The following is a 115,343-nucleotide window of genomic DNA, read 5'->3' on the forward strand; positions in this document are numbered from 1 at the left end:
ACGGGTGGCCGCTCTGCCCCGCCGCGAGGACCGGGCCGCGATGCTCACCGAACTGGTGCGTACCCATGCGGCCGCCGTGCTGCGCCACTCCGACACCGAAGCAGTACTGCCGGAGAAGGCGTTCTCCGTGCTCGGCTTCGACTCCCTCACGTCCGTGGAACTGCGCAACCGGCTCGCCGCCGCCACCGGACTCAAACTCCCGGCCACGGTCCTGTTCGACCATCCCACTCCGTCCGCGCTGGCCGGACGGTTGCTCACCGAGCTGGCCCTCCCCGACCCGGACCCCACCCACGGGACCGCGACAGCCGCCGAATCCGGGTCCGCCGCCGACCCGGCGGCCGGGCCCGGCCCGAACGAACCGATCGCGATCATCGGCATGGGCTGCCGCTTCCCCGGCGGAGTCGAACGCCCCGAGGACCTCTGGCGCCTGCTGTCGGAGGGCACCGACGCGATAGCCGACTGGCCCGCCGACCGGGGCTGGGACACCGGGGAGCTGTACGACCCCGACCCCGACCGGCCCGGCACCACCTACACCGTTCAGGGCGGTTTTCTGACCGGGGCCGCCGACTTCGACGCGGAGTTCTTCGGGATCTCGCCGCGCGAGGCCCTGGCGATGGACCCCCAGCAGCGGCTGCTGCTGGAGACCGCGTGGGAAGCCGCCGAGAGCGCCGGACAGGACCCCACCTCACTGAAAGACCGGCAGATCGGTGTCTACATCGGCACCAACGGCCAGGACTACCCCAGCCTGTTGGAAGGGGCCGAAGGGATCTCGGAGGGGCATCTGCTGACCGGGAACACGGCCAGTGTGCTGTCCGGGCGGCTGTCCTACGTCCTCGGCCTCCAGGGCCCCTCCCTGACCCTGGACACCGCGTGCTCGTCCTCCCTGGTCGCCCTGCACCTCGCCGTACAGGCGCTGCGGCGCGGCGACTGCGAGCAGGCCTTCGCGGGCGGGGTGACCGTGATGAGCACACCGAGGCTCTTCGTCGAGTTCAGCCGCCAGCGCGGACTCGCCGCCGACGGCCGGTGCAAGGCCTTCTCGGCGGAAGCGGACGGTACGGGCTGGGGCGAAGGCGCCGGAGTGCTCCTGCTGGAACGCCACTCCGACGCCCTGCGCCACGGCCACCCCGTACTGGCGCTGGTCAGCGGCACCGCGGTGAACCAGGACGGGGCCAGCAACGGGCTCACCGCCCCCAACGGGCCCTCCCAGCAGCAGGTCGTCCGCGCCGCACTGGCCGACGCCGCGCTGAGCGCCGACCGGATCGACGCGGTCGAGGCCCACGGCACCGGCACCAGACTCGGCGACCCCATCGAGGCGCAGGCCCTGCAGGCCGTGCACGGGCCCGGGCGCCCGGCGGACCGCCCGCTGTGGCTCGGTTCCGTGAAGTCGAACATCGGCCACACGCAGGCGGCGGCCGGGGTCGCCGGGGTGATGAAGATGGTCCTCGCGATCCGGCACGGCGAACTGCCGGGCACCCTCCACATCGGTGCGCCGAATCCGCACGTCGACTGGTCCGGCGGCGAGATACGGCTGCTCACCGAGCGGACGCCCTGGCCGGAGACCGGGCGGCCGCGCCGGGCGGGAGTCTCGTCGTTCGGTATCAGCGGGACCAACGCCCATGTGATCGTCGAACAGGCGCCGGACACGGTCGCCGTGCCCAGCCCCAGCCCCGGCTCCAGTCCCAGCCCCGGCCTTGCCGCCCCCGGGCGGCCCGGCCGTGCGACCGTACCCCTGCTGCTCTCGGCCGGGAACCCCGACTCGCTGCGGGACCAGGCCGAACGGCTCCTCGCCCGGCTCGACGCCGAACCGGGCGCCGCACTGGCCGACGTCGCCCACTCACTGGCCGTGGGCCGGGCCTCCCTCGAACACCGCGCCGCCGTTCTGGCCACCGACCCGGAGTCCGTACGGCGCTCCCTCACCGCACTCGCGCAGGGCAGGAGTTCGGGCGCGGTACTCACCGGAGGCACCGGACGGCCGGGCAGGACCGCCTTCCTCTTCCCCGGGCAGGGCAGCCAGCGGGCCGGTGCCGGTGCCGAGCTCTACCGCGACGACCCCCTGTTCGCCGACGCCCTCGACGAGGTGCTCACCGCGCTCGACCCGCACCTCGACCTGCCGCTGCGCGACCTCCTGTTCGCCGCACCCGGCAGCGACGGAGCAGAGCTGCTCGAACGCACCCGCTACACCCAGCCCGCGCTGTTCGCCCTGGAGACGGCGCTGTTCCGGCTGGTCCGGCAGTGGGGGGTGCAGCCCGATCTGCTGATGGGGCACTCGGTCGGGGAACTCGCCGCCGCCCACGCGGCCGGTGTTCTGGACCTGCCCGACGCATGTGAGCTGGTGGCGGCCCGGGGACGGCTCATGGACGCACTGCCCGGCGGCGGCGCGATGGTCGCCGTCGAGGCGGCCGAGGACGAGGTACGGCAGACACTCCGCGAAGACGAGGCCGACCGGGCCGCCACCGGGACGCACCCCGGCCCCGTCCCCGTGGATATCGCCGCCGTCAACGGGCCCTCCTCCGTGGTGCTGTCCGGCGACGCGGACGCGGTGCACCGACTCGCCGAAGTGTTCCGCGCCCGCGGCCGCCGCACCCGGGCCCTCAACGTGAGCCACGCCTTCCACTCCGCCCGGACGGAAGGAATGCTTGACGCGTTCCGTCAGGTCGCCGAGGGACTGACCTATCACCCGCCCCGGATCCCGGTCGTCTCCAACCTGACCGGGCTGACGGCCACGGCCGGCGAACTCTGCTCACCGGACTACTGGGTACGCCATGTCCGGGCCACCGTGCGCTTCCTGGACGGCGCCCGCCGACTGAGGGCCGAGGGCGCCACGACGTACCTCGAACTCGGTCCCGGCGGAGTGCTGTCCGGGATGGTCCACGCCTGCCTGCCGGACCCCGGCGACGGCGGGACGGTCCCGCTGCTGCGCGACGGCCGCGGCGAGGTGGACGCGGTCCGCGCCGCACTCGCCTCGCTGCATCTGCGTGGCGTCCCGGTGGACTGGTCGACGGGCTGGAGAGGCACCGCGGTCCGGCGGATCGACCTGCCCACCTACGCGTTCCGGCGACGGCGCTTCTGGCCGGAGCCCGCGCCCGCGTCCCGGCGCCCCGGCCCCCGGCCGGACACCGCCGGCCCCGGCCGCTACCGCATCGACTGGCAGCGGTCCGCCGAGCCCGTACCGGCCCGGCTCACCGGACGGTGGCTGCTGGTCACCCCGGACGGGCCGGGCACCGATGCCACCGCTCACGCCTGCGAGCAGGCGCTCGCCGGACACGGCGCCGACGTCGTGGTCGTCCGGGCCGGAGCCGCTGCCGAACGCGGTGAACTGGCCGCACTGCTGCCCGCGGAATCCGGTGGACTCACCGGCGTACTGTCCCTGCTGGGCCTGGCCGAAGGCCCCCATCCGGCCCTGGACACAGTCGACGCCGCCCTGACCGGCACCCTGCTCCTGATCCAGGCCCTCGGTGACAGCGGGACCGAAGCGCCGCTGTGGTGCGTCACCCGCGGTGCCGTGGCGACGGACGGCACCGAGACGGTCCGGCCCGAACAGGCCCAGATCTGGGGACTGGGACGGGTGGCAGCACTGGAGCACCCCCGGCGCTGGGGCGGACTGGTCGATCTGCCGGCGCAGCTGGACGCCCCGGCACTGGACGCGCTGTGCGCGGTGCTGGCCGGACTCGACGGCGAAGACCAGATGGCCGTACGTCCCCGGGGACTGCTCGCCCGCCGGCTCGTCCACGCCCCGGCCGAAACCCCCTCGGGCCCGCCCTGGACACCCCGGGGCACGGTCCTGATCACAGGAGGCACCGGAGGCCTGGGCGCCCAAGTGGCGCTCCGGCTGGCGGAGCACGGCGCGGAGCACCTGGTGCTGCTGAGCCGCCGCGGCCCCGAAGCACCGGGAGCCGCCGCACTGGTCGCCGCACTGGCCGCACTCGGCAGCCGCAGCACCGTACTCGCCTGCGACGTCGCCGACCGCACCGCGCTGGAAAACGTCCTGGAACAGCTCCACGGCGAGTGCGACACCGTACGCGCGGTGGTGCACGCGGCAGGGCTCACCTCCGACACCCCGATCGCGGACTGCACACCGGAGGAACTGTCCGCGCAGACGGCGGCCAAGACCCGCGGCGCGGCACACCTCGACACCCTCTTCGCCGACCACGACCTGGACGCCTTCGTCCTGTTCTCGTCCATCTCGGGCATCTGGGGAAGCGGCGGCCAGGGAGCGTACGCCGCGGCCAACGCCTACCTCGACGGTACGGCGGCGGCACGGCGCCGCCGGGGCCCGGCGGCGACCTCGGTGGCCTGGGGCCCCTGGGCCGGGGCGGGCATGGCCGACGGCGCGGTCGGCGACGCCCTCCGCCGGCACGGCCTGGTCCCGATGGCACCCGCGTCGGCGCTCGCCGCGCTCGATGAGGCACTGCAACAGGGCGACGGGGAAACGGTCGTCGCTGTAGTGGACTGGAGCCGCTTCACCCCCACATTCACTTCGGTACGGGACAGTGCGCTGCTGCGCGGCCTGCCGGAGGCCGCGGCAGCGCAGACGTCCGCCGCGACCGGTACGGCGGCGGGCACGAGCCCGGACCCGGCGTGGCGGGAGCGGCTGGGGCGGCTCTCCGCACCGGAGGGCCGGAAGCTGCTGCGGGAGCTGGTCCGCGGCGAAGCCGCCGCCGTCCTGGGCCACGAGTCCGCCGACGGCTTCGCGCCCGACCGTCCCTTCCGCGAGGCGGGCTTCGATTCGCTCACCGCCGTCGAACTCCGCAACCGGCTGGTCGCCGCCACCGGGCTGCCGCTCACACCCACCGCCGTGTTCGACCATCCGACCGCCACCGCCCTCGGCACACACCTCTTCGCCCGCCTCGGAGGTACGGACGACACCGCCCCCGCCCCGGCCACGCCCGCGCCCGTGCCCGCGGCGCCCGGCGAGCCGCTGGCGATCGTCTCGATGGCCTGCCGCTTCCCGGGCGGCGTCCGCTCGCCCGAAGACCTGTGGCAGCTCGTGGCCGACGGAGTGGACGCCATCACGGACCTGCCCGCCGACCGTGGCTGGCCACTGGACCGGCTCTACGACCCGGACCCCCTGAACCCCGGCACCTTCTACACCACCGGAGGCGGTTTCCTGACCGGGGCCGCCGAGTTCGACGCCGAGTTCTTCGGGATCTCGCCGCGCGAGGCGCTGGCGATGGACCCCCAGCAGCGGCTGCTGCTGGAGACCAGCTGGGAGGCGCTGGAACGGGCCGGCGTCGACCCCGCCTCGGTACGCGGCAGCGAGGGCGGCGTCTATGTCGGCGTCGCCGCCCAGGGCTACGGCACCGGGCCCCAGGACCCGGCCGCCGAAGCCGAAGGACACCTGCTCAGCGGCACCGTGACCAGCGTCGCCTCGGGCCGTATCGCCTACACCCTCGGACTCGGCGGCCCCGCCGTCACCGTGGAGACCGCCTGCTCCTCCTCCCTGGTGGCACTGCACCTGGCAGGCCAGGCACTGCGCTCGGGCGACTGCTCGTTCGCCCTCGTCGGCGGCGCAGCGGTGATGGCGAGCCCCGATGTCTTCGTCGAGTTCAGCCGCCAGCAGGGACTGTCGCCCGACGGCCGCTGCCGCTCCTTCGCCGACGGCGCGAACGGCACCGGCTGGGGCGAGGGAGTGGGCGTACTCCTGGTCGAAAGGCTGTCCGACGCCCGGCGCCTCGGGCACCCGGTGCTCGCCCTGGTGCGGGGCACGGCAGTGAACCAGGACGGCGCCAGCAACGGCCTGACTGCACCCAGCGGCCCCGCGCAGCAGCGCGTGATCGGGACCGCGCTCGCCGCCGCGGGGATCTCCGGCGCCGACGTCGACCTCGTCGAGGCGCACGGAACCGGCACGGTCCTCGGCGATCCGATCGAAGCACAGGCCCTGCTGGCTGCCTACGGTCAGGACCGGCCCGCCGGGCGGCCGTTGTGGCTCGGATCGCTGAAGTCCAACATCGGCCACACCCAGGCCGCCGCGGGAGTGGCCGGTGTCATCAAGACGGTGATGTCCCTGCGGCACGGAGTCCTTCCCCGGACCCTGCACGCGGAGGAGGCGTCGAGCCGGGTGGACTGGTCGGAGGGCGCGGTACGGCTGCTCGCGGAGGCCCGCCCCTGGGACGCCCCGGACGGGGACCGGCCGCGCCGGGCCGGAGTCTCCGCGTTCGGCATGAGCGGCACCAACGCCCACGCCGTCCTGGAGGCGGCACCCGACGCCGCGGCCACGACGGTCGGCGGGAACGCAGGAGACCCGCCGGGGGACGCCGACCGGACGGTCCCGTGGCTGCTCTCCGCCAGGACCCCGGCCGCCCTGCGGACCCAGGCCCGGCGGCTCGCCGAGCAGCTGCGGGCGAACCCCGCCCAGGGGCCCGCCGCGCTGGCCCACGCCCTGGCCACCACCCGTACCGCCCTGCCCTGCCGGGCGGCCGCCACCGGCCGCAGCCGCGACGAACTCCTCGCCTGGCTGGACGCCCTCGCCACCGGAGAGCCCGCGCCCCACGCGGTACAGGACCGTATCCGCGGCGGCCGTACCGTATTCGTCTTCCCCGGCCAGGGCTCGCAGTGGACCGGCATGGCCGCGGAAATCCTCGGCACCTCGGAAGCGTTCACCGCGGCAGTCGCCGACTGCGAGCGCGCCCTTGCCCCGCACACCGACTGGTCCCTGACCGAGGTGCTGCGCGGCGCCCCCGGCGCACCGTCCCTCGACCGTGTGGACGTCGTCCAGCCCGTGCTCTTCGCCATGATGGTGGCACTGGCCGCCCACTGGCGCGGCACCGGTGTCGCACCGGACGCGGTCGTGGGCCACAGCCAGGGCGAGATCGCCGCCGCCTGTGTCGCAGGGGCCCTGTCCCTCGACGACGCCGCACGCGTGGTGGCGCTGCGCAGCCGGGCGCTGCTACGGCTGGCGGGCAGCGGCGGCATGGTGTCCGTCGCCGCCTCCGCCGACAGAACCGCGGCCCTGCTGCCCGAAGCCGGACGCAGCTGCGTGGCCGCCGTGAACGGCCCCGACTCCGTGGTCGTCGCGGGCGAGCCCGAAGAGCTGTCCGCCCTGCTGGCGGCCTGCGACCGGGAAGGGCTGCGGGCCCGGACGATCCCGGTGAACTACGCCGCCCACTCGGCACAGGTCGCCGAGGTCGAGGACGAACTCCGCACCGCACTGGCCGGGATCCGGCCACGGGCCTCCGCGATCCCCCTCTACTCCACGGTGACCGGCGAACCCGTCGCCGGAGAATCACTGGACGCCGACTACTGGTACCGCAATCTGCGCGAACCCGTCGACTTCGCGGGAGCCACCCGCAGCCTGCTGGAGTCCGGACACACCCTCTTCGTCGAGGTCGGTCCGCATCCGGTGCTGCTCGCCGGAATCGAAGCCGTGGCCCACGAGGCCGGACGCGGCGTATCGGCGGTCGGCACCCTGCGGCGCGGCGACGGCGGCCGGGACCGGCTGCTGACCTCGCTGACCGAGGCCTGGGCGAGCGGCGGCGGCCCCGTCGACTGGCCGGCCTGGACCGCGGCGGCCGCCGGACCGGCCGCTGCGGCTCATGTCCCGCTGCCGACCTACCCCTTCCAGTACGAGCGGTACTGGCTGCCCACACCCGGCCGCAGCGGCCCGCCCACCGCCGCCGGAGCCGCCGCGGAGCCCGTGGTGGCCGAGGTGGCCGAGGTGGCCGAGGTGGCGGTGCCGGACGACGACACCACCCCGGCCGAGCGGCTGGCGGCCCGGCTGGCCCCGCTGGACCGGCAGGCACGCCGACAGACGATCCTCGGCCTCACCATCGGCCATGCGGCCGCGGTCCTCGGACACCCGGGAACCGGTCCGGTGCGCCCCGAACGCTCCTTCGCGGAAGTCGGTTTCGACTCCCTGCTCGTGGTCCGGTTCCGGAACCTCCTGTGCGAGGCCACCGGACTGGACCTCCCGCCGACGATCGTCTTCGACCATCCGACCCCCGCCGCGCTCGCCGCCCATCTGGATACGGAGCTGTCCAGCGCCCCCCAGGAGCCTCCGCCGCTGCTGGCCGAGCTGGACCGGCTGGCCGCGACCCTCGCGGCGGTCCCGCCCGGCACGGAGGGCGCCGACGAGGTCGGGGACCGGCTGAACGAACTGCTGCGCACCTGGGCCCTGCGCACCGTACCCGTGGGCGGCCCGGCGTCCCCGCCCCCACCGGTGGACGACGCCGCGACCGCGACGGCGGACGAGCTGTTCGCCCTGCTCGACAACAACTTCGGCATGTCCTGAGAGGGAGCTGGCACCGATGCCCGACGACCAGAAGCTGCTCGACTACCTCAGGCGCGCCACAGCAGACCTCGGTGACGCCAGAAGACGGCTGCGGGAGGCCGAGGAAGCCCGCCACGAACCGATCGCGATCGTCTCCATGGCCTGCCGCTATCCCGGCGGGGCGAACACTCCCGAACTGCTGTGGGACCTGCTGTCCCGGGGCACCGACGCGATATCCGAGTGGCCGGTCGACCGCGGCTGGGACGTCGACGCCCTCTACGACCCGGACCCCGACCGGTCCGGTACCTCCTACACCCGGCACGGCGGCTTCCTGCACGAGGCGGCCGAGTTCGACGCCGAGTTCTTCGGGATCTCGCCGCGTGAGGCGCTGGCGATGGACCCGCAGCAGCGGCTGGTGCTGGAGACCGCCTGGGAGGCGGTCGAGCGGGCGGCGATGGATCCCCGGGCCCTGCGGCGGACCGGCACCGGTGTCTTCCTCGGGGCGATCGGCAACGGCTACGGCACCGACTCCCGTCATCTCCCCGAGGTCCAGGGCCTGCTGGACACCGGAACCGCGAGCAGTGTGATCTCCGGCCGGATCGCCTACACCCTGGGCCTGGAAGGCCCTGCCGTCACCGTCGACACGGCCTGCTCGTCCTCCCTGGTCGCGCTCCACCTCGCGATCCGGGCCCTGCGGGCGGGCGACTGCTCGCTGGCCCTGGCCGGCGGGGTCACGGTGATGGCGACCCCCGACGCCTTCGTGGCGTTCAGCCGCCAGCGGGCCCTCTCGGCCGACGGGCGCTGCAAGGCCTTCGGATCCGGAGCGGACGGCACCGGCTGGTCCGAGGGCGTCGGCGTGCTGCTGCTGGAGCGGCTGTCCGACGCCCGCCGCAACGGCCACCGGGTCCTGGCCGTGGTCCGGGGCTCGGCCACCAACCAGGACGGTGCGAGCAACGGCCTGACGGCGCCCAGCGGACCGGCCCAGCAGCGGGTGATCCGGGCGGCGCTGGCCGACGCCGGACTGACCGCGTCCGACGTGGACGCCGTCGAGGCCCACGGCACCGGCACCAAGCTGGGCGACCCCATCGAGGCCCAGGCGCTGCTGGCGACGTACGGCCGTGACCGCCCGGTGGAACAGCCCTTGTGGCTCGGGTCGTTGAAGTCGAACATCGGCCACACCTCGGCGGCGGCCGGAGTCGGCGGGGTCATCAAGATGGTGCTGGCCATCCAGCACGGCGAACTGCCGCGGACCCTGCACACGGATGTGCCGACGCCGATGGCGGACTGGTCGGCGGGCGCCGTGAAACTGCTGACCGAGGCCCGTACCTGGGACGGTACGGGGCGTCCGCGCCGGGCCGGAGTGTCCGCGTTCGGCGTCAGCGGAACCAACGCGCATCTCATCCTGGAGGAGGCCCCGGCCCGGGAATCCGCTCCCGCGGACCGTCCCGCCGACCGGCCGGAGCAGCAGGGCCCCCTGCCCTGGGTGCTGTCGGGGCGGACCGGCGAGGCGCTGCGCGCCCAGGCGGCCAGGCTGCTGGCGCAGCTGAACGGCGGATCCGGCCCGTCCCTCGGCGAGATCGGCCGCGCCCTCGCCACCACCCGTACGGCATTCGAGCAGCGGGCCGTGGTGGTGGCCGAGGACCGGGACCGGATGCTCGAAGGCGTACAAGCGCTGGCCACGGGCGAATCCGTACCGCAGCTGGTGGTGGGTGGCGGGGTGTCGGGCGGCCGTACCGTGCTGGTGTTTCCGGGGCAGGGGTCGCAGTGGGTGGGGATGGCTGTGGGGCTGCTGGAGGAGTGCGGGGTTTTCGCGGGTCGGATGGCGGAGTGTGAGCGGGCGCTCTCGCCTTATGTGGAGTGGTCTCTTGAAGAGGCGTTGGGTTCGTCGGTGTTGTTGGGGCGGGTGGATGTGGTGCAGCCGGTGTTGTGGGCGGTGATGGTGTCGTTGGCGGAGGTGTGGCGGTCGCATGGGGTTGTGGTGGATGGGGTGGTGGGGCATTCGCAGGGTGAGGTGGCGGCGGCGTGTGTGGCGGGTGGGCTGTCCCTGGAGGACGGGGCGCGGGTGGTGGCGTTGCGGAGCCGTGCGGTGGTGGCGCTGGCCGGAAGCGGTGGGATGGCGTCGGTTGCGCTTTCGGCCGTGGAGGTACGGGAGCGGATCGGGGTCTGGGAGGGCAGGTTGTCGGTGGCGGCGGTCAACGGGCCCCGGTCGACCGTCGTGTCCGGTGATGCGGACGCGGTCACGGAGCTCCTGGAGCAGCTCGACCTCGAAGAGGTACGGGCCCGCCGCATCGAGGTCGACTATGCCTCGCACTCCGTACAGGTGGAGGAGATCCGCGAACGGCTACTCGATGATCTGCACGGCATCGCCCCCGTCTCGGGCACGCTGCCGTTCTGGTCCACCGTCACCGGAGGCTGGCTGGATACGGCGTCGCTGGATGCCGCGTACTGGTACCGCAATCTCCGGGAGACCGTCCGGTTCGAGGAAGCCACCCGCGAACTCCTGACGGAAGGCTTCCGGTTCTTCGTCGAGGCCTCCCCGCACCCCGTACTCGGCTTCGCCGTCCAGCAGACCGCCGAAGAGGCCGGTGCCACCGACTCCCCCGAGGGCCCGGCGGCGGCTCTGGGCACGCTCCGGCGCGGCGAGGGCGGTCTCCACCGCTTTCTGCTCTCCCTGGGCGAGGCCCACGCCTCCGGCCTGTCGCCCGACTGGGACCGGCTGTTCGCCGGGCACCGCTCGGACGACGTCTCCCTGCCGACCTACCCCTTCCAGCGCCGCGCGTTCTGGCTGGAGCACCCCGGCACCGAACCGGCCGGCGGCCCCGGACCGTCCACCGAGGAGGAAGACCTCTGGGAGGCCCTCGGCGGCGGCGACCTGGACCGGTTCACGGCGGCCCTCGGGGTGGCTCCCGAAGACCCCCTGAACCTGGTGCTCCCCGCGCTCACCACCTGGCGCAACGAGCGCAGCGAGCGGTCCGTCGTCGACTCCTGGCGCTACCGCGTCACCTGGCGCGCCCTGCCCGAGGGACCCCCGGCCGCACTGACCGGCCACTGGCTCGTCCTCTCCCCGGCCGGGGAGTCCGAGGACCGGTCGCACCTGTCGGCCGAAACCGTACGAGCCCTGGAACAGGCCGGAGCCACCGTGGTCCGGCTGCGGCTCACCGAATCCGACGCCGAGCGTACGGTGCTGGGTGACCGGATCCGCGAAGCCCTGGCACCCCTGCCAGGACCGGTCACCGGGATCCTGTCGCTGCTGGGCCTCGACGAGCGCCCGCACTCCGTGCACTCCGCCGTCCCGCTGGGCACCGCGCTCAGCCTGGCCTTGGTGCAGTGCCTCGGCGATACCGGGATCGACGCACCCCTGTGGTGGGCGACCAGCGGAGCCGTATCCACGGGAAGCACCGACACCGGCCCGGTCAGTGCCGCACAGAACCTGCTCTGGGGGCTCGGCCGGGTGGCCGCACTGGAGTACCCGCAGCGCTGGGGCGGTCTGGTCGACCTTCCGGAGACCCTGGACGACGACACCGCCGCCCGCCTCTGCCGGGTACTGGCCGGGGAAGCCGGGGACGAGGACCAGACAGCGGTACGGGCTGATGCCTGTTACGGCCGTCGCCTGGTCCGATCCCCTCTCGGCGGCACCACGCCGAGCCGGACGTGGCGGCCCGGCGGAAGCGTCCTGATCACCGGCGGCACCGGCGGGATCGGCGCACAGATCGCGCGCTGGCTGGCCCGGCGCGGAGCCGCGCATCTCGTACTGGTCAGCCGCCGCGGTACGGACGCGCCCGGCGCGGCCGAGCTCTCCGCCGAACTGACCGCACTCGGCGCCCGGACCACCGTGGCCGCCTGCGACGTCGCCGACCTGGACGCCCTGCGCGCCCTGAAGGACGGCCTGGAACGCGACGGCGACCGGATCGGCACCGTCTTCCACGCCGCGGGCGCCGGACTCCTGGTGCCGCTGCCCACGACCGACCTGGACGAGTTCGCCGACACCCTCTACGCCAAAGTCGGCGGGGCCCGCAATCTGGACCTCCTGTTCGACCACGAATCGCTCGACGCGTTCGTCCTGTTCTCCTCCATCTCGGGCGTATGGGGCAGCGCCGACCACGGCGCCTACGCCGCCGCCAACGCCTACCTCGACGGTCTCGCCGAGAACCGCCGCCGGCGCGGCCTGGCGGCGACCTCCGTCGTCTGGGGCATCTGGAACCCCGAAGGCGGAGCAGGAATGGCCGCCGCACTGGTGGAAGAGACCCTCCGCGGCCACGGCGTCCTGTTCATGCCGCCCGCGGTGGCCATCACCGGGCTCCAGCAGGTACTGGACCACGACGAGACGGTGGTCCTCGTCGCCGACATCGACTGGGACCGCTTCGCGGCCGTGTTCACCTCGGCCCGCCCCAGCCCGCTGATCGCCGAACTCCCCGAGGTACGCAGGGCCCTGGCCCCCGAACCGGACACCGCATCCGGCGAAACCGCCGGAACGTCCTCGGCACTGGGCGACCGGCTGCGCCCGCTCCCCGCCGCCGAGCGGACCCGGGTCCTGGTCGACCTGGTGAGGACGCACGCCGCCACCGTCCTCGGCCACGAATCGCTTGACGCGATCGCCTCCGGCCGTGCCTTCCGCGACCTCGGCTTCGACTCGCTGACCGCCGTCGACATGCGCAACCGGCTCAACACCGCCACCGGACTGCGGCTCCCCGTCACCGTCGTCTTCGACTACTCCTCGGCCTCGGCGCTGGCACGGCATCTGGAGACCGCACTCCTGGGAGCGGCCGAACAGCCCGCGGCAGTCTCCCCGCCCCCGCCGGTCCCGGCCGCCGCGGACGACGACCCGATCGTGATCGTCTCCATGAGCTGCCGCTACCCCGGCGGCGTACACACCCCCGAAGACCTGTGGCGCCTGGTCGCCGAAGGCCGCGACGCGGTCTCCGAACTGCCGTCCGACCGCGGCTGGGACCTGGACGGCCTCTACGACGCGGACCCCGACCGGCCCGGCAAGAGCTACACCGCCGCAGGCGGATTCGTCCACGAAGCGGGCCGGTTCGACCCCGGGTTCTTCGGGATCTCGCCCCGCGAGGCACTGGCGATGGACCCGCAGCAGCGGCTGCTCCTCGAAACCTCCTGGGAGGCGATCGAACGCGCCGGCATCGACCCGTCCACCCTGCACGGCACCTCCACCGGCATCTTCGCCGGAGCGTCCTACCAGGGCTACGGCGGCAATCTGCGGGACGTCCCCGACGAACTGGAGGGCCTGCTCATCGCGGGCATCTCCACCAGCGTCCTGTCCGGACGGGTCGCCTACCAACTGGGCCTGCGGGGACCCGCGGTGACAGTGGACACCGCATGCTCCTCGTCCCTGGTCGCCGTACACCTGGCGGCCCGGTCGCTGCGCTCCGGCGAGTGCACCCTGGCGCTGGCCGGCGGCGCGACCGTCATGGGCACCCCGCTGTCCTTCACCGGATTCAGCCGGCAGCGCGGGCTCGCCGAAGACGGGCGCTGCAAGTCCTTCGCCGCCGCGGCGGACGGCTTCGGCATGGCCGAAGGTGTGGGTCTGCTGGTGCTGGAACGGCTCTCGGAGGCCCGCCGCAACGGACATCCGGTGCTGGCGGTCCTCCGCGGATCCGCGATCAACCAGGACGGCGCGAGCAACGGGCTGACCGCACCCAGCGGCCTGGCCCAGCAGGGGGTGATCCGGGACGCCCTGGCGAACGCCCGGTTGGCGGCCGCCGATATCGACGCGGTGGAGGCGCACGGCACCGGAACCCGGCTGGGCGACCCCATCGAGGCCGACGCGCTGCTGGCCGCCTACGGCCGCGACCGGCCCGCCGGACAGCCCCTGTGGCTGGGATCCCTGAAGTCCAACATCGGCCACACCCAGGCCGCCGCCGGCGTCGCCGGAATCATGAAGATGGTCCTGGCGATGGGCCACGGCGTACTGCCGCGCACCCTCCACATCGACCAGCCGTCCCCCGCCGTCGACTGGACGGCAGGCGCCGTCTCCCTGCTGACGGAGGCCACCCCCTGGCCCGAGACCGGCCGCCCGCGGCGGGCCGGGGTCTCCTCGTTCGGCCTGAGCGGCACCAACGCCCATGTGATCGTCGAACAGCCGCCGCCGGAGCTCCCCGCCGTACCGGAGGAAACCGCCGTACCGGACCCGCAGACCCCACCCGCAGCCGTCCCGTGGATCCTCTCCGGGCGCACCCCCGACGCCCTGAAGGCACAGGCCGCCCGGCTCCACGACCATCTGACAGGGCGCCCGGAGCTCACACCCGCGGACATCGGCTACTCCCTGGCCACCACCAGGACCGCATTCGAACACCGCGCAGCCGTCGTCGGCGACCACCGTGACGTGCTGCTGTCCGGCCTGGCCGCACTGGCCGCGGGCCGGCGCGCCCCCGGCCTGGTCGGCGGCACCGTCGCCCGGTCCACCAGAACCGTCTTCGTCTTCCCCGGCCAGGGCTCCGAATGGACCGGCATGGCACGGGAACTCCTCGCCACCGCCCCCGCCTTCGCCGAACGGATCGCCGACTGCGAACGCGCCCTCGCCCCCCACCTGGACTGGTCCCTGGGGGCAGTCCTCAGGGACGAGCCCGGCGCGCCCTCCCTGGACCGGGTCGATGTCGTACAGCCGGTGCTGTTCGCGATGATGGTGTCCCTGGCCGCCCTGTGGCGCTCCTACGGGATCGTCCCCGACGCCGTCGTCGGCCACTCCCAGGGGGAGATCGCCGCCGCCTGCGTCGCCGGAGCGCTCTCCCTCGACGACGCGGCCCGGATCGTCGCCCTCCGCAGCCGGGCCCTCGTCGCCCTCACCGGACACGGCGCCATGATGTTCGTACCGCAGCCGGTCGAAGCGGTACAGGAGCGGCTGACCGCCTGGGACGGGGCACTCGGCGTCGCCGCCGTGAACGGGCCCGCGTCGGTGACGGTCTCCGGCGACCCGGCCGCCCTGGCCGAACTGCGCGACCAGTACTCCGAAGCGGGCGTACTGACCTGGCCGGTACCCAACGTGGACTTCGCCGGGCACTCGATGCAGGTGGAGTCGATTCAGCAGGAGTTGCTCAGCCTGCTCGCCGGAACCGAACCCCGCACGTCCGGCATCCCGTTCTACTCCACCGTCAGCGGCGGACTCCTCGACACCACCGCCCTGGACGCCGACTACTGGTACCGCAACCTCCGCCGGCCCGTGGAGTTCCGGCGGGCCGTCGAAGCACTGATCACCGACGGCCACCACACCTTCGTCGAGTGCAGCACCCACCCCGCGCTCCTGGTCTGGCTGCAACAGGCCCTCGAAGCCGCGGAGACCGGAGACGGAGCCGCCGTCGGCACCCTGCGCCGCGACGAAGGCGGCCCCGCCCGGATGCTCGCCTCACTGGCCGAACTGCACGTCCACGGAGCACCGGTGGACTGGGAGGCGGTCTTCACCGGATCCGGCGCCCGGAAGCAGAACCTGCCCACCTACGCCTTCCGGCAACAGCACTACTGGCTGGACCCGGCCGCCCCCGACCGGCCCACAGCCACCGGTTCGGGACCTGCCGACACCGGGTTCTGGGACGCCGTCGACCGGGGCGACACCGAAGCCCTCGCCACCACCCTGCGGGTCGAGGACGGTGAACTGCGGTCCTCCCTCGCCGCTCTCGTCCCCACCCTGACGCACTGGCTGCGGGGACGGCGCGACAGCACCACCGCCGACGGCTGGCGCTACCGTGTCGCCTGGAAGCCACTGCCGACGCCCGGACGTCCCGGGCTCTCCGGAAACTGGCTGGTCGTGGCCCCCGCGGGCAGCGCCGGAGACCCGGCCGTCGCATTCGCCCTCGACGCGCTGCGTACGCACGGCGCCGTACCGCTCCTGGTCGAGGCCGGCCCGGCCCAAGCCGACCGGGCAGGCTTCACCGGCCTGCTGCGGGACGCCCGGGAAAGCAACGGTGGCGAACCCGCCGGAATACTGTCGCTCCTCGCGCTGGCCGAGGAACCCCACGGCGAGGGTTCCGCACTGCCCCTCGGCCTGGTGATGACGGTCGCCCTGCTCCAAGCCCTGGGCGACACCGGCGCCGACGCCCCCCTCTGGTGCGCCACCAGGGGCGCGGTGTCGGTCGGCCGCTCCGACCGGACAGACCACCCGCTGCAGGCACTGCTCTGGGGTCTCGGCGGAGTCGCCGGAGTCGAGTACCCGCAGCGCTGGGCCGGAATGGTCGACCTTCCGCAGCAGCTCGACGACCGGGCCGGAACCCGCCTTGCGGAGGTGCTGACGGGGCTGGACCAGGAGGACCAGCTGGCGGTACGGGCCTCCGGAGTCTTCGGCCGCAGGATCGTCGGGGCCGGGCTCGGCGATACGGCCCCGGCCCGCGACTGGACACCCGAAGGCACGGTCCTGATCACCGGCGGAACCGGCGGCCTCGGCGCACAGATCGCCCGGTGGCTCGCCCGGAGCGGCACCGCGCATCTGCTGCTGACCAGCCGTCGCGGCCCCGGGACACCGGGTGCGCAGGCCCTGCTGACGGAGCTGCGCGGTCTCGGCGCCGAGACCACTGCGGTGGCCTGCGACGTCGCGGACCGGGACGCCCTGGCGGAGCTGCTCGCCGGGATCCCGGCCGACCGCCCGCTGCGTGCCGTACTGCACGCGGCGGGAGTCCTGGACGACGGCGTCATCGACTCGATCACGCCGGAGCGCGCCGCCGGAGTGCTGCGGCCCAAACTCGACGCCGCCCGCAACCTCGACGCACTCACCCGCGACCACGAACTGACGGCCTTCGTCCTGTTCTCCTCACTCGCCGGGACACTCGGCGGCACCGGCCAGGGCAGCTACGCCGCCGCCAACGCCTACCTCGACGCCCTGGCCCGGCAGCGCCGCGAATCCGGACTGCCCGCCACCGCGGTGGCCTGGGGCCTCTGGGGCGGCGAAAGCCTCGCCTCGGGAGCCGTCGGTGAACGCCTGGTCCGCAACGGACTTCCGGCCATGGACCCCGAACTGGCGACCGCGGCACTCCAGCAGGCACTCGACCACGACGACACCACGGTCCTGGTCGCCGACTTCGCCTGGGAGCGCTTCACCCGCGCGTTCACCGCACTCCGCCCCAGCCCGGCCATCGGCGATCTGCCGCAGGTACGGGAGGCGCTCACCGCGGCCCGGCCGGGCGGGGAGACGGCCGACAGCGCCGGATCCACGCTCCGGCGGCTGGCCGCACTGCCACCGGAGGAGCGGGACCGGGCCCTGCTGGAACTGGTCCGGGTGGAGGTCGCCCAGGTCCTCGGCCACCCCGGACCCGAAGCGGTCGAACCCGACCGGGTGTTCAAGGACCTCGGCTTCGACTCGCTGACCGCCGTCGACCTGCGGAACCGCCTCGCCGAGGCCACCGGGCTCCGGCTCTCGGTGACCCTGGCCTTCGACTACCCCACGGCGACGGTGCTGGCCGGACATCTCCGTACCGAACTGCTCGGGGCCGCCGAGACCGGGACCGCCGCCCCGCAGCGGACACCGGAAACTGCGTCGGCAGTGGCGGCGACCGCCGACGAGGCGATCGCCGTGGTCGCGATGAGCTGCCGCTACCCCGGCGGCGTCACCACCCCCGAGGAACTGTGGGATCTGGTCGCCACCGGGCAGGACGCGATCTCCGGCTTCCCCACCGGACGCGGCTGGGATCTGGAGGGCCTCTACGACCCCGACCCGGACAGGGTCGGCAGCACCTATGCGCGGGAAGGCGGATTCCTCCACGACGCGGACCGGTTCGACCCGGCCTTCTTCGGGATCTCCCCGCGCGAGGCGCTGACCGTCGACCCCCAGCAGCGGCTGCTGCTCGAACTCTCCTGGGAGGCGTTCGAACGGGCCGGAATCGACCCGCTGTCGCTCAAGGGCAGCCGCAGCGGAGTCTTCGTCGGCTGCAGCCACCACGACTACGGCTCGCGCGTCACCCGGCCCTCCGAGGAGACCGAAGGGTATCTCGGCATCGGCAGCGCGGGCAGCGTGGCCTCCGGGCGGATCTCCTACAGTCTCGGTCTGGAAGGACCCGCGGTGACTGTGGACACGGCGTGCTCCTCGTCGCTGGTCGCCGTACACCTGGCGGCCCAGTCGCTGCGGGCGGGGGAGTGCTCCCTCGCGCTCGCGGGCGGGGTGACCGTGATGTCGACACCCGGGGCCTTCGTCGAGTTCAGCAGGCAGCGGGTGCTCGCCGAGAACGGCCGCTGCAAGCCCTTCGCCGCCGCCGCCGACGGAACCTCCTGGGCCGAGGGCGCGGGGCTGCTGGTCCTGGAACGGCTCTCCGACGCCCGCCGCAACGGCCATCCGGTGCTCGCCGTCATCCGTGGCTCCGCCGTCAACCAGGACGGCGCCAGCAACGGCCTGACCGCACCCAACGGCCCTTCCCAGCAGCGGGTGATCCGCGCGGCGCTCGCCAACGCCGGGCTGACGGCCGCCGATGTGGACGCGGTGGAGGCGCACGGCACCGGCACCAAGCTGGGCGACCCCATCGAGGCCCAGGCACTGCTGGCGACCTACGGCCGGGACCGGGCGGCGGACCGGCCGTTGTGGCTGGGGTCCCTGAAGTCGAACATCGGGCACAGCCAGGCCGCCGCCGGAGTGGCCGGGATCATCAAAATGGTGCAGGCGATACGGCACGGAGCGCTCCCTCGCACCCTGCACATCGACGCCCCGACGCCCTACGTGGACTGGTCGGCCGACACGGTCCGGCTGCTCACCGAGGACACCCCGTGGCCGGAGACCGGCCGCCCGAGGCGGGCCGCGGTGTCGTCGTTCGGAGTCAGCGGCACCAACGCCCACACCATCCTCGAACAGCCCGTCGACGCCGTGGAACTCGTAGAAGGGGAACAGGTCCCGGACCCGGCGACCGCACCCCGGCAGTCCCTCCCGGCAACCGCACAGGACCCGGCTCCCCTGCCGTGGCTGCTGTCCGCACGGACCGCGGACGCCCTCCGGGACCAGGCCGGACGGCTGCTCCGGCACCTGGAGCGGAACCCGCAGCCGACCGCCGCGGACCTCGGCTACTCCCTGGCACTGCACCGCAGCGCCTTCGAGCACCGTGCCGCCGTCACCGGTACGGACCGGGAAGCCATGCTCCACGGACTCGCCGCCCTCCACTCGGGCGAACCGTCGGCGGACCTTGTACACGGTATCACCGGAGCACCCGGGAAGACCGCCTTCCTCTTCCCCGGCCAGGGCAGCCAGCTCCCCGGCATGGGAGGCGAACTGTATGCCCGCTACCCGGTCTTCGCCGACGCCTTCGACACGGTCTGCGCGGAACTCGACCCGCTGCTGGACCGTCCGCTGCGCGAGGTCATCGGCGCCGACCCCGGCACCCCCACCGCCGGTTGTGGCCCGCTCGACCTCACCGCATACACCCAGCCCGCCCTGTTCGCCCTCGGCGTCGCGCTCTTCCGGCTGGTCGAACACTGGGGCGTACGCCCCGACTGGCTGCTCGGCCACTCCGTGGGCGAGCTGGCCGCCGCCCATGTCGCCGGGGTGCTCACCCTGCCCGCCGCCGCCGCCCTGGTGGCAGCCCGGGGGCGGCTGATGCAGGCCCTGCCCGCCGGTGGCGCGATGTTCGCCCTCGCCGTACCGGAAGAGGAGGTACTGTCGCTGCTGGCGGGCCGGGAGGACACCGTCGGCCTGGCCGCCGTCAACGGACCGTCCTCGACCGTGATCTCCGGTGAGGACACGGCGGTCACCGAGATCGCCGCCGGGCTCGCGGCACTCGGGCACAAGACCCGCCGACTGCGCGTCAGCCATGCCTTCCACTCACCGCTGATGGAGCCGATGCTCGCCGCGTTCCGCAAGGTCGCCGCCGGGCTCGACCCCGGCGAAGCCACCGTTCCGGTCATCTCCGACCTGACCGGGGAACCGGCCACGGCCGAACAGCTCGGCTCGCCGGACCACTGGGTCGAACACGTCCGCGGAACGGTCCGCTTCCAGGACGGAATCCGCCGCCTCGAACGCGAAGGCGTCACCGCCTTCCTGGAGCTCGGACCCGACGGCGCGCTCACCACCATGGGCCAGGACTGCCTCACCGGCGACGCCCTGCTGGTCCCCCTGCTGCGCAGGGACCGGCCCGAGGCCGCCACGGCCGCATCCGCCCTGGCCCGGCTCCACGTCCACGGCGTCCCGGTGGACTGGCGGGCCGTCCACTCCGGCACCGGGGCCCGCCCCGCCGCACTGCCGACCTACCCCTTCCAGCGCCGGAGCTACTGGCTGCAGGGCACCAGGGCCGAAGCCGATCTGCCCTCCGCCGGACTCGTGATGGCCGACCATCCGCTGCTCGGAGCCGGATCCGAACTGGCCGAATCCGACGGCTTCCTGTTCACCGGCAGGCTCTCGGTCCGCAGCCACCCCTGGCTGGCCGACCACGGCGTCTTCGAAGGCGTCCTGTTCCCGGCCACCGCCTTCCTGGAACTCGCCGTCCGCGCGGGCGACCAGGTCGGCTGCGACCAAGTCGGGGAACTCACCCTGGAGGCCCCGCTGGTGCTCCCCGAGAGCGGAGCGGTCGCCATCCAGCTCACCGTCGGAGCCCCGGACGGCTCCGGCGCCCGCCCGCTGAGCGTCCACGCCAGAAACGAGGACTCCGGACCCGATACACCGTGGACCCGGCACGCGAGCGGTCTGCTCACCCCGGGCGGCGACCCGGACCAGGCCGAGCAGGCCGATCTCGTTGAGTGGCCGCCGCCCGGGGCCGTACCCCTCGATGTGGAAGGGCTCTACCAGCGCTTCGCCGACGGCGGCTTCGCCTACGGCCCCGCGTTCCAGGGCCTGCGGGCGGCCTGGAGGCTCGGCGACGAGGTCTACGCCAGTGCGAGCCTGCCACCGCAGCAGCAGCCGGAAGCAGCCGGATTCGGTCTCCACCCGGCCCTGCTGGACGCCGCCCTGCACGCCCTGGTCTTCGACGTACTGCAGGGTCCCGCCCAGGGCTGGCTGCCGTTCTCCTGGAACGGGGTGCGCCTGTACGCCTCGGGCTCGTCCGAGCTGAGGCTGCGGCTGACACCGACCGGACGGGACACCGTCGCGGTGCTGGCGGCCGACGGCACCGGACGGCCGGTGCTCTCGGCCCGGTCCCTGGTGCTCCGGCCGGTCTCGGCGGATCGGTTCAAGGCCGCCCGCACCGGGCACCACCAGGAGCTGTTCCGCCCCGAATGGCACGTCCTCCCCGAACGCACCGGGGCAGTGGCCGGCGGCCCCGGAACCTGGGCCGTACTCGGCACGGACACACCCCCGTGGTGCGAGTCCCTGCCGCTTACGGGCCCGGTGGTGAAGGACCTCGCGGAGCTCACCGCACTGATCGACGAGGGCACACCGCCGCCCCGGCTGGTGCTCGCGGCCTGCCCGCCCGCCACGGCGGACGACCTCAGCGGCGCGGTCCACGGCGCGGTCGGCACGGTCCTCTCCCTCCTGCGCGAATGGCTGGCGGACGAGCGCTTCGACCAGTCCCGGCTGGTGCTGTTGACCTCGGGCGCGGTACCCGTGACCGGCGGCGACAGCGGTGGGGTTCCGGATCCGGCCCTGGCAGCGGTCTGGGGACTGGTCCGCTCGGCACAGACGGAGAACCCCGACCGCTTCGTCCTCCTCGATGTGGACACCCACGAGGCCTCGCCCCCGGCCGTCGCCGGAGCTCTCGCGTCCGGTGAACCCCAGCTGGCGATCCGGGCGGGGACGGCGCATACCGCCCGACTCGCCGGGGTGCCGCTGTCCGCCGCCGGACGCAGGCCCGGCTGGGACGCCGGGGGAACCGTACTGATCACCGGCGGGACCGGTGCCATCGGCGCCCGGATCGCCTGCCATCTGGCCGCCGAACACGGCGTCGGGCACCTGCTGCTGACCAGCCGCAGCGGACCGGCCGCCGAAGGGGCGGCGGAACTCCTCGCCGCACTCGCCGCGCTGGGCGCCGACGCCCGGATCGTCGCCTGCGACGCCGCCGACCGCGATACGCTCGCGGACCTGCTGGCGGGCCTGCCGCCGGAACACCCCCTGACCGGGGTGGTGCACGCCGCCGGTGTGCTCGCCGACGGTGTCGTCGCCACCATGACCCCCGAGCAGCTCGACACCGTACTCCGCGCCAAGGTGGACGCCGCCGTCAACCTGCACGAGCTGACCGCCGGCACCGACCTCTCCGAATTCGTCCTGTTCTCCTCCATCGCAGGCGTCTTCGGCGGTATGGGCCAGGGCAACTACGCCGCCGCCAACGCCTTCCTGGACGCCCTCGCCCACCGGCGCCGGGCCGAAGGGCTCCCCGGACGCTCCCTCGCCTGGGGGCTGTGGGCCAACCGGACCGGGATGACGGGCGGCCTCACCGAGGCCGATCTGAAACGGATCGCCAGAGGCGGGATCGTCGCCTTCACCCCGGCCGAGGGGCTGGCACTCTTCGACGCGGCAGGGGCCCTCGACGAAACAGTCGTCCTGCCCCTGCGGCTCGACACGGCCGCGGTACGCGACCAGGCCGCAAACGGCGGGATACCGCACCTGCTCCGCGGCCTGGTGCGCGCCCCGGCACGGCGCGGCACCGCGGGCCGTACCGCCGACGAAGGACCCGGCGGGGCCGAAGCACTGAAAGCACGGCTCGACCGCCTGGGCGGGCCGCAGCGCGACCGGGTGCTGCTCGACCTGGTCCGCTCCCACGCCTCCATGGTCCTCGGCCACAGCGGCCCCGCCGGGATCGAACCGGACCGCGGACTGCTGGAGATCGGCTTCGACTCGCTGACGGCCGTGGAACTGCGGAACCGGCTCCGCGCCGCCACCGGCCTCCAGCTCCCGGCGACCCTGCTCTTCGACTATCCGACCCCGGCCGCGATCGCCGGACACCTCGCCGCCGAACTGACCCCCGGACCCGGGTCCGGCCCGCCGCCCGGACTGGCCGAACTGGACCTCCTGGAAAGCGCCATCGCCGACGGAGCAGGCGACGACGCGGACCGCGACCGGCTCGCCGCCAGAATCCGCACCCTCCTCGGACGCCTCGACCCGGCGGCCACGGCGGCAGGCGGCCCCCGTACGGCCGACGCGGGGATCGACGACCGGATGGACGGCGCGACCGACGACGAGATCTTCGACTTCATCGACAACGAACTCGGCATGTCATGACGGCGACCAGCAGCGCGAACCGAGGTGGCGGGGCAATGGGGAACGACGACAGGCTCAGGGACTACCTCAAGCGGGTGACGGCGGATCTGCACCGGACCCGCCGCCGTCTGACCGAGGCCGAGGCCGCGGGCCGCGAACCGATCGCCGTCACCGCCATGAGCTGCCGCTATCCGGGCGGGGTGGAATCGCCGGAGGATCTGTGGCGGCTGGTCGCCACCGGAACCGACGCCGTCACCGGCTTCCCCGGCGACCGCGGCTGGGACCTGGAACACCTCGACGACCCGGAGCAACAGCGCAGCGGCACCAGCTACGCCGCCCAAGGCGGCTTCCTCGACGACGTACAGGGATTCGACCCCGGGTTCTTCGGCATCTCGCCCCGTGAGGCACTGGCCATGGACCCCCAGCAGCGTCTGCTGCTGGAGACCACCTGGGAGGCGTTCGAACGGGCGGGGATCGACCCGGCGTCCCTGCGCGGCAGCAGCACCGGTGTCTTCGCGGGGGTGATGTACCAGGACTACGCGGTACGGCTGAAGCGCGTCCCCGACGATCTGGCCGGCTATCTGGGCAGCGGCAGCTCCGACAGCGTCGCCTCGGGCCGGATCGCCTACACCTTCGGTCTCGAAGGACCGGCGGTGAGCGTCGACACCGCCTGCTCGTCCTCCCTCGTCGCCATCCACCTCGCCGCCCAGGCCCTGCGGCAGGGCGACTGCACCCTGGCACTCGCCGGGGGCGCGATGGTGATGTCGACACCGGTCCCGTTCGTGGAGATGAGCCGGCAGGGCGGCCTCGCCAGGGACGGCCGCTGCAAGTCCTTCGCCGCCGCCGCGGACGGCACCGGCTGGGGCGAGGGCGTGGGGATGCTGCTGCTGGAGCGGCTCTCCGACGCCCGGCGCAACGGGCACCCGGTGCTCGCCCTCATCCGCGGTACCGCCGTCAACCAGGACGGCGCGAGCAGCAGACTCACCGCCCCCAACGGCCCCGCCCAGCAACGGGTGATCCGCCGGGCCCTGGAGAACGCCGGACTCACCCCCGCCGACGTGGACCTGGTGGAGGCACACGGCACCGGCACCCCGCTGGGCGACCCCATCGAGGCCCAGGCACTGCTCGCCACCTACGGCCGGGACCGCCCCACCGACCGGCCGCTGCTGCTGGGCTCCCTGAAGTCCAATATTGGCCACACCCAGGCGGCGGCCGGGGTCGGCGGCGTCATCAAGGCCGTACTCGCCATGCGGCACGGGACCGTCCCGCCGACCCTGCATGCCGCAAACCCGTCACCGCAGATCGACTGGACATCGGGCGCGGTGCGCCTGGTCACCGAGAACACCCCCTGGCCGGACACCGGACGGCCGCGCAGGGCGGCGGTCTCCTCGTTCGGCGTCAGCGGAACCAACGGACACGTCGTCCTGGAACAAGCCGACGAACAGGCCGGTGAACAGGCCGCCGAACCCGCCGGGGACCCCGGCGGAACACACGCCACCACCACCACCGCCACCCCGCGACACGTCCTCCCCTGGGTACTCTCCGGCCGCACCGCCGGGGCGCTGCGCGCTCAGGCCGCACGGCTCCGGACCCATCTGGACGCCCGCCCCGGATGGGGCCCCGCCGAGGTCGGCCACGCCCTGGCGACGACCCGCGCCTCCCACGAGCACCGGGCGGTCCTGATCGGCACCGGCCCGGACGGATTCCGCTCCGGCCTCGACGCTCTTGCCGCGGACACCACCGCCCCCGGCCTGCTCCGCGGTACCGCCGGACCGGGCGGCGACGTGGTCATGGTTTTCCCCGGACAGGGCTCGCAGTGGGCCGGGATGGCCGTGGAACTGCTCGACACCGCACCGGTCTTCGCGGCCCGCGCCGCCGACTGCGAACGCGCCCTCGCCCCGTACGTCGACTGGTCACTGGAAGCCGTCCTGCGCGGCGTCCCCGGCACACCGCCGCCGGAGCGCGTCGACGTCGTCCAGCCGGTGCTGTGGGCGGTCATGGTCTCGCTGGCGGAGCTGTGGCGCTCGTACGGCGTCACCCCGGGCGCGGTGGTCGGACACTCGCAGGGCGAGATCGCGGCCGCGTGCGTGGCGGGTGCCCTCTCCCTGGACGAAGCGGCGCGGGTCGTCGCCCTGCGCAGCCGGGCGATACGGGCCCTGTCCGGCCGCGGCGGCATGGCCTCCGTGGCCCTGCCCGCCGCGCAGACCGGCGAGTGGATCGCCGCCTGGCACGGCAGACTGTCCGTCGCTGCGGTGAACGGCCCCGCGTCCACGGTGGTATCCGGCGATCCGGACGCGCTCGACGAACTCCTCGCACAGGCGTCGGACCGGGAGATACGGAACCGGCGGATCCCAGTCGACTACGCCTCGCACAGCGCCCACGTCGAGGACATCCGCGGAGAACTCCTCACCCTGCTGGACGGTCTGACCCCGCGCCGTTCCGAAATCCCGTTCTACTCCACGGTCACCGGCGGACTCCTGGAGGACACAGCCACCCTGGACGCCGACTACTGGTACCGCAATCTGCGCGCGACCGTCCGCTTCGAAGAGGCGACCCGCGCCCTGCTGGCGGACGGCTACCAGGTGCTGCTGGAGAGCAGCCCCCACCCGGTGCTCACCGTCGGTGTGCTGGAGACCGCCGAGGACGCGGGCGCCGACGCCGCCGCCGTCGGCTCGCTGCGCCGGGACGAGGGCGGGCTGCGCAGATTCACCGAATCCCTCGCCGAACTGCATCTGCGCGGCGTACCGCTCGACTGGGACGCCGTCTTCGCCGGCCGCCGCCCCGGACCGGTGGAGCTGCCGACCTACGCCTTCCAGCGGGAGCCGTACTGGCTGGCGGACATCGCAGCACCCGAGGCCGATATCACCTCGGCGGGTCTGGCACCGGCCGGCCATCCGCTGCTGGGCGCCGTCGTGCTGCTCGCGGACAGCGACGGCCTGCTGCTCACCGGCAGGCTGTCGACCGCCACCCACCCGTGGCTGGCCGACCACGCCGTCCGGGGCGGAGTGCTGCTCCCGGGAACCGCCTTTCTGGAGCTGGCGCTTCAGGCGGGAGCCCGCGTCGGCTGCCCGCGGGTCGAGGAACTCGCCCTCCGGGCCCCGCTGGTGCTGCCCGAGCACGGCGGGACGCTGCTGCGGCTCTCCGTGGGCGCGCCCGACCCGCAGGGACGCCGCCCGCTGACCCTGCACTCCCGGCCCGACACCACGGCCGGAGACGGAAACGGTGACGGAGACGGGAACGGCGCATGGGTCCGGCATGCCGAGGGCGTGCTCACCGAGGAGGGCGCGAGCACGGCCGCGACGGACCCCGAGCATCCCGATTACCCCGACGGCAACTGGTCGGCGGTCTGGCCGCCGCCCGGCGCCGAGCCGGTCGACCTCGACGGGCTGTACGACCGTTTCGCCGATGGCGGTTTCGTCTACGGTCCCGCGTTCCAGGGCCTGAGGGCCGCCTGGCGGCGCGGTGACGAGGTGTTCGCCGAAGCCGTACTGCCGGACGGGCCCGCACCCGGCTCCGACCGTTTCGGCCTGCACCCGGCCCTGCTGGACGCGGCCCTGCACACCACCGGACTCCCCGGCACCGCCGGAGCGGACGAACACCCCGGGGGGCGGATGCCGTTCACCTGGAACGGTGTCACCCTGCATGCCACCGGCGCGGACGCGATACGGGTACGGATCACCCCGGCGGCGCCCGATGCGGTGACGCTCCGGATGGCCGACCCGACCGGACGGACCGTGGCGACGGTGGACTCGCTGGTGCTCCGGCCCGCCGCCGCGGCACAGTTCACCACCGGTCCCGGCCGCGTCGGCCACCACGACGACCTGTTCCAGGTGGAGTGGGTCCCGGTGCGGCCCGCCGGGACCGGGGCACCGGTGGCGGCTCCGGTCACGGACCTGGCGTCGCTGGTGGCCGATGTCGACGCCGGAGCGCCGGTGCCCGGGACGGTCCTGCTGGACTGCGAGACCGGAGACCTCACCGCCGAAGCGGTCCGGCGGGTCGTGCACCGGGCCCTCGCGGATGTGCAGACGTGGCTCGCCGACGACCGCTTCGCAGGCTCCCGGCTGGTGTTCCGTACCCGAGGCGCGGTCGGTGCCGGATCGGACGTGCGGAACCCGGCGCAGAGCGCGGTCTGGGGCCTGGTCCGCTCCGCCCAGTCCGAGCATCCGGGACGCTTCGCCCTGCTCGACCTCGACCCGGACGACCCGGCGGGGACCTCGCCCGGTGCGGCGGCGGCTCTCGCCTCGGGGGAGGCACAGTCGGCCGTACGAGGCGCGGAGGTACGCGTACCACGGCTGGCGAGGGTCGCGAAGAGCGGGCCGGACCCGGCGGCCGCCCCCCGGCCCCTGGATCCGGCCGGAACCGTTCTCGTCACCGGGGGCACCGGCCTGCTGGGTTCCCATATCGCCCGACGCCTGGTCACCGGGCACGGAGTGCGGCAGCTGCTGCTGCTCTCCCGCAGCGGCCCGGCAGCCCCCGGAGCCGAGGAGCTGCGGTCCGAACTGGCGGCGCTGGGCGCCGAGGCGAGGATCGTCGCCTGTGACGCCGCCGACCGGGACGCCCTCGCGACCGTACTCGCGGATCTGCCGCCGGAGCATCCGCTGACCGCCGTGGTCCACGCCGCTGGCGCCCTGGACGACGGCGTCGTCACGGCGCTCACCCCGGAGCGCGTGGACGGTGTGCTGCGCCCCAAGGCCGACGCGGCCCTCCATCTGCACGATCTGACCGACGGGCTGGACCTCGCCGCCTTCGTCCTCTTCTCCTCCGCCGCAGGCACGTTCGGAGGCCCCGGACAGGCCAACTACGCCGCCGCCAACGCGTTCCTCGACGCCCTCGCCGAACAGCGGCGGGCGGCGGGGTTCGCCGGCCGGTCACTCGCCTGGAGCCTGTGGGAGCAGCCCAGCGCCCTGACCGGACATCTGGACGACGCCGAAGTGCGGCGCATCGCCCGCTCCGGGATGCCGCCGCTCTCCACCGAGCAGGGACTCGCCCTGTTCGACACCGCCCTCGCCGTGGACCGGGCCGTGCTGGTACCGATCCGTCTCGATACGGTCGCCCTGCGGTCGGCGGCGACGGCCGGAACCCTGCCGCCGCTGCTGAGCGGTCTGGTACGGACTCCGCCGCGCCGGGCGGCGACGGCCGCCGCGGTGACGGCGGGCGAGGACGTCCTGCGCGGACGTCTCGCGGCACTCGACGACGCCGGACGGCTGCGGCTGCTCCTCGGACTCGTCCGGACGCATACGGCGGCGGTCCTCGGCCATGCCTCCCCGGACGATCTGGACCCCGGACGGGCGTTCCGCGATCTCGGGTTCGACTCGCTGGCCTCGGTGGAGCTGCGGAACCGGCTGAACGCCGCCACCGGGCTGCGGCTCCCGGCAAGCCTGGTCTTCGACTATCCGACGCCGACGGTGCTTGCGGACTCCCTCCGTACCGGACTGGCAGCTTCCGGTTCCGGTTCTGGTTCTGGTTCCGGTGTCGGGAAGGCCGTCTCCGCTGTGCGGGCGGAGGGTGGACCGGGCGCCGGGGACGACCGGATCGCGATCGTCTCCATGGCCTGCCGTTTCCCCGGAGGTGTCCGCTCGCCCGAGGATCTGTGGCGGATGCTGGCCGAGGGCCGCGACGGTATCTCCGGGTTCCCGGCGGACCGCGGCTGGGGACTGGACGCGCTCTACGATCCGGAACCCGGCCGCCCCGGCACCTCCATCACCCGGAACGGTGGATTCCTTTACGATGCGGCCGACTTCGACGCGGAGTTCTTCGGGATCTCGCCGCGCGAGGCGCTGGCGATGGACCCGCAGCAGCGGCTGCTGCTGGAAACGGGCTGGGAACTCTTCGAACGCGCGGCCATCGACCCGGCCGACCTGCGCGGCGGCGCCGTCGGCACCTACGTCGGTCTGATGCAGCAGGACTATGCCGCCCGTCTGCTGCCCTATATCCCCGAGGACGTCGAAGGCTTCCTCGGCACCGGCAACTCCGGAAGCATCGTCTCCGGACGACTGGCCTACTTCTTCGGCCTGGAAGGCCCCGCGGTCACCGTGGACACGGCGTGCTCGTCGTCGCTGGTGGCCCTGCACATGGCGGTACGGGCCCTGCGATCGGGCGAATGCTCCATGGCGCTGGCCGGCGGTGTCAACGTGATGTGCAGCCCCGAACTCTTCGTCGAGTTCAGCCGCCAGGGCGGCCTGGCCCCCGACGGCCGCTGCAAGTCCTTCGCCGCCGCGGCCGACGGCACCGCCTTCGGCGAGGGCGTGGGGATGCTGCTGGTGGAGCGGTTGTCGGATGCCCGGCGGAACGGGCATCCGGTGCTGGCGGTGATCCGTGGTTCGGCGGTGAACCAGGACGGTGCGAGCAACGGTCTGACGGCGCCGAACGGTCCTTCGCAGCAGCGGGTGATCCGGGCGGCGCTGGCCGATGCCGGGCTGGCCGCGTCCGAGGTGGACGTGGTGGAGGCGCACGGCACCGGTACCAAGCTGGGCGATCCCATCGAGGCGCAGGCGCTGCTGGCGACGTACGGCCAGGACCGTCCCGCGGACCGGCCGGTACGGATCGGCTCCCTGAAGTCCAATATCGGCCACACTTCGGCCGCAGCCGGAGTCGGCGGTGTGATCAAGTCGGTCCTGGCGCTGCGGCACGGGGTGATGCCGAAGACCCTGCATGTGGACGGTCCCACCCCGGAGGTCGACTGGTCGGCGGGCGCGGGCGAGCTGCTGGCCGAAGCCAGGGAGTGGCCCGACACCAGCCGCCCCCGTCGGGCGGGTGTGTCGTCCTTCGGCGTGAGCGGAACCAACGCCCATATCGTCCTGGAGCAGTCGCCCGCGACCGAGCAGGCCGAAGTGTCCGGGACACCGGCGCACCCGCCCGCCGCCGTACCGTGGCCGCTTTCGGCACGGAGCCCCGAGGCACTGAGGGGGCAGGCAGCAGCCCTGCTCGGGGCGCTCCGCGACGGGACGGACGCGTCCGCCTGCGATCTCGCGTTCTCGCTGGCCACCGGCCGTACCGTGCACGGACACCGCGCGGTGGTCGTGGGCTCGGGGGAGAAGCTGTCCGAGGGCCTCGCCGCTCTGGCGGAGGGGACGGAGTCTCCGCAGCTGGTGGTGGGTGGTGGGGTGTCGGGCGGTCGGACGGTGCTGGTGTTTCCGGGGCAGGGGTCGCAGTGGGTGGGGATGGCTGTGGGGTTGCTGGGGGAGTCGGAGGTGTTTGCGGGTCGGATGGCGGAGTGTGAGCGGGCGTTGGCGCCTTTTGTGGGGTGGTCGTTGGGGGAGGCGTTGGGTTCGTCGGTGTTGTTGGGGCGGGTGGATGTGGTGCAGCCGGTGTTGTGGGCGGTGATGGTGTCGTTGGCGGAGGTGTGGCGGTCGTTTGGTGTGGTGGTGGATGGGGTGGTGGGGCATTCGCAGGGTGAGGTGGCGGCGGCGTGTGTGGCGGGTGGGTTGTCGTTGGAGGACGGGGCGCGGGTGGTGGCGTTGCGGAGCCGTGCGGTGGTGGCGCTCGCGGGTCGCGGTGGGATGGCGTCGGTTGCGCTTTCGGCCGGGGAGGTACGGGAGCGGATCACGGTCTGGGAGGGCCGGTTGTCGGTGGCGGCGGTCAACGGTCCGCGGTCGACGGTCGTGTCGGGTGATGCGGAAGCGGTCACGGAACTGCTGGAACAGTGCGAAGCCGAGGAGGTTCGGGCCCGGCGTATCGAGGTCGACTACGCCTCGCACTCTCCCCAGGTGGAGGAGATCCGCGAAAGGTTGCTGGCCGATCTGGACGGCATCAACCCCACCTCGGGCACGTTGCCGTTCTGGTCCACCGTCACCGGTGGCTGGCTGGATACGGCGTCGCTGGATGCCGCGTACTGGTACCGCAATCTCCGGGAGACCGTCCGGTTCGAGGAAGCTACCCGCGAACTCCTGACGGAAGGGTTCCGGTTCTTTGTCGAGCCGAGTCCGCATCCGGTGCTGGCGGTCGCGGTGGGGGAGTCGGCGGAGGCCGCGGGTGTCGACGCGGCCGTCGTGGGCACTCTCCGGCGCGGCGAAGGCGGCCTCGAACGGCTCCTGCACTCCCTCGGCCAGGCGTACACCCAAGGGCTTCCGGTCGACTGGGAGCCGCTGTTCGCGGGCACCGGCGCCCGCCGCGTCGACCTGCCCACCTACGCCTTCCAGCACCGGCGCTACTGGCTGGACGTACCGACCACGAGCTGGGACGTCGGCTCCGCGGGACTCGCCACCACGGGACACCCCCTGCTCGGCGCGGCGCTGGAGACCGCGGACTCCGGTGAACTGCTGCTCAGCGGCCGGGTGTCACTGCACACCCACCCCTGGCTGGCCGACCACGCGGTATCGGGCACCGTACTCTTCCCCGGCACCGCCTTTCTGGAGCTGGCGCTGCGTGCCGCCGCCGAGGCGGACTGCCCCGTGGTGGAAGAACTCACCCTGCGATCGGCACTGGTACTGCCGGACGAAGGAGCCGTCCTCCTACAGGTGCGGGTCGGAACGGCCGACGGCGACGGCCGAAGGCCTTTGAGTGTGTTCGCCCGTACCGGCAGGGACTCCGACCGGCCGTGGACCGAGCATGCGACGGGCACCCTGGCCCCCCGGCCCACCGGGGACGGAGCCGGAACCGCTGCCGGGCTGCTGAGCTGGCCACCGGCCGGTGCCGAACCCGTGGACGTGGACCCGGACGACCTCTACGAGCGCTTCGCCGAAGCCGGCTACGACTACGGCCCCGCCTTCCGCGGGATCCGTACCGCGTGGCTCCGCGGAGACGAGGTCTTCGCCGAAGTGGTGCTGCCGCAGCCGCAGCACGCCGATGCCGCAGGCTGCGCCGTGCATCCCGCACTGCTGGACGCGGCCCTCCAGACGGCGGCATTCCTTCCGGACCAGGACGGCCGGGCCCGGCTGCCCTTCAGCTGGACCGGGGTGACCAGCCGGATCACCGGTGCCACCACCCTGCGCGTACGGCTGACCCGCGCCGCCGCGGACGCCGTGACCCTCTCCGTACACGATCTGACCGGCCAACAGGTACTGACCGTGGATTCCCTCGCCCTGCGACCCGCGGCCGACGGCGGTCCTCTCTCCGCCGCCCACGGCGATCTGCTGTTCCACCTCGACTGGACGCCCGCCACCGGCCCGGCCCGTGCTCCCGTCCCGGGCTGGGCCGCCCTGGACGGTGCCGTCCCCGGCGCGGACGCCTGGCCGGACCTCGCCGCCCTGAGCGCCGCCATCGGCTCGGGACTACCCGCACCGGGCACGGTCGTCGCGACCGTTCCGACCACCGGCTCGCCGTCCGACCCGTCCGACCCGTCCGACCGGATCCACGCCACCGTCCGCGACGGCCTCGCCCTGGTCCAGCAGTGGCTCCACGACGAGCGGTTCTCCGGGTCGAAACTGACCCTGCTCACCAGGGACGCGGTCCGCACCGGACCGGCCGACCGCCCCGCCGACCTCGCCCAGTCCGCCCTCTGGGGACTGGTACGGAGCGCACAGACCGAGCATCCCGGCCGCTTCGTACTCGTCGACCTGCACCCGGCGGACACCGCCGCGGACGTCCTGCCCGCCGCCCTGGCCGCCGACGAACCCCAGCTGGCCGTACGAGCCGGAGAGCTGCTGGTGCCCCGGCTCGCCCGCGGCGGACGGGCCGACGGAACACTGCCCCTGCCGCAGGACGAACCGGCCTGGCGGCTCGCCACCGACGGCCGGGGCTCCCTGGACGACATCGCGTTCCTGCCCGCCCCCGACGCCCTCGCCCCGCTGGGCAAGGGCGAGGTCCGGATCGCGGTACGCGCCGCCGGGCTGAACTTCCACGACGTCATCGCCACCCTCGGGCTGGACCCGGACCCCGAACAGCAGGGCCTCGGCAGCGAAGGGGCCGGAACCGTCGTCGACGTCGGGCCCGGCGTCGACGACCTGGCGCCGGGAGACCGGGTGATGGGCATCTTCCGAGGCGCCTTCGGCCCGGTCGCCGTCGCCGACCGGCGCACCATCGCCCGGATACCCTCCGGCTGGTCCTACGCCCGCGCGGCATCCGTACCTGTGGTGTTCCTCACCGCCTACTACGGCCTCTTCGATCTGGGCGGTCTGCGGCACGGGGAATCCGTCCTGGTCCACGCGGCGGCCGGCGGCGTCGGCACAGCAGCGGTCCAGCTCGCCCGGCACGCCGGTGCGGAGGTCTTCGGGACCGCGAGTCCCGCGAAGTGGGACGTACTGCGGGCCGCCGGACTGGACGACGCGCACATCGCCTCGACCCGGGACACCGGCTTCGCCGACAGCTTCCTCACCACCACCTCCGGACGAGGTGTCGATGTCGTACTCGACAGCCTGGCGAGGGAGTTCGTCGACGCGGGCCTGAGACTGCTGCCCCACGGCGGCCGGTTCGTCGAACTGGGAAAGACCGACATCCGCGATCCCGAGGAGATCGCCCGGCAGCACCCCGGTGTGCGCTACCGGGCGTTCGACCTGATGGAAGCCGGGCCGCAGCGTATCGGCGAGATGCTGGCCGAAGTCCTGGACCTGTTCGAGCGGGGCGTGCTCCGCCCCCTGCCGGTCACCGGCTGGGACATCCGGCAGGCCCCGGCGGCCCTCCGGTCGCTCAGCCGCGCCGCAGGGGTAGGCAAGAACGTGCTTCTGCTCCCCGCACAGCCGGACCCGGAGGGCACCGTCCTGATCACCGGGGCCACCGGCACCCTGGGGCGGCTCGTGGCCCGGCACCTGGTCGTCTCCCACGGCACCCGGCACCTGCTGCTGGCGGGGCGCCGGGGCGGATCCGCCGCCGGAATGCCCGAACTCGTCCAGGAGCTGACGGCGCTCGGGGCCACCGTGACCGTCGCCGCCTGCGACGTGGCCGACCGCACCGAGCTGGCCGCCCTCCTCGCGGCCGTACCGGCAGCGCATCCGCTGACCGCGGTCGTCCATGCCGCCGGTGTCCTGGACGATGCCACGGTCACCGGACTGACGCCCGACCGGCTCGACCGCGTCCTGCGGCCCAAGGCGGACGCCGTGCTCGCCCTCCACGAAGCGACCCGCGGATCCGACCTCGCGGCCTTTGTGCTGTTCTCCTCCGGGGCCGCACTGTTCGGCGGCGCCGGACAGGCGAACTATGCGGCCGCCAACGCGGTCCTCGATGCCGTCGCCGCCGAACGCAGGGCCGAGGGGCTGCCGGGCGTGTCCATCGGCTGGGGCCTGTGGGAGGAGCGCAGCGCCATGACGGCCCGCGTCACCGGCGGCCGTGGCACGGGTGCGCTGACGTCGGCGGAAGGGCTCGCCCTCTTCGACACGGCGCTGGACTCCCCGCACGCCTACCGGCTCGCGGCCCGTATCGACCCGTCCGTGCTGCGAGCGGACGAGCAGCTCCCCGCCGTGCTCCGCGGACTGGTCCGACCGGCCCGCGCCACGGCGGCGTCCCCGCCGCCGGTCCGCTCCCTGGCGGAACAACTCGCCGCGCTGCCCGCCGCCGAACTCCACCGGGCACTCCTCGACCTGGTGCGCGGCAGCGCGGCCGCGGTGCTCGGCCACAGCACGCCGGAGCTGATCAGGGCGGCCCGCCCGTTCAAGGAGATCGGCTTCGACTCCCTCACCGGGGTGGAGCTCCGCAACCGGCTGGCGTCCTCCACCGGGCTGCGGCTGCCCGCCGCACTCGTCTTCGACCATCCCACACCGGAGGCGCTCGCCCGCCATCTCGCGGTACGGATCACCGCCGGACGCCCGGCGGACGACTCGGCGGTCCTGGCCGGACTCGACAGCCTGGAGGCACTGCTCGACGCCCTGCCCGAGCAGGCCGTCAGCGATGAACTGGCCGCCCGGCTCCAGCAGGTCCTGTCACGCGGGCCGCGCCGCGCCGCCACCGCCGCCGCCCCCGTCCCTGACGAACTGGCGGCCGACGGGATCGCATCGGCGAGCGACGACGAGGTATTCGACTACATCGACCGGCAGTTGGGACTCGCATGACCCCGGAACCGATCTCCCCCGTCCGGGTATCCCTCGACGAGAACGGCAGTGTCCTGTGAGCGACCAGAAGCTGCGCGACTACCTCAACCGGGTGACCATCGACCTGCAGAAGACCCGGCAGCGGCTGAGGGAGGCCGAGGCCGCCACGGGGGAGCCGATCGCGATCGTGGCCATGAGCTGCCGCTTCCCCGGCGGTGTCCGCGCGCCCGAGGAGCTGTGGGAGCTGCTGGTCGCGGGCCGTGACACGGTCACCCCCGTACCGGGCGACCGGGGCTGGGAGAGGTTCTGGCCGGCCGGCGGGAACGTACCCGGCCGGGGGGCGTTCATCGACGGCGCGGGGGACTTCGACCCCGGTTTCTTCGGGATCTCGCCCCGCGAGGCGGTGGCGATGGACCCCCAGCAGCGGCTGCTGCTCATGGCGTCCTGGGAGGCCGTCGAACGGGCCGGAATCGACCCGCTCACCCTGAGGGGCAGCCGTACCGGAGTGTTCGCCGCAGCCATCGACCAGGGGTACGCGACCCTGGGCGCCACCGCGTCGGAGGCTGTACAGGGCTTCCTGATGACGGGAAACTCGATGAGCGTGATGTCCGGGCGGGTGTCGTACACCCTCGGACTCGAAGGGCCCGCCGTCACGGTGGACACCGCCTGCTCGGCTTCGCTGGTCGCCGTCCACCTCGCGGCGCGGGCCCTGCGGGCCGGTGAATGCTCACTCGCGCTCGCCGGAGGCGTCAGCGTGATGGCGCTGCCCGCCGTCTTCGTGGAGTTCAGCCGACAGGGCGCGATGTCCGCCGACGGCCGCTGCAAGGCCTTCGCGGCGGCCGCGGACGGCACCGGCTGGGGCGAGGGCGTGGGCATGCTGCTGCTGGAACGGCTGTCGGACGCCCGCCGCAACGGCCATCCGGTGCTGGCCGTCATCCGTGGCTCGGCGGTGAACCAGGACGGCGCCAGCAACGGGCTCACCGCGCCCAACGGGCCCTCCCAGCAGCGTGTGATCCGGGCGGCGCTCGCCGACGCCGGACTCACGGCCCGGGACGTGGACGCCGTGGAGGCCCACGGCACCGGAACCACCCTCGGCGACCCCATCGAGGCCGACGCCCTGCTGGCCACCTACGGCCAGGACCGGCCCGCCGGGCGCCCGCTGTGGCTCGGATCGCTGAAGTCCAACATCGGCCACACCCAGGCCGTCGCGGGTGTCGCCGGAGTCATCAAGACCGTACTCGCGCTGCGGCACGGAATCCTGCCCCGCACCCTGCACGTGGACGAGCCCACCCCGCACGCGGACTGGTCGTCGGGAGCCGTCGAACTCCTCACCGAGGCCCGCGACTGGCCCTCCACCGGCAGTCCGCGCCGGGCCGGTGTCTCCGCGTTCGGCATGAGCGGCACCAACGCGCACGTCGTCCTGGAACAGGCACCGGAGCCGGACCCGGAGGACGAGCGGGTCGCGGCCGCCCCGGCGGCAGGGCCCGGGCCGAAGGTCGGCGCACCCGGATCCGTACTGCCCTGGGTCCTCTCCGGCCGTACCGCGTCCGCGCTCAGGGACCAGACGGCCCGGCTGGCAGCCCACCTCGCCGCCCGCCCCTCCGCGCTCCCGGCCGATATCGGCCTCTCCCTGGCGACGACCCGCTCCGCCTTCGAACACCGGGCCGTGGTGATCGGCGACAGCGGCCCGGCACTGCGCGGCGGCCTCGCCACCACGGCCGCGGCGGGCACACCCGTACCGACGGCGGCGGACGACAGTGGGCCCGCTGCCGCCGTCGCTGCCGCTGCCGTCGTCGGACCGGGCAGCGGCCGGGTCGTCGAGGGGCGTACGGCACTGGTCTTCCCCGGCCAGGGCTCGCAATGGCCCGGCATGGCCCGGGACCTCCTCGCCACCAGCTCCGTCTTCCGCGACCGGATCACCGCCTGCGGCGCCGCGCTCTCCGCCCACGTCGACTGGCCGCTCCTCGCGGTTCTCGAAGACACGCCCGAAGCACCCTCACTGGAGCGGGTGGACGTGGTGCAGCCGGTGCTGTGGGCGGTGATGGTGTCACTGGCCGCACTCTGGGAGTCCTGGGGCGTCCGGCCGGACGCCGTCGTCGGCCACAGCCAGGGCGAGATCGCCGCCGCCGTGGTGGCCGGGGCGCTGACACTGGAGGACGGCGCCAAGGTTGTCGCCCTGCGCAGTCGGGCCGTCCGGGCGCTGGCCGGCCTCGGCGGAATGGCCGCCGTCTCCCTGTCCGAGGAGCGGGCCCGGGCCGAGATCCGCCCCTGGGCGGACCGCCTTTCCATCGCCGCCGTCAACGGACCGGCCGCCGTGGTCGTCTCCGGAGAGGCCGAGGCCGTCGCGGAACTCCTCGCCCACTGCGAATCGCACGGCGTACGGGCCCGAGCCGTACCCGTCGACTACGCCTCGCACTCGGCCCAGACCGAGACGATCAGGGCGGACATCCTGGCCGCCCTCGCCGACCTGCGCCCGGTCACGGGCCGGATACCGCTGTACTCCACCGTCACCGGGGACCGGCTGGACACCACGCAGTTGGACGCCGACTACTGGTACCGCAACCTGCGGCAGACCGTCCGCTTCGACACGGCGGTCCGCGCCCTGGCCGAGCAGGGACACGAGACGTTCGTCGAAGTATCACCGCACCCGGTGCTGACCATGGCGCTCCAGGACACCGTCGAGGACACCGGAACCGGAGAGCCCGCGGTGGTCGTCGGAACCCTGCGCCGCGGCGAGGGCGGACTGCGCCGGGCGCTGACCTCGGCCGCCGAACTCTGGGTCTCGGGTGTGTCCGTCGACTGGGCCGCGGTATTCGCCGGCTCCGGCGCCCACCCGACGGACCTGCCCGGATACCCCTTCCAACTGCAGCGCTACTGGCTGGAGCCCGAAACGCCCGAAACACCGGACGCAGCCGGGACGGCCGGCGCCGACCCCGACGCAACGGCCTTCTGGCATATGGTCGAGCACGACGCCCCCGCCGAGATCGCCGGCCGCCTCGCCGTCGACGAGGACACCCTCGGACCGCTGCTGCCCGCCCTGCGCGACTGGCGGAAGCAGCGCCGGGACCGGGCCGCCGTCGACTCCTGGCGCTACCGCATCGACTGGCAGCCGCTGCCGGACCCGGTGCCCGGCCCGTCCGCCGCCGGAACCTGGCTGGTGGTGCTCCCCGCCGGGCACGGCTCCGGCGCACAGGTCCAGGGCCCGGTCCGGGCGCTCACCGAGACCGGAGCCACCGTCGTCACGGCCGAACTCGCGACGGACGACATCCGGCGCGAGAAACTCGCCGAGACACTCACCACCGCCCTCGACGGCCGGATCCCGGCAGGGATCCTGTCGCTGCTGGCACAGGGCTCACGACCCCACCCCGACCACCCCGCACTGCCCACCGGCACCGCACTGACCGTCGCCCTGGTGCAGGCGCTCGGTGACCTGGACATCACCGCACCGCTCTGGTGCGCCACCAGCGGGGCCCTGTCCACCGGCGCCGGCGACCCCGTCACGGAACCGGCCCAGGCCATGATCTGGGGCACCGGCCTGGTGGCGGCACTGGAGATGTCCGGGCGGTGGGGCGGACTGATCGACCTGCCCGTGGAGTTCGACGCCCCCGCCAGAACCCGGCTCGGCAACCTCCTGACCACCGCCGACGGCCGCGAGGACCAGCTCGCACTCCGCGCCTCCGGCCTCCTCGCCCGCCGTCTGCACCGCGCACCCGCCGAAGCCACCGACCGGGCACGGAACTGGAAACCCCGCGGCACCGTACTCCTGACCGGCGGCACCGGCGCCGTCGGCCCGCATATCGCCCGCTGGCTGGCCCGGAACGGCGCCGCGCACCTCGTCCTGCCGGGCCGCCGCGGCACCGGGACGCCGGGCGCTGCGGAACTCGCGGCCGAACTGGACCGACTCGGCGTACGCCTGTCGCTCCCCGTCTGCGATCTGACGGACCGGGAAGCCGTCGAAGAACTGCTCACCGGCCTGGAAGCATCCGGCAGCCCGGTCACCGCCGTCTTCCACGCGGCCGCCTTCATCGCCCTCGCCCCGCTGGACAGCACCCCCCTGTCCGCCTTCGAACAGATCGTCGCCGCCAAGGCCGCCGGAGCCGCACATCTCGATGCCCTCCTCGACCGGGAACTGGACGCGTTCGTCCTGTTCTCCTCCATCGCCGGTGTCTGGGGCAGCGGCAACCACGCCGCGTACGCCGCCGCCAACACCTACCTGGACGCCCTGGCCCAGCACCGCCGGGCGCGCGGACTCACCGCCACCACCGTCGACTGGGGCGTCTGGCAGGCCGAGAACCCCTGGCAGGACCGCACCGCGGGCGACGACGCCGACCTGTTCAAACTGGAGCAGCACGGTCTGCCCCGGATCTCCCCCGAACGCGCCGTGGACGCCCTGCAACAGATCCTGGACGACGACGAGACCGTGATCGCCGTCGCCGACGTCGACTGGGAACAGTTCGCGGCGGTCTTCACCTCCACCCGCCCCAGCCCCCTGCTGACCACCGTCCCCGAGGCCCGCCGCGCCCTGGACCGCCCGGCCGACCGCCACACCGGCGACGCACCCGCGGCCCAAGCCCTGCGCGAACGCCTCACCGCACTCGGCGCCGCAGAGCAGCAACGCCTGCTCCTCGACCTGGTCCGCACCCACGCGGCCGCCGTACTCGGCCATGCCACCGCCGAAGCGATCCAACCCGGAAAAGCCTTCCAGGACCTGGGCTTCGCCTCACTCACCGCCGTGGAACTCCGCAACCGGCTGAACACCGCCACCGGTCTCCGGCTGCCCTCCACCCTGGTCTTCGACCACCCGACGGCCAGAGCCCTCGCCCAGGAGATCCGCGCCGAACTGCTGGGCCGGAACGACACCCCGGAACCACCGTCGGCCCCGGCCCGGCACCCCGCCCCGACCGACGACGACCCGATCGCGATCGTCTCCATGGCCTGCCGCTTCCCCGGCGGAATCGGCACCCCCGAGGAGCTGTGGCGGCTGCTCACCGAAGGCGGCGAAGCCGTCTCGGATTTCCCCGCGGACCGCGGCTGGGACCTCGACGCCCTCTACGACCCCGATCCCGACCACCCCGGCACCTCCTACACCCGGCACGGCGGCTTCCTGCACGACGCGGCCGAGTTCGACGCGGAGTTCTTCGGGATCTCGCCGCGTGAAGCCCTGGCGATGGACCCCCAGCAGCGGCTGCTGCTGGAGACGTCCTGGGAAGCGGTGGAGCGCGCGGCCATCGACCCGGTGACGCTGCGCGGCAGCCGTACCGGCGTGTTCACCGGCGTCAACTACGCCGACTACGCCTCCGTGGTCGCGCAGTCCGACGAGGGCGACGGGCATCTGCTCACCGGCAGCGCGCCCAGCGTGGTCTCCGGCCGGGTGGCCTACACCCTGGGCCTCGAAGGCCCGGCGGTGACCGTGGACACGGCCTGCTCCTCCTCCCTGGTCGCGATGCACCTCGCCGGACAGGCCCTGCGCGCGGGCGACTGCTCACTGGCCCTGGTCGGAGGCGTCGCGGTGATGGCGACCCCGGGCGCCGTCATCAGCTTCTCCCGCCAGCGCGGACTGGCCGAGGACGGGCGCTGCAAGGCCTTCTCGGACGACGCCGACGGCATGGGCATGGGCGAGGGAGCCGGTGTCGTACTCCTGGAGCGGCTGTCGGACGCCCGCCGCAACGGCCATCCGGTGCTGGCCGTGATCCGCGGCTCGGCGGTGAACCAGGACGGCGCCAGCAACGGCCTCTCCGCACCGAACGGTCCTTCGCAGCAGCGGGTGATCCGGGCGGCGCTCGCCGACGCCGGACTGACCGCGTCCGAGGTGGACGTGGTGGAGGCACACGGTACGGGTACGACGCTGGGCGATCCCATCGAGGCGCAGGCGCTGCTGGCGACGTACGGCCAGGACCGGCCCGCGGACCGGCCGGTGCTGATCGGCTCCTTGAAGTCCAACCTCGGCCACTCCCAGGCGGCCTCGGGACTGGCGGGTGTGATCAAAACCGTGCTGGCGATGCGGTACGGGCAGGTGCCCGCCACCCTGCACGTCGGCAAACCGTCCAGCCACGTCGACTGGACCCGCGGATCACTCGCCCTCGCGACCGAACTCCGCCCCTGGCCCGACCACGGCCGCCCGTACCGGGCCGGGGTGTCCTCCTTCGGCCTGAGCGGCACCAACGTCCATACGATCCTGGAGCAGGCGGCCCCGCAGGACGACGTACCGGAGCCCGGACCGAGGCCCCGCACGGCAGTGGTGCCCTGGCTGCTCTCGGCGCGCAGCCCCGAGGCGCTGCGCGCCCAGGCCGACCGCTTGAACCGGTACCTGGACGGCGGGCCCGAGCCGGACCCGTACGACATCGGATTCTCCCTCAACGCCCGCACCCCCTTCGCCTACCGGAAGGCCCTGGTGGGGACGGGCGACGAGCTGCGGTCCCTGCTGCGCGCCGCCGCCGACGGCACAGTGGACCAGTTCCCCGGCGCAGCGGGCCGGACCGTGGAAGGCCGCTCGGTGCTGGTGTTTCCGGGGCAGGGGTCGCAGTGGGTGGGGATGGCTGTGGGGCTGCTGGAGGAGTGCGGGGTTTTCGCGGGTCGGATGGCGGAGTGTGAGCGGGCGCTCTCGCCTTATGTGGAGTGGTCTCTTGAAGAGGCGTTGGGTTCGTCGGTGTTGTTGGGGCGGGTGGATGTGGTGCAGCCGGTGTTGTGGGCGGTGATGGTGTCGTTGGCGGAGGTGTGGCGGTCGCATGGGGTTGTGGTGGATGGGGTGGTGGGGCATTCGCAGGGTGAGGTGGCGGCGGCGTGTGTGGCGGGTGGGTTGTCGCTGGAGGACGGGGCGAAGGTCGTGGCGTTGCGGAGCCGCGCGGTGATGGCGCTCGCCGGAAGCGGTGGGATGGCGTCGGTCGCGCTGCCGGCCGCGGAGGTACGGGGCCGGATCGCGGTCTGGGAGGGCCGGTTGTCCGTGGCGGCGGTCAACGGGCCCCGGTCAACCATCGTGTCGGGTGACGCGGACGCGGTCACGGAGCTCCTGGAACAGCTCGACCTCGAAGAGGTACGGGCACGCCGCATCGAGGTCGACTACGCCTCGCACTCTCCCCAGGTGGAGGAGATCCGCGGACAACTGCTGGCCGATCTGGACGGGATCACTCCCGTGTCGGGCGGGCTGCCGTTCTGGTCCACCGTCACCGGTGGCTGGCTGGATACGGCGTCGCTGGATGCCGCGTACTGGTACCGGAATCTGCGGGAGACCGTCCGGTTCGAGGAAGCCACCCGCGAACTCCTCACCGAAGGGTTCCGGTTCTTCGTCGAGCCGAGTCCGCATCCGGTGCTGGCAGTCGCGGTGGGGGAGTCGGTGGAGGCCGCAGGCGTCGACGCGGCCGTGCTGGGCACCCTGCGGCGCGGCGAAGGCGGCCTCGAACGGCTCCTGCACTCCCTCGGCCGCGCCTGGGAGAGCGGGCTCCCCGTCGACTGGTCAGGAACGTACCCCGGCGCCCGCCGCGTCGACTTGCCCACGTACGCCTTCCAGCACCGGCGCTACTGGCCCGAGCCGGCGAACACACCGGCGGCCGACGTGGCAACGGCCGGCCTCGACTCCGCCGACCACCCCATGCTCGGCGCGGCGATCGACATCGCGGATACGGGCGAGCTCCTGCTCACCGGCCGACTGTCGCCGCGCACCCACCCGTGGCTCGCCGACCACGCCGTGGCCGGCACGGTCATCCTGCCCGGAGCGGCCTTCGTGGAACTGGCCGTACGCGCCGCCGACGAAGCCGGCTGCCACTCGGTGGAGGAACTGACCATCCAGGCACCGCTGCTGATACCCGCCGACGCCGCGGTCCGCCTGCAAGTGCGGATCGGTGCCGCCGACGAGCAGGGCAGACGCTCCCTGGGCCTCTCCTCCTGCCGAGAGGACACAGCCGTACCGCGCTGGACCGTACACGCGACCGGTCTGCTCGCCGCAGCTCCCGCAACGGACGCGCTGCCCCCCGTCACCTGGGGCGATGCCGGTGCCTGGCCACCGCCAGGGGCGGTACCCGTCCCCGTCGACGACCTCTACGAACGGTTCCAGGCCTCCGGCTACGGCTACGGACCCGCCTTCCGGGGGCTCGACGCCGCCTGGCGCCGGGGCGACGAGATCTTCACCGAAGTGCGCCTGCCCGAGGAGCAGCACCGGTCCGCAGCCGCCTTCGGTCTGCACCCCGCCCTCCTGGACGCCGCACTCCAGGGACTGTTCCTGGCCGCGCAGCCCGAAGGCGACCCGTCCGAGGGCCGGACACCGGCCGGGCTGCCGTTCTCCTGGAGCGGTGTCAGGCTCCACGCCTCCGGTGCCACCGCCCTCCGGGTACGGCTCGGATGCGGCACGGGCGGAGCCGTGTCCGTCGACGCGACCGATCCGGGCGGCCTCCCGGTCGCCTCGGTGGAAGAGCTCACCGTCCGCCCGGTGGATCCCGGCGCGCTCCGTGCGAGCGGCGGACCGGAATCCCTCCACCGGCTGGAGTGGTCACCGGCACCGGTCGTTGCGCCTGCCGACCCCATCGGACCCTGGACGGTCGTCGGCGGCCGCGACCTGTTCCCCGACAGCCACCCCGACTTCGCAGCGCTCCGTACCGCGGTGGAACAGGGAATGCCGGCGCCCGCGACCGTACTCGTGTGGTGCGACCATGCCTCGCAGCGCTCCGGCCTCCCCGATGCCGCAACCGTTCACACCGCACTGGACGAGGCCCTGCAACTCCTCCAGGACTGGTTGGCCGAATCCCGCTTCGACGACGACGCCCGCCTCGTCCTGCTGACCCGGGGCGCGGTCTGTACGGACGCCGACGACGGTGTCCCCGACCTCACGGCGGCCGCGGTCCGCGGTCTCGTCCGCTCCGCCCAGTCCGAACACCCCGGCCGCTTCCTCCTCCTCGACACCGACGACCCGGCCACCGTCGGCGAACTGCTGCCGCAGGCGCTCGCAGGCTCGGAACCCCAACTGGCGATACGGCAGGGAAGACTCCTCGCGGCCCGCCTCGCCCGGACGGCCGTCTCCCCGGATGCACCTCCGGCCCCGATCCTGCCCGCCGGCGCGGCGACCGAGGGCACCGTCCTGATCACCGGAGCGGGTGGCGTCGTCGGAGGTCTGGTGGCACGTCACCTCGTATCCGCACACGGGGTACGGAGCCTGCTGCTGACCGGCCGGCGCGGTGCCGAGACGCCCGGCCTCCCGGACCTGGCGGCCGAACTCCGCGAACTCGGCGCCCGGGTGACGGTCGAAGCCTGCGACATCGCCGACCGGCGGGCGCTCGCCGCCCTGCTCGCCACCGTCCCCGCCGACCGCCCGCTCGGCGCCGTCGTCCACGCGGCCGGCGTCCTCGACGACGGAATCGTGGAGAAACTCACCCCCGAGCGGATGCACCACGTTCTCCGCCCCAAGGTCGACGCGGCCCTGAACCTCCACGCCCTCACCCGCGATCTGCCGCTGTCGGCCTTCGTCCTCTTCTCCTCCGCATCCGCCACGGTCGGCAACGCCGGACAGGGCAACTACGCCGCCGCCAACGCCTTCCTCGACGCACTCGCCCAGCAACGCCGCGCCCAGCACCTGCCCGCCCAGTCGCTCGCCTGGGGTCTGTGGGCGCAGCGCAGCACCATGACCGGTGCCCTCACCGACGCGGACCTGCGCCGCATGGCCAGGGGAGGCACCGCCGCGATCGGCACCGAAGAGGGGCTCGCCCTCTTCGACGCGGCGCTCGCCTCGGACGAACCCCTGCTGGTCCCCGTCAGGATCGACCTCGGCAGGCTGCGGACGGCGGCGCGGACCGCACCCGTCCCGGCCCTGCTCTCCGCGCTCGTCCCCGGCGGAGCACGCCGCCCGGCCTCGGGCACGGAAGCCGTCGAGGTGGGCTCCCTGCGCAGCCGACTGGCCGCGCTCGGACCGGACGAACGCCTCGCCACCGTGCTCGAACTGGTCCGGGGCCGGGTAGCCGAAGTCCTCGGCCACGGCGGCGCCGACACCATCGAACCGGACCGGGCCTTCAAAGACCTCGGCTTCGACTCGCTGACCTCGGTCGAACTCCGGAACCGGCTCTCCGCGGCCACCGGCCGGCGGCTGCCCGCGACCCTGGTCTTCGACCACCCCACCCCGCTCGCCGTCGCCGTCCATCTGACCGCGCGACTCGTCCCGGACGAGCCCGGCACCGGAGGGAACACGGGAACGGTGTCCGACCGGGAGGACCGTGAGATCAGCTCCCTGCTGGCCACGATCCCGCCGTCCGAACTGCGCCGGGCAGGTCTGCTCGAAGCGCTCCTGAGCCTCGCCGACGGCCAGGGGACACCGATTCCCGACGAGGACATCGGAGCCATGGAGGTCGACGACCTGGTCCGGATGGCCCTGGGCGGCGAACGTGACTGACGCGAACGTGACTGGCGGAGCCCGACGGAGGGAGAGTCCGAAAACCATGTCCACGGACACGCATACCGACCCCGGCACGGGCCCGGACTCGCACCGGGTGGTCGAGGCCCTGCGCGCCTCGCTGCTGGAGAACAAGCGGCTGCGGCAGGAGAACCGGCGCCTCGTCGACGACTCCGCCGAACCCGTCGCGATCGTGGCCATGAGCTGCCGCTACCCCGGCGGCGTACGCACCCCGGAAGACCTCTGGGAGCTGCTGCTCGACGAACGCGACGCGGTCTCGCCCTTCCCCGCCGACCGTGGCTGGGACATCGAGGAGCGGTACGACACCGACCCCGATGCCCCCGGGACCTTCTACGTCCGCGAAGGCGGCATCCTCCACGACGCGGCCGAGTTCGACGCGGGCTTCTTCGGGATCTCGCCCCGTGAGGCGCTCGCGATGGACCCGCAGCAGCGGCTGCTGCTGGAGGCCTCCTGGGAGGTGCTGGAGCGCGCGGGCATCAATCCACAGGCACTGCGCGGCAGCCGCACCGGCGTCTACACCGGAGTGATCAACAGCGACTACGGGGCTCGGCTCGGCCGGGTGCCCGACGAACTGGAAGGCTTCCTGGGCACGGGCACCATCCCCAGCGTGGCCTCCGGCCGTATCGCCTACACCCTGGGTCTGGAGGGTCCCGCGGTCACCCTGGACACCGCCTGCTCGTCCTCCCTGGTCGCCGTCCACCTCGCCTGTCAGGGCCTGCGCTCCGGCGATACCTCGCTGGCCCTGGCCGGCGGTGTGACCGTGATGTCCACCCCCGGTATCTACATCGGATTCAGCCGCCAGCGCGGTCTGGCACCCGACGGACGCAGCAAGTCCTTCTCGTCCGCCGCGGACGGCGCGGGCTTCGGCGAGGGCCTCGGCCTGCTCCTCCTGGAACGGCTGTCGGACGCGCGGCGGAACGGACACCCCGTACTGGCCGTCATCCGTGGTTCGGCCGTCAACCAGGACGGTGCCAGCAACGGTCTGACGGCCCCGAACGGCCCCGCCCAGCAGTCCGTCATCATCCGAGCGCTCGACCGCGCGGGACTCGCCCCGGCGGATGTGGACCTGGTGGAGGCGCACGGCACCGGCACCACGCTGGGCGACCCGATCGAAGCCCAGGCGATCCTGGCGACGTACGGCCGGAACCGTCCGGCGGACCGGCCGCTGCGACTGGGATCGCTGAAGTCCAACCTGTCCCACACCCAGGCAGCGGCCGGTGTGGGCGGTGTGATCAAGGCGGTGCTGGCGATGCGGTACGGGGTGATGCCGAAGACCCTCCACATCGACCGGCCCTCACCCCAGGTCGACTGGACCGAGGGAGCCGTCTCCCTGCTCACCGCAGCGACTCCCTGGCCCGAGACGGGGCGTCCGCGGCGGGCGGGTGTGTCGTCCTTCGGTGTGAGCGGGACGAATGCGCATGTGGTGCTGGAGTCGGTTCCTGTCGAGGTTCCGGTCGAGGCGCGGGGCGCTGTGCCGGGCTCGGTGGTGTGGCCGTTGTCGGGGCGGGACGGTGCGGCGTTACGGGGGCAGGCGGCGGCGCTGGCCGCTCGGCTGGCGGCGGAGCCCGGGCTCGGGGCGCTCGACGTCGGCCACTCGCTGGCCGTGGGCCGTTCGCGGTTCGCCGAGCGGGCCGTCGTAGTGGGACAGGACCGGGATGAACTCCTGGCAGGTGTCGAATCCTTGGCACGGGGGATATCGGCACCCGGTGTAGTGACGGGTGGCGGGGCGGTGTCGGGCCGCTCGGTGTTGGTGTTTCCGGGGCAGGGGTCGCAGTGGGTGGGGATGGCTGCGGGGCTGCTGGGGGAGTCGGAGGTGTTTGCGGGTCGGATGGCGGAGTGCGAGCGGGCGCTCTCGGCCTATGTGGACTGGTCGTTGACGGAGGTGGTGCGTTCGTCGGGTTCGCTGGATGCGGTGGATGTGGTGCAGCCGGTGTTGTGGGCGGTGATGGTGTCGTTGGCCGAGGTGTGGCGGTCGCACGGCATCGTGCCGGATGGGGTGGTGGGGCATTCGCAGGGTGAGGTGGCGGCAGCGTGTGTGGTGGGTGGGCTGTCGCTGGAAGACGGGGCGAAGGTCGTGGCTCTGAGGAGCCGCGCGGTGGTGCCGCTCGCCGGTCTGGGTGGAATGGCGTCGGTCGCTTTGTCGGCCGCCGAGGTAAGGGACCGGATCACGGTCTGGGACGGCCGGTTGTCCGTGGCGGCGGTCAACGGGCCCCGCTCGACCGCCGTGTCCGGTGACGCGGACGCGATCACGGAACTGCTGGAACAGCTCAAAACCCAAGGGATACGGTCACGCCGCATCGAGATCGACTACGCCTCGCACTCCGCACAGGTGGAGGAGATCCGCGAACAACTGCTGGCCGATCTGGACGGCATCACCCCCACCTCGGGCACGCTGCCGTTCTGGTCCACCGTCACCGGCGGCCCGCTGGACACCAAGGCTCTCGACGCGGAGTACTGGTACCGAAACCTCCGCAGCACGGTCGAGTTCGAGGAGACCACCCGCGCGCTGCTCGCCGCCGGACACCGCGTCTTCGTCGAGCCGAGTCCGCACCCGTCCCTGACCTACGCGGTCGAGGACACCGCCGCGGAGGCGGGCGCCACGGAGACACGCGTACTCGACACACTCCGCCGCGGTGAAGGAGGGCTGCGTCAACTGCAGCTCGCCCTCGGCCAGGCGTACACCCAGGGTCTTCCGGTCGACTGGGAGCCGCTGTTCGCGGGCACCGGCGCCCGCCGGGTCGACCTGCCCACGTACGCCTTCCAGCGCCGCCGCTACTGGCTCGACGCGCTCCCGGCCGACCGCGACCCGGTCTCGGCGGGACAGACGGCAGCGGACCATCCGCTCCTCGGCGCGGCGGTCGACCTGCCGGACGGCGCGGGCACCCTCTTCACCGGCCGTCTGTCCACCACCCTCCACCCCTGGCTGGCGGACCACACCGTGGCAGGCGCGGTCATCCTGCCCGGAGCGGCCTTCGTGGAACTCGCCGCACACGTGGGCCGCCGCTTCGGATACAGCCTGGTGGAGGAACTGACCCTCGCCGCACCACTGGTACTGCCCGGCGACGCCACCGACGACCACGCTGTGCAGCTCCGCGTCCTGGTGGGGCCCGAAGACGGCTCCGGCCGGCGCCCGGTGGAGTTCCACTCCCGCCCCGAAACCGGCACCGGCGGCGACCGGCCCTGGACCCGGCACGCGACCGGGACGGTCGGCCCGCCGGGCCCGGCCGTCGAAGCAGAACCCCCCGCCGTCCCTCCCCCGGCCGGCGCGGTCCCGCTGGACCCGGAAGAGCTGTACGCACTGCTCGAAGCCCGCGGTATCGACTACGGGCCGGCATTCCGGGGCGTCGGAGCCGTCTGGCGCAACGGGGACGAGATCATCGCCGAAGTGGCTCTGCCCCCCGGCCTGCCCCAGGCCGGGCGCGGCTTCGGAGTGCACCCGGTCCTGCTGGACGCGGCCCTGCAGACGACCGGTCTGCGCGAGCAACCCGGAACGGCCCGGTCCGGCGGCGGGGTCCCGCTGCCGTTCTCCTGGCAGAACGTCGCGATCGAACCGTCCGGCGCACCGGTGCTCCACGTCCGGCTCCGCCCCGACGGGCCCGACGCGGTCACCGTCCGGATCAGCGACCCCACAGGCCGCACGGTAGCGACGATCGGTTCACTCACCCTGCGAGCGGCGTCCCCCGATTCGCTGCGGACTCCGGCGGACTCCGTTTTCCGGCTCCGCTGGACGCCGGTCACCGCCCCCACCGGCCCGCACCCCACCACCCGCTGGGGCCTGCTCGGACAGCGGGACGACCGGCTGCTGCCCCCGGGCTTCCCCGCCGAGCCCGGGCCGGCCGCGCCCGACGCCGTACTCCTGGTCTGCCCCCAATCCGTACCGGACGGAGACGACGGACCCGAGGCGGCGCACGCTGCCGTGGCCTCGGTGCTCGCCCGGATCCGGAGCCGACTGGACGACGACACCGCCACCGGTACACCCCTGGTGGTCCTCACCCGGGGCGCGACCGGAGGGCCCGCCGGACCGCAGCAGCCGGTCGACCCCGGAGCAGCAGCCGTCTGGGGGCTGCTGCGAGCCGCCCAGCTCGAACATCCCGACCGGTTCGTCCTGCTCGACACCGACAAGCCGGACGGCCTCGGTGACGCGCTCGCCGAACTCCTCGCCACCGGCGAACCACAGGCGGCCCTGCGCGATGGCACGCTGTACGTGCCGCGGCTGGTCCGCTCCGCCGCCGACACGGCCGACACCGCGGCCCGGCCGGGCGAACAGTTCGGACCGGCCGAAGGGACGGTACTGCTGAGCGGCGGAGGCGCCCTCGCCACCGTCCTGGCACGCCATCTGGTCACCGCACACGGAGTACGCCACATCCGTCTGCTGAGCCGCCGCGGCGCCGACGCCCCCGGCACGGCGGAGCTGACGGCCGAACTCGCCGAACACGGAGCCGAGCTGATCGCCGAAAGCTGCGATGTATCGGACCGCCGGGCACTGGCCCGAGCCCTCGCGGCCGTCCCGGCCCGGCATCCGCTGTGCGCCGTGGTCCACACCGCAGGGGTGATCGACGACGGTCTGCTCCAGGGACTGACGGAGGAGCGGACCGCGGCGGTGCTCCGGCCCAAACTCGACGCCGTCTGGCATCTGGACCGGCTGACGCGCGAGGCTGACCTCTCAGCATTCGTCGTCTTCTCCTCCGCGGCAGGCATTCTGGGCAGTCCGGGCCAGGCGTCCTACTCCGCCGCCAACGCCGCAGTCGACGCGCTCGTCGCGGAGCGCCGGCGGCTCGGACTGCCCGGCACCTCCCTGGCCTGGGGGCTCTGGGAACGGCGGAGCGGAATGACGTCCACGCTCGACGGGGCGGAACTGCGCCGCATCGACCGGCGCGGCGCGCGCGGCCTCTCCGACGCGGAAGCCATGGCCCTCCTGGACACCGTGCTCGGCACGGACGTCGCCGTACCGGACGGGACCGTACCGGACGACGCCGTACGGGACGACGCAGGCCTCCACCTCGTGGCGGGCCTCGACCTCACCGCCCGCCACGACGGGCCCGTCCATCCACTGCTGCGTCTGCTGGTACGGAGCCGCCCGCACGACGCGCCGGGAACAGCACCCGTCTCGCTGCGGAACCGGCTCGCCGCCGCCGCTCCGGACGAGCGGGAGGAGATCCTGCGCGAACTCGTCGTCACACAGGCCGCGGAAGTACTCGGCCACACCGAATCCGGGGCACTGTCCGCAATGGTCCCGTTCCTCTCGGCCGGATTCGACTCCCTGACCGCGGTCGAACTGCGGAACCGTCTGGCGTCCGCCACCGGTCTGCGGCTGCGGCCCTCCGTGGTCTTCGACAGCGGGACACCGGCCGGACTCGCCGAACACCTCGCGGCCGCCGCTGCTGCCGACCCCGCCTCCCGGAGCGGAATCGCGCCCGAAACCGTGCCCGGCACCGAGCCCACCGCCCCGGATACCGCCGATGTGGACCCGGTGAGCATCCTGTTCCGCCGCGCCTGCGCACTCGGCCGCACCGACGACGGCATCGCCCTGCTCAAGACCACCTCCGCACTACGGCCCGCGTTCCCCAGCGGCGACGCCCTCGCGGCGGCAGGAGGCGGGCCGCGGCTGCTGCACCTCGGCGAGCGCGAGGGAGCCCCGGTGATCGTCTGCTTCGGCTCGGTGGTAGCCCTCGGCGGGGCCCACCAGTACGCGCGCTTCGCCGCCCGTTTCCGGGAGAATTACGCCGTATATGCCCTGGACGCGCCGGGGTTCACCCCCGAGGAGGAACTGCCCGCCGATATGGCCGCGCTGCTGACCTTCCAGGCGGCGACGCTGCTCCGGGAACTGCCCGGACGCACCCTCGTGCTGGTCGGCTCCTCCTCCGGCGGGACGCTCGCCCACGGGGTGGCCGCCGAACTGGAGCGACGCGGCGAGGGCCCGGCTGCCGTGGTGCTCCTGGACACCTACCTCTCGGACAACCAGGGCATCACCCAGTTCAACGACGTACTGATGGGCGGAATGTTCGCCCGCGAGGACCGGGCGGCACCGATGGACGGGACCAGGCTGACCGCGATGGGCGGCTACTTCCGCCTCCTCGACGACTGGAAGCCGCCGGAGGTCCGCGCCCCGGTGCTGCTGGTACGTGCCACGGCACCCCTGGGCACCCCGGCCGCCGAAGCCGGTGACTGGCGCTCGTCCTGGGCCGGTGCCGACGCCGTCGCCGACGTCCCCGGAGACCACTTCTCGATCATGGAGGAGCATGTCGCGACCACCGGGGAAGCCGTTGCCGACTGGCTCCGGAGCACCGTCCGCACCCCCGAAGACACACCCGAAGAAACATCCGAAGACCAGGGAGAGCGAAGGAGAGTCGGTTGACCACGGCTGCACACGACGAACCCGATCCGCACGGCGAAACCGATCCGGACGGATGTGATCCGCGTAGCGCACCGGCCCCACACGGCAAACCGGAAACGCGGCACGCGCTCACCGTCCTCGGAGCCGGCGTGATGGGCGTCGGCATCACCGTACTGGCCCTCGGACACGGCCTGCCGGTGCATCTGGTCGACCTGGACCGGGAGCGGCTCGACCGGGCCGTGGACCGGATCGGCGGAGAGCTCCGGCTCGCCGAGCTGATGGGAGCACTGCCGGCCGGAACTGCCCCCGGCACCCTGGTCACCGGCACCTCCGTGAAGGCCGCGGCCGACGCCACCGCTGTTATCGAGGCCGTCACCGAGAACGCGGCGACCAAGGCGGGCGTCCTGTCCGAGATCTCCGCACACATCCGGCCCGGCACCCCGCTGGTCACCAACACCTCGTCGATTCCCGTCGACGAACTGGCCGGAGCGCTGGAGCGGCCCGAGGACCTGGTCGGTACCCACTTCATGAACCCGCCCTACCTGATCGGGACCGCCGAAGTGATCCGCGGCACCAGAACCGGGGAGCACACGATGGCCGCCGTGGCAGCACTCCTCGGAGCGCTGCGGCGGAACGCTGTCGTCGTCAGGGACGCACCGGGATTCGTCACCAGCCGCATCCTGCACCCGATGATCAACGACGCGGCCCGGGTCGTGGAGGAGGGCACGGCGACCGCCGAAGCCGTCGACACCCTGATGCAGGGCTGTCTCGGCCATCCCACCGGACCGCTGCGCACCGCGGACCTGATCGGCATCGACAACCTCGTCGACTCCCTCACAGTGCTCCACGAGCGGACCGGCGACGACGGCTGCCGCCCCAGCGAACTGCTGCTCCGGCTGGTCCGGGAGGGCCGCCTCGGGCGCAAGTCCGGGCGCGGCTTCTACGACTACAGCTGACGCCCCGACCGAGGAGACCGCATATGACCACCGAGAACGCCCCGGGCACCGCCGACCCCGAGAAGGAGCTCCTGCTGTTCCTCGAAGGGCACACAGGGACGCCCTGGGAACCCGACACCGACCTGTTCCGGGCCGGCGGCCTGTCCTCCCTGTTTGCCATGCAACTGGTGGTGCACCTGGAGAAGTCCTATGCGATAGCCATCCGCGGCGCCAACCTCCGGCTGGACAATTTCCGTACCGTACGGCAGATGGTCGCGCTGGTGGAACGCCTCCGGCAGCCCGCTTCCGGGAGCCTCGGTGGGTGAGGACCTGAACTCCGCCCTCACCTCGGCCACACTCCGGATCGGAGACCTGGCGGGGGAGTGGGACCGGGACGGCGCACTCCCCCCGGACCTGCTCCACGAACTGGGCGCGGAGGGCCGGCTCTGCGCGGAAGTCGCGGAGGAGTACGGCGGCTGGGGCCTCAGCAGCATGCTCAGCGGCACGTACACCGCCCATGTGGGCAGTCTGTGCAGCTCGCTGCGGAGCGTGATGACGTCCCAGGGCATGGCGGCCTGGACCGTACAGCGCCTCGGTACTCCGGAACAAGCGGCCGCCTACCTGCCCCGGCTGACGGGTGGCGAGCTGGCGGCCGTCGGCTTCAGCGAACCCGGAGCGGGCAGCGACCTCGCGGCGATGACGACGACCGTCCGCCGCGACGGCGGCTCGGTCGTCGTGGACGGCCACAAGAAGTGGGTGACCGCCGCCCACTACGCCGACCTGCTGGTGATCGTCGGCCGTTACGAGGACGGCGCGGCGGCCGTCGTGGTGCCCTCCGACGCACCGGGCGTCCGGACCGAACGCATCGCGGATCCCCTCGGCTGCCGGGCAGCCGGACACGCCGACGTACACCTCGACGGGGTGCGCCTGCCCGCCGAAAGCGTCCTCGGCGGCTACGGACTGCCGCCCGCCCTGCTCGTGACGACCGCACTGGCCTACGGGCGGATATCGGTCGCCTGGGGCTGCGTGGGCATCCTGCGGGCCTGCCTGGCGGCAGCCACCGCCCACGCCGCGGGACGCGAGCAGTTCGGCAAGCCCCTGGCCGACCACCAACTCGTCGCCGGACACCTCGCCGACCTCTTCACGGCCGAGCAGACCGCGAGCCGGGTATGCGAGCACGCCAGCCGCTGCTGGGACGAAGGGGCACCGGACCAGGTGGTGGCGACCGTACTGGCCAAACATGTCAGCGCGACCCAGGCGGCCCGCGGCGCCGCGGCGGCCGTCCAGGTGCTGGCCTCGGCCGGAACACAGGACGGACACCCGGTGGCCCGGGCCTACCGGGACGCCAAGCTGATGGAGATCATCGAGGGCAGCAGCGAGCTCTGCCGGCTGATGCTGGCCCGGCACGCCCTCTCCCTCCCGGGACCGCTGTGACCGGCCCGGCAGCAGACGAACCACGAGAGGAAGCCGTGGCCGCGACGGTCAAGTGCCTGGTCTGGGACCTGGACGACACGCTCTGGCAGGGCACCCTGCTGGAGGACGCCGAGGTCCGGCTCACCGACGAGCTACGGAAGGTGGTCGTCGAACTGGACTCCCGCGGCATCCTGCAGTCCGTGGCCAGCCGCAACGACCACGAACACGCCTGGGCCCGGCTGGAGGCCCTCGGAATCGCCGAATACTTCGTCCTGCCGGAGATCAACTGGGGCGCCAAATCGGGATCGGTGCGCAGGATCGCCGACCGGCTCGGGTTCGCGCTCACGACCGTCGCGTTCGTCGACGACCGGCCCGCCGAGCGCGCCGAAGTCGCCTTCCATCTGCCCGAGGTACGGTGCTATCCGGCCGAGCAGGCCCGCCGGCTGCCCGAGCTGCCGGAGTTCACCCCCGCGACCAGCACCGTCGACTCCCGGCGGCGCCGGCAGATGTACCAGGCGGGCTTCCGCCGGGAAGCGGAGCGCGCGGCGGCACCGGGATCCGACGAGCAGTTCCTGCGCTCCCTGGACCTGCGGATGCGTATCGGCCGGGCCACCGGCGACGAGCTGTCCCGGGTCGAGGAACTCACCCTGCGCACCAGCCAGATGAACGCGACCGGAGTGCACTACCCGGATGCGGAGCTGCGCCGCCTGATCGCCGACCCGGGACACGAGGTCCTCGTGGTCACCATGGCCGACCGGTTCGGGCCGCACGGTGCGGTCGGCGTACTGCTCCTGGAACGGCACCCGGGCCTCTGGCACCTCAAACTGCTCGCGACCTCCTGCCGTGTGATCGCCTACGGTGCGGGCTCGACCCTGCTGAACTGGCTGGCCGACACGGCCGCCCGGGCCGGGATCCACCTGGTGGCCGACTTCCGGGCCACCGACCGCAACCGGATGATGGAGATCGCCTACCACTTCTCGGGCTTCGAGGAGGAGCCGTGCCCGTGCGCCGCGCCCCTGCCGTCGGCGCCCGAAGGAATCCAGCGACTGCACCAGGCCCCCCGGACCCGCGAGATCTCCACCACCATGCGAGTGGACGCCCCTGACCTGGAGTCGCCGGAGCAGCGGGAGCGGGCACGGTGACCGGTCGTGGGCGCGTGCACCTCCCGCAGCCGGCCGTGTGCGGTCGGTCCTCAGCGCTTCCGGGCGAGCGTGATGCCGTCGGCCATGACCAACAGCGACAGGTCCACCCGCGGATCCCCGTGCAGCACCTCGTTGAGCGCCCTGACCGCGGCGGTCTCCGGGTCCGTTGCCGCCGGGTCGGCGACCCGGCCGAAGCAGAGGGTGTTGTCGACCACGATCAGACCGCCGGAGCGCACCAGCGCCAGCGACGCCTCGTAGTAGCCGACGTAGCCGGCCTTGTCCGCGTCGATGAACACCAGGTCGAAGCTGCCGGGCCCGCGTTCGGCCAGCAGCGTGTCCAGGACTCCGGCCGCCTCGCCGATCCGCAGGTCGATCAGTGAGTCCACCCCGGCCCGTTTCCAGAAGTCGGCGCCGACGGCCGGCCATCTGTCGTCGATGTCACAGGACACCAGCAGCCCGTCGGCCGGGAGCGCGCGGGCCATGCAGAGAGTGCTGTAGCCGGTGAAGGTACCGATCTCCAGCACCGCCGTGGCGTTGGTCAGCCCCACCAGCAGGGCCAGCAGCTGGCCCTCCTCCGCCATCACCTGCATGCTGGCCCCGGCCGGCAGCTCCGCTGTGGTCTCGCGTAACTCCCTGAGCAGTTCGTCGTCGCGCAGGGAGACGTCCCGTACGTAGGCGAGCAGGCCGGGGGTGGCTGACGTCTGGTAGGCCATGGCAGAGCAGTTCCTCTCGGAAGGGGCAGGTCGGTGGGATGTACTTCGCGGGGTGCCGCGCACTCACCCGGTGGGGGCCAGCGGGTGTTCGTACCGCGGTACGCCACTCTTCTGCGCCCGCTCGCCCGCATAGGCCTTCAGCAGCGCGTCCAGCCGGTATTCGCCCGCACTCGGCGGGCAGAGCAGATAGGCCTCGACCAGGGCGTCGAGGGCCTCCTCCGCTTCGGCTTCCGAACAGCCGAGCAGCTCCGCGATCTCGCCGCCGGAGAACGAGCGGGCCCCGCTCGCCCCCAGTGCAGTGAACACCTCGGCCGGATGAGGGCCGGTGGGCGCCGTCCGGCGGAGCCCGTTGTGGTCGGAGTCGAGCCCGGGACGGATCCCGAGGTCGCCGGTGCGCAGCTCGTCCAGGAGACGTGGCGCCCGGATGAGTCGGCGGGCGAAGTCCCCGATGCTCCGGTGCGGGCGCTCCAGGAGCCTGGTACCGGCGATCCTGATCGCCAGCGGAAGACCGGCGCAGACGGCCAGCACCGTCCGGGCGGCACGCGGTTCGGCGCCCGCCCTGGCCGGCCCGATGATGCTTCCCAGCAGCTCCAGCGACCCGCCGTCGTCCAGCGGGGGGAGCAGAAGGGGCTGCGCGCCCTCCAGATCGGCCAGCCGCCGCCGGCTGGTGATCAGCAGGCTGTTTCCCCCGCTGCCGGGTATCAGAGGCCGTATCTGTGCGGTGCTGTCCGCATTGTCGAGCACGATCAGCATGCGGCGGCCCGAGGTGAGCGAACGATAGAGGCTCTCCCGCTCGGAGTCCTCGCGCGGGATCTCGCCGCGCGGGACACCGAGGTCCGCCAGAAAGCGCAGCAGCACGGTGCGGGAGGGGAGGGGGCACGATCCGGTGCCGAGGTCGGCGTAGAGCTGGCCGTGCACCGAACGGTCGCGCAGGGTATGGGCCGCGTGCAGTGCCAGCACGCTCTTGCCGACGCCGCCGCGGCCGGTGACCACGGCGGTCGGCACCGAGCCCGCGGTCGGCGCGGAGGCGCCGAGGAAGCGTTCGAGCCGCGCCAGCGGAGCGGCGTGCGCCGACGGCAGCGGCGGTACCGAGGGAAGCTGGGCCGGGCTCGGCCGCCCGGGACCCTTCCAGGCCACGGCGGTCGCCGCCGTGGCGACCACCGCGGGCGCCGCGGCGAGCCTCGGCCCGGGCGGTGTGCGGGGCCGGTCGTGGGCCGAGAGAATATGCCGCTGGACTTCGCACAGGTCCGTGCTCGGTTCGGCGCCGAGCTGTTCGACGAGCAGTGCCCGGGTACGCCGGTAGAGGTCCAGGGCCTCCGACTGTCTTCCCGAGCGGAACAGCGCCAGCATCAGCTTGCCCACCAGGGCCTCGCGTAAGGGGTACTTTCTGACCAGCCGCCAGAGTTCCGGGACGAGTTCGGCGTGCCGCAGGAGGGCGAGTTCCGCGTCGAAGCGCAGCTCCATGGTCTGGAGCCGCAGCTCCTGGAGGTAGCGTCCTTCGACATCACGGAGCGTCCGGGACGGAATATCCGCCAGCGGCTCCTCCCGCCACAGGGCGAGAGCTTCGGCCAGTTCGGCCGACGAGCCCTCCAGATCCCCCCGCTCGGCCAGTTCCGCCGCGCGCCGGCGGTGTGCGGTGAACTGTCCCAGGTCGCTCTCGTGCTCCCCGAGTTCGAGGAGGTATCCCGGTGCCCGGGTGAGAATGCGGGCGGAGGCGTGCTCGCCCAGTGCCTGGCGCAGACGCATGACATAGGTGCGTACGGTCGCGGGGGCGCTCCGTGGCGCGGCGCCGTCCCAGACGTACTCCGCGATCCGGTCGACCGAGATTACCCGGTTGGCGTTGAACAGGAGCGCCGCCATCACCACGCGCTGCCGAGGAGCCGAGATATGCACCTCACACGCGTTCGACCGGATGGAAAGCGGGCCCAGGAGCAGGAATTTCACGGGAATCCTCATCGTCACACGACCTCTGGCCAACGATGCCTTCGAGCATCTTGGGCGGTGGTGCGCCGGTCAAGAGAATCTTGATAAATCTAGATATAACCCTAGAGTCGGGATGTTGTTCCCCTGCCGGATGTGCGCGTGCCGGCGATGCCGCCGAACCGCCGGCGCGATGGCCGGGGGTATCGCGAGCGGGGTACGGTGCCGCTTTGTTACTGCCGGGGAACTCTACTCGGCACCGGCCGGATTACCTATGGGCGGTCCGGCTGAAAAGTCCTCCGGGGTCGAAGTCCAGTCAATCCCGTGCGGACGTCCGGCGCCACGGCACAATCTCGCCATTCGCCACAGGAATAACGGTAGTTGCACTTCGCTCGCGTGCCCGGTTACGCGCCGGTGCGCCCTTGCTGACATTCCACGGTGCGTGGCACTCTGTCATATGCCGTGATGGCGAGGCTCCGCATGACCGCATTCGATACCTACCGATCGACCGCCGACGCGAAGGTATGTTCGATGCGATTGAGTCATGTGCTGCCGGTAACGTGCGGATTCCTGAAAGGAATGAACCCGGTCGACATGAATTCCGTCTCTGTGGGCAGCGATCTCTGGTGTCGGCGATTCCATCCGTTGCGGAGGGAGGTGCGCCGGCCGAGGGCTGGAGCGGGGTGCGACCACACTGCTGCGGAACCCCGTCGTGGGATGTTCCGTGCCGGTGGCTCCGTTCCGGGCGGTCGGTCGACCACTGCGTCCGCTGTGCCGCGCGACCGCTTAGCCTCCGTTCCGTGCGCCTGACGATGGCAGACGGCCCGAGATCACGAACGACCGTGAGGGGGTGTGGGGGGTTGATGCCGGTAGCCACCTCCGGGGAGGCCGGATCCGAGGTAGAGCTCCCGCGGCCCGGCGGTACCGACGATCCGGACGCCGCCGGTTCTGCCGGGCCCGACGATGCCGGTGGTTCCGGCGGCGTGGGCCTGAAACGGCTGACCGCCCTGGACGTCTGCATTCTCGAAGGCGTGGCGGTCGGTACCTCGACCGTCCAGCTGGCGGCTTCGCTCTATCTGAGCCGCCAGGGCATCGAGTACCGCATCGGTTTACTGCTGCGTCAGTTCCAGGTCGCGAACCGGACCGCACTGGTCTCCCGGGCGCACTCCCTCGGGGTACTGAGCGTCGGTACATGGCCGCCTCGCGTCCTCCCGCCATTCCTTGAGTAGTAAAAAGGAATGGGACGGTAAGTGCCGTGTCAGATCACGGAAAGCGCCTCCGAGTCCCCTCCCGTTGCGCCTGCGGTAGATCTTCTCACGCCGGAATATCGTATCGGTATCGTCTCGCGAGACGGCCCTGATTGCCGTCGAGGGTGGCAGAAAGAAGGCTTCTTCCCGCTGACATGGTGAGTTCCGCTGCACTACGGTTGGGCCCCACTGTCCCCCTTTCGGACATCAATTAACGGGAGCTGTCATGAGCTTGGGGTACCTTTTCGGCGGCGGTGTCGGGACCGAGCCTCACGGTCAGGAGCTCTATCGTGCCTATCCGGCGGTGCGCGACTGGTACGAGCAGGTCGCCGACTGGACCGGACTGACGGTCAGTCAAATTCTGGAGGACGACCTCCCCACCGCCCAGGAGGAGCGCCAGAGCGTCGGCACCGTCCGTGAGACGGCCCTCGCGATCGGCGTCCACGACGTCCTCGCGAGCTTCGAACTGCGTCCCGCTGCCATCGGCGGCCTCAGCCTCGGTGCGATGACCGCCAGCTGCCTGGCCGGTGCCGTGGGGCGCCGGCAGCTCTTCGAGCTGCTGGCCGGATCCCGCGATGTCCCCGAGCCGCCCCCCGGCACCCCGGAGCAGGGAATCGCCATCGCCTTCGGCGCCACGGGCGAAGATGCCCCCTCCCATCCCGGCGAGGGTGTCCCCGACATATATCTGGCCGGCGATTTCGGACCCACCACCGACGGCACCCAGCGCATCCTGATGCTGGCCGGACATGCCGAGGCACTGAACGGACTCGCTGCCGGGCTCCCGCCGGGAGCGGTGGTCCCGCTCCCCGGGCGCACCATCGCCGTCCATACCCCGCTGCGCAGGCCGTACCGCGACTTCATGGCCGGGCGCATCGACGCCATATCCTTCACGGACCCCGAAATCCCGCTGCTCTCCTGTCTGGAACGGAAGGTCCTGCGGTCCGCGGACGAGGTCAGAGATCTGTTCCAGCGGAACTCGACGGACCCGATCAGCCTGGTCGACGTCTACAGCGGAATGAAGGAACAGGGGGTACAACTCGGTCTGGTGATGGGCCCTTCCATCCCCGAGGGACTCCTTGCCTTCCCCTTCCCCGTGGTCCATATCGAGCAGCCCGAGCACATCGAGCAGGCCTTGACCACTGCCTACGACCTCGGTATCGACCTCACCGGCGCACCGGCGCTCTCATGACCGCCGCCACCACTCGTGCCGACCCGGACTCGCTGGTCGCGGAATGGCTGGACACCGACCTGGACGAGTGGACCCGAAGAGTCGTCCGGCGGCACTTCGATCCGGTGGCCGGGAGCCCCTACTGGCTGGAGCGGGCCCACCGGCTGGACTTCGACCCCCGCGATATCACCCGCTACGACCAGCTCGGAGCCTTCGGCCCGTTCCCCCTGGACCGGTTGCGCGAAGAGGACCCCTCGGACCTCGTCCCGCTCTCCGTGCCCCGGCCGCTCGCCGGGCGGGTCTGGGACACGGGCGGCACCACCGGCACGCCCTGCCGGGTCTTCTACACCCCCGACATGCTCCTGCACCGGGCGGTCTGGCGGCGATGGTCCTTCGTCCGGGAGGGTTTCGCACCGGGCCGGACCTGGCTGCAGGCCACACCGACCGGACCGCATCTCATCGGCAACGGAGTCTGGGAGGTATCGGAGTTCCACGCCGGCCAGGTGTACGCGGTCGATATGGACCCGCGATGGGTCAAGCGCCTCATCCGGACCGGACGGCTGGCCGAAGTCGGCGACTACACCAGCCATCTGGTGGAGCAGATCACCGACGTCCTCCGGCAGGGCAGGGTCCACTACCTCAATACCACCCCGGCCCTGTTCCAGGTCCTCCGGCAGCGCCATCCCGAACTGGTGGCCGCCCTCGACGGCGTACGCCTGAGCGGCACCCAGATCAGCGCCGATATGTACCGGACCTTCAGAAGCGCGCTGTCGGGCGGAATCTGTGGCCTGACCTACGGCAACACCTTCGGCAACGCGGCCTGTCTCGATGTGGAGCGGGACGCGGAGCTGATCAGCTACGTACCGAACTACCCGCAGATCACCATGGCCGTGGTGGACAAGACGGACCGGTCGACCCCGGTACCCCCGGGGACCGTGGGTCAGGTGCGGCTCACCGTGCTCCACGACGACCTCTTCCTCCCCAATATCCTGGAGCGCGACCAGGCGCTCTGCCACCGGACCGACCGATGGCCCGGCGACGGCGTGGCCAACGTCCGCCCTCTGCAGACGACCAGCTCGACCCCCGAAGGGCTGTACTGATCCGTACCGGCGAACGGCGGCGGACGGCGCGGCCATGGGTCAGGCGTCCCGGCGGAGCACCCCGGCCAGACCGGCCCGGACCGCGACGGCCACCCACAGGACCTGGACACCGAGCCCACCCCAGGGGCCGAGGGTGCCGGACGGGTTCTGCAGGAGTATCTGCTGGCCCGCGTGGTCGGGGAGGAATTCCAGGAAGCCGGTCTCGCCCGGACCCCCGAAGACGAACGACACCATGATGAGGAAAGGGATGAGAATCCCCATCACCAGCGGCCCGCTCCGCAGCAGGACCGTGAGGGCCGCGGCGAAAACGGTGGTCAGCGCGAGGTACAGGCCGCCGCCCACGATCGCCCGCGGCGCGCCCGGCGAAAGCACCCCCACCCCCTCGGCGCCGAGGAGGGACTGGGCGGTGAAGAAGCAGACGGCGCTGGTGGCCAGTCCCACCAGCAGCGCCGACACCCCGATGACGGTGAGTTTGGCCGTGTAGAGCACCCTTCGCCGGGGCACCGCTGCGAGCGACAAGCCGATGCCTCTCGTGCGGTACTCCGCCGCGACCGCCATCGCCCCGAAGCAGATCGCCGCGATCTGTCCCATGGCGAGACCCGCGAACGATGCGTACAGGGGATCGAAATCGTCCCCGGTGCGTACCTCCTCGGTCATGGTCGCGTTGGCGAGGACCGTGAAACCGACCGTCGCCACGAAGACCAGGGCCAGGGCCGCGCAGAGGGACCGAACCGTGGTGATCTTCAGCCACTCGGAGCGCAGGGCCGCGGCGAAGACCGCGGTGGAAGCGGGCCCGGCCCCGGGCGGGCCGGCGGGCAGCGGCGGTGCGGCCCGTCCGGCGGCCGGCGGTCCGGTCGCCGGGGAAGAAGGGCAACCGATGGGGGAGCTGGTCATGGTCGTGCCTCCGGGATTCGGGTCGGTCGTGCCGCGGCGGTGAATTCGGCCTCACCGGCGGTCAGGGCGAGGTATGCGTCCTCCAGAGACGGCTCCTCCGCGGCGAGTTCGAGCACGCTCAGGCCCTCCCGGGCGGCGATCGGGCCGATGTCGGCGAGCCCCGCGCCCTCGACGGTCCACCGTCCGTCGTCGCTGACGGAGAAGGAGTGTCCCTCCGCGGTCAGGACCGCCCGCATCCGCTCGCCGTCCGTGGTCCGCAGCCGTACCCTCGGGACCGTCCAGGTGGAAACGAACTCTTCGAGCGGGGTGTCGGCGAGGACTCTGCCTTTCCCGAGCACCACCAGATGATCGGCGAAGGCGCTGGTCTCGCCCATCAGATGGCTGGAGACCAGCACCGTCCTGCCTTCCCCCGCCAGGCTCCGCAGCAGTGCGCGGATCCAGGTGATCCCTTCCGGGTCCAGGCCGTTCGACGGCTCGTCCAGGAGCAGCACGCCCGGATCACCGAGCAGAGCCGCGGCGATCCCGAGGCGCTGGCGCATACCGAGGGAGTACGTTCCGATCCGGCGGTCGGCGGCACTTGCGATGCCCGTCTGCTCCAGGACCTCCTCCACCCGGCGGGCCGGGATCCGCCCGGCCGCGGCGAGCACTCTCAAATGCCCCTGGGCGGTGCGCGAACCGAGCGCTGCCTGCGGGTCGAGCAGCGCGCCGACCGTGCGCAGCGGGTCGGCCAGCGAGCTGTAGGCACGGCCGCCGATGGTGCAGGTGCCCGAGGTCGGCCGGTCCAGGCCGACCATCAGGCGCATGGCGGTGGATTTGCCCGCTCCGTTCGGTCCGAGGAATCCGGTCACCCGGCCGGGGCGTACGCTGAACGTCACCCCGTCCAGGGCCCGGATCGCCCCGTACTCCTTCGTCACTCCGACGACATCAACACTGGTCATGGCTGCAAGCCTGGTCGAGGCGGGCCCGTGGGACATCCCCGGCCGGAGGGATTCGTCTCCCACTGCCGGGTGTACCGGTTTCCCCCGTGCGGGGGAGCCGCCCGGGGCCGCGCGCTGGCACGATGAGTGGATGCCCAGTCTGTTCCGACCCCTGATCCGCTCTGTCACCTACACCCGTGTGCTCCACGTCCTCATCGGGACGATTCCCTTCGGGATGTGGATGTTCGTCATGGACGAGCATCTGTATGTGCCGTTCGCGCTGATGGCGCTCGCGGGACTCGTGCCGGCGGCGCGACTGGCCGAGGGACTCCAGGCCCGGCTGCTGCTGACCCGGTACGGCTACCGGGACCCGGCCTCCGGCATCACCGTCGCGCCCTCGCGGACCTGGGCCGACCGGGGGCGGACGGTGGTCTGGCTGGAAGCCCGGATGGTCCTCGGACTGCTGACGGGCTATCTGACCGTCAATCTGCTGGGGCTCGCCGTCGACCTCGTCCGCGGCACCGTCGGCGGGCCGGGCCGGATATCCCTCATCGGCCTGCCCGGCGGCTCCGGTTGGCCGGAGGTGCTCGCCCTGCTGCCCATCGCCCTGGTGGCCGTCTGCTGGGTGGGGATCGGCGCACTGGCCGCGCTCCTCGGCCGACGGCTCCTCGGTCCGTCCGCCCAGGAGCGGCTGACCGCCCTGGAGGAGCGCACCGAACAACTGCTGGAGCGCAACCGCATCGCCCGCGAACTGCACGATTCGATCGGGCACGCGCTGACGGTCGCGGTGGTGCAGGCCAGTGCGGCCAGGGCGGCGGGCAGCCCGGAGTTCACCGAGCGGGCGCTGACCGCCATCGAAGAGACCGGTCGGGCCGCACTGGAGGACCTGGAACGGGTGCTCCGCGTCCTGCGGGAGTCGGGGACACCTCCGGGACCGCGCCCTTCCCTCGCCGACACCAGCCGGCTGCTGGAGTCCGCGCGGGCTTCGGGAGCGGAGGTCGACATGGAGGTGACCGGGCCCGTGGGACAGGTGCCGGGGCCGGTGTCCCGGGAGGGATACCGGATTCTCCAGGAGGCGCTGACCAATGTGCTGCGCCACGCGGGACCCGTTCCGACCCGGGTGCGGATCGCCGTGACCGGCGAAAAGCTGGAACTGGAGGTGGCCAGCCCGCTCCGGGAGCCTGCCCGGCCCGGACGGGGCAGCGGTCTGCGCGGGATCCGCGAGCGGGCGGCACTGCTGGGCGGGGTGGCCGTCACCGGCCCGCGGGACGGCGAGTGGCAGGTCAGAGTGGGGCTGCCGTTGAGCGGGCCCGTGTGAACACCGTAGCGCCGCTCTCTCCGAATGAGCCGCGGCCGCCGCAAGCGGGCACCGCTCCGGGCCGGTACCCGCCGAACGGCTGCCCGGCGGAGTCCACAGGAGACGGGGCGGACCGTGGTGGGCGGACGCCCGGCGGGCTTGCGGCCGCCCCCTCCGGCACCGGCCGCCCTTACGCTGATCCCGTGCCGATCTCCGTACTCCTCGTCGACGACGAACCCTTGGTGCGCGCCGGTCTGCGCGCGGTCCTGGAGGCCCAGCCCGATATCGAGGTCGCGGGCGAAGCCGCCGACGGCGCCGCCGTGGTCCCACTGGTACGCCGGCTCCGCCCCGATGTGGTGGCGATGGATGTGCGGATGCCCCTTCTCGACGGCATCGAAGCGACCCGTGCCGTACTGCGCTCCGTCGAGGCGCCCCCGAAGATCCTGGTCATCACCACCTTCGAGAACGACGAGTACGTCTATGAGGCCCTGCGCGCGGGCGCCGACGGCTTCCTCCTCAAACGCGCCCGGCCCGTGGAGATCGTGCACGCGGTGCGGCTGATCGCGGAGGGCGATTCGCTGCTCTTCCCCGCCGCCGTACGCGCACTGGCGGCCGAGTACGGCGGCGGCGCGGCCCGCGCGGCCATGGAGCGCGCCGGGCTGACGGAGCGTGAGGAGGCGGTGCTGCGGCTGATGGCGCGCGGCCTGACCAACGCGGAGATCGCGGCACAGCTCATCCTCGGCACCGAGACGGTGAAGACCTATGTGAGCGCGGTGCTCGCGAAACTCGGTGTGAGAGACCGCACCCAGGCCGTGATCGCCGCCTACGAGTCGGGCTTCGTGGCACCCGCCTGACCGTGCTGCCGCCTCCGCCGAGGCGCTCCCGACCGTATGTCGGTGGCGGCTGCTTGGATGGGGAACTCCCGTGCCCGCGGAACCTGTACGAGCCCACAGGGGCCCTCACCGGTACCCGGCCGGGAACCCTTCACACGTCGTCGGCCCAAGGGGGAACCCGATGTCCCTGCACGAAATCGAGGACCTGGTCGCCGACTCGGTTCGGGTCCTCGACGGTCACACCGCGCCGGACGACCCGGGTGTCCGGGACCGGTTCACCGCGCTGTACGGCTTCCAGGCCGGATACGACTGCTCGTTCACGCACTTCCGCGTGATGGACATCCTGCTGCGACGCCGGTACACGTACCGCTTCCCGGTCGACCGGCATCCCGACTACGCCGAGCGGCACGCGTACTTCGACGCACTGGCCGAGTTCATGGGCCTGCGGACCTTCGACGAGGAGGCACCCGGCTTCGAGGGCTACGACTCCTGGCTGGAGGACGGTTACGTCGACCCGCCGTTCCTCTACTGCGACGCCGGTACCGCCTTGTGGCGGCGCATGGCCGCCGCCGGTGAACTTCTCGGTCCCGACGCCGAACCACCACGGCGCGTCCGGCTGATCGACGTGGTCCGTGAGATCGCCGTCGCCGCCGAGCAGGAGGGGGACCGTGAACTGATCGGCACGTGGTACGCGTTCGGCTGCGAAACCCTGCTCGGCGGTCCCGCGGGCTGCCCCTTCGACGTCGACGAACTCGCCGAGATGCCTGCCGTACGGGACCTGCGCGACGTGGTCCGCCGTACCGGGGCGTCGGCCGCCGCGGAACGGATGTCCCACGCGGTTCCTGTGGAGTTCACCGATCGCCAGGACCTCGCAGCCTGGTGGTGGGAGCTCTGACAACCGGCCCCGGACCCCGACCCCGACCCCGACCCCGACCCCGGACCCCGACCCCGACCCCGACCCCGGACCCCGACCCCGACCCCGGACCCCGACCCCGACCAGCGTTGCGGTGTCTGCTCCCCGTCAGTGGGAGCCGCTCCAGGGGGCGGGCACAAAGGTCCAGGTGACCTCGGCGGGGCCGGGGCCCGAGTTGCGCCAGGTGTGGGGCTCCCGGCCGGAGAAGGTCAGCGTGTCCCCGGCGGCGAGCGACTCGGTGCGGTCCGTGAAGCGGACGGAGACTTCACCGCTGACCACGTGCAGCACCTCCACCTCGCAGTTGATCGTGTACAGCTCGTCGCCCCCGTGCGCGCCGGGCTCCAGCAGCGACCGCAGCACCTGGACCTTCGACTGAGCACGGGGAGTGACCAACCGGTCCTCGACGCCGTGGCCGCCCATGTTGAGTCGCGGGGCCGTGTCGAGCCGGATCACCTCGGTCTCGGCCCCCTCGAAGAGCGAACCCACCGGCAGTGACAGCACCTGGCAGAGGGTGACCAGGGACGTGACGCTCGGCGAGGTCTCGTCACGCTCGACCCGGCTGAGGAATCCCCTGGTCAGACCAGTGGCAGCGGCGACCTGCTCGATGGTGAGGCCCTGAGCCTTGCGGCAGGCCCGCAACCGCGCCCCGACCCGGACCGGATCGGCGGACGGCGTCGGGTGCAGCGCTTTCATCGAAGTCCTCGCGTCGCTCGTTCGGCTTCCGGACCACCCTTGACAAGGTGGTGACTCAGGGCAAACACTACCCGGAATGAAAGTTGCCTAATAAGCATTCTTTGTTGTGTATAGGTAACTTCCCTTCTGGTTACAGATCCGAGGTTCCGATGAACGCCGTCGAACCCCCCGGGCCCCCGGTCGGCCCCCCGGACGCGAGTCTGAGCCCGCGCTACGCGGGAATCGCGACCTTCGCCCGACTGCCCCGCCTGGACGACGTTCCGCGCGCCGACATCGCCGTCGTCGGTGTCCCCTTCGACAGCGGGGTCAGCTACCGGCCTGGCGCCCGCTTCGGGCCCGCGCACATCCGTGAGGCGTCCCGGCTGCTCCGCCCGTACAACCCGGCGCAGGACGTGGAGCCCTTCGCCGCCCAGCAGATCGCCGACGCGGGCGATATCTCCGCCAACCCGTTCAACCTCGACGAAGCGGTCGCCCAGATCCAGGCTGCCGCCGAAGAGCTGACCGCGGACGGCACCCGGCTCCTCACCTTCGGCGGCGACCACACCATCGCCCTACCGCTGCTGCGCGCCGTCGCGAAGCGGCACGGCCCGGTCGCCGTGCTCCACTTCGACGCCCACCTCGACACCTGGGACACCTACTTCGGTGCCCCGGTCACACACGGCACCCCCTTCCGCCGCGCCTCCGAAGAGGGCCTCATCGACCTCACGGCCGGTCTGCACGTGGGCACCAGGGGCCCGCTCTACTCCCGCCAGGACCTGCGGGACGACGAACGCCTCGGATTCGCCGTGATCTCCAGCCCCGAGATAGAGACCGAGGGCCTGCCCCGGGCGATCGAACGCATGCTCGCCCGCCTGGGTGACCGCCCCGTGTACCTCTCCATCGACATCGACGTCCTCGACCCGGCTCACGCCCCCGGCACCGGGACCCCCGAGGCGGGCGGGATGACCAGCCGCGAACTGCTCGCGATGATCCGCGCCCTTCGCGGAACGAACCTGGTGGGCGCCGATGTGGTCGAGGTGGCCCCCGCCTACGACCACGCCCAGCTCACCGCCGTCGCCGCCGCCCACACGGCGTACGAAATCCTCTCGGCGATGACCCCGGACCACCTCCCCCGCCGGACGACCGGTCCGGCGACCGCCCCCGGCGAAGTCCCCGAGACCGACCCCCGGACCGCCCCCGGGACCGACCCCGCGAACGACCTCAAGAACGACCCCACGAACGGCAGGGGAATGCGATGACCTCCTCGGACACCGCGACTCAGCGCGAATCTGCGATCGAACAGCATTCGATCGACTATGTGCCCTCCTCGGAACGGCACGGCAAGGTGTGGCACCAGGGACCGTTCTGGTTCACCGGCAACTTCGTCCTGCCGACGATGGTCGCCGGGTTCGTCGGCGCCTCCATGGGACTGAGCGTCTGGTACAGCGTGCTGGCCATCGTGCTCGGCGTCGGAGCCGGCACCTTCTTCATGGCCTTCCACGCCAACCAGGGCCCCCGGATGGGCCTGCCCCAGATGATCCAGTCCCGGGCACAGTTCGGCAGCCGCGGCTCCACGGTGCCCTTCGCCGCGACCGTCTTCGTCTACGTGGGCTTCCTGGTCTTCGACACGGTCCTCGCCAAGCAGGGCCTGGGACTGCTGCTGCCGGGCGGAGAACTGTTCTGGTACCCGGTCCTGATCGCGCTCTCCATTGTCATCGCGGTCGTCGGCCACGACCTGCTCCACTTCGTCCAGCGCTGGCTGACCTACCTCCTGGTCGTCGTCTTCGCCGTGCTCACCGTGGTCGCCATCGTCCACTTCGGCTCCAACCCCACCCCCGCCGATGTGCCCGCGGCCACCGCCGGCTGGGACCTGACGGCTTTCCTCGTCCAGTTCTCCCTGGCCGCCGGATACAACATCAGCTACTCGGTCTACGTCTCCGACTACACTCGCTACCTCCCGGCGAAGGTGCCCGCGCGGAAACTGATCACCGCGGTGTACGCGGGTGCCGCGTTCTCCGCCGTCTGGCTGATGTCCCTGGGCGCGATCCTCGCGAGCTATCTGCCGGACCCCGATCCGATCACCGCCCTGCGCGAGGTCGGCGACCTGCTCTTCCCCGGCTTCGGTCTGATCGTCGTCATGACCTCGGTGCTCGCCCTGATCTCCATCATGGGGGTCAACGCGTACGGTGCGATGCTCACCGGCGCCAGCGCCCTCGACGGCTTCCGCAAGGTGCGCCCCACCGTACGGCTGCGCGTCGTCGGCCTGATCGCGGTCGGCCTGCTGTCCCTGGTGGTGGCCCTGCTCATCCCGGACGACTACATCGGCAGCTTCAACAACTTCGTGCTGATGATGCTCTACTTCCTCGTCCCGTGGACCGCGGTCAACCTGGTCGACTTCTACTTCGTCCGCCGCGGGAAGTACGCCATTGCCGAGATCCTCAAGCCGGACGGTATCTACGGCCGCTGGGCCTGGCGGGGCGTCACCGCCTACGTCATCGGGTTCGCCTCGATGATCCCCTTCTTCTCGACGAGCTTCTACGTCGGCCCCGTCGCGGACGCCCTCGGCGGCGCGGACTTCTCGTTCGCCGTCGGACTCCTCGTCTCCGGCGTGCTCTACCTGCTGTTCTCCCGGAACCTGGACCATGAGGCGGAAGCCGCCGCCCGCGCGGCGAGCGAAGCCGAACTGGAGGGCGCGGCCGCAAGGGAGGAATCCGTACGATGAACCCGCAGCCACCCCGCCCGGACACCGGACGGAGCACCGAGGTCACCGTCGCCGTCTGCCAGATCGCCCCACGGGTCGGCGACACCGAAGGCAACCGGGCGCGGATCCGCACGGCGGTCGAGACGGCGGCCGAGCGCGGCGCACAGGTCGTGGTCCTGCCCGAGCTGGCCGCCACCGGCTATGTCTTCACCGGTGCCGAAGAGCTGCGGAGCGTCGCGGAGCCGCCGGACGGCGACACCATCAGGGACTGGGAGGCGCTCGCCGCCCGCCACGGCCTGGTCGTCGTCGGCGGCTTCGCGGAGCGCGGCGAGAACGGCCGGGTGTACAACGCGGCGGCCCTCGTCGACCCGGCCGGGCTGCGCGCCGTCTACCGCAAGGCCCATCTCTGGAACGGCGAGAAGGTCTGGGGCTTCACCCCCGGGGACGGAAGCCCGCCGGTCGTCGACACCCCGTACGGCCGTATCGGGTTCATGGTCTGCTACGACCTGGAGTTCCCCGAGTGGGTACGGCTCGCCGCCCTGGACGGAGCCGAACTGCTCTGCGGTCCCGTCAACTGGCCGCTGTACCCCCGTCCGGAGGGTGAGCGCCCGACCGAGATCGTCCGCGTCCAGGCCGGCGCCTCCGTCAACCGCATGTTCATCGCGGTCGCCGACCGGACCGGCACCGAACGGGGGCAGGACTGGCTCGGCGGCAGTGTGATCGTCGACGCCGACGGCTATCCGCTGACCGCGCCGAGCCTCGGCGAAGAGGCGATCCACACCGCGACCTTCGATCTCGCCGACGCCAGGAACAAGGCCATCAGCGAGAACAACGACGTCCACGCGGACCGGCGCCCCGCGCTGTACACCCGCCCGCGCCCCGGAGAGGAGCGGTCATGACCACCACCGTGGCCATCGTCCAGCAGCCGCCCGCCCTGCTGGACCTGGACGAGTCCCTGCGCCGCGCCGTCGCGCACATCACCGAGGCCGCGCGGTCGGGCGCCGACCTCGTCGTCTTTCCCGAAACCTGGCTGACCTGCTACCCGGCCTGGGTGTTCGGACTCGCGGGCTGGCGGGACGCAGAGGCCAGGCGCTGGCACGCCCGGCTGCTGGAGCAGAGCCCCGTACTGGACCCGGGCGGCGACGACGCCCTCGCCCCGGTCCGGGCCGCGGCCCGGGAGCACGGGGTGACCGTCGTACTCGGCCTCAACGAGCGGGCCGCACCCGCCTCCGGATCGCTCTACAACTCGCTGCTGACCATCGGCCCGGACGGCGGCACCCTCAATGTGCACCGCAAGCTGACGCCCACCCACACCGAACGGATCGTCTGGGCCGCCGGGGACGGTGCGGGGCTGCGCGTCGTCGAGACCCCGGCCGGCCGGGTGGGTTCGCTGGTCTGCTGGGAGCATTTCCACCCCCTCGCCCGGCATGCGCTGCACGCACAGCACGAGGAGATCCACGTCGCCGCCTGGCCCGATATGCCGGAGAGCCATGCGATCGCCGCGAGGTCGTACGCCCTGGAGGGACGCTGCTTCGTGGTCTCGGCGGGCCTGCTGCTCTCCACCGACGACGTCCCCGACGACCTGCTGGCCGCCTACCGGGCCGGAGTGGGCCCCGACGCCCCCGAGGACGGCCTCCTCTTCACCGGCGGCTCCGGTGTCGTGGGCCCCGACGGCACGTGGATCGTGGAGCCCCGGTACGGGGAGGCCGGCATCATCACGGCCACGCTGGACCGCGGCCGGCGCTACGAGGAAGCGCTGGACCTGGACGTCGCGGGCCACTACGGGCGCCCGGACGTCTTCACCCTGTCCGTGGACCGGACACGGCGCGACAGCGGGGTCCACTTCACGGACTGACCGCCAGGCGGACGCACCGTACGCACGCAGGCCCCGGCCGTCCCGGTGACGACCGGGGCCGGCGGGCGCACGCGGGCTCACACCAGGGGTTCGAACGCGGGCAGGGTGAGGGCCGAATGCGCCGGACGCCCCTCCGCCGGGGGCCGGGCAACGAGATGGCGCAGCATGTCGTTGCGTTCCTCCAGGGCCCGGGCGGTGGTGGGGAAGAGTGTGGCACTGCCCGCGCCGACCAGCTCCTGGTTCACGGTCACGAACCCACGCGTGTCGTGCTCGTAGGCAGCGAAGCCCGCGGCGTGGTCCCGGCCGGCCAGGGAAGCGGCGAGCATGTACGCGCCGACGAGCGCGAGGCTCGACCCTTGTCCCGTGAGGAACGAGGGCGCGTACGCGGCGTCGCCCACCAGCGCGACCCTGCCGCTGGACCAGCGGGGCACACGGATCTGGCCGACCCCGTCGAAGAACAGGTCGTCCGCCTCGTCCATGGCTGCGAGCATGCCAGGGACCTGCCAGCCCGCGTCGGCGAAGACCGCGGCGACCAGGCTCCGCTCGGCCCCGGGATTCCGGAAGGCGTCGACCGGCGGTTCCGGATGGGCGAAGTTCAGGAGGGCGTGCACCTCGTCGTCGTCCCCCACCGCGTACAGCGCCGCCGCCAGACCCGGGGCGTTCCACATCACGGCCTCGCGGGAGAGCCCGAAGGTGTTGCGCATGGTGAATCCGGCGAAGCAGTAGCCGAGATACCGGTGGAACTGCTCCTCGGGGCCGAACAGGAGCTTGCGCGTCCGCGAGTGCAGACCGTCGGCACCGAACACCATGCCGAAGGTACGGCTCCCGCCCCCGCGGAAGGTGATATCGACTCCGTCACCCGACTGGTCGAGGGTGTCGACGGATTCGTTGAACAGGAACTCCACGTCGTCGCGGACCGCCGCGTGGAGAGCGCCCGTCAGATCTCCACGCCGCACCTCCAGGTCCCGCCCCGCGACCCCTCCCGTGACGGCGTACGGGTCGACCGAGGCCACCTCGCTGCCGTCCCCTTCGAGAAATGCCAGCCGGCGCAGGTCGATATGGGCGTCGCGCAGCCGCGGCAGGATCCCCGTCCTCCGGACGACTTCGAGTGCGGTGCCGCGTACGTCGACGGGGTAGCCACCGCCACGGAGTGCGCCCGCCTTCTCCACCACCGTGACCGCGTATCCGTAGCGGTTCAGCCAGAACGCGAGTGCGGTCCCCGCGACGCCGGCCCCGGATATCAGGACCGTACGCCTCGGTGTACTACGGGCACCCTTCGACAGACCGGTGCGGGTCATTCTTCGACTCCTTTGCTCAGGGTACGGGCGACCAGCAGGGACAGTGCGGTGACGGCTCCGGCCACGACGAAGCCGGTGACGAAGGCCGATTCGGCCGGGACATCCGACCCGGAAGGGGTACCGGCGGTGAGGATCGCACCACTGATCTGGACCCCGACGGCGAAGCCGATCACGCGGGTCACCAGGACCAGGCCGGTGGCAATGCCGGTGTCACCCGGATCGACGGCCGTTGCGGTGCCGGTCACCAGAGCCGTCACGCACAGGCCGTTGGCGAGCGCGATCATCGCCTTGCCGACGACGAGGTGCCAGACCTCGCTGTGCGCGGCCGCCAGAGCGAACAAGGCGGCGGTCATGACGGCGCCCCCCGTACAGACCACGGCACGCGCGCCGAAACGCCGCGCGCCGATCCCGCTCAACGGCCCGGCCAGCGAGGCGACCACGGCGCCCGGCAGCAGGAAGAAGCCGATCTCGGTGGCACCGGCTCCGAATCCGTAGTCGTCGGCGGATACCGCGAACAGCTGCGGGACGAGATGGACCGCCACCGCGGTACCGGCGCATATCACGAACGTCAGCACACACGACTTCCACACCGCGGGCCGTGCCAGCAGGCCCAGATCGACCATCGGCGAGGCCGCGCGGCGCTCAACGGCCGTCCAGCCGGTCACGAGCGCGGCCAGAACCACGACGAGGGCGAGGAGCATGAGTGGCTGCGAGCCGATGATGTCCGGTGCCAGCGCGAGGGCGAGCATGAGCGTCACCAGCGCCGCGCTCAGAAGAAGCAGGCCGGGCCAGTCGACCCCGGCGTCGTCCGGCCGACCCGGCGGATCGTCCGGCATGAGCCTGTTCACCAGCAGGGTGGCCCCGATCACCGCGATCGTGGGCAGCGCGAACATCCAGTGCCGGGACAGCCCTTCCGCCACGGGCCCGGCCGACAGCGTCCCCGCCATCCCGCCGCCCACGAACAACCCGCTGACCACCCCGATGGCCACCTTCGACTCCGCTGCGGGGAGGTGCTTGCGCACCAGGATGAACGACAGGGGCAGCGCGCCCACCATCGCCCCCTGCAGTACCTGACCCAGCAGCAGCACCTGAAGGTTCGGTGCCAGGGCCGACACCAGACCACCTGCACAGACCACCGTCATCAGCCGGATGAGGATCCGTTTTCCGCCGTAGCGGTCGCCCAGCCTGCCTGCGATCGGGGTGACGAGTGCTCCGGTGACGAGGAGCACGATGCTGAGTAACGCCCCTTCGGCGGGGCTCATGTCCAGCTCGCGCTGCAGGAGGGGGAGTGTCGGCGTCACCACTGACTCCAGGGCTCCGGTGGCGACGGCCAGCATGCTCAGAGCCCCGACGGCGGTCTTCCCGATACGGATCGGGGGTGCCGGAACGGTGGTCATGGAAGTCCTTTCCGTCATGGCCGGGAGGGTCAAGGGGGCCGCCCCCTCGGGTGGCGCTGCCCGCCCGGCATCGCCCCCGACCCGAAACTACACTACACCGTGCAGTGTAGAAAGGTTAGGATGCGATCATGCCGACCACGAAGACCCTGCGCGAGGGATCCACGCCGAAGCGGGCCGCGATCCTCGCGGCGGCCCGGGAACTGTTCCTCTCCGACGGCTTCGACCGATCCAGCGTCGATGCGGTCGCCGGCCGCGCCGGAGTGTCCAAACGGACGGTGTACGACTACTTCGGCGACAAGCAGACCCTGCTGCAAGCGGTCGTCGACTCCATCGGCCGGTCGCTGATCGCCACGATCGGACGCACCCTCGACGAAACGCTCACCGACGTCACCGAGTTCACCGAGCTGGAGGACGCCCTGGTGGCGTTCTCGATGACGATCGCGACCGACATGCTCGGCTCGGGGGAGTACGCGACGCTGCAGCGACTGGTCCGGACGGAGTCGGGTCATCTGCCGCACCGGGGCTACAACTCGATGGCAGACACCCCCGACGAGGCGATCGCCGAGCGGTTCGCCGCCTTCGCCGCGGCCGGACTGCTCGAAGTCCCCGACCCCCGTCTCGCGGCCGACCAGTTCATCGCGCTGACGTTCGGCGTCGCGCTGGACAGGCTTGGTTCCGCGAACGCCACGGAGGACGCCCGGGTCCGGCCGCTCGTCGTCGAAGGAGTGCGGACCTTCCTCAGGGCGTATCGAACGGGGCAGCGCTGAGGCACGGTGCATGGGCGCTCCGTCGGGCCATGCGGCGAAAAGCTGTGGGCCCAGCTACCAAGAATTACGACGAGTGGTCGGGGCGCAATTCCCGAGAGTGGACGGACCGGACTGCGGGATCCGGGGGCGGGCGGTGTGCGCTGCGTGCGCTCTCGATGTCGGCGAGGTTGGTCTTGCTCGCAACTATCTGTCGTATCCGTTTCGGACAGATTGAAAAGTAAGGCTGAGGGCAGGGCCTGCGGCAAACTGCTGAGGAGGGCCCGGTAGCTACCGGGTTTTTCGCACCGCTGTGTATTTCAGGCGGTGCGAAAAACCCGGTAGCAGAGAGGGACGGATGGGCCAGCCGAGAGCTTGGCTCAGGTGATTAAACCGCAGGTCAGGCCGCACAGAATTAATTATGCAGGATTTTTGGATCGTTGTGCCATGCCTGGCCGTACAGGTTGGAAGTGATGGCTGGCGTGGAGGCCTACGAGTCTATCCGGCGTTGGTAAGGGGAAAATTAGCCGGAACTCGGCAATGTGATCGCATGCCGTGCTCTATAACTGGTCCAGTTGCCAAGGATCTCATGCTTCACCTGGGTGTACACGGAAGGCACTGATGCGGACCAGCTTCTTGCCGACGCGATTTATGGCGCTAGTGCACTGCCTCGTTATTCCGCTGACTATGTGCGCACTCCATCGCGGATATCAGACCGCCACCTCACGAACCTGCCTCAACTATGTGTCGCGCTTTGTTGAAGTACCGAAGGCTGCCGGCGTCCCCGGCGCCTGCTGCCCCGGTCCCGACAGAGCCCCGCAGATGCGGGGAGCATGTGCCTCTTTGAGAGCGGGCCCGCCTGAGCAGTGGACCATCCCTGCGGATGCTGGGAAGCCCGGGACGGGCGTGGCTGTCTGAGCCCGAAACCAGGTTGACGGTTGATGGCCTTGATCTACTGGGTCCCGTGCCTGATGAAGGTTTCTGTCGGGCGAGAGGCAGTTCGGATGCTACCCGAGGTCGGTCGGCACGCCCTCGGTGACCGCTGATGCCGGCCGTCGAACTGTGACCGGCGAACACGGCTGGGTTGCTCTACCCCCGTCGCGTCACACGTCGATGTCTGAGAACCCCGGCCAGGACGGGGCGCCACGATGAGGACGGCCCCGTGTGTGTCGCAGCAAAGCGTCCACCAGGGCTCGACCGACCAGCCTTCCAAGGAGCTGATCTGCCGCATGTATGACCCTGCCTTCCGCCTGCTGGTCGACCCAGTGCCCTTACCGCAAGGCGGCTCCCGGCGTTCCCGGGGGAGCCTGGCGAACCTGGTGTTGAGGGGGCGGTTGTGGTGACGGTGGAGAGCCTTCTTGTCCCGCTTCCTCCACCGCTCATTGCGTTCTGTCGTGTGTGTGGTCGTGTGACGACGGCGCCGGTGGAGGTCGGGTACGTAGAGCGTGCCAGCGGACCTGGGTTGGTGATGTACGTCTGCCCTGAACACGCCACCACGCTCACGCCTGGGCCTGTGCCGGGCGAGTTGAGCCGGGGCGGAGGTTCCGATGACTGATGTGTCCTCCCTCTCGTGGTTCCGGGGACGGGTTGTGCCGTGGGTGACGCCGTGGTCCGGCGCGCCGGTCCTGGCCGAGCCGGTTGTGGTCGCTCCTGGTGGGGGTGGTATCGGATACGAGGATGAAGGTGTCCAGGACCGGACGCCCGACGGGGTGTTGGTCGCCCGTGGCCGGGGGATTTGCCCTGTGGGTGGCGGCGGTCGGCCGTTGTACGACCAGCTGGACTCGCGCCGCCAGCGCCGCGCCACGGACCGGCTGCTGTGCCAGGTCTGCGGTCGGAAGCCTCCGCACTCCCCGAGCGGGCCGCTCTGGCTGGTAGCCGGCGCAGAGCCGCTCGAAGGGGCGCTGACCATCACGCCACCTGTGTGCCCTGCGCCCTGCGCGGTCTTGGCGGTGAAGCAGTGCCCGGAGCTTGGACGTGGTTACACGGCCGTCCGGGTGCGGTACCCGCGTCCGTGGGGTCACCAGGGTGTCCTGTACGTACCCGACACCAGTCATGCACGCAGGGTTCGGCCGACTGATGAGTCGGTTCAGTTGCCGTACGGGAATCCGTATCTGCCGTGGCTGCTGGCTGATCGGTCCGTCACTCGACTGATGGGGTGCACTCCCGCCGATCTCACCGAGGGTGCCCGGTGACCTCGTACCCCGAGATTAACGCGAACCGCCTCATATGGTTCAAGATTGACTTTTCGGTTGTCTATGAGATCGTCGTGCAGGCGGAATGGGTGCGGCCGGGGCGAGGCTGACACGGGTGGCGGTGCGGGTGCGTCAGTTGCGCGCGCTCCTCGGAGGATTGAGCCGTACGGCGATCACCGGCGGCCGGTTCTGCGGCGAATCCCCGGTTCCGGACAAGCTGTCGCTCCCGACGTCCGCTCCCCCCGGCCGTCAGCCGAACGGCACTCGTCGACGAGGGGAATCATGAGCACAACAAGCCGGAAGCGTCTGTGGGCCGGGGGGCTCTCCGTCGCGGCGGCCGTAGCCCTGGCGGCCGGGCTCGTGGCCGCCGTGCCCGGGGCGGAGCGCTCGCCGGGCGGGTTCACGGCGCCGGACATCAGTCTGGTGGTGGCATCGCCCGAGGTCACCCTTCAGCAGTGGGAGGACGCGGACGGTCGGAGATATGTCGACCTGGGTGGTCTGGGGGCCTACGTCGGAGTCGAGGGCGGGCCACTGGAGCTGAGGGCGACCCGCGCCCTCGGGGCGGAGCAGGTCCGGGTTCAGCAGTTCGTCCACGACGGTGTGAGGGTCATCAGGAAGGATCTGCCCGCCGGTCTGGTGACGGACCTCGGGGGGCTGCCGGGCTTCACGGAGATCACCTTCATCGGCGCGGACGGAGAGGCCGTCGCCACCAGCCGGGAGACCTTCTGCCCGAACAACGCATCGGCCCGTATCGACCCCGGCGCCGTGCCCGTGCCGCGCTACCCGGAGCAGTGCCATGACGGGCCCTTCACCCTCGGCATGGTGTGGGGCGTCGAGAAGGGCTGGGCCACCAACACCAGCGCGGGCTTGACCAGCGTCCCCCTGCCGCTGGCCACCGGCAGGTACACGGCGCGGATCTCCGTGGCGGAGAAGTACCGGGAACTCTTCGGTATCGCGGACGAGCCGCAGACCGTGAAGGTGAACGTGACACCTCCGGATCCGGCCCCGAATCCGGCCGTCGATCCGGCTCCGGGCCGCGCCTCCGCCCACTCCGCCCACTCCGCCCACTCCGCGCATTCGGGAGACAGCGGCGCCCTGTCCGGGGCGGCCGGACGCGGGACGGCGGAGGACAGCTCCTATCCGCCGGCCGTACCGGAGGTCCCGCACGCGCTGAAGCAGCCCGCCCGCGCCGCGCTCAAGCTGCTGGGCGACGGCCCCGGCTACACCGACGGCTCCCGGTTCGCCCCGCGTGCGAAGGCCGCGGCTGCGCGGCCGGCGGGGCCGCCCGTGGTGCCGGCCCATGTGCCCAAGCCCGATCTGCGCGCCCTGCCCGTCTGGGACATCGCCGTCGAGACCGAGCGCCGGGGCGAGCCGGAGGGCCGCGACCACCTCGCCTTCGCCAGCACGACCTGGAACTCGGGCGACTCGCCGCTCGTCGTCGACGGATTCCGGCAGTCCGGCAAACCGCTGATGGACGCGTACCAGTACTTCTACGACGCCAGGGGCCGACAGGCCGGACACGCTCCCACGGGCACCATGGAGTGGGACCCGCGGGTGGGCCACAACCACTGGCACTTCACCGACTTCGCCGCCTACCGGCTGCTGACCGAGGACCGGAAGGAGGCCCTGCGCAGCGACAAGGAGGCGTTCTGCCTGGTCAACACCGATGCCGTCGACTACACGCTGAAGCGCGCCGACTGGCGCCCCAGCGGGACCGACCTGAGCAGCGCCTGCGGTCAGGGCGAGCCGCAGGCGCTCTCCATCCGCCAGTCGCTCGCCGTCGGCTCCGGCGACACCTACAGCCGTGATCTGCCGGGCCAGTCCTTCGACATCACGGACGTACCGAACGGCACGTACTGGATTCAGGTCGTGGCCAACCCGTCCGGGCGGCTCCACGAGAAGAGTCTCGCCAACAACAATGCCTATCGGAAGATCGTCCTCGGCGGCAGGCCCGGTGCCCGCACCGTGACCGCCGCCCCGCTCGGCGCCGACCTGACCGGGTGAGCAGAGGCCCGGGGCGGGTGGTGCGGACGGCGCGAGGCCCCTGGGAGGGTTCCCGCGAGGGCGGGGCCGCGCACCTCCGTGTGCTCGGCTGTCCGCCGCGGACGGCCGTCAGACCCAGCCCCGGCGTGCCGCCTCCGCGCCGGCCTGGAAGCGGCTGCGGGCGGCCAGCCTGCCGGTCAGGTCGGCGTTCATCCGGCGTACGGTACGCAGCGAGACGCCGAGGCGGCGGGCGATGCTCTCGTCCGTGTGCCCCTTGGAGAGCAGGCGCAGCAGCTCCTTCTCCTGCGGGCTGAGGCCGTCGCTGTCGTGGAGCGGCGCGGGGCCGACCGGATTGGCCCGGGCCCAGTACTCCTCGAAGAGCAGCCGGGCCACCGTGACGGCGCCGACGCTCCGCAGCTCAAGCGCCCCGGCCCGCCCGTCCCTCGGGTCGAGCGGGACGAGCGCCACCTCACGGTCGAAGATCACCATCGGGATCGCCAGTGACGGCAGGGTACGGGCTTCGCCGCCGAGGCCGCCCAGCCAGTTGACGTAGCGCACGGTTTCCGGGGCGTTGCGGAAACTGTCCTGGTAGATGCTGCGGATCCGGACGCCGCGGGCCAGTGCCCGCTGGTCGAGCGGCCTGCTGTCGGCGATGGCATCGGGCGGCTGGGCCCCGCCGGGCGACAGCGACAGGTACTCGAACCGCACCAGTTCGGCGAGCTCGGCCAGCCGTACGCGCATTTCGTTGCGGCCCTCCAGCCGCTTGACGACGTCGTAGCCGCGGGGGAGGCGGGCGGTCCGGCGGGCCGTGAGGGTGGTGACGGCCGCTTTCGCCTCCTCCAGTCCCCGCTGCTGTTTGGCGAGTTCGGCCTCCCGCCGGGAGAGCAGATAGGGCAGGCTGACATCGGGGTCGGCGGCCCGGAAGAGCTGCTCGCCCGCCGCATGGATGTCCGCCTGGTCCAGTAAGCAGAGGTCCGCGAGCCGGTCGAGCGCGCAGCGTACCTCCTCCTCGCTGCGGCCCACTCTGGTCACGATCTCGTCGAGTCTGAGTTCGGGTTCCTCCAGGAACAGCCGGTAGACGGCTTCCGTCTTCGAATCCAGGCCGAGTGCGTCAAACAATCCTTCCCCCCAAAATCTCCGGTTTTTGCGCACATCATTCCGCTCAAGTGCACAAGTGTGGGCGCGAGTTCAGAATTCGGTCGGGTAACGCGCGACCGGACCGGGCGGGGTGGCGCCGAGGAACATCCTCCGACCTGCCAAAGGTATGGACCAGTCGGAGGGTCTGGCCGAAAGCTGCCGGGCACCTCGCTGCCAGCGGGTCGGTTCCGCCTGTTCGGCGGCGCTCCGTGGCACAACTTCCGGTGGCAGCCGGTTGCGGCGGTACGGCCTGCCACCCGCCGGGTGTGGCCGCTGCCGCGGCGGGCCGACCAGAATCGGCGCCGGGCCGGAGGAGCTCCGGTCCCACTGCCGAGGGGAGCAGCCACATGATGAACTCGCCGCGCGGACCCGCCGTCGGAACCGCCTCCGTCGAGGGGGGCCGGGGCCCCCGGCGGACCGCTGCGGGGGCGCCCCCGGGACCGCCCGGCACCGGCCCGGGGCGGGTTCCGGACGGGGACGTACGGGGCTGAGCCCCGAGCGCGCTGCCTCATGTACCTCGTGACCGCGCTGCTGATCCTCGTCGAGGCCGGGAGGTCGCAACGTACCCCCGGCCCCCGTGAACTGGCCGAGATCCTGCGGTCGCACCGGCACCCACGGGCCGCCGGTGACGCCACCGTTCCCGCGCATCTGCACACCGTCGCGGGCCCGGACCGGGTCCATGCCGCCCTCTTCATGGAGGCGGGCGACCCGGTCGACGCCGAAGGCGCCGCCTTCGGATTCCTCGCCGGAGCGCTCGCCTGCTGCCCGGAGACCGTCGGCTGGGCGCTGGCGGCCCTCGGGCGGGTGCAGCCGGCCGGTACCGAAGAACCGAGAAGTCAGGGAGTGACATGCCAGGGGAACGACCCACCGTGTCCGTGATCATCCCCACCTACAACGCCGCGAAGACCCTGGGCGCCGTCCTGGAGTCGGTGTACGCCCAGACCCTCGCCCCGCTGGACGTGGTGGTCGTGGACGACTGCAGTACCGACGACTCCCGGGAGATCGCGGGGCGGTTCCCCTGCACCGTGGTGGCCTCTCCGGTCAACCGGGGGGTCTCGGCCGCACGGAACCTCGGCGCCCGCAACAGCGGGGGAGAGATCCTCTTCTATCTGGACTCGGACGTCGCGCTCGACCCCGACGCCCTCGCCAACGCCGTCGACCTGCTGCTCAGCGACCCCGGTACGGGCTGTGTCCACGGCATCTACGATGTCGAACCGCTCTTCGACGACGGCCCGGTGGAGCGCTACCGGGCGCTGCACGCGCACTTCTGGCGCCGGCGCAGCGTCGGTGTCGTCGGCACCGCGATCTTCGCCCTGGCGGCCATCCCGCGCGCCGTCTTCGAGGACGTCGGGCCGTTCGACGAGAACCTGCGCGATTCGGAGGACGTCGAGTACAGCGACCGGCTCGGCGCCGCGTACCGCATCCGGATGACCGAGACGGTGGTCGGGCGGCACGACGACGTGGACCGCCTGGGGCCGATGCTCTCCGAGCAGTTCCGCCGCTCCCAACTGCTGGTGCCGGTGGCCGCGGTGGAGCGCCGGGGCGGTGGCGGACTGAAGGCCAACCGGCCGGTGGGGGCGCTCGCCGCGGCCCTGGTGCCCGTGACGGCACCGCTCGGCCTGCTGGCCCCCTGGCTGCTGGCGGTGCCCGCGCTCTGTCTGCTCTGGTTCGCCCTGGCCGACCCGGGGCTGGCCCGGTTCGTCGCCCGGCGCCGGGGCGCGGGCTTCCTGGCGTGGTTCGTGCTGGCGCACTTCCTGGTGCATCTGGCCCTGGTGTCCGGTGCCCTGGTCGGGGCGGTGCGCTGGCTGGTCGACCCGGGCTTCGGGCCCTCGGTCCGCCGCCGCCGGGACCGGACTGCGGACGGGACGGCGGCCGGAGCGGCGGGCGCCCCACGGCGGTTGGCCGGTGAGTGACCCCGTACCGCCGCGGCCCCGGACGAGCCCCGATCCGCCCGATCCGGCAGAACCGGCAGAGTCGGTAGCACCGGCGCCCGCCTCCCGACCGCTGCGGTCCCGGATCACCCGCCTGCTCGCCGCGCTCGTCCTCCTCGGCGCCGTGGCCCTGGCGGTCGGCGGCGCGCTGGACGGAGCCGGCGCGGAGATCTCCGCCGCGGCCCGGCGCCCCGGCGGAACCGTCCTGCTGCTCTCCGCCGTACTGGCCAACGCGGCCGGACTGGCCCTCTCGATGCTCTCCTGGCGGGTCCTGGTCACGGACGACGGCGGACGGCTGCCGCTGCCCGTCGCCGCCCGGATCTTCTTCATCGGGTTCATCAGCAAGTTCGTCCCCGGCCGGATCTGGGGCGTGCTCGCCCATGTCCAGCTCGGCCGGGACGCGGGCGTGGCGCCCGAACGCATGCTGTCCGGTTTCGGGGTCGGCCTGGTCATCGGGATCGCCACCGGCGCCGCGGCCGGACTGCTGACGGCGCCCGCCGTCCTCGGCCCGTACACCTGGGCGTTCGCCCCTCTGGTGCTGCTGGCCGGGGCCGCATACGCCCGGCCCGGCTGGGTGAACCGGCTGGTGGCGGCGGTCCTGCGACTGGCCCGGCGGCCAGCCGTCGAACCGGGCTCGCCGCGGGCCGTACGCCGGTCGATCCTGCTCGCCCTGGCCTCCTGGGGCGTGTCGGGCCTGCACCTGTGGGCGCTCGTCGTCCTGTTCGGCGCACCCGCCGGACCCTCGCTGCCGGTCGCCGTCGGCGGCTTCGCGCTCGCCACCGTCGCGGGCAGTCTCGCCTTCGTCCTGCCCGACGGCATCGGCGCCCGGGAGCTGGTGCTGCTGGCCCCGCTGTCCGCCGTGATGCCGCTGTCCGCCGCGACCGCCGCGGTGATCGCGAGCCGACTGGTCTGCGTACTGAGCGAGGTCGCCACCACCGGCGCCGCCCTGCTCTGGGCCCGGCTCGCCCGCCCCGCTCCGGCCGCCCTGTCCCGTACCACCCTTCCGGAAGGGGTCCGATGACCTCCGCACACCAGCTGCTCAGCCTCGACGAGGCAGAGGAACTGACCGTACGCCAGGTCCACGAGCTGTACCGCTCGCACGTCAACCGCAGCCAGGTCGCCCTGATGACCTCCTTCGGCTTCGGCCGTGAACTCGTCGACCGCGCCGAAGGCGCCTGGATACACACCCGCGACGGCCGCCGCATCCTGGACTTCACCGGCGGCGTCGGCGTACTCAACCACGGCCACAACCATCCGCGGATCCTCGCCGCCCGCAAGCGCTTCCAGGAACGGCAGCGCATGGAGGTCCACAAGACCTACTTCTCCCCGTACATCGCCGCACTGGGCCACAACCTGGCCCAACTGCTCCCGGACGATCTGGCGATGTCCTTCTTCCCCAACTCCGGCGCGGAGGCGGTGGAGGGCGCGGTGAAGCTCGCGTACAAATACCACTCCGGGCGCCGCAGCCGAATCCTCCACGCCGACATCAGCTTCCACGGGAAGCTCCTCGGCTCCGGCAGCCTCACCGGCAGCGCCCAGTCCTCGGCCTTCCGGTTCCCCGGCATCCCCGGGGTCTCCGCCTTCACCTACGGAGACCTGGACTCGGTGCGCGAGGCCGTCGGCCGCGCCCGGAACGCCAAGGGCGGCTGCGACGTCTACGCGATCCTCATCGAACCCTTCTCGGCCTCCACCATGAACGAGTGCTCCGAGGAGTTCCTCCGCGGCCTGCGCGAGCTGTGCACCGCCGAGGACATCGTGCTGATCTTCGACGAGATCTACACCGGCTGGGGCAAGACCGGCAGCCTGTTCCACTTCATGCGCTACCCCGGCCTGGTGCCGGACGTCGTCACCACCTCCAAGGCCTTCGGCGGCGGCAAATCGTCCATCTCCGCCTTCGTCGCCCGCGAGCCCGTGTTCAAGAAGGCGTACGACAACCTCGGCGACGCCATGCTCCAGTCCACCAGCACCACCTACTACGGCTTCGGCGAGGAGACCGCCACCGCCGTCGAGGCCGTCAACATCGTCGTCGAGGACGACTATCCGGCCCGCGCCCGCGCCATCGAACGGGTCCTCGTCCCGGGCCTGGAGCGGCTGCGCAAGCAGTACCCCGACATCATCGCCGACGTCCGCGGCGCCGGAGCGCTGCACGGAGTGTTCCTCGACGGCGGTCCCCGCATCCTCGACCTCGCGGCCAGGCTCGCCCCCGGCGGCCTCGCCCGCGACCCCCTGCTCCGCACCAAACTCATCACCTGCGCGGTGATCAACGCCATGTACCAGGAGCACGACGTGTTCCTCTACTACACGCTCAACGGCCGCAGCCCGCTGGTCGTCGCGCCGCCGCTGGTCGCGGGACCCGCCGAGGTGGAGATCTTCCTCGACGCCTTCGAGAAGACCCTCGCCAAGGGACTCACCCGGCTGCTCACGGCCTTCGTCAAGGACAAGGCGGTGTCCCGATGGGCCTGAGGATCGCCGTCACCGGAGCCGCGGGCATGCTCGGCTCCCATCTGGTCGCCCGGCTGGCCGCCGACGGACACGATGTCACCGGGCTCGACCTGCGCCCCGCCGAGCACACCCCGCAGGGCGTCCGGCACCTGATCGCCGATATCCGCGACGGTACGGCGCTGAGCCGCGCGTTCACCGGCGCCGACGCCCTCGTGCACTGCGCCGCGGCGCTCCCCAGCTACCCCGTCGACCAGATCCGCTCCATCACCGTGGACGGCACCCGCAGCGTCCTCACCGCCGCCGAACGGGCCCGCATCCCGCGCGTGGTCCACATATCCTCCACCGCCGTCTACGGGCTGCCCAAACGCGTCCCCACACCGGAGGAGCACCCGCGCGAACCCGTCGACCCGTACAGCAGCGCCAAGGCGGAGGCCGAAACGGTCTGCGAGGAGTTCCGCGCCCGCGGCATGTGCCTGCCGGTGCTGCGCCCCAAGACCTTCGTCGGCCCCGGCCGGATGGGCCTGTTCTCGATGCTCTTCGAATGGGCCGACGAACGGCGGAACTTCCCGGTGCTCGGGCGCGGCGACGTCCGCATCCAGATGTTCGGCATGGCCGATCTGGTGGACGCGGTCGTCCTCGCCCTGGAAGCGCCGCCGGAAACAGCGAACGACGTCTACAACGTGGGCGCCGCCGAATTCGGCACCATCCGCGAGGACTTCCAGGCCGTCCTGGACGCCGCGGGCCACGGCAAACGCGTCGTCTCGCTGCCCGCGGGCCCCGCCCTCGCCGTACTGCGGGGCCTGGAGCGCAGCAGACTCTCCCCGGTCTACGGACGGCTGCTGTACAAACTGCTCGACGACAGCTACGTCGACATCAGCCGCGCCCGCGAACGGCTCGGCTTCCGGCCGCAGCAGTCCAACCGCGACGCCATCCTGCGGACGTACGAGTGGTGGCGCACCCTGCCCGCCGCCCGCTCCGCCACCGGCGCCGGCGGCCGGACCAGCCGCGACCCCTGGAAACAGGGAGCGCTCGGGCTGGCCAAGGTCTTCTTCTGACCCCCCTGGAGCCCAGCAGTGGAGAACCGTTCCGTGGACATCCCGAAGTTCTCCGCCGCGCCCGTGCGCGTGGCGGCCCCACCCGCCTTCGTCACCCCTCCCGCAGCACCGGCCCCCGCCGCAGACCCCCGCCGCCGGCCCGTGGCGGACCTGCTGGCCCTGATCCGTCCCGGCCAGTGGGTGAAGAACCTGGCCGTCGTCCCGCTCGCCCTCCTCGACACCCGCCACTGGACACCGTCCGGTGCCGGGCGGATCCTCTGGGCCCTGGCCGTCTTCACCCTCGCCTCCGCGATCGTCTACGTCGTCAACGACCTCGCCGACCGCGAACGCGACCGGCTGCACCCCGTCAAACGCCACCGCCCGCTCGCGGCCGGCCGGATCGGCACCGGAGGAGCCCTCGCCCTGGCCGCCGTACTCGCCGGAGTGCTGACCGGAGCCGTACTGGTGCGCCCGTTCGCCGAATGGTGGCCGGTCACCGTCTATCTGCTGATCAGCCTCGGCTACAGCCGGGGACTCAAACACGTACCCCTGCTCGACGCGTTCATCGTCGCCTCCGGCTTCGTCCTGCGCCTCGCCCTCGGCTGCGCCGCCGTGGGCCGGCCGGTGCCCTACTGGCTCGCCGTCTGCGTCTTCTCGTTCTGCCTGCTGCTCTCCCTGGGCAAACGGCGGCACGAACTCACCGCCGCCGAACTCGGCCACCGCCCCGCGCTGAGCGGCTACACCATCGCCTTCGCCGACCATCTGATCGGCCTGATCGCCGGGCTGACCGCCGTCTCCTACCTCCTCTTCCTCCACGAGGAACCGGTGTTCACCGGTGCCGCCGACACCCCCGCGCTGCTCTCCGCGCTCTGCGCACTCTTCGGACTGGCCCGCTACCTCCAGGTACTGCTGGTCGAAGAGGGCGGCGGCAACCCCGTCCGCGTCCTGGTGCGGGACCGCATCACCCTCCTCAACTCCGCGCTGTGGGCCGCTCTCATCGGCACCGCGCTGGCCCTGGGACGCGCCTGACCGCCCGCCGCCCCGCCGTACGCACCGCGCCCCTGCCCGACCGCCCGAAAGGCACGGCCCGATATGACCCGCCCCACCGGAACACCCCTGGCCTCGGTCGTCATCCCGAACTACAACTACGGCCGCGCCCTGGAGCACTGTCTGCGCGCCGCCCTGGCCCAGACCTACCGGCCGCTGGAGATCCTGCTCGTGGACGACTGCAGTACCGACGACTCGGTGGCCGTCGCGCAGTCCCTGGGCGTACGGGTCGTCAGCACCGGCGTCAACAGCGGAGTCGCCGTCACCAGGAACACCGGCGCCGCCCACGCCCGCGGCGAGATCGTCGTCTTCGTCGACTCCGACGTGGCCATGGAACCCGACGCCGTCGCCAACGCGGTCGCCATGCTCCGGGAGAACCCCCGCATCGGGGCGGTCTGCGGTACGTACGACGCCGAACCACTGATCCGCGACAGCCTCATCGAGGAGTACCGCTGTCTGCACCAGTACTACTGGCTGGCCGAGCACGAAGGGCGGATCGGGACCCTCCACACCGCCATCTGCGCAATGCCCGCCGAGGTCTTCGCCGAGATCGGCCCGTTCAACCCGAGACTGCGCCACACCGAGGACGGCGACTACGCCGCCCGGATCTGCCGCAGCTACGAGGTGCACAGCTCCACCACCGTACGGGGACGCCACGACCACGACGACACCTGGCGGGTGGTGCTGCGCAAGGTCTTCCACCGCACCCGGCTGCACATTCCGCTGTACGTCCGCCGACGCGATCTCCCCGGCGGAATCGCCACCGGCCCCCGCGCCGGAGCCAGCGTCGCCGCCCTGCTGGCCCCGGTCACCCTGCCCGCCGGACTGTTCGGCGCCCTCTGGCTGCTCCTGCCGGCCGGCCTGGCCCTCGGCTCACTGCTCGCCGACCGCCGTCTGTACGCCTTCGTCCTGGGACGCCGGGGGTACGGGTTCACCGCCTACTTCGCCCTGGCGCACTTCGTCGTCAACGCCGTTATCGCCCTGGGCGCCGGAGTCGGCGTACTCCAGTGGCTCACCTCCCGGCGCTTCCGGAGGCTGTACGACCCGCCGGTGCCGAGCGCCGGCGGACGGACGGCAGGAGCGACGGCGTGAGCACCCCCATCGGAGTGGACCGGCAGCCGCCCGAACCCGGCCCCGCACCGGCACCCGACCCGCACCCTGCTCCCGACCCCGGACCCGCCGCCGGGCCGTCCGCCGGGCCGTCCCGCCGGGCCCGCGCGGCCCGGGCCGCAGGAACCCTGCTGTTCGTCCTCGCCGCCCTGTGGGCGCTGAACACCGTACTCCGTACCGCCTTCAGCGGCCGCTGGTGGCTCTGGAACGGCATCGACCTCGCACCCCCGCTCGCCTATCTGGCCCTGCCCCTCGCCCTGCTGATCCCCGCGGCCCTGCTCCGCAGACTGCGCCGCTCCACCCTGCTCCTGTCCGCCCTCGCCCTGCTGCTGGGCGCCGGACAGGCGGGCCTCCACCCCGGCGCCCTGCTGCGCGACCCGGGACCGGTACCCGCCGACGCGCTGCGCGTGGTCACCTGGAACACCTTCTTCTGGCACCAGGACAGCGACCCCGAACGCTTCTACACCTATCTGCGCCGGTACGACGCCGACGTCTATCTGCTCCAGGAGTACCAGAACGCCCGCGGGGACCGGCCCGTCCCGATCGACGACCTCGCCCGGATCAGGGCCGCCTTCCCCGGCTACCGCATCGCCACCGAGGGAGGGTTCCTCACCCTCTCCCGCCACCCCGTCACCCTGACCCGCGCCCTGCGCCCGGCCGGACTGCCCGCCCCCGCCACCGACTGGCCCGACTACTGGGACGTCCGGGTACTGCGTACCGACATCCGCGTCGCCGGGCGCACCCTGTCGCTCTACAACACCCATCTGCCCGATCTGCTCAACGTCGACCGCAACCCGCTGACCCCGTCCTACTACCACGAGGTCGGCTCGCACGCCCATCGCCGCCTGCTCCATCTGCGCGCCCTGCGCGCCGATCTGGACGCCAACGACCACCCGGTCGTCCTCGGCGGCGACCTCAACGTCCTGCCGGGCAGCGAGGACCTGCGCTGGTTCCGGGGCCTGCGCGATACCGCGGATTCCGGTACGGACCTCTACCCCGCGACCTTCCCCGCCGGGCCCGCCGCGCTGTGGCGGCTCGACTGGACCTTCGCCTCCCCGGACATCGACGTCCACCGCCAGTCGCTGGAGAACCCGCCCGCGGGGCTCTCCACCCACCGTCTGATCCAGCTCCGCCTCTCCCTGCCGGAACAGCCGCCCGCCGGGCCGGACGGCGACCGCCCGGCAGCGGATGACCCGAAGGTGCAGCCATGACCGTCACGCGTACCACCCGTACCGCCCGCCCGTACCGCTACGACCTGACCGTCGTCCTCACCTACTACCTGCCCTACACCAGCGGGCTCACCGAGGTCGCCCGCACCGTTGCCGAAGGCCTCGCCGCCCGCGGCCGACGAGTCGCCGTGGTCGCCTCCCGGCACGACCCGGCCTCGCCCGTACGGGAACGGGTCAACGGCGTCGACGTGTTCCGCGCGCCGGTCGCCGCCCGGATCGGACGCGGCGTCCTCAGCCCCGGATTCCTCCCCCTGGCGGCCCGGCTCGCCCGCGCCTCCCGGGCCGTCAACATCCATCTGCCGATGCTGGAGGCGGGCCCGCTGGCCCTGCTGACCGGCCGTACGCCCGTGATCACCACCCACCACGACGACGTCTGGCTGCCGCCCGGCCGCCTCGCCGGACTCCAGGTCCGGGGCGTGGACGCCTCGGTGGCGACCGCGCTGCGCCGCTCGGCCGCCGTCGTCGTCAACAACGCCGACCACGCGGAGCACTCCCGCCACTGGCGCCTCATGCGCGGCAGGATCGCCCCGATCGCCCCGCCCTGCCGCGAACGGGAACCGGCGCCCGCCGCCTTCCGGGACGGGCCGGGCCCGCACTTCGGGTTCCTCGGCCGCATCGCCCCCGAGAAGGGGCTCCACCATCTGGTGGACGCCTTCCGCACCGTCGATGACCCCGCCGCCCGGCTGCTGATCGCCGGGGACTACTCCAAGGTGGCCGGCGGCAGCGTCGTCGGCGCGCTCCGCGAGCGCTCCGCGGGCGACCGGCGGATCCGCTTCACGGGATTCCTGACCGACCGGCAGGTCTCCGAATTCTATGCGTCGCTGGACGTCTTCGCGCTGCCCTCGGTGGCCGAGGAGTCCTTCGGCATCTCGCAGACGGAGGCGATGATGACGGGCGTTCCCTCGGTCGCCAGCGACGCCCCCGGCATGCGGGTACCGGTCACCAGCACCGGCTTCGGCCGGCTCTTCCCGCCCGGCGACTCCGCCGCCCTCGCCGCCGCCCTGCTGGAGGCCGCCGCCTTCTCACCGCAACAGCGCGCCGAGGGCGCCCGGACGACCCGGGACCGGTACGGCACCGACGGCTGCCTGGACAGCTACGACGAACTGCTGGAGACGCTCGGCGCGGCCCGCCGGGCCACCGTCTGACGCACGGGGCGCCCCGGCCGCCGGGGAGGCGTACCAGCGGCCCGACTCCGCCCGTCCGCACGGAAATTGAGGATCGCCCGCGGGTGATCGCCGTTACCCTGGACGGCGCGCGCCGGGCGGACTGCCGATCCGTGCCGCACATCCCGACCTTCCGAGAGGACTTGACATGCGTCATCGCTTCCTGGGATCGACCGGCCTGGCGGTAAGCGAACTCTGCCTGGGGGCCATGACGTTCGGGCGGGAGGCCGCCGAGCCGGAGGCCCATGCGATTCTGGACCGGTTCGTCGAGGCGGGCGGAAACTTCGTCGACACCGCCGACATCTACTCGGCGGGCGCCTCCGAGGAGATACTCGGCCGCTGGCTGAAGCAGCGCCGCCGCGACGATCTGGTGATCGCCACGAAGGTCCGGTACGGGACGGGTGACAGCCCCAACGACCGGGGACTCGGCCGCAAGCACCTGATCGCCGGTGTCGAGGCCAGCCTGCGCCGCCTCGGCACCGACCACATCGACCTCTACCAGGTGCACGCCTGGGATCCGGCGACACCGCTGGAGGAGACCCTGTCCACCCTGGACACCCTGGTGAAGTCCGGCAAGGTCCGCTATCTGGGGGCCAGCAACTTCTCCGGCTGGCAGCTCCAGAAGGCCCTCGACCTCAGCCGGCAGCACAACTGGGAGCGCTTCACCGCGCTCCAGCCGCTGTACAACCTGCTGGACCGGTCCACGGAGTGGGAGCTGGTCGAGGTGGCCCGCCACGAGGGGCTCGGTGTCATCCCCTGGAGCCCGCTGCGGGGCGGCTGGCTCAGTGGTTCGATCCGGCGCGGCGACACCGCACCCCCGGCCGGCAGCCGGGTGGAGACCGCGGAGCGGTTCGGCTGGGGCGAGTCCTGGAGCGCCTACCACGACGAGCGGACCTGGCGTGTTCTCGACGCCCTGTTCGAGGTCTCCGGGCGGAGCGGGCTGACCCCCGCCCAGGTCGCCATAGCCTGGCTGGGCGGCCGCCCCACGGTCACCGCTCCGATCATCGGTGCCCGTACCACCGACCAGTTGGAGAACCTGCTCGGCGCGGCCGGTGTCGACCTGGACCCGGCGGACGCGGCGCTCCTCACGGAGGTCGGTGACCAGCCCCTTCCGTACCCGTACAGCGTCATCGCCACCGACCCGGCCCAGCGTTGAGCACCGCCGCCCGGTTCAACGGAACCGGGCGGTGTTCTCGCCGTGGTACGAGCGGGCCCGGATCCGGCTTCAGAGCCGCGGCTCGTCGGCCGTGCCCGGCCGGCCCTCGCCCGCCATGAAGCGCCACACCAGACCGTGGCCGAGGAGCACCAGCAGGGAGAGCAGGATCGCCGCCGCCTGGATGGGGCGGAGGCCGAAGGAGCCGGCCAGGGAGGGGGCGATCCCCACCACGGCGATCAGGATGTAGACACCGGCGGCCGCGAGTTGGGGCAGGGCGAGACGGACGAGGGCCCGGTCCCGGGCACCGTACGCCAGCAGCCGCAGTGTCGAAGCGCAGCCCACCACCGCGATCACGGTGAAGCTGGCCCGCCAGATCTCCGGTGTTCTCACGCCGCCCACCTGCGCGAACAGGCCCATCACGGCGGGCAGCAGGAAGGACAGATAGATCCCGCCCACGATCCGGCGCAGAGCGGGCGTCCGCAGCCACTCCTGATGTCCCTGGACCACGTTCCACCAGAGGCCGACGAGGGTGAAGCAGGTGGCCGAGAAGAGCGCGTAAAAGGTGCTGACGTCCACCGGGCCTCCCGGGGCACGGAACGGGGCGCGGCGGTCCGTCCGCGCAGGCCGAGCGTCCCACGCCGGGGCACCGGGCACGGTGCAGCGACACCCGGTGCCCGGCGCGCCGGTGAGGTCAGGCGGCGCGGCAGAGTGCCGCGGTGGACGCCACCGTCGCGGCCACGGTACGGGGAGCGGGCACGGCGGCCGTGGTCTTCGCGCGGTTCCGGGCGAAGACGACGAGGCGCAGGACCGTGAACCGGGCGATACCGGCCAGGGCGGAGGCCGCCAGGTAGACGATCTGTTCCAGTGCCGGACCGGGCGCCGCGACCAGCAGATGCAGCAGGAGAACGGCCGCACAGGTCACCACGTACGCGGCCGCCGCGGACCCGGCCGACTGGAGGTGCTGGCGCCGGGTCGCGCGCCGGCCCGCGCCGAAGGTGAAGCGGGCGTGCAGTTCCGTGGTGAGGAGCGTGGAGGCCACCGTGACCACGGCGTTGGCGAGCAGCCAGGGGGTCCAGGAAGCGAGGGCCGTCACGGCGAATCCGGCGGCGAGCCCCACTCCGCCGCCGCAGAGCACGAAGCGTGCGAAGGAGTTGAGGGCTCCGGGTGCCGCCTGTCGCTCGCGCTGCGCCGTTTCCATGATCCCCGCCCCTTTTCGACCGACTCCGCGGAGGCACCCCCCGGCCTCACGAGCCGGGGGGTGCCGTCGTTGATGTCATTATGGCACAGGCATGGCGCCATGTGGGGACTTTTATGGCGCCATTGGCGTCATGGGTGGCGAGGTGGTCCGGGTCGGGGGATCCGACCGGTGGTCAGCTCCCGTACCAACGCCCCCACCTGGGCGGTCTCGATGAGGAAGCCATCGTGTCCATGACGGGAGGCGATCACGCGGAGTGTGTCCGCGCCCGGGAGGAGGGCGGCGAGCCGCCGCTGCTGGACCAGGGGATAGAGGCGGTCGGAGTCCACACCGGCCACCAGCGCGGGCATCGACGCGCGGCGCAGCGCGGCCCGTTCGCCGCCCCGGCCCCGGCCGATGTCGTGGCTGTTCATCGCTTCGGTGAGGACGACGTAACTGCCCGCGTCGAACCGGTCGACGAGCTTGCGGGCCTGGTGGTCGAGGTAGGACTCCACCTGGTAGCGCCCGCCGCTCCAGGGGTCCTCGGAAGCCTGCGCGGACCGTCCGAACCGTTCGTCGAGCTCCGGTTCGGAGCGGTAGGTGACATGGGCCAGCTCGCGGGCGATGCCGAGACCCCGGTGGGGGCCCTGGCCGGATCCCGCACCGTGGTAGTCGCCACCGTGCCAGTCGGGGTCGGCACGGATCGCGCGGAGCTGGATCCCGGCCCAGGCGATCTGCTCGGCGCTCGCGGCGGCGGTGCAGGCCAGCAGGAGCAGCGCGCCGGTGCGGTCGGGATGGGTGACCGCCCACTCCAGCGCCCGGTTGCCGCCCATCGACCCGCCGATCACCAGCGCCCAGCGGTCGATGCCGAGGGCGTCGGCGAACTGCGCCTCGGCGGCCACCTGGTCACGGGTGGTGAGGAAGGGGAAGGAGCCGCCCCAGATCCGGCCGTCGGGCCGTGGTGACGCGGGGCCGGTACTGCCCTGGCAGCCGCCGAGCACATTGGGTGCCACCACGAACCACCGGTCGGTGTCGAGAGCCCGGCCGGGGCCGATCAGGCCGTCCCACCAGCCGGGGGTGGGGTGGCCGGGCCCGGCGGGGCCGGCGGCATGGCTGTCGCCGGTGAGGGCATGGAGGACCAGGACCGCGTTGGCCCGGTCGGCGGCGAGCGTCCCCCAGGTCTCGTACGCGAGCCGGACCCCGGCCGGGGAATCGGCGCCCCGCGGCCCCGGCAGTTCACCGCCCGCCTCCAGCCGCAGGCCGCCGGGCAGCCGGACCCACCGGCGCCGGCCCGGCGGATCCCCCTCCCGCCAGGCGCCCCCGGCGGGAGGGGTGGGCGTGGTCCGCGCCCCGGTCGCTCCGGTTCCGGTGCTCAGGAGGCGCCCTTGGCCGCGCGGAACCCGGTCTCCAGATCCGCCTTCAGATCCGCGATGTTCTCGATCCCGGCGGAGAGCCGGACCAGGCCGGGGGTGGTGCCCGTGGCGGCGAGCTGCGCCGGGGCGAGCTGGCTGTGGGTGGTGGACGCCGGGTGGATGATCAGGCTCCGTACATCACCGATATTGGCCAGATGGCTGAAGAGTTCCACGGCGTCCACGAACCGCTTCCCGGCCTCGACACCGTCCCGCAGCTCGAAGGAGAGGACGGCACCGGCGCCGCGCGGCAGATACCTGCGGGCCGCCTCGTACCACCGGTTGCCGGGCAGCCCGGGGTAGTGGACCGCGGCGACCTCGTCGCGCTGCTGGAGCCATTCGGCGAGTGCCAGGGCGTTGGCCGAGTGGCGTTCGATCCGCAGGCTGAGCGTCTCGACGCCCTGGAGCAGCAGGAACGCGGAGTGCGGGGAGATCGCGGGGCCGAGGTCGCGGAGCAGTTGGACGCGGAGCTTGACGGCGAACGCGCCGTGGCCCAGATCGGGCCAGTACCGCAGGCCGTGGTAGCTCGGGTCGGGACGGTGGAAGTCCGCGAAGCGCTCGGGGTGGGCCCCGAAGTCGAAGGTGCCGCCGTCCACCACCACACCGCCGAGGGTGGTGCCGTGCCCGCCCAGGAACTTGGTCGCGGAGTGGACCACGATGTCCGCGCCGTGCTCGACGGGCCGCAGCAGATAGGGCGTCGGCACGGTGTTGTCGACGATCAGCGGGACCCCGGCCGCGTGCGCGGCGTCGGCCACGGCCCGGACGTCCAGCACATTCCCGCGCGGGTTGCCGAAGGTCTCCGCGAAGAAGGCCTTGGTGTTGGGGCGGACCGCGGCGTTCCAGTCCTCGGGGTCGTCCGGGTCCGTCACAAAGGAGACTTCGATCCCGAACCGGGAGAGGGTGTGGCGGAAGAGGTTGTACGTGCCTCCGTAGAGGGAGGCGCTGGAGACGATGTGGTCTCCGGCGCCGGCGACCGTGAGCACCGCCAGGGCCTCCGCGGCCTGTCCCGAGGCCACCGCGACCGCCGCCACACCGCCTTCCAGCGCGGCGATCCGCTGCTCCAGGGCGTCCTGGGTGGGGTTGTGGATCCGGGTGTAGATATTTCCCGGCTCGGCGAGGGCGAAGAGGTCCGCCGCGTGCGTGGTGTCCCGGAAGACGAAGGAGGTGGTCTGGTAGATGGGCACCGCCCGGGCCCCGGTGGCCGGATCGGGTGCGGTCCCGGAGTGCACCTGCTGGGTCTCGAAGGACCAGCCCGGCCGGGGCGCGGGCTTGTCGTCGGGGGTGTGACCGGCGGTCACCGAGTCGATGGGCTGACTCATGGACAGACACTTCCTTACGAGGCGGAGGGCGGCCCGCCGGGCGCAGGCCGAAGGAGTCCGGCGGGGGTCCGGCGGGCCCGGTGCCGAGCAACGTAACGACGTTGAATTCGAACAGGAAAGAGGCCGCTCCGAGCCGCCACACGGCCGCAACACTCCCGACATATCCGGACGCCGGAGGCCGTTCCGAGGGGACGTCACCCGAGGGTTCCCGGGCGGGGCCCGGGCTCGGCGCCCTGGCTGGCGCGCCGTCCGTCGCCCGCCGCCCGAACCTCCGTCAGCACCCGGTCGATCCGCCGGAACCGCCGCAGCAGACGGGGTGCCCGGGCACCGGTCGCCGCGAGGAGGGCGACGGGCAGCGGGCGGGCCGCCAGCACGGCCAGGGCGATGGCCCAGGGCGATATGCCCGCCAGCGCGCACGCCACCACGGCCAGCCGGGGCGTCCAGGGGAGCAGGGCGAGCACGGCGAGGGCCAGGACGCCGTGCTGTGCGACGAACTCACCGGCCCCGCCTGTTTCGCCCCCGACCTTCTCCAGCAGCCGGAGCCCGGCCGACTGCACGACCGAGGCCACCAGGAAGGCCCCGGCGGCGGACGCGGTCACAAAGGTGAGGGCGACCGCCCGCCACCGCCGGGGGTGGAGGGCCGAAACGCCCACGAGCAGCAGCTGATTGGGCAACACCGGCAGGACGTAGTCGCTGAGCGGGAAGACCGAGAGGGCCGGGAGGAACCACGGCCGGTGCGCGGCGCGGTCGAGCCGGAGCAGTATCCGCCCGGCGCGGGTTCCGGGACGTCGGGATGCGGTCGCCGGTATGTCAGCCATGGCGCAGGGCCCGGTAGCCGACGGAGGGCGCGATCCGCATCAGGGCGGGCAGGAGCCCGGCCTTGCCGACGTAGATCTCGCTGCGCTCGCGCTCCATGCCCGCGATCACCGCCCGTGCCGTCTCGTCCGGACTGATCTTGCCCCGGCCGCGGCCCGCGGTCATATCGGTGTCGACGAGGGGGAGGATCGCGTCCATCACCCGGATCCCGGGCGCGGTGTCCTCGCACTGGTAGCGCAGGGCCCGGGTGAACGTGCGCACCGCGGACTTGGCGGCGCAGTAGACCGGTGCCGAGGGTTTGGGGGCGACGGCAAGACCGCTGCTGATGTTCACGATCGCGGCCGACGGCAGACCGCGGAGGTGGGGGAGGAATCCGGTGGAGAGGGTGATGACGGCGTCCAGGTTGACGGCCAGTTCGCGGCGGAGGAGCGGCCGGAGGTCCGCCGGGTCCCCGGTCAGGAAGTCGGTGAGGTTCTGCACCCCGGCGTTGTTGACGACGACGGAGAGTCCGGGGTGGCGGTCGGGAAGCCCGTCGGTGAAGGCGTCCACGGCGCTGTGGTCCGAGAGGTCGAGTGCCTCGGCCGACACCCGGTCGCCGAAGGCCGCGGTGAGTCCGGCGAGTCCGCCGGGGTCGCGTCCTACGGCCACCACCCGGGCTCCGAGTCCGACGAGCCGCCGGGTCAGGGCCAGGCCGATACCGCGGGTCCCGCCCGTGACGAGAACCGTTCTGCCGCTGAGTTTCATGGGGTCCTTCTGTTCCGGGATTCTCGGAGATCTCGGGGTTCTCGGGGAGAGCCGGTCCACCCGTCGGAGGGCGCCGGCTGTTGGAACACCGAGCGGTAGACCGCGGGTGTCATGGCGGTCCTGAGTTTGAAGTGGCGGGTGAAATGGGGCTGGTCCGCGTAGCCGCAGGCGAAGCCGATGACGCCGACCGTGTGGTCGCTGTGCATCAGCAGTCCGGCGGCGACCTCCGTACGGACGGCTCCCAGCAGCCCGCTGAAGCCGCCCGCCCCCGACAGCCTGCGCTGGAGGCTCCGCACGGGGACCCCCAGTTCGGCGGAGAGGTCCCCGAGAGTCCAGCGGCGCGCGAGGTCGGCGGTGAGCAGTCGTCGGGTACGGGTGACCTCGTCGCGGCCGGGATCCGTCTCGGCACGGGAGGGCACGGCAGGCGCCGCGCGGGACCAGGTGAACCACCACAGCCCGCTGTCGTGCCGGGGCGGAGGCACCATGAAGGCGCCGCGCGAGTAGACGGTGACCGGTTCCCCGCTGCCCACGGCGACTGACAGTTCCCGCGCTCCGCACAAGGGCAGCAGGGCCGTCAGCACACCGAGGACGAGGGCGTCCTCGGCGGCGTGCGATGGCTCCCCCGGGGGCCCGGCGTGCTCCACGACGAGCCGTTCCGCACCGCGCTCCCGCACCACCACCCGGTGACGGGAGTGCGTGAACCGCTCCAGCCGCTGCCACCGCTCGAACAGATCGTGCGGGTCGGCGGAGCACAGCAGGGCGGCGACGGCGGGATCGGAGGGGGAGGCCGGCATCAGCGAGCCCACCCGCAGCAGGGGCAGCAGCCCGTGGTCGCGTGCGACGTCCCTCAGGAAGGCCCGTTTCGCGGCCAGGGGCAGCAGGGCCCCGCCGCTGGTGGGGGCGGTGACGGGAATGCCCTCGGCTGCCAGCGACTGCTGGACCAGCGCCAGCAGCCTGGCACTCGCGTACTCCTCCATGACGGTCCCCCCGCTTTCCCTCCGCTTCCGCTCTGCGGCAAACGGTAGGTCCGGCCCCGCCGGGGTGTCTTGAACGATCGCGCCACCCGGCCGTCGGGGGTCCGGTCAGGAACCCGTGCGGTTCCCCTCGGCGTCGCAGGGCAGTTCTCCCGCGGGGCTGTGGGCGCGGTAGTCACGGATGGTCTGGCGTTCGACCTCGGCCATCGCGGTCGCGCTCACACTGATGATGCCGCCGAAGGGCCGGTCGACGTCCCGGATGATGCACAGGGCAGCCGCGAGCAGGGCGGTGATCGCGGCGACCGCGAGGAGGTGGCCCCGATTGTCCCGCCGGGGCAGACAGCTGCCGAGGGCGACGACGGTGACGGCCAGGGTGGCGAGGAGGAACCAGAAGATGGTGGCGGGGATGCTGGCCGTGGCCTGCGTCAGCCGTTCGTCGCGCTCCTCCGAGCGTTTGTTGTCGGCGGCGACGAGCAGGGCGAAGACCGGCCCGTCCTGGAGCCCGTGGAGGGACTGCCGGAAGCCGGTGGACCAGACGCCGGGCGCCGGGGAGCCCGCTCCGTCGGACATGGCGGGCCACTCCTGGACCCGTACCGCGCGGGCGTAGCAGATCGCCTGCGTGCGGAGGGCCGCGCGCCGGTCGGCGGGAGCGTAGGCCGCGGTCTCCGCGAGATGGTCGAGGGCCCGGGCCTCGCCGCGGGCGGCCGTCTCCGCCTTGCCGTAGGAGCTGGAAGCGGTGACGAGTACGAAGGCCAACAGCAGCACCGTCAGGGTGATCAGGGGCTCGACGAGGTCCCGGATCTCCAGGCCCGCGGCATCGTCGCGATCGGTGAGCCCGGGCCGCAGAAGGCGGTTGGCGGCGAGACCGGCCAGCAGGGCCAGTACGGCGGTGACGATGACGGCGGCCATGGGCGGTCACCTCCGGGAGCGACATGGGCGGGCCCCGGGGAGGGGCACCGCGATCATGCCCGGGTGTCCTCGTCCCGCCGGGGAAACGCGCGCGGGGGCCTCCGATCGGAGGCCCCCGCTTGGGCCGAACGAGCCCGCGCGCCGCGCCGCGGTGCGCACCCCGCGCGGACTCCGGTGACGGCCGGGCTCAGGCGGCCGGCTTGCCCGGCTGGTCGTGCGTGGCGCAGTGGATACCGCCGCCGCCCGAGGCCACGGTGTCGATCGGGACCAGGACGACGTCCCGGCCGGGGAAGTGCTCCCGCATGATGCCGCGGGCGCGGTCGTCGGCCTTCCGATCGCCGAACCGGGGCAGGAAGACCGAGTCGTTGGCGATGTAGAAGTTGGCGTACGACGCCAGGAAGTCCTCGCCCTCGCCCGTGATCTTCCGCAGATCGGGCTGCGGAAGTTCGACGATCTCGAACCGCCGCCCACGGGCGTCCGTCGCCTTCGACAGTACGGACTCCGCCTGGTCGGCGGAGCGGGACCAGGAGTCGGGCGGGGTGCCGGGGAAGGCCCGGTCGAGCAGGACGACGCCGGGCTCGGTGAACCGGACGAGACTGTCCACATGGGCGTCGGTGATGTCCTCGCCGCGTACGCCCGCCAGCCACACCACCTTCTCCATGCCGAGCAACTCCTTGAGCTCGGCCTCGATACGGTCCCGGCTCTTGCCGGGATTGCGGTTGACGTTGACGATCGAACTCTCGGTGATCAGCAGGGTGCCTTCGCCGTCGGTCTCGAAGGACCCGCCCTCGGAGACCAGCGGGGCCTGGACCCGGAGGATCCCGTACTCGGGGAGGAGCTTCCGCCCGACCAGGGCGTCGTTGGTGTGCTCCTGCTTGTCGCCCCAGCCGTTGAAGTTGAAGTCGACGCCGGTCACCTTGCCGCCCTGTTCGACGAAGACGGGAACGGTGTCCCGGGCCCACAGATCGTCCACGGCCAGGGGAATGACCTCGACCTGGGAACCGCAGGCCCGCTGAGCGGCCTTCACCTGGTCGGGCCGGGCCATCATCACGACCGCCTCGTACTCCCCGACGGCCCGCGCGATGCGCGCGATGTCCTTGCGGACATAGGGCAGATCCTCCTCCCAGACGGAGGTCAGGGCCGGCCAGGACATAAAGGTACGGGTGTGGCTCTCCCACTCGGCACCCAGTCGGCCGGCGCCGGTCGCGGAGGCGGCCCGGGGCGAGACGCCGGTGGCCCGGGGCGCGGCCGAGGGCGCGGCCGGACCGCAGGCCGAGGCGCCGAGAACCAGGGTGCCGAGCCCGGCGAAGGCCCGCAGGGCGGCCCGCCGGGAGGGGGAGAGGAAGGACACGGACGGCTCCTGTCGTGTGGTGGTACGGGTGGTACGGGGCGCGCGCCGGCGCCCGGGGTCAGGATGCGCACGGTGCACCGGGATCGGCCGGTCCGCAGGGACGGGACTCGGCACGTACCGCCACCATGACACTGACTGAAATATCAGTCAACTTTCTCGGCGCTATGGAGTGAAATGATCACGCTCCGTAGAAGAAGTGGAGGCATGCCGCCTGGATTCGTGATCATTGCGGGATGCGGTGCGGCGTCGATGGGTCGATGGGGGCCTTCCTTGTTCTCAAAACTGAAAATCTGGTCAGGATGGTGATGTCTCGGTCCGGGCAAGCGCGGAACTCCGGCCCGAAGCCGGACGTTTACCGTCGCGTACCCCTCATGACCTGCTACGCACCTCCGCTGCCGGGTCCCGGTAGAGTGCCCGCCATGTCGTCTCGCAGCACTCGGATCCTCGAAGCGGCCGCCCGGGTGATCGCCCGGCGCGGGGTCCGCGGCCTGCGTGTGGAGGAGCTGGCTGCCGAGGCCGGGGTCTCCACCGCCCTGGTCTACTACCACTTCAAGGACCGCACGGGGGTGCTCCGCCGGACCCTGGAGTTCATCAGCGACCGCGCCGAGAGCTACACCACCGACCGGGACCCGGACGCGCCGCCCCCCACCCCCCGGGAGGAGCTGGAGGAGGCGCTCCTGCTGGAGCTCCAGGACACCGTCGAGGTCCGGGAGAACAGCGCCGCCTGGGGTGAACTGCGTGCGAGCGCGGTCTTCGAGGAGGCCCTGCGCGAGGACCTCGCCCGGGCGACCCTGGTCTGGGTGCAGGAGGTCGCCGCGCTGCTCGGCCGGGTCCACCCCCTGGCCCCCGCCTCCGCCCTCGCGGCCGCCGCCGAACGGCTCACCGCCCTGCTGGAAGGCCTCAGCATGCGCTGGCTCAGCGGTGGCGTCCGGGTCGAGCACGCACGCGAGCTGGTGCGCGGCGCGATCGACGCGGAGCTGGCGGGACTCCGGTGCGACTGAACCCTGCGGCGGGACTCCGGCGTGACTGAGCCGTGCGGCGGGACTCCGGCGTGACTGAGCCGTGCGGCGCGGCGGAGGCCGCTGCCCCGGCCCCATGGTCAACTCGCTTCTGTGATCGTACGATTCGTCATCCCGGCTCCTGCCGGGTGACAACTGCATAGCCGTGTGTCCTGGGGGAAGCCGGTGCGAATCCGGCGCTGACCTGCAACCGTGTGCGGTGCCTCGTGCCGCGAGTCGGGATGCCCAGCACACGGCCGGTTCCGCTTCCTCTGTCATGGTCCGCAGCGCGAAGCCCTGTGCCACCGGTGCTCCGCGCCTGCTCCCCCGCACGCCGTGCGGGGAACCGGCGCATCGCCCCGGGCGCCGGGGGTCGCGTCGCGGCCCCAGGCCAACCCGGAAGGCATCTCATGCGCATGCAACTCGCCCACCGTGCCGCCGTCACCACGGCTGCTCTCGCCCTCACCTTCGCCGCCGCCGCTCCCGCCGCGGTCGGGGCCGAGTCCGGACACCGCGGCACCAACGCGCCCGTGAAGGTCTCCCTCACGGTCCAGGGCCCCAACGGCCTCCTGTTCAACGGCAAGGTCAGAACCAGGGGCCACGATGTGACCACGGCGACCGGCGGCACCCACAAGTGCGACGGCACCAACGGGGGAGCGAACCCCACCAAGGTGCCCACCCCGACCGCCGCACTGGACGACGCCGCCCGTCAGAACGGCTTCACCTGGGACGGCGCCTGGCACGCCTCGTTCGAGGACTTCTTCGTCGACACCATCAAGAACGTGAGCGGCGGCAGCAGCGCCTACTGGAGCATCGCCGTGAACGGGACGCCGACTCCGGTGGGCGGCTGCCAGTTCCGTATCAACGCCGGCGACCAGGTCTCGTTCGTCTGGACCGCTTTCTGACCGAAGCTCCGAACCCCGGCGCCTGAGGCCGGTGCCGGGGCGGAGGGCAGCCGCCCTCCGCCCCGGCGGATCCGGCTCAGGATCCCGATCCGGACCCGGCCCCGAATCAGGACGAGGAGAGTTCACCCCGGACGGTACGCGCCGCGGCGACCAGGTTCTCCAGGGAGGCGCGGGTCTCCGCCCAGCCGCGGGTCTTCAGTCCGCAGTCGGGGTTGACCCAGAGCCGTTCGGCGGGGATCGCCTTCAGCCCGGTACGGAGCAGTCCGGCGGCCTCGTCGGCGGACGGGACGCGCGGGGAGTGGATGTCCCAGACCCCGGGCCCGGCCTCCCGGGGGTAGCCGTGGACGGCGAGTTCACCGGCGATCTGCATATGGGAGCGGGCCGCTTCCAGGCTGATGACGTCCGCGTCCAGATCGTCGATGGCCTCGACCACGTCCCCGAACTCGGCATAGCACATATGGGTGTGGATCTGGGTGTCCGCCGCGACACCGGAGGTCGTCAGCCGGAACGCCTCCGTCGCCCAGGCCAGATAGCCGGCCCGGTCGGCGGTGCGCAGCGGCAGGGTCTCGCGCAGGGCCGGCTCGTCGACCTGGATGACCCGGGTGCCCGCCGCCTCCAGATCGTCCACCTCGTCGCGGAGGGCGAGGGCGACCTGACGGGCGGTCTCCCCGAGGGGCTGGTCGTCGCGGACGAACGACCAGGCGAGCATGGTGACCGGTCCGGTCAGCATGCCCTTGACCGGCTTCCCGGTGAGGGACTGGGCGTAGCTCGTCCAGCGGACGGTCATCGGCGCGGGACGGGACACGTCCCCGACGAGGACCGGCGGGCGGACATAGCGGGTGCCGTACGACTGGACCCAGCCGTGCCGGGTGGCCAGATAACCGGTGAGCTGCTCGGCGAAGTACTGGACCATGTCGTTGCGCTCGGGTTCGCCGTGGACGAGGACGTCGACCCCCGTCTTCTCCTGGAACGCGATCACCTCCTGGATTTCGGACCTGACGCGCTCCTCGTACCCGGCCGTGTCGATGTGCCCGGACCGCAGATCCGCGCGGGCGGCGCGCAGTTCGTCGGTCTGGGGGAAGGAGCCGATGGTCGTGGTCGGCAGCAGCGGCAGCCCGAGGCGGGTCCGCTGGGCGACGGTCCGTTCGCCGTACGGTGCGGAGCGCCGGGCATCGGCCGCGGTGACCGCTCCGGTACGGGCGCGGACGGCCGGGTCGCGGGTGACGGGGGACGCGGCGCGCGAGGCGAGCACGGCACGGTTGGCCGCCAGTTCGCCGCTGATGGCGGGGGTGCCCCGGCCGAGGCCCCGGGCGAGGGTCACGATCTCGTCGGTCTTCTGCCGGGCGAAGGACAGCCAGCCCAGGATCTCCGGGTCGACGTCGGTCTCGGCGGCGGCGTCCAGCGGGACGTGCAGCAGGGAGCAGGACGCGGCGACGTCCACCCGGTCCGCGAGACCCAGCAGGGTGCCGAGGGTGGCGAGGGACTTCTCCAGGTCGTTGACCCAGATATTGCGGCCGTTGACGACTCCGGCGACCAGCCGCTTCCCGGGCAGCCCGCCGGCGGCGGCCAGATCGCCCAGATTGGCCGCCGCGGATCCGGTGAAGTCCAGGGCCAGCCCTTCGACCGGGGCCTTGGCCAGCACGGGCAGGGCTCCGCCGAGACGGTCGAAGTAGGAGGCGGCCAGCAGTTTCGGCCGGGCGGTCAGGGCGCCGAGGTCGCGGTAGGCGCGCGCGGCGGCGTTCAGCTCCGCCGGGGTGCGGTCCTGGACCAGGGCGGGTTCGTCGAGCTGGACCCACTCCGCGCCCGCCGCGCGGAGATCGGCCAGCACCTCCGCGTACACCGGCAGGAGCCGGTCCAGCAGCGTCAGCGGCTGGAAGTCGGCGGGCACCCCGGGGGCGGGCTTGGCGAGCAGAAGGTAGGTGACCGGGCCGACGAGGACCGGCCGGGCCGTCAGGCCGAGGGCGAGCGCCTCCTTCAGCTCGTCCACCTGCTTGCCCGAGTCGGCGGTGAAGACCGTGCCCGGGCCCAGTTCGGGCACGAGGTAGTGGTAGTTGGTGTCGAACCACTTGGTCATCTCCAGCGGCGCCACCTCCCGGTTGCCGCGGGCCATGGCGAAGTAGCCGTCGAGGGCGTCGGCGGCAACGGCCGCACGGTGCCGCTCGGGGATCGCACCCACCATGACGGTGGTGTCGAGGACATGGTCGTAGTACGAGAAGTCGCCGGTGGGGACCTCGTCGATGCCCGCCCCGGCGAGGGCGCGCCAGTTGGCGGTGCGCAGTGCCGCGGCTGCGGCCCGGAGGCCGTCGGCGTCCACCCGGCCCTTCCAGTAGCCCTCGACCGCCTTCTTCAGTTCCCGGCCCTGTCCCTGACGGGGGTAGCCGTACACGGTGGACCGTGCTGCCGCGGCTGCGGACTTCGTGGTCACGGAGATCTCCTTCGCGAGATGAATCCCTGAGATCCCGGAGACGGGAACGAGAGCGCGAAGGGGGCACCGGACGGAACCGGATCCCGCGCGGCACGGCGCGGTGTTCCGTACGGTACGTACTCCCCGGAATCCATCCGGGGTGTTCCCCGACCCGCCCACGAGGTCACCGGAATACCGCGCGCGGAACGTTCCGTACGCGGGCAACGGGCAGGTCTTCGGACTCGCGGGCACGCCTGCCGGTCTCCCGGCGGGCACCTAGTGGCCGTCGCTTCCCAGGCCCTTTCCCGGACCCAGTGCGTATGACGGCGGTCGTTCCCGCTCACCGCTGCGGGGCAGTCCCGGATTCCCACCGGGTTCCCTCTTACGACGCTCCCGTCCGGCTGACGGGGCGAACCAGCTGCGGGGCCAGCCTACGGTGCGCGGGACCGTTTCGGCGGCACGGGTCCATCATGCGGATCACCCGGTGGGACGAACGGCCCCCGCGGCGGGCACCGGAGCCGCCGCGGCAACTCCCCGGCGGGCCCCCGCCGTCACCGCGTCCCGCCCTCCCCGTCCGCCTCGTCAGGGCGCAGCGCCTCCAGGATCAGGCGCAGGCCGAAGCCGAACTCCACGGCCGGGTCGAAGCCGGGCCCCTCGGACTGGGCGGCGACCAGTTCCACGAGATGCGGGTGGCTGTCGGGGGAGAGCGCGGGCAGCAGGGCGGCCGTGATCCCGTCGCGGTCCTCAGGGGCGGCGAAGGGGAGGCTCAACTCCTGGAGCACCGCACCGTAGACGAAGCTGTCGATCACCCCGACCGCGCGGGCCGCCGCCCTGACGGAGAAGCCCCCGGCGCGCAGGGTGCCCAGGACGGCATCGTGGTGGCGCAGGGTGGCCGGGCCCGGCCGGCTGCGCGAGTCCATCAGACCGACGGCCCACGGATGGGCCAGCAGTGCCGTGCGGGCCGATACGGCGCGGTCGTGCATCGCCCTCTTCCAGCCCGCCCCCGGGGGCGGCAGTTCGATCAGGGCGAAGACGGCGTCGACCATGCCGTCGAGGAGATCGTCCCGGTTGCGCACATGGTTGTAGAGAGACATCGCCTCGACGCCCAGGGAGCCCGCGAGGGCCCGCATGGTGACCCCTGCCGCCCCCTTCTCGCCGGCCAGGGCGACCGCAGCGGCGATCACCCGGTCCCGGCTCAGGGGCGCCCGCTTCGGCCGGCCGCCCCGGCCGCCCGTGTTCTCCCGCATGGATGCTCTCCGCCCGTGTCGTCGTCCGGCCGTGCTGCTGCCGTCCCGTTGCGCCGTCCGGGTTCCGCCCCTTCGGCTTACGGTGTAAGTTCCACCGTGTCACTTACATAGTAAGTCGAAGGTGAGGGCCGCAGGATGGATACCGGACGGAGCGGGCGGATACGGAAGGTCTGCGTCGTCGGCGCATCGGGCAAACTGGGCCGGTACCTGGTGAGCCGGGCGCTCGACCGCGGCTGGGAAGTGGTCGGCGTCTGCCGCGAACGCAGCGTCGGCAAGCTCGACGGGTTCGCGGACCGGATCACGGTCGTCCCCGGGGACACCAACGACCCGGAAGTGATCCGCCGGGCCGTCGCCGGCTGCGACGGAGTGCTGACCGTGCTCGTCCCCTGGGGCGTACGGCAGTACTCCTCCGGTACCGCGCGGGCCGTGCTCGACCACGCCGAACCCGGTGCGCGGCTGGTCTTCTCCTGCGGCTGGCACGTGCCCCGGGACGACAAGGACCGCTACACCCGGACGTTCACGGCCTCCGTCCGGATCGTCACCCTGCTGAGCCGCGCCCTGAGGGTCGTCGACGTCGACGACCAACTCGCCGCCGCGCGACTGATCTTCGCCAGCGACCGCCGCTGGACCCTGGTCCGCGCCAGTGATCTGGAGGAGGGCGAAAGCCAGGGGCTGCCCGTATGGACCCGCCACGTCGGCGATCCGCTCCTGAAGAGCAACCTGACCCGGCGCGTGGACTTCGCCCTGTTCATGGTCGAGGCCCTCACCGACGACACCCTCGTCCACGAGGCCCCCGCGATCGTCGGCCGCCTCGCCCCCAGCGTCCTCGCCCGGCGGGACGAGAGCTGACGACCCGGGGTCACAGCCATCCGCTGCGCTGCGCCTGCAACGCCATCTGGAAGCGGTTCGCCGCGCCGAGCCGCGCCATCAGGACCTGCAGCCTGCGGTAGAGCGTACGGCGGCTGACGCCCAGTTCACGGGCGATGATCTCGTCGCTCGCACCACCCGCGAGAAGCCACAGCAGCCGCCGGTCGGCGGGCGGCAGGCCCCCGGGGCGGGTGGTGCGCCCCTGGAACGGCAGGGCGTTGCGCCAGGACTGCTCGAACAGCGCCACCAGCGCCGAGAACAGTCCGCACGGCTGGACCACCAGCATGGTGTTGTGCACATCGGCCTCTTCGATGGAGAGCGACACCAGCGCGTACGCATCGTCGATGATCACCAGCTTGACCGGTACCGACGGCAGCACCCTGGCCTGCTCGCCGGCTTCGACGCACGGTTCGATGACGTCCTTCAGCCGGCCCGGGTGCTCCAGCGACTCCCGCGAGTACACGACCCGCTGCGTCACCCCGCGGGCGAGCGTGGCCAGCGCGTCGCCGGTGGCCTCGGTCAGCGGGAAGTACGGCGGCGACTCGAACTGCCGGATCTGCTCACGGGCGCTCGCCCAGGCCCGGCGGATCCTGGGACCGATCGCCTCCCCGGTGACGACCTCGACGAGATCGTCGTTGTACGCGGCCAGCCGCTGCCGCCGGAACGATTCGAACGCGCCGCCCACCGCGATCCGCGACTCCTCGACCGCGGCCGCCCGGTGCCGGGCCAGCAGCTCCAGGCCCGCCGCGGGCGGAACCGGGGCGACCGTGTCGTCACCGTCCCGGGCGGCGCTGGCCAGACCGGCGTCGACGAGGGCGCCGTACGCCGCGGCCAGCTCGTCGCCGTCCAGGCCCGCCGCGTCCGCGATCGTCCGCAGCGGGGCCGGGGCCCGTTCCAGGAGCGCCAGATAGACCCCGGCCGCCGCGGGGCCGAGCCCTAGGAGCCGCAGCGCCTCACCGAGCTTCGCGTTCGTCATGCACCGCATTATCGACCGTCCCGAGCCGGTTGTGGCCGATCCGTGCCACTGGCACGTTCCGGCACCGGCGGGGTCCCGTGCGGGATACCGTCCGGAGGCCGCCGGTGGGATCCGGCGGCGGCGAGGGCTCCCGGGCCGTACCGCGGGACACCCGGAACCCGGAAACCGCAGCTGGACAGCCCCGCCGACGACGAACTGCCCAGGGAAGGTGGACGACGTGTCGAAGGGCCGGAAGAACGGTCTCTACTCGGGGATCTCCGAGGAGCTGTCCGCGCTGATGCGGACGGGATGGGCGGACACCGAGCAGCACGATCTGCTCCCCGACGAGCAGGCCCCGCACGCGGCCCGCCGCCGCGCCGCGCTCTCCGCTCGCTTCCCCGGCGAGCGTCTGGTGATCCCCTCCGGCGGGCTCAAGGTCCGCTCCAACGACGACACCTACCCCTTCCGGCCGTACACGGGCTATGTGCACATGACCGGCGACCGGGCCCGCGACGGCGCCCTCGTCCTCGAACCCCGGGCGGACGGCGGCCACGACGCCTACTGCTACCAGCTGCCGCGCGACAGCCGGACCGACAACGAGTTCTGGACCGGCCCCACCGCCGAACTGTGGATGGGCCGCCGCCGCTCCCTCGCCGAAGCGGAGCTGGTCCTCGGTCTGCCCTGCCGCGACGTCCGTACGGCCGCCGACGATCTCGCCGCCGCCTCCGGCGCCCCGACCCGGATCGTCCGCGGGATCGCCCCCCTGCTGGAGGCCGCCGTCACCACCGACGAGGAGCGCGACGCCGAACTGGAGGAGGCGCTCAGCGACCTCCGGCTCGTCAAGGACGACTGGGAGATCGGCGAACTCCGCAAGGCCGTCGACTCCACCGTCCGCGGATTCACCGACGCCATCGGAGAACTGTCCCGGGCGGTCGCCACCTCCGAGCGGTGGATCGAAGGCACCTTCTTCCGCCGCGCCCGGCTGGAGGGCAACTCCGTCGGCTACGGCTCCATCTGCGCCGCGGGCGAGCACGCCACGATCATGCACTGGACGGACAACGACGGCCCGGTGCGCCCCGGCGACCTGCTGCTTCTCGACGCGGGCGTCGAGACCCGTACCCTCTACACCGCCGACGTCACCCGCACCCTCCCGATCGGCGGCACCTTCACCCCCGTCCAGCGGAAGGTGTACGACGCGGTGTACGAGGCGCAGGAGGCGGGTATGGCGGCCGTCCGGCCCGGCGCCCCCTACCGCGCCTTCCACGAGGCGGCCCAGCGGCACCTCGCGGCCCGGCTGGTCGAGTGGGGCTTCATCGAGGGCCCGGCCCACCGGGCGTACGACCTCGGACTGCAGCGCCGCTTCACCATGGCGGGCACCGGGCACATGCTCGGTCTGGACGTCCACGACTGCGCCCAGGCCAGGAACGAGGAGTACGTCGACGGCGTACTGGAGCCCGGCATGGTGCTCACTGTCGAGCCCGGCCTCTACTTCCAGCCGGACGACCTCACCGTGCCCGAGGAGTGGCGCGGTATCGGCGTCCGGATCGAAGACGACCTGCTCGTCACCGAGGACGGTCACGAGAATCTGTCGGACGGTCTGCCGCGGTCGGCGGACGAGGTCGAGGCGTGGATGGCCCGGCACGCGGGCTGACCCCCGGCGAAGTGTCCGCGGCGTCCGCGGCGCCCGGCGAGCCGGGTTCCGGTACGGCCCGCGCGGTATCCGCGCGGGCCGTACCGTCCGCCGCCGTCAGTCCAGCCGGTCCGCCGTCAGCTCACCCACCATGATCGACACCAGGTTGGTGTTGGACCGGGGGCACGACGGCAGCACCGAGGCGTCGGCCACGTACAGCCCCTCCGTACCCAGGACCCGGCCGCCCGGGTCGACCACGGTCGCCGGATCGGCGGGATCGCCCATCCGGCAGCTGCTGGTCGGATGCTGGCCGTCGCCGGCGGTCCGCAGGAGATACCCGTCGAGGGCCCCGTCGTCGTCGACGGCGGCCAGCAGTTCCGCGTTGACCTCGTCGAACCGTCCGTCGCCCAGCTCGGCGACAGGCCGAGCCCGGGCCAGTTCCAGCAGGGTGCGGACCCCGTCGCGCAGCCGCTGGAGATCCCGTACGTCGGACAGCATCCGCTGGTCCAGGAACGGCAGGGCCGTCGGATCCGCCGACCGCAGCACCACCTGCCCCCGTGCGTACACCTGGTTGACCCAGACGAGGATCGCGCCCGCGCCCCGGCCGGTGTCGGCGCGGGCCAGCGCGAGGACGTTCTGGTTGCAGGCCACGAACATCATGTCGTTCGGCTGCCCGCCCGGCCCGCCGCTCGTGTACCGGACGCACACATTGGTGTAGCGGTCGTCGGCGCCCGCCGCCCACGGCTCCGCCAGCGGCAGCCCGATGATGCTCAGGGGATGGTCCTGGAGTCCTGCCCCGACGGGCAGGTCCACGACCGGAGCGATCCCGAGCGCCCGCAGACCGTCGGCCGGGCCGATGCCGGAGCGCTGGAGGATCGCGGGGGAGTGGACGGCGCCCGCGCTCAGCACCACCCGGTCGGCCCGCGCCTCCCGCACCCGGCCCCCGGTGAGGTAGCGCACCCCGGTGGCCCGGCGCCCCGACAGCAGCACCCGGTCGACGGTGGCCTCGCACCGGATCGTGAGCAGGGGGTTCTCCCGCTGCGGTTCCAGATAGCCGTCGTTGGTGGTCACCCGGCGTCCGCCGCGGGAGTTGACCGGGTACGGGGAGACGCCGGTCGCCCCGGGGGCGTTGACGTCCGGCGCCCAGCCGTAACCGGCGGCCAGGGCCGTCTCGTACAGGGCCCGGTCCACCGCGCCCCATGCGGCCGCGGGGGTACGCGTCACCGGGATCGGGCCGCCCCGGCCGTGCCCGGGCTCCCCGCCGTACTGGGCATCGTCCTCCAGCCGGGCGAAGTACGGCAGGACGTCGCGCGGGGACCAGCCGGTGCAGCCGGCCCGGGCCCAGTCGTCGAAGTCCTCCATCGGCGGCCGGATCGCGATCTGCCCGTTGACCGTGGAACTGCCGCCGACGCCCCGGCCCTGGAGATAGGGGAGCGGGGGCTGGACCTCGGTCCGGCGGGCCGTCAGCCCCTGCTGGAGCAGCGACCGGCCGGCTGCCGGGTCTCCCAGGGCCCGCAGCGGATTCGGCAGCCGCCATACCTCGGACAGCTGCGACGAGCGGTGGTCGGGACCGGCCTCCAGCAGCAGGACCCGCTTTCCCTTCGCCGCCGACCGGGCGGCCAGCGCGGCACCGGCCGAGCCCGCGCCGACGACGATCAGATCCCAGTCCTGTTCCCAGTCCTGTTCCCGGCCCCGTTCCTGGCCCTGTTCATGGTCATGGCGAGGTTCGTGGATCACAGTTCTCTCCTTCTCCGCGCGCGACGGCGCGCCGCGCAGATGCGGCGTTCGGTACGAAGCGATGAAGACGGCCGGAGGCAGACGCCCGCACCGCGGGCCCTGAAGGGCGCGGCGGGCGGAAAGGGTCCGGCCGGGGCACGGTGGCGCGGCGGCACGCGGAAGAGAAGAGGGCGTGGGCGCACGGGGCGGACGGTCCGGCCGGAACACGGCCGAACCTGCCCGGGCACACCGGACGGTCACCACCGCTGCGAAGCCCTGGACCGGTCCCGGCGGGGGCGCACCCTCTGATCACGACGAGCCACCGGGGAACCGGTGGCTAGAGTCTGGAGGCCTCGGGACTGGACACGCCCCGCACGATAGGGGTGAACACGGAACACCGTCCACGGATTTTCCCTACCCGAACCGGCCCGGCTTGCCGATACCCGGCTGAAACAGAGCCGCGCGCCCCCGGAAACCCACTGCTGACCAGGTGGAAGCCCCGCTCCCCGAAGCTGGGGGAGTACCCGGCACCGGGTACCGACGAGATGGGGAGACACCGCACGTGCCGAGCGCTCCGACGGTCCTGGAACCCGCAGACGACCCGGAGACGGAGGCCCCGGGGCCCGCCGTCCGGCCACGGGGGCGCGTGCTCACCGCCGCCGCGCTGCTCTGGGCCGGGCTGATGGCACTGCACGACCTGATCCCCAACGCGATCGGCAACCTCGGCAGCCTCTTCCAGACCCTGCTGCCCTGGACGGGTATCGCCGTGCCCGTCCTGCTCGGACTGGCCGCCGTACGCCGCTCCCGTACCGCCGCCGTCGCCGCCCTCGCGCCCGCCGCGGTCTGGGTGGTGCTCTTCGGCGGCGAACTCACCGACAAGGGCGCGGGCGGCGGCGATCTGACCGTGATCAGCCACAACGTCGACGAGGGAAACCGGGATCCCGCGGGCACCGCGCGCACCCTGGCCGCCGCGGACGCGGACGTACTGGCCCTGGAAGAGCTGCCCGCGGACTCCGTCGACGTGTACGAACGCGCCCTGGCCCGCGCCTATCCGCACCATGCGGTACGCGGCGGTGTCGGTCTCTGGAGCCGCTATCCGCTGAGGGATGTCGCGGAGGTGCCCATCCTGCCGTGGACCCGTGCGATACGGGCCACCGCCGACACCCCGCGGGGACCCGTCGCGCTCTACGTCGCGCACCTCGCGTCGGTACGGGTGCACCCCGCCGCCGGATTCACCACCGGGCGCCGCAACGCGTCCGCCCGGTCCCTTGCCGCGGTGCTCCGCGCGGAGCCCCTGCCCCGGGTCGTGCTGATGGGCGACTTCAACGGCACCCCCCGGGACACCGCACTCGCCCCGGTGTTCTCCACGCTCCGCTCGGTGCAGCGGGAGGCCGGTGACGGCTTCGGCTTCACCTGGCCCGCCGCGTTCCCCATGGTCCGCATCGACGATATCCGGGTGAAGGGGATCACCCCGCGCTCCTCCTGGACCCTGCCGGCCACCGGAAGCGACCATCTGCCCGTCGCGGCCTCCCTGCGCCTGTGACCGCCGCGACACCGGAGCGGCCCCGGCCGGTGACTACGATACGAGGGTCGGATGAGCGGTGAGGACCAGGTGAGTCGTGTGGCGGAACCCCGGGTGAGTGGTGTGCCGGAACCCCGGGTCCCGGACCCTCTGAGCGTGCTCCTTGTCGAGGACGACGACGCCATCCGGCGCTCCGTCCAGCTCGCCCTGGAGCGCTACGGCTACCGCGTGACGGTGGCCGCCGACGGACTCGGCGGACTGGAGGCCTTCCGGGCCGGCGGCCACGATCTGCTGATCCTCGACGTGATGCTGCCCGAACTCGACGGTATCGGCCTGTGCTGCCGGATCCGCGAACAGAGCCAGGTACCGGTGCTGATGATGTCGGCACGCGGGGACGCCCTCGACGTGGTCGCCGGTCTGGAAGCGGGCGCCGACGACTATGTGGTGAAACCCGTCGACACCGCGGTCATGGTCGCCCGCATCCGGGCCCTGCTGCGCCGCGCCACCTTCCACGAGGCGGTTATCGCCGGTCCGCCGGAGCGCGACGGCGGCAAACCTCTCGTCTTCGGCGACCTCAGCGTCGACACCCTGGGCATGGAGGTGCACCGGGCCGGCGAACTCGTCCCTCTGACCCCCACCGAGCTCCGCCTGCTGCTGGAGTTCGCTGCCACCCCCGGGGTGGTCCTGGACCGCCGCAAGCTGCTGCGCGACGTCTGGGACTACGGCTGGGAGGGCGATACCCGCGTCGTCGACCTCTGCGTCCTGCGGCTGCGCAAGAAGATCGGCAGCGGCCGCATCGAGACCGTCCGCGGCTTCGGCTACAAACTCGTCCGCGGCTGACCGCCGTGCGCCTGTTCCACCCCCGCGCCCTGCGCTGGAAGATCGCCGCGCTGACCGCCGCGGCCTGCTGTGCGGTCGCCGCCGTCATCGGCCTCCTGGTCCAGGACGCGAATCAGGACCGGCTGGTCGACGTGGGGCGCCAGCGGGCCATGGCCGGACTGGAGAACATGGAGAAGGAGGTCCGGGAGAGGGAAGAGCGGCCGCCGAACGCCGATCTCCGCCCGGTGGACCAGGTGCCCGAGCCGCTCGTGCGCGATCTGGCCGAACAGGCCAGGAACGGAGGCCGCTACGGCTTCTGGTACCAGGTCGACAAGCCCAATATGCACTGGATGTGGGCGGCCGTCGTCGTCGACGACGGCCAGGTGTTGATCTTCCGGGCCGATATGCAGGTCGAAGAGCGCAGCCTCCAGCTCCAGAACCGCTCCCTCGCCACCTCCGTCCTCGCCGCCCTCGCCGTCGTCGTCCCGCTCGCCGCGCTGGCCACGGAGCCGATCGTGCGGCGCCTCGGCCACGGCGCCCGTACCGCCAGGGCGATCGCCGACGGTGACCTCGACGCCCGGATCGGCCGCCCCGGCCGGGCCCGCGACGAGATCACGGAAATGTCGGCGGCCGTCGACGAGATGGCCGCGGCCCTCCAGCGCCGGCTGGAGAACGAACGCCGCTTCACCGCCGATGTCGCGCACGAACTGCGCACCCCGCTGATGGGCCTGGTCACCACCGCCGGACTGCTCCCCGACGACGACGAAGTGGCCGTACTGCTCCGGGACCGGGTACGGGCGCTGAACGCGCTGGTCGAGGATCTGCTGGAGATCTCCCGGCTGGACGCGGGCGTCGAACGGGCCGCCCTCGACGCCGTACCGCTCGGAGAACTCGTCACCGATGTCGTACGGCGTCTGGAAGCAGGCCCCGGGGTCACCGTCACGGTGCCCGCCGGGGACGCGACCCGGGTGGAGACCGATCCACGCCGGGTGGAACGGATCGTGGTGAACCTCGTCGCCAACGCCCAGCGGCACGGCGCCGAACCCGTCGCGATCAGCGTCACCGGGGACCGGGTCACGGTCCGCGACCACGGCCCCGGTTTCCCCGCCGCGCTGCTCGAAGAGGGCCCGCAGCGGTTCCGTACCGGCGCGAGCGAACGGGGACGGGGGCACGGACTCGGACTCACCGTCGCCCAAGGGCAGGCCGGTGTCCTCGGCGCCCGGCTGACCTTCGCCAACGCTCCCGACGGCGGCGCCGTCGCCACCCTCCACCTGTAGGTCCTCCCTCCCGGACCGCCGGGCCGAACGGCCCCCGCTCGGGGTGAAACAGAACCGCAACGCAGCTTCGCGGCGGTGGAAACGGTGCCGCACCGGCCCCGAAGAACGCTTCCCGGAAGGTGTTTCCAGGTGCTTGACCGCACCTGAATCACCGGAGGTGTTCCCCCTATGTCCCCCGTTCGCCGCCGCACCCGACCGGGCCCCGGAGCCCGGCCCGCCGCGCTCCCCGGCCGTTGTCTGTTTCTCGTCCCCCTGCTGGCCGGAGCGCTGCTCGCCGGAGCGTGTGCCCGGCCCTCCGGCGACGAGCCGCTTCCCGACCCCGGCAATCCGGCCGTCGCGCCCGTCGCCGGGTCACTGGACCTGCCCTGGCCGGACGAGGGCCAGGCAGCCGTGTCCGTCGAGGGCATCGGCAGCCTCGGCACCAGGGGCAGGCAGACGCCCGTCCCGATCGCCAGCGTCACCAAGGTCATGACCGCCCATGTGATCCTGAAGGACCGTCCGATCAAAGACGGAACGGACGGCGCGACCGTCGTCGCGGACCAGCAGGCGGCCGACGAATCGTTCTCCTCCAGCGAATCGGCCGCGCCGATACTGGCCGGACACTCCTACACCCAGCGCCAACTGCTGGAGATCATGATGGTGTCCTCCGCGAACAACGTGGCCCGGCTGCTGGCCCGCTGGGACGCCGGCGGTCAGAAGGCGTTCGTCGCCAAGATGAACCGGACCGCCGCCGCCCTCGGCATGAACCGCACCACCTACACCGGGGTGAGCGGTATCGAGTCCGACACCCGCAGCACCGCCACCGACCAGCTGAAACTGGCCGGCGCCGCCATGAAGGACCCGGTCTTCCGCGCGATCGTG

At 72.5% G+C, this 115,343-nt stretch carries 60 protein-coding genes and 2 riboswitches (2 of these 62 running past the window's edge); of the genes, 39 read left to right on the top strand and 21 right to left on the bottom strand.

What is annotated here, in order from left to right; translation table 11 throughout:
* The 9 genes in view from B7R87_RS31210 to B7R87_RS31250 are tightly spaced (at most 55 nt apart) and all read left to right on the top strand, a layout consistent with a single transcriptional unit that may run on beyond the window.
* Positions 1–8,227: the 3' portion of a type I polyketide synthase gene (locus tag B7R87_RS31210; protein WP_130585156.1), read on the top strand. Its footprint begins 6,023 nt before the window's first position; 8,227 of the gene's 14,250 nt are visible here — the last part of the coding sequence; its start codon lies beyond the left edge, outside the window; it ends in the stop codon at positions 8,225–8,227.
* A gap of 16 nt (positions 8,228–8,243) precedes the next feature.
* Positions 8,244–23,267, top strand: a complete 15,024-nt coding sequence (locus B7R87_RS31215; protein WP_130585155.1) for a type I polyketide synthase — start codon at positions 8,244–8,246, stop codon at positions 23,265–23,267.
* Positions 23,268–23,302: 35 nt separating this feature from the next.
* Positions 23,303–35,164 (top strand): type I polyketide synthase, encoded by an 11,862-nt coding sequence (locus B7R87_RS31220; RefSeq protein WP_006344989.1) that lies wholly within the window; start codon positions 23,303–23,305, stop codon positions 35,162–35,164.
* 55 nt (positions 35,165–35,219) lie between these two features.
* Positions 35,220–45,509, top strand: coding sequence for a type I polyketide synthase (locus B7R87_RS31225; protein WP_233168977.1), 10,290 nt, complete (start codon positions 35,220–35,222; stop codon positions 45,507–45,509).
* 46 nt (positions 45,510–45,555) lie between these two features.
* Positions 45,556–51,885 (top strand): type I polyketide synthase, encoded by a 6,330-nt coding sequence (locus B7R87_RS31230; RefSeq protein ID WP_130585154.1) that lies wholly within the window; start codon positions 45,556–45,558, stop codon positions 51,883–51,885.
* Complete coding sequence (locus tag B7R87_RS31235) at positions 51,882–52,820, top strand: 3-hydroxyacyl-CoA dehydrogenase family protein (RefSeq protein ID WP_006344984.1); 939 nt, start codon at positions 51,882–51,884, stop codon at positions 52,818–52,820. The genes B7R87_RS31230 and B7R87_RS31235 overlap by 4 nt, the downstream gene beginning before the upstream one ends.
* 23 nt (positions 52,821–52,843) lie before the next feature.
* Positions 52,844–53,125 carry an acyl carrier protein gene (locus B7R87_RS31240; protein WP_006344983.1) on the top strand — a complete coding sequence of 94 codons (282 nt, stop codon included), beginning with the start codon at positions 52,844–52,846 and terminating at the stop codon, positions 53,123–53,125.
* Positions 53,118–54,233 (top strand): acyl-CoA dehydrogenase family protein, encoded by a 1,116-nt coding sequence (locus B7R87_RS31245; protein WP_006344982.1) that lies wholly within the window; start codon positions 53,118–53,120, stop codon positions 54,231–54,233. Before B7R87_RS31240 ends, B7R87_RS31245 begins: the two co-directional genes overlap by 8 nt.
* 35 nt (positions 54,234–54,268) lie before the next feature.
* Positions 54,269–55,354: an HAD-IIIC family phosphatase gene (locus tag B7R87_RS31250; protein ID WP_006344981.1), complete on the top strand. Its 1,086-nt coding sequence runs from the start codon at positions 54,269–54,271 to the stop codon at positions 55,352–55,354.
* Between the two features lie 50 nt (positions 55,355–55,404).
* On the opposite strand, the gene B7R87_RS31255 is transcribed toward B7R87_RS31250, so the two are convergent.
* Both B7R87_RS31255 and B7R87_RS31260 read right to left on the bottom strand, forming a co-directional pair.
* Positions 55,405–56,067 (bottom strand): class I SAM-dependent methyltransferase, encoded by a 663-nt coding sequence (locus B7R87_RS31255; RefSeq protein ID WP_006344980.1) that lies wholly within the window; start codon positions 56,065–56,067, stop codon positions 55,405–55,407.
* A 63-nt stretch (positions 56,068–56,130) separates the two neighbouring features.
* The gene (locus B7R87_RS31260; protein ID WP_130585153.1) at positions 56,131–58,011 is read right to left on the bottom strand and encodes an AfsR/SARP family transcriptional regulator; all 1,881 of its coding nucleotides are present in this window, start codon (positions 58,009–58,011) and stop codon (positions 56,131–56,133) included.
* 839 nt (positions 58,012–58,850) lie between these two features.
* Here B7R87_RS31260 and B7R87_RS31265 point away from each other — a divergent pair.
* The 3 genes from B7R87_RS31265 (at position 58,851) to B7R87_RS31275 (ending at position 61,502) form a co-directional block, all read left to right on the top strand.
* The gene (locus B7R87_RS31265; RefSeq protein ID WP_006344977.1) at positions 58,851–59,216 is read left to right on the top strand and encodes a helix-turn-helix domain-containing protein; all 366 of its coding nucleotides are present in this window, start codon (positions 58,851–58,853) and stop codon (positions 59,214–59,216) included.
* A gap of 244 nt (positions 59,217–59,460) precedes the next feature.
* Positions 59,461–60,423, top strand: coding sequence for an ACP S-malonyltransferase (locus B7R87_RS31270; RefSeq protein WP_006344976.1), 963 nt, complete (start codon positions 59,461–59,463; stop codon positions 60,421–60,423).
* The gene (locus tag B7R87_RS31275; RefSeq protein WP_006344975.1) at positions 60,420–61,502 is read left to right on the top strand and encodes an acyl-CoA synthetase family protein; all 1,083 of its coding nucleotides are present in this window, start codon (positions 60,420–60,422) and stop codon (positions 61,500–61,502) included. The genes B7R87_RS31270 and B7R87_RS31275 overlap by 4 nt, the downstream gene beginning before the upstream one ends.
* 39 nt (positions 61,503–61,541) lie before the next feature.
* Here the strand turns inward: B7R87_RS31275 and B7R87_RS31280 are convergent, their stop codons facing one another.
* Positions 61,542–62,396 (bottom strand): ABC transporter permease, encoded by an 855-nt coding sequence (locus tag B7R87_RS31280; protein ID WP_130585152.1) that lies wholly within the window; start codon positions 62,394–62,396, stop codon positions 61,542–61,544.
* Entirely contained in the window at positions 62,393–63,334 is a 942-nt protein-coding gene (locus B7R87_RS31285; protein WP_006344973.1) for an ATP-binding cassette domain-containing protein, read from the bottom strand. The genes B7R87_RS31280 and B7R87_RS31285 overlap by 4 nt, the downstream gene beginning before the upstream one ends.
* Before the next feature lie 130 nt (positions 63,335–63,464).
* Between B7R87_RS31285 and B7R87_RS31290 the strand changes: the two genes are divergently transcribed.
* From B7R87_RS31290 to B7R87_RS31300, 3 genes are all read left to right on the top strand, one after another.
* Entirely contained in the window at positions 63,465–64,631 is a 1,167-nt protein-coding gene (locus B7R87_RS31290; protein ID WP_006344972.1) for a sensor histidine kinase, read from the top strand.
* 182 nt (positions 64,632–64,813) lie between these two features.
* Positions 64,814–65,464: a response regulator transcription factor gene (locus tag B7R87_RS31295; RefSeq protein ID WP_006344971.1), complete on the top strand. Its 651-nt coding sequence runs from the start codon at positions 64,814–64,816 to the stop codon at positions 65,462–65,464.
* A 160-nt stretch (positions 65,465–65,624) separates the two neighbouring features.
* Positions 65,625–66,338: a hypothetical protein gene (locus tag B7R87_RS31300; RefSeq protein ID WP_006344970.1), complete on the top strand. Its 714-nt coding sequence runs from the start codon at positions 65,625–65,627 to the stop codon at positions 66,336–66,338.
* Between the two features lie 126 nt (positions 66,339–66,464).
* On the opposite strand, the gene B7R87_RS31305 is transcribed toward B7R87_RS31300, so the two are convergent.
* Positions 66,465–67,049, bottom strand: coding sequence for a helix-turn-helix domain-containing protein (locus B7R87_RS31305; protein WP_006344969.1), 585 nt, complete (start codon positions 67,047–67,049; stop codon positions 66,465–66,467).
* 149 nt (positions 67,050–67,198) lie between these two features.
* Here B7R87_RS31305 and speB point away from each other — a divergent pair, with 149 nt between their 5' ends.
* From speB to B7R87_RS31325, 4 genes are read left to right on the top strand one after another with little or no spacing between them, the layout of a single operon-like run.
* Positions 67,199–68,287 carry an agmatinase gene (speB, locus tag B7R87_RS31310; RefSeq protein ID WP_006344968.1) on the top strand — a complete coding sequence of 363 codons (1,089 nt, stop codon included), beginning with the start codon at positions 67,199–67,201 and terminating at the stop codon, positions 68,285–68,287.
* Complete coding sequence (locus B7R87_RS31315) at positions 68,284–69,750, top strand: purine-cytosine permease family protein (protein ID WP_006344967.1); 1,467 nt, start codon at positions 68,284–68,286, stop codon at positions 69,748–69,750. The genes speB and B7R87_RS31315 overlap by 4 nt, the downstream gene beginning before the upstream one ends.
* Complete coding sequence (locus tag B7R87_RS31320; protein ID WP_006344966.1) at positions 69,747–70,628, top strand: nitrilase family protein; 882 nt, start codon at positions 69,747–69,749, stop codon at positions 70,626–70,628. The genes B7R87_RS31315 and B7R87_RS31320 overlap by 4 nt, the downstream gene beginning before the upstream one ends.
* The gene (locus B7R87_RS31325) at positions 70,625–71,584 is read left to right on the top strand and encodes a carbon-nitrogen hydrolase family protein (protein ID WP_006344965.1); all 960 of its coding nucleotides are present in this window, start codon (positions 70,625–70,627) and stop codon (positions 71,582–71,584) included. Before B7R87_RS31320 ends, B7R87_RS31325 begins: the two co-directional genes overlap by 4 nt.
* A gap of 77 nt (positions 71,585–71,661) precedes the next feature.
* Here B7R87_RS31325 and B7R87_RS31330 read toward each other — a convergent pair whose 3' ends face one another.
* Both B7R87_RS31330 and B7R87_RS31335 read right to left on the bottom strand, forming a co-directional pair.
* Positions 71,662–72,882, bottom strand: a complete 1,221-nt coding sequence (locus B7R87_RS31330; RefSeq protein ID WP_006344964.1) for an FAD-dependent monooxygenase — start codon at positions 72,880–72,882, stop codon at positions 71,662–71,664.
* On the bottom strand, positions 72,879–74,279 hold the full coding sequence (locus tag B7R87_RS31335) for an MFS transporter (RefSeq protein ID WP_006344963.1): 1,401 nt from the start codon (positions 74,277–74,279) through the stop codon (positions 72,879–72,881). The genes B7R87_RS31330 and B7R87_RS31335 overlap by 4 nt, the downstream gene beginning before the upstream one ends.
* Positions 74,280–74,407: 128 nt before the next feature.
* Here B7R87_RS31335 and B7R87_RS31340 point away from each other — a divergent pair, with 128 nt between their 5' ends.
* Entirely contained in the window at positions 74,408–75,046 is a 639-nt protein-coding gene (locus tag B7R87_RS31340; RefSeq protein WP_006344962.1) for a TetR/AcrR family transcriptional regulator, read from the top strand.
* Positions 75,047–77,496: 2,450 nt separating this feature from the next.
* Positions 77,497–79,218: a lysyl oxidase family protein gene (locus B7R87_RS31345; RefSeq protein ID WP_006344960.1), complete on the top strand. Its 1,722-nt coding sequence runs from the start codon at positions 77,497–77,499 to the stop codon at positions 79,216–79,218.
* Between the two features lie 108 nt (positions 79,219–79,326).
* On the opposite strand, the gene B7R87_RS31350 is transcribed toward B7R87_RS31345, so the two are convergent.
* Positions 79,327–80,316, bottom strand: coding sequence for a helix-turn-helix domain-containing protein (locus B7R87_RS31350; RefSeq protein WP_130585151.1), 990 nt, complete (start codon positions 80,314–80,316; stop codon positions 79,327–79,329).
* A gap of 537 nt (positions 80,317–80,853) precedes the next feature.
* Between B7R87_RS31350 and B7R87_RS31355 the strand changes: the two genes are divergently transcribed.
* The 10 genes from B7R87_RS31355 (at position 80,854) to B7R87_RS31400 (ending at position 91,446) form a co-directional block, all read left to right on the top strand.
* Positions 80,854–81,213, top strand: coding sequence for a hypothetical protein (locus tag B7R87_RS31355; RefSeq protein WP_157997825.1), 360 nt, complete (start codon positions 80,854–80,856; stop codon positions 81,211–81,213).
* A complete protein-coding gene (locus tag B7R87_RS31360; protein ID WP_130585166.1) occupies positions 81,210–82,247 on the top strand; it encodes a glycosyltransferase family 2 protein in 1,038 nt (345 codons plus the stop codon). Before B7R87_RS31355 ends, B7R87_RS31360 begins: the two co-directional genes overlap by 4 nt.
* On the top strand, positions 82,240–83,286 hold the full coding sequence (locus tag B7R87_RS31365; RefSeq protein WP_006344956.1) for a lysylphosphatidylglycerol synthase domain-containing protein: 1,047 nt from the start codon (positions 82,240–82,242) through the stop codon (positions 83,284–83,286). Before B7R87_RS31360 ends, B7R87_RS31365 begins: the two co-directional genes overlap by 8 nt.
* Entirely contained in the window at positions 83,283–84,728 is a 1,446-nt protein-coding gene (locus B7R87_RS31370) for an aspartate aminotransferase family protein (protein ID WP_006344955.1), read from the top strand. The genes B7R87_RS31365 and B7R87_RS31370 overlap by 4 nt, the downstream gene beginning before the upstream one ends.
* The gene (locus B7R87_RS31375) at positions 84,719–85,762 is read left to right on the top strand and encodes an NAD-dependent epimerase/dehydratase family protein (protein ID WP_006344954.1); all 1,044 of its coding nucleotides are present in this window, start codon (positions 84,719–84,721) and stop codon (positions 85,760–85,762) included. The genes B7R87_RS31370 and B7R87_RS31375 overlap by 10 nt, the downstream gene beginning before the upstream one ends.
* 18 nt (positions 85,763–85,780) lie before the next feature.
* Entirely contained in the window at positions 85,781–86,770 is a 990-nt protein-coding gene (locus B7R87_RS31380) for a UbiA prenyltransferase family protein (RefSeq protein WP_006344953.1), read from the top strand.
* Positions 86,771–86,833: 63 nt separating this feature from the next.
* On the top strand, positions 86,834–87,880 hold the full coding sequence (locus B7R87_RS31385) for a glycosyltransferase family 2 protein (protein ID WP_006344952.1): 1,047 nt from the start codon (positions 86,834–86,836) through the stop codon (positions 87,878–87,880).
* Positions 87,877–89,109, top strand: coding sequence for an endonuclease/exonuclease/phosphatase family protein (locus B7R87_RS31390; RefSeq protein ID WP_130585150.1), 1,233 nt, complete (start codon positions 87,877–87,879; stop codon positions 89,107–89,109). Before B7R87_RS31385 ends, B7R87_RS31390 begins: the two co-directional genes overlap by 4 nt.
* Positions 89,106–90,272, top strand: coding sequence for a glycosyltransferase family 4 protein (locus B7R87_RS31395; protein ID WP_006344949.1), 1,167 nt, complete (start codon positions 89,106–89,108; stop codon positions 90,270–90,272). Before B7R87_RS31390 ends, B7R87_RS31395 begins: the two co-directional genes overlap by 4 nt.
* A 166-nt stretch (positions 90,273–90,438) precedes the next feature.
* Positions 90,439–91,446 carry an aldo/keto reductase gene (locus B7R87_RS31400; RefSeq protein ID WP_006344948.1) on the top strand — a complete coding sequence of 336 codons (1,008 nt, stop codon included), beginning with the start codon at positions 90,439–90,441 and terminating at the stop codon, positions 91,444–91,446.
* Between the two features lie 69 nt (positions 91,447–91,515).
* Here B7R87_RS31400 and B7R87_RS31405 read toward each other — a convergent pair whose 3' ends face one another.
* The 9 genes from B7R87_RS31405 to B7R87_RS31445 all read right to left on the bottom strand — a co-directional run bounded on the left by B7R87_RS31405 (position 91,516) and on the right by B7R87_RS31445 (position 100,142).
* Positions 91,516–92,022 carry a hypothetical protein gene (locus B7R87_RS31405; protein ID WP_006344947.1) on the bottom strand — a complete coding sequence of 169 codons (507 nt, stop codon included), beginning with the start codon at positions 92,020–92,022 and terminating at the stop codon, positions 91,516–91,518.
* Between the two features lie 115 nt (positions 92,023–92,137).
* A complete protein-coding gene (locus tag B7R87_RS31410) occupies positions 92,138–92,644 on the bottom strand; it encodes a GtrA domain-containing protein (RefSeq protein WP_006344946.1) in 507 nt (168 codons plus the stop codon).
* 128 nt (positions 92,645–92,772) lie between these two features.
* The gene (gene metX / locus B7R87_RS31415; RefSeq protein WP_130585149.1) at positions 92,773–93,996 is read right to left on the bottom strand and encodes a homoserine O-acetyltransferase MetX; all 1,224 of its coding nucleotides are present in this window, start codon (positions 93,994–93,996) and stop codon (positions 92,773–92,775) included.
* Positions 93,993–95,348 (bottom strand): bifunctional o-acetylhomoserine/o-acetylserine sulfhydrylase, encoded by a 1,356-nt coding sequence (locus B7R87_RS31420; protein WP_006344944.1) that lies wholly within the window; start codon positions 95,346–95,348, stop codon positions 93,993–93,995. Before B7R87_RS31420 ends, metX begins: the two co-directional genes overlap by 4 nt.
* Before the next feature lie 194 nt (positions 95,349–95,542).
* Positions 95,543–96,166, bottom strand: coding sequence for a hypothetical protein (locus tag B7R87_RS31425; protein ID WP_006344943.1), 624 nt, complete (start codon positions 96,164–96,166; stop codon positions 95,543–95,545).
* Positions 96,159–96,908: an SDR family oxidoreductase gene (locus B7R87_RS31430; protein ID WP_006344942.1), complete on the bottom strand. Its 750-nt coding sequence runs from the start codon at positions 96,906–96,908 to the stop codon at positions 96,159–96,161. Before B7R87_RS31430 ends, B7R87_RS31425 begins: the two co-directional genes overlap by 8 nt.
* A complete protein-coding gene (locus B7R87_RS31435; protein ID WP_006344941.1) occupies positions 96,905–97,885 on the bottom strand; it encodes a helix-turn-helix transcriptional regulator in 981 nt (326 codons plus the stop codon). Before B7R87_RS31435 ends, B7R87_RS31430 begins: the two co-directional genes overlap by 4 nt.
* Positions 97,886–97,990: 105 nt before the next feature.
* Positions 97,991–98,791, bottom strand: coding sequence for a bestrophin-like domain (locus tag B7R87_RS31440; protein WP_006344940.1), 801 nt, complete (start codon positions 98,789–98,791; stop codon positions 97,991–97,993).
* Positions 98,792–98,978: 187 nt separating this feature from the next.
* Positions 98,979–100,142, bottom strand: a complete 1,164-nt coding sequence (locus B7R87_RS31445) for an agmatine deiminase family protein (protein ID WP_130585148.1) — start codon at positions 100,140–100,142, stop codon at positions 98,979–98,981.
* A gap of 419 nt (positions 100,143–100,561) precedes the next feature.
* Here B7R87_RS31445 and B7R87_RS31450 point away from each other — a divergent pair, with 419 nt between their 5' ends.
* Together B7R87_RS31450 and B7R87_RS31455 are read left to right on the top strand one after the other, a co-directional pair.
* Positions 100,562–101,143 carry a TetR/AcrR family transcriptional regulator gene (locus tag B7R87_RS31450; protein ID WP_006344938.1) on the top strand — a complete coding sequence of 194 codons (582 nt, stop codon included), beginning with the start codon at positions 100,562–100,564 and terminating at the stop codon, positions 101,141–101,143.
* 148 nt (positions 101,144–101,291) lie between these two features.
* A riboswitch (cobalamin riboswitch) is annotated at positions 101,292–101,409 on the top strand.
* A gap of 141 nt (positions 101,410–101,550) precedes the next feature.
* The gene (locus B7R87_RS31455) at positions 101,551–102,045 is read left to right on the top strand and encodes a DUF4430 domain-containing protein (RefSeq protein ID WP_006344937.1); all 495 of its coding nucleotides are present in this window, start codon (positions 101,551–101,553) and stop codon (positions 102,043–102,045) included.
* A 106-nt stretch (positions 102,046–102,151) separates the two neighbouring features.
* Here B7R87_RS31455 and metE read toward each other — a convergent pair whose 3' ends face one another.
* Positions 102,152–104,470, bottom strand: a complete 2,319-nt coding sequence (gene metE, locus B7R87_RS31460; protein WP_006344936.1) for a 5-methyltetrahydropteroyltriglutamate--homocysteine S-methyltransferase — start codon at positions 104,468–104,470, stop codon at positions 102,152–102,154.
* A gap of 189 nt (positions 104,471–104,659) precedes the next feature.
* Positions 104,660–104,883: riboswitch (cobalamin riboswitch) on the bottom strand.
* Between the two features lie 117 nt (positions 104,884–105,000).
* A complete protein-coding gene (locus tag B7R87_RS31465) occupies positions 105,001–105,696 on the bottom strand; it encodes a TetR/AcrR family transcriptional regulator C-terminal domain-containing protein (protein WP_006344935.1) in 696 nt (231 codons plus the stop codon).
* Between the two features lie 135 nt (positions 105,697–105,831).
* On the opposite strand from B7R87_RS31465, the gene B7R87_RS31470 reads away from it, so the two are divergent.
* Complete coding sequence (locus tag B7R87_RS31470) at positions 105,832–106,545, top strand: NAD(P)-dependent oxidoreductase (protein WP_006344934.1); 714 nt, start codon at positions 105,832–105,834, stop codon at positions 106,543–106,545.
* 10 nt (positions 106,546–106,555) lie between these two features.
* On the opposite strand, the gene B7R87_RS31475 is transcribed toward B7R87_RS31470, so the two are convergent.
* A complete protein-coding gene (locus B7R87_RS31475; protein WP_006344933.1) occupies positions 106,556–107,539 on the bottom strand; it encodes a helix-turn-helix domain-containing protein in 984 nt (327 codons plus the stop codon).
* A 217-nt stretch (positions 107,540–107,756) separates the two neighbouring features.
* Here B7R87_RS31475 and B7R87_RS31480 point away from each other — a divergent pair, with 217 nt between their 5' ends.
* Positions 107,757–109,169 (top strand): aminopeptidase P family protein, encoded by a 1,413-nt coding sequence (locus B7R87_RS31480; protein WP_040912877.1) that lies wholly within the window; start codon positions 107,757–107,759, stop codon positions 109,167–109,169.
* A gap of 96 nt (positions 109,170–109,265) precedes the next feature.
* Here B7R87_RS31480 and B7R87_RS31485 read toward each other — a convergent pair whose 3' ends face one another.
* Positions 109,266–110,885, bottom strand: a complete 1,620-nt coding sequence (locus tag B7R87_RS31485; RefSeq protein ID WP_233168979.1) for a GMC family oxidoreductase — start codon at positions 110,883–110,885, stop codon at positions 109,266–109,268.
* Positions 110,886–111,447: 562 nt separating this feature from the next.
* Here B7R87_RS31485 and B7R87_RS31490 point away from each other — a divergent pair.
* The 4 genes from B7R87_RS31490 to B7R87_RS31505 form a co-directional block, all read left to right on the top strand.
* On the top strand, positions 111,448–112,407 hold the full coding sequence (locus B7R87_RS31490) for an endonuclease/exonuclease/phosphatase family protein (RefSeq protein ID WP_045852725.1): 960 nt from the start codon (positions 111,448–111,450) through the stop codon (positions 112,405–112,407).
* A 51-nt stretch (positions 112,408–112,458) separates the two neighbouring features.
* Entirely contained in the window at positions 112,459–113,226 is a 768-nt protein-coding gene (gene cseB / locus B7R87_RS31495) for a two-component system response regulator CseB (RefSeq protein WP_006344928.1), read from the top strand.
* Between the two features lie 5 nt (positions 113,227–113,231).
* Positions 113,232–114,482, top strand: a complete 1,251-nt coding sequence (locus tag B7R87_RS31500) for a sensor histidine kinase (RefSeq protein ID WP_006344927.1) — start codon at positions 113,232–113,234, stop codon at positions 114,480–114,482.
* 168 nt (positions 114,483–114,650) lie between these two features.
* Positions 114,651–115,343, top strand: partial view of a D-alanyl-D-alanine carboxypeptidase family protein gene (locus B7R87_RS31505; RefSeq protein ID WP_006344926.1) — the 5' portion only. It continues 309 nt past the right edge of the window; only the first 693 of its 1,002 coding nucleotides appear in the window; it begins with the start codon at positions 114,651–114,653; its stop codon lies beyond the right edge, outside the window.

It is taken from the genome of Streptomyces tsukubensis, from assembly GCF_003932715.1.
Taxonomy (GTDB): Bacteria; Actinomycetota; Actinomycetes; order Streptomycetales; family Streptomycetaceae; genus Streptomyces; species Streptomyces tsukubensis.

Coding starts and splice junctions, on each gene's coding strand:
- B7R87_RS31470 (WP_006344934.1), top strand. CDS start 105,832: ATGGATACCGGACGGAGCGGGCGGATACGGAAGGTCTGCGTCGTCGGC.
- B7R87_RS31370 (WP_006344955.1), top strand. CDS start 83,283: ATGACCTCCGCACACCAGCTGCTCAGCCTCGACGAGGCAGAGGAACTG.
- B7R87_RS31325 (WP_006344965.1), top strand. CDS start 70,625: ATGACCACCACCGTGGCCATCGTCCAGCAGCCGCCCGCCCTGCTGGAC.
- B7R87_RS31385 (WP_006344952.1), top strand. CDS start 86,834: ATGACCCGCCCCACCGGAACACCCCTGGCCTCGGTCGTCATCCCGAAC.
- B7R87_RS31270 (WP_006344976.1), top strand. CDS start 59,461: ATGAGCTTGGGGTACCTTTTCGGCGGCGGTGTCGGGACCGAGCCTCAC.
- B7R87_RS31320 (WP_006344966.1), top strand. CDS start 69,747: ATGAACCCGCAGCCACCCCGCCCGGACACCGGACGGAGCACCGAGGTC.
- B7R87_RS31455 (WP_006344937.1), top strand. CDS start 101,551: ATGCGCATGCAACTCGCCCACCGTGCCGCCGTCACCACGGCTGCTCTC.
- B7R87_RS31305 (WP_006344969.1), bottom strand. CDS start 67,049: ATGAAAGCGCTGCACCCGACGCCGTCCGCCGATCCGGTCCGGGTCGGG.
- B7R87_RS31450 (WP_006344938.1), top strand. CDS start 100,562: ATGTCGTCTCGCAGCACTCGGATCCTCGAAGCGGCCGCCCGGGTGATC.
- B7R87_RS31395 (WP_006344949.1), top strand. CDS start 89,106: ATGACCGTCACGCGTACCACCCGTACCGCCCGCCCGTACCGCTACGAC.
- B7R87_RS31465 (WP_006344935.1), bottom strand. CDS start 105,696: ATGCGGGAGAACACGGGCGGCCGGGGCGGCCGGCCGAAGCGGGCGCCC.
- B7R87_RS31420 (WP_006344944.1), bottom strand. CDS start 95,348: ATGAGTCAGCCCATCGACTCGGTGACCGCCGGTCACACCCCCGACGAC.
- B7R87_RS31330 (WP_006344964.1), bottom strand. CDS start 72,882: ATGACCCGCACCGGTCTGTCGAAGGGTGCCCGTAGTACACCGAGGCGT.
- B7R87_RS31400 (WP_006344948.1), top strand. CDS start 90,439: ATGCGTCATCGCTTCCTGGGATCGACCGGCCTGGCGGTAAGCGAACTC.
- B7R87_RS31265 (WP_006344977.1), top strand. CDS start 58,851: ATGCCGGTAGCCACCTCCGGGGAGGCCGGATCCGAGGTAGAGCTCCCG.
- B7R87_RS31215 (WP_130585155.1), top strand. CDS start 8,244: ATGCCCGACGACCAGAAGCTGCTCGACTACCTCAGGCGCGCCACAGCA.
- B7R87_RS31340 (WP_006344962.1), top strand. CDS start 74,408: ATGCCGACCACGAAGACCCTGCGCGAGGGATCCACGCCGAAGCGGGCC.
- B7R87_RS31275 (WP_006344975.1), top strand. CDS start 60,420: ATGACCGCCGCCACCACTCGTGCCGACCCGGACTCGCTGGTCGCGGAA.
- B7R87_RS31375 (WP_006344954.1), top strand. CDS start 84,719: ATGGGCCTGAGGATCGCCGTCACCGGAGCCGCGGGCATGCTCGGCTCC.
- B7R87_RS31315 (WP_006344967.1), top strand. CDS start 68,284: ATGACCTCCTCGGACACCGCGACTCAGCGCGAATCTGCGATCGAACAG.
- B7R87_RS31345 (WP_006344960.1), top strand. CDS start 77,497: ATGAGCACAACAAGCCGGAAGCGTCTGTGGGCCGGGGGGCTCTCCGTC.
- B7R87_RS31425 (WP_006344943.1), bottom strand. CDS start 96,166: ATGGCTGACATACCGGCGACCGCATCCCGACGTCCCGGAACCCGCGCC.
- B7R87_RS31290 (WP_006344972.1), top strand. CDS start 63,465: ATGCCCAGTCTGTTCCGACCCCTGATCCGCTCTGTCACCTACACCCGT.
- B7R87_RS31240 (WP_006344983.1), top strand. CDS start 52,844: ATGACCACCGAGAACGCCCCGGGCACCGCCGACCCCGAGAAGGAGCTC.
- B7R87_RS31410 (WP_006344946.1), bottom strand. CDS start 92,644: ATGGAAACGGCGCAGCGCGAGCGACAGGCGGCACCCGGAGCCCTCAAC.
- B7R87_RS31220 (WP_006344989.1), top strand. CDS start 23,303: ATGGGGAACGACGACAGGCTCAGGGACTACCTCAAGCGGGTGACGGCG.
- B7R87_RS31300 (WP_006344970.1), top strand. CDS start 65,625: ATGTCCCTGCACGAAATCGAGGACCTGGTCGCCGACTCGGTTCGGGTC.
- B7R87_RS31440 (WP_006344940.1), bottom strand. CDS start 98,791: ATGGCCGCCGTCATCGTCACCGCCGTACTGGCCCTGCTGGCCGGTCTC.
- B7R87_RS31475 (WP_006344933.1), bottom strand. CDS start 107,539: ATGACGAACGCGAAGCTCGGTGAGGCGCTGCGGCTCCTAGGGCTCGGC.
- B7R87_RS31255 (WP_006344980.1), bottom strand. CDS start 56,067: ATGGCCTACCAGACGTCAGCCACCCCCGGCCTGCTCGCCTACGTACGG.
- B7R87_RS31430 (WP_006344942.1), bottom strand. CDS start 96,908: ATGAAACTCAGCGGCAGAACGGTTCTCGTCACGGGCGGGACCCGCGGT.
- cseB (WP_006344928.1), top strand. CDS start 112,459: ATGAGCGGTGAGGACCAGGTGAGTCGTGTGGCGGAACCCCGGGTGAGT.
- B7R87_RS31435 (WP_006344941.1), bottom strand. CDS start 97,885: ATGGAGGAGTACGCGAGTGCCAGGCTGCTGGCGCTGGTCCAGCAGTCG.
- B7R87_RS31335 (WP_006344963.1), bottom strand. CDS start 74,279: ATGACCACCGTTCCGGCACCCCCGATCCGTATCGGGAAGACCGCCGTC.
- B7R87_RS31230 (WP_130585154.1), top strand. CDS start 45,556: ATGTCCACGGACACGCATACCGACCCCGGCACGGGCCCGGACTCGCAC.
- B7R87_RS31285 (WP_006344973.1), bottom strand. CDS start 63,334: ATGACCAGTGTTGATGTCGTCGGAGTGACGAAGGAGTACGGGGCGATC.
- B7R87_RS31280 (WP_130585152.1), bottom strand. CDS start 62,396: ATGACCAGCTCCCCCATCGGTTGCCCTTCTTCCCCGGCGACCGGACCG.
- speB (WP_006344968.1), top strand. CDS start 67,199: ATGAACGCCGTCGAACCCCCCGGGCCCCCGGTCGGCCCCCCGGACGCG.